Raw genomic sequence first — 88632 nt, 5'->3', positions numbered from 1 at the left:
GGATTGAGGCTGCGGAGTCTCCGTAACCATAATTTCTTCCGGGCCTCCTGATTAATTATTTCTAAATGAAGGGTGTAAGGACTGATATTGGAGACGAAGTAATCGGCTTCAATTTCCTCACCCGATTCCAGGACTGCATGATGGACCCGGTTGTTTTCCACATAGAGTGAGGTCACCCGGCTTTTTGTCCGCACCTCCCCACCCCGCATGGTTATTGCCGACGCCAGCGCCTCTGCAAGCGACGACACACCACCTTTGATATAATGAGATCCTTCCATATAATGGACGGCAAACATCATGACATAAAAGAGTACAGGAGCATAATCCGGTGAAGAGCCGCAATAGGGCCACATGGTATACAGAACCTGTTTCAGGTTATCGTTGGTAATAAATGACGACACATAATCGGCAAAAGAACGGTTATGATAGCGCGTCACAAAACCGATATCCTCTTCCGTAAACTTTTCTTCAAACTCCCATATTCTTCGTGCTATTACAGCGTAAAATTTTTCGAAATCGCCGAGAATATTTTTAACACCCGCGTTATCGTTGGGAAAATCGCGCAGCAGCGATTGCATTATCCTGTCTTTTTCCATCGGTACCGACCAGGAAAAACCGGGTACCGAAAAATCATACATCGAAGACAATGGAATCGGTTCGATTTTGTCGCCTACCCCGAGGAGGTTCAAAAGATGCATGATCATACCGTTATCGCTCAGGGGGATTGAATGAATACCGGATTCGAAACGGAATTTCTTTCGTTTGAAGTTATGGGCATAGCCTCCGATTTTTGAATGCTTTTCGAGTACGAGCACTTTCATTCCGGCCCGTGCCAGAAATGCAGCACAAGTCAAGCCTCCTATTCCCGAACCGACAATAACAGCATCATATTTCACGCGGTCATCCTCCACTTACTGCGCAACAAATTTTTTATGATCTTCTCTGCAAATCCGCTGGGCTGCCTGACGGCCTAAAACAATCACTCGCGGAAGCCCGCCGGCCGGTGAAAGCCATTGGCCGGAACAATAGAAATTTTTCAACCCCCGAATGGTTCTTTTAAGCGAACGACCGATCACCAAGGGAGTCGGCGCCCATCCCTGATAACTCCCGCGCCAGACATTGGTATACCGGATATAGGTTGCGGGGGTGGCGATATCGGAAACCTCAATCCGGGAACGAACATCCCCGAACCGCTTATCCAATGTATCGATAACGGCATTTGCCACTCGCTCCTTTTCCTGTTTATAGCGGGCGGAGTCATTATTTCGTAATTCGACCCAGTATTTCCAGTCGTGTGTTCTCAGATGAACAATCAAAGATGTTGTGCCCGGTGGTGAAAAACAGTCATCAAAATTACATATACGAACCAGGAGCGCTTTTTCCCGGTCGTTCCCCAGAGGAAGAGGATTCTCAAAGGGCACTACCATTTTGTGCGGTTCACCGTCAAAAGTCCGCGCTACACCCAGGGACACCTGGAGCATGGAGGGAAAAACCGTATATGTCTCGAACTGCTTCCGAAGTGCCGGGGTGATGTAACGGCCCTTCAGAAGTCGATTCACCGTTTCATACCGGTCTGCCGTAGAGATCACGATATCCGCATCATAGCGCGAACCGTCGGCGCAGACAACACCGCAGGCACGGTCATTTTCAACAATAACTTCCGTTACTTTTTTATGGAAAAGAATTTCTCCGCCGCCCTTTTTGTATTTGTCAACAATTGTATCGATAAAAAACCGTGAACCGCCCCGGGGATACCCCGCCGATTTGACATGAAGCCAGCTCAGGGGCGTCATCAGTGCAAGAAGCGAAAAGAATTGATGGTGCGGCAATATCTGTTGTATCATTGCGCGAAGATGTTTGTTTGTAAACTTGTCCGAGAATTCCCTGATTGTCATCTTTTTCCATTTGAGAAAAAATAAAATCATTTTCCAGTTTTTCAGCGGGAAAAGCGCAAGCTCCGGAAAAGACATCAGATCGGGCGCCTGATCAAAGGGGATTTTCAATCGACTCAACGTTAAAACCGCATCGATGAACTGAGTAATGACCTTCCTGTCTTCGGGAGCGATCCGCAGCATCTCATCTTTAAGCCTGAACAGATCGGTATAGACATGAAATGTCTCGACACCGTCTTCGATCTGCATAAACTCATCAAATTCATCGACGTGGGTTTTTGAAAAGTCGATTACCTCGGTGATGATATCATGAATGTTTATTCCCGGTGAAGAGCCGGGCACCCAGTTTGTGGCGCCGTCAAAACGATACTCGCCCCGTTTCCAGGGAACCGAAACACCGCCGCACTCATGCCCCATCTCCAGGATACGGGTGCGGTAGCCGTTACGCTGAAGGTAAATTCCCGCGGCACAGCCGCCGATTCCACCGCCGATGATAACGATGTTTTTTCTCATTGTAAATCAACTATCCATAAAGGGGATTTTTTCATGAAGAAAATACCATTGTTCAGGCTGTTTCCGCACAACCTCTTCCAGCCGATAAAAAAGCTCCTGGACAGGATTTTCAGAATCGGCTGCCACCGGATATAACCGAAACCGATATGTTTCATCGCTCTGTCGAATCATAAATGCCTTGAATACCGACACCGGTGCCCGGACAAATTTCAGAAGCCGGTCCAACCCGGCGCCGCCGGCAATCTTTCTTTTCAGTAATGTCACCGGAATGCTGTATTCGGTTTTTTCATCAACCATACTCAACAGGACATCCTTCCGGCGCAAAGCCGCCGCCATATCCAGTGCGGCAACGGTGTGTGGTTTACCGATTTCAATAAACCGGACCGGACCGAATTTTCCGGTTGCTTCCATTTCTTTTGCCCGCCGGGCAGCCATATCGGAAAGCTGCCGGGTTCTGAATCTGAGTACGGGCGCAACCGGGAGCATGGCCATGGCCAGAACAGGTGCGATCATCTCTATTGCACCAAAATGGCTGGTAGCAAGCAACGCTGCCTTTCCCTGCTCATGAACCCTCTTGATACACTCAATAGCCTCACGGGAATCAACATGATTCTGTAAATAGGTATAATATGATTCGGGATCGCCACAGAAAGGTATAAGCTTTTCGTAATAGTGGAGCAGTACCTGATCGACTACTTTTTGAACAGACGTCTTATCGTCGGGAAGATTGAATGCGGCCAGATTTCTGCGAATCCGATCGCGTTCTTCCGGGTGCTGCGCAAACCACTCATGCCCACGGCTCAACGTCGTCTGCTTTAAATCGTAAAGGGTTAAATCGCCGGTGTTTTTTAGTATTTCGGCACTTTGAATATATTCACTTAATCCCATGAAGCCAGACTCACATGGCGTTGTCTGCCGCAGAGAATGGCAGAAACTATTCTGAATTGGTCGGAATTGTCAAAAAATAAGCTTCCGCCAACCGACTTGAAAAGAAAGGAGTGGGAGAGAAGGGATGAACAGGCGCAATGAATCGTGTCAGGATTGCTTCTCTGATAAATATTTCTGGACAGTAGTAGCACATTTGTCGATTGAAGTAATATTCGGAAACTCGGATTCTGGAATAGAAACACCGAATTTTTTCTCCATGGTTGCAAGGACCTCAAGAAGTGCCATGGAATCAAGGCCCATATCTTCGATAAAATGAGCATTATCGGAAACTTTATCCTCTTCAACATCCATGTCTTCAGCAATTTCTATTATAAGATCGCGTAACTCTTTTTTAATTTCGGAAATGTCCATCCTGCATCTCTCCTCGCCTGCTTAGGATACTGATAAATTATTAACTATAATTTTTTAAAATAATTGAACTGCAATTGCCTTCGCACGAAAAAGCATTAATTAATAAAAATTCGGTATCGGTATCTTGTATATCCTCTTTTACAACATTAATGTCATTTCTGACCGGATATTCATCCCCGATACCTGAAATCTTCTTTGCTTGCATATCAATCAATCCGCATGCAGCGTTAAGGGCCGATGACGCACCATAGCATTCTCCTGTTTTCCTTTTATAGGCGGTCACAGGAACCTGAGGGCACAATTCTGCAATAGCCGAAGCTTCAACAGCATCGCCCCGGGGATCGGCATTGGCATTTGCGGCAATACAATCGATATCGGTTGGTGCAATACCTGCTTTTTCACATGCCCGCTTGATAACATATACGGCGCCACTGTTGCCTGAATTTTTTCGAACTTTTGTCTGTCTGGGATCGAAGGCTGACGCAGTGCCGACTATTTCGGCAAAAATAGTAGCTCCCCGTGCTTTAGCGCGACTCTCGGTTTCGATACAAAACAGTGCAGCACCTTCACCCATGATATAACCGTCGGCATCGGGAGAAAGGGGGCGCATTGTTCCACTCTTTGACAGAACACCGCTCCTGAGAAGCCCGAGAAGCTGATAATAGCTGAGTTCCTCAAAACCACCGGCGAGGATTGAATCGTGATAGCCCTGTTTTATATAATTAGAGGCATAGATAAGTGAATCGAGCGATGCGTTAAATCCGGTTGAAATTGTCGTACTCATGGTTTTAACTGCATACCGGATATTTGCATTGCTGGTTGGCGAATTGATGACAGTATTTGCAAATGCCTGGGGATTAACATTGTTTACCCCGTTCACAATCGAATCGCTGAGAAAGTCGCCGATACTTTGCACCGAGCCGAAACCCGTTCCGATACACAGGCCGGTACGCTCATCTTCAGAGGCGTTTTCAAATACATCTCTAAACGGGCCCTCAGCCGTGCTCAGGAAAAGTTTGGTGGCAAAATCTTTTGTTCGCATTCCCTTTTTCCCGAGAATCTCAACGGGATCAAGACCCGCAATTCTGTAACAGGGAATCCCGGTATCGAATTCGTGGAATTCAAATGATTTTAAACTTCCCACAGCAGGCACTGTATGAAGATTACCTTTAATCTCCTCTACCCCTATGCCCAGGGAGCATAGTGCATTCATTCCTGAGATTACAATTTTCTCAGTAGCCATATTCCAACCGGCTATCCTTTGAATTTTCTGAAGATAATTGATGATGTATTTCCGCCAAAGGCATAGGCATTCGATACCACCGTATCGACCTCTTTTTCTCTGGCTTCGTTCGGCACATAATCGAGATCACAATCCGGATCGGGCTCCGAATAATTTATTGTAGGTAATATAACGTTATGCTTGAGAGTCATAATACAAGCCGCGGCTTCGATCGCCGATGCTGCTCCCATGGTATGACCGCACATAGATTTCAACGAACTGATTGGTACATCGTAGGCCCTTTTACCCAATGTTTCTTTGATGATCAGCGTTTCGCTTTTATCGTTTTCACCGGTGCCGGTCCCATGGGCACAGATATAATCGATCTCATCGGAAGAAATTCCGGCATTTCTCAGAGCTTTATTCAGAGCCCTGATTCCACCGCTTCCTGTGGGATCGGGGATTGTCATTTTAAAAGCATCACACCCAAGCCCATACCCGAGAATTTCCGCATAGATTTCGGCGCCACGCTTGAGCGCATGCTCAAGTTCTTCAACAATGAGTATACCCGCACCTTCACCCACAGCCATACCGTCCCGATTTTTATCAAAGGGGCGACACACCTCTTTTGCGGTTGCAAGAAGACGATTAAAACCGGTAAAGGCTATTTTTGAAATAGGATCGCTCCCTCCGGCAATAACCACATCGGCCTCATCCAGACAAATAAGGTCGTATGCATAGCCGAGAGCATAATTTCCGGCCGCACAGGCAGTGGGAATCATAATAACCGGACCGGCGGTATTGAAATGTGCCGCAATATTTGAAGGAATTACTCCACAGGGATACTGGCGGGGAAGTCCTGAGGGGATTTGATTGGGATCACCGGTGTCGTATTTTGTCTGAATTCCCTTCTCGAGAACCTGTGGTTCACCCATTGTGGTGCCCATGGCAACGCCGATACGGTAGGGATTCTCCCGGTCGACAGCAAGCCCTGATTCGGCAAGGGCCATCTGTGATGCTGCGACGGCAAACTGACTCGACCGGCCCATAAACTTCAGCTGATCGGCGCCAATGTATTGCGCCGGATCAAAGTCGAGTACTTCACCGCCAACCTTAGTCCTGAAATCCGAAATATCAAAGGACTGAATAGGACGGATACCATTGGTACCCTTCACAGCCGCATTCCAAAACGAATTTGTATCGCTGCCAATAGGGGCAATAATGCCCAGGCCTGTAATAACAACTCTCTTTTTACTCATCAAGGGGAGCTAATAAGCAATTTATTTGAATGTTTTTGGATATGTAAAGTATTCTTCAGCAAATAGTTTCCTAAAATAGTAAATAGGATTGGCAAATTCAATATAAGAGCCAGCTTGTCGGCAATTTGGGCTTAACCATCGGTATTATTATTGTTTCGTGCAGCAAACATAAGTTCGCCTTTTGCCACCATTTTGTCTTCTACATGGGCCCTGGCTTTTACTATTGCATTAGCGCCAAGCTTCTTTTCTATCTCTACCGTTGTTTTAAGCTGATCTCCAGGCACAACCAGATCGAAAAACGACATTTTTGCGACTTTACCTAATACATATACCGTATCGCTTTTGAGTCCACCAGCTGATTTGGCGAGCAAAAAACAGGCAGCCTGGGCCATGTTTTCTATTATATAAACTCCCGGAAAGACCGGCTTTTCCGGAAAATGTCCCTGAAACTGAGCTTCATTAATCGAAACATTCTTCAGCACAGTCACCGACTGATCGGCTTTATAATCCAATATCCTGTCGATTAAGAGAAAAGGATACCGGTGCGGGACATATTTGACAATATCTTCGATTGAAAACATACACTATTTTCTTTGTCGGCAATTTTGGCTATATTCTAAAAATATACAAAGATTACCGTAATCTTCAATAATTGAATGGAATACCGGCTCTTGAATATCTGCCGGGGCACAACCGCATGTTCGTGCATTTCTTCAGGCAGTCATTCCTCCATCGATAGTAAACACCTGCCCGGTTATATATCGAGCCTTATCGGAGATTAAAAATGCAATAAGGTCGGCCACTTCTTCAACAGTCCCGAAGCGTTTCATAGGAATCATTTTTTTCAATTCTTCAAGATGTTTGTCGGGAATTTTCCGTGTCATATCCGTTTCGATATATCCCGGAGCGATGCAGTTTACCGGGATTTGAAGCTTGCCAACTTCTTTAGCCAGTGAGCGGGTAAATCCGATAATTCCTGCTTTTGAAGCGCAATAGTTCGTTTGCCCGGGCACACCAACCAGCCCACTGACTGAGGTTACATTGACGATACACCCCTTTTTGTTTTTCATGAAATAACCGATCATATGACGGGTGGCGTTAAAATAGCCATTCAAATTGGTATTGATAACATCATGCCATTCTTCGACGGGCATAATAAAGAGGCTCTTATCCCGGGTAATCCCCGCATTATTAATCAGTACATCAATATCACCGAGTTTTTCCCGGGCATCCCTGATAAATTGTCCGGCCTGTTCGAAATCGGTAATATCACATTGAAAGGCATGGGCATTACCCCCCTTCTCAGCAATTGTTGCAATCAATTCATCAGCAGCCTCTTTGCTTGCCCTGTAATTGAATGCAACCTCGTGCCCCTCCTTTGCAAGAACTTCCACAACAGCACGACCGATACCCCGGGCTCCACCGGTAAGAATGATTTTTTTCGACATTGATAATCTATCCTTTCACTCTTTTTCTTCTGCTTTATCCGTTTTTTCAGGTTTATCTTTCTTGCCGCTCTTTTCGTTCTCTTCGACCTCCGCTCGCAGTACATCCCCGGTCTCGAGATCCTTTGTACCCGAGCAGCGAACCATGCTCATCCATTCGGTAGGATGCTCAACCGAGTCACCATTGACAATGAAAAACGACAGGCGGGCACTTACTTTTTCATCACTATCCCATTTATACCTGTACCCCATTTCCACACTGAGGTCTCCATTGACAATTTTAGCCCTTAGCAGAGAATCATCAACAGCAAAAGATCCAACGCCACTTACACCTTCATCACCGACACTCTTGACTTTCAGGGAGTCATTGCCCTGAAAGGTGATCGAAAGATCCTGCTCTTCAACACACCAGGTGCCGTCGAAAGAGTCTCCCGCATATCCTCCCATTGCTCCCAGACAACACACGATTGCCGAAAAAACCATACTACTGTTTTGTCGTTTCATCCATCCCCGCCTTTCATGCATACAAACCGTTATTTGTCGATAATGTTTCCAAATTGTTTGAGGAAAACCGGCAAAAAAACAAGTGCAAAGATACAACTGGTTGCCATGGAAATAAAAGTAAACATACCGAAATGCTTGATCGGTGGAAAACTCGAAATCCCCAGAACCAGGAATCCGACACCCACAATCAGCGTATTAAAAATGATAACCATTCCTTTATTACGGACCGTCGCAAGAAGCGCATCAAGACGGCTATCGTACTCTTTTCGCACAAACCGGTATCCTGCCACAAAATGAATCGAATAGTCGATACCGATTCCAATGCAGGTATTGACTATTATGACGGTCACCGAATTGATCGTCACCCCGAATACCCCCATGAGCGAATAAACAAAGAGCGTCGATAAAACGATCGGTATAGTCGCGGAGAAACCGGTTGCAACCGATCTGAAAATAATGCACAAAATAATGAGAATCGAAACAAAGGTAATAATGAGCGATGTAATCTGAGTATTAATTAAAATATTAATCATTGCATCATTCAGTATTGCAGGGCCGGCAACCTTAACGTCCCATGACGGATAGTTCTTTTCGATATGATTACGGATATCATCAGCCATTTCTGAATATCGAAGGCCGGAAATGTTTCTACATGCGAGATCGATCTTTGTCCGTGTTCTGTCGGATGTAATCCAGCTGTCCAGATAATTGTTCAGACTCTTGCTGAAAAGGCTTTTCGATCTTAAAAGCAGCGCCAATGCCGCTTGGGAGATTTCTTCATTACTAATCAGGTGGCTGACCTTGTTAATTAAAGGTAAAAGAGATGAAACAGATCCTACTCCCCGCTGCTTTTCGAGGTAATCGACAATAGCCTGGACTGTCGCCCACTCTTCTTCTGTGTTTAACTTTTTCTCTTTATGCTCCAACGTGACCGAAAAGAATCTGGTACCGCCGAGATACCGGGCAACAAGCGAATCGGACTTCCGCACCTCACTATCCTGAGGAAACATGGCGATATAATTATGTTCGACCTTTACCCGGAAAAACCCGACAGCGGCGACGACTGCGATGATCGCCAATAAAAACAGCCAGTTTTTCGAGACAATAAAGGTATCGAAATATCGATGCCACAGATCGCTTTTTACAGCCTTTTTTTCGGCTTTTTCCAGCGGCGCCCGAGTTGGAATGCGGCCGAAGGAGATAAATATGGGGAGAAGTATTATTGTCAAAAGGAGGGCGAAAGCTACTCCTATTGAGGTATAAATCCCGAACATTCTGGTCCATAAGTTTGCCGAAAAACCAAAAGATGCAAAGGCGGCACTGGTGGTGACCGCAGAAAGAAAAATCGGTTTCATGAGTTCCGAATAGGTATCCTGAAGCATTTCGCTGATATCTCCACGCTTCTCGGAGCAAAACCGGACAAATGTTTTGACAACATGAATTGCTCCGGCTACGCCGATAGGAAACAGAATAACCGGTATGACTGAAGTCACCACCGTGAAAGGATTTCCCATAATCCCCATGATTCCGAACGTCCATATCAGCGAAATGCATATAACCGCAAGCGATGCAAAAACATAGAGGACCCTTTTAAGGACCCAGTACAGGAGGATAAATACGAGAATAAGTGAAATGGGCAAAAGAATCGAAAAATCCTTTTTCATTGCCCCGTCAATATAATGGATATGAACAGGGGCTCCGGTCAGATGAACTTCGACATGGGAGAGGGTATCCAGTTGATCTGCATACTTTATTACGGCATGGAGTAACTTATCCTGGTTAGCCTCGGGATCAAGGGGAAAAACCATGCAGAAAACCGATTCATCATCTGAAATCAGCGCCTGGGTAAACTCTCTGTTATCAAATATCCGCCGACGCAATTCTTTTTTGCTGATTTCCCGATCCGGGGGAACAATATGGCCGGTTTTGACGCCAAAAAACCCACCTTTCATGGGAACCTGTATCGATCCCAGATGAACGACCCTTATTACTCCCTCGATTTCACCGAATTCTCCGGCCCAGGCAGAGACGGAATCGATCTTTTCTTGCAGGCCCAAGCCATTGAATTCCGCTAAAAAGAGAACGGAACGAGGCGAAGGAAATGTTTTGTTGAGTTTTCGGTAATCGATTTTTTCGGGAAGATCATCAGGAATGGCTTTGGTAATGTCGTTATCAACCCGGACCTGAGAGGCAAAATATCCGAGCACAAGGGTAAGTGCCGCAATTATCGATAATACAGCCAGACGATATTTGAGTATGAAAGCGATGATCGATCGGGATTTTGATTTCATTACATGTTGTACTTATAAACTGATAAAAAAAATTCGGCAAAACTAAAAATAATTATCCGGACGGGGGTTGCATGAAAATTCGATTATTTTGCCGGGATAAAAATACCTGAAGGGAAACATCAACGGAGAAACAGGATAAGCCTGTCTCTCCGTTGATGATGAGATACAAAATTGATATTACGACAGAAATACAATCAGAGGCATTTTGAAAAACCACAGGCCTTGCAGATTGCACACCCGCCTTCATGCTCCATCATCCCGCCACATTCAGGGCATTGGGGACAGAGGCCGATGTTCGCAAAACCCTTTTTCTGTTTTGTCGCAGTATCGGGCAATGCTGCCGCGATACCGGCCGTAAGTGGGATTTGGGTGCTTGGCAGGTCGTTCAGCGCTTTCTCGAGTATTCTTCCGATTGCATCAACACAAGAGAGAATCATTTCTCCCTCGTTCCAGGTAGGAACAGGGCACCGGATTCCCCGTAACTGCTCGACAATAGCTTTGGGTTCTACCCCCGAGCGCAAGGCAAGGGAAATCATCCGCGCAACCGCTTCGGAATTGGAAGCAGCACATCCGCCCGATTTCCCCATCTGAGTAAAGACTTCGCACAATCCTGCCTGATCATAATTAACATTAACATACAGATTCCCACATCCGGTTTTTGTTTTATAGGTTCGTCCCCGGGTAATATTCGGACGGGGCCGTGGTGTAATGGCGCCGCCGAGAACAACACCCTCACTTGACAAGTGAGCACCACCCTTGCCCGAGGTAATAACCTGTCCGGCCCGGGAACCATCACGGTAGACAGTTACCCCTTTGCAGCCCAGCTCGTAGGCATAGCGAAAAACCTCTTCAACATCGGCAACAGTCGCATTATTTCTGAAATTAACGGTTTTCGATACCGCATTATCGGTATATTTCTGAAAGGCCGCCTGAAGAGTAATATGCCAGCGAGGTTCGATATCGTGGGCGGTAACAAAAAGATCTCTGATTCTCTTGGGAATACCGTAAACCTTGTTGAGACTTCCCGATTCCGCAACCATTTTCATGAATTCTTCGGAATAAAAGCCCTCTTCCCTGGCTATCCCCTCGAAAGTGGGGTGGACATCGAGAAGATGCTGGTCGAGGACATTTTTCTCGTATACGATAGCGAAAATCGGCTCGATACCGCTCGAACAGCTTGCAATCATACTCAGGGTTCCGGTAGGAGCAACTGTTGTCACCGTCGCATTGCGGACCTTCATGCCGTCGGCCTTATCGTAGATGGAACCTTTAAAGTTGGGAAACGTCCCCCGTTCCTGGGCCAGATAGGCGCTGTATTTTCGTCCTTCTTCCTGGATAAACCGCATAATTTCTTCGGCAAGGTTTGCCGCGGCATGTGAATTATAGGGTATGCCGAACTCAATCAGCATATCGGCAAATCCCATCACCCCAAGCCCCACCTTGCGATTACTCTTTGTCATGTTGTCGATTTCCGGAAGAGGGTACTTGTTCATGTCGATAACATTATCAAGAAATCGTACTGCAGCCTTGGTTATTTCTCCCAGCTTTGCATAATCGACCTTCTTCTCTCCATTCTCTTCGACAATCATGTGGGAGAGATTGATTGATCCGAGATTGCACGATTCGTAGGGAAGAAGCGGTTGTTCACCGCAGGGATTGGTACTTTCCATCCTGCCCACGTGGGGAGTCGGGTTATGCTCATTGATTTTGTCCAGAAAGACAACTCCCGGCTCGCCGTTTTTCCAGGCAAGTTCGACAATGCGCTTGAACACTTTCGACGCCTTCTGATGTCCCACGATCTCTCCGGTTCGGGGGTTGCGCAAAGGATATTCATCATCTTTCTTGAGCGCTTTCATAAACTCATCATTAATACCGACCGAGATATTAAAATTGGAGAGAATGCCGTCATTCTCTTTTGTTTCAATAAAATCGAGTATTTCGGGGTGAGTGCACTCTAAAATCCCCATGTTTGCACCCCGTCGGGTGCCACCCTGTTTGACCGTTTCCGTCGCCGTATCAAAAACCCGCATGAAGGAAAGAGGACCGCTGGATATCCCTTTGGTAGACTTGACCATATCGTTTTTCGGACGGATACTGGAAAATGAAAAACCGGTTCCACCACCGCTTTTGTGAATCAACGCCGTATTTTTTACGGAATTAAAAATATCCTGCATTGAATCCCCGACCGGCAGGACAAAACAGGCCGACAACTGCTGAAGCTCTCTTCCTGCATTCATGAGCGTGGGTGAATTGGGAAGAAAATCGAGATCAACCATCATATTGTAGTATTTTTCGGTCCACAGGAGCGTATTCGCCTTGGGATCATAGGTTTTTTCCGCCTTTGCAATATTCTCCGCCACTCTGAAAAACATATCCTCCGGCTCTTCAACCACATTACCGGAATCATCCTTTCTCAAATAACGCTTCTGAAGAACCGTCCGCGCATTTGAGGTAAGAGGCGCTTTTTTCTTCGTCAGTTTTTCCTTTAACCCACTCTGATTACCCGCTTTTTTCATACCTTTTTCCTCTTGAACTACTGACTGTACAGAACCCGTGATATTTTTTGCAGCAGACGACGTATATGGCGCCATATTTTTCTCCCTGGTGCTTGAAAGTTTACGTACCCTAAGGCCGGTATATTTTCTGGAACCGGCCAACCCCCTACATATTGTATTTTGAATGTTTGAAATATATGACCACCGAAAAATAAAGTCAAGCGATATAACAAAAAACAATACAATATATGGTATAATCTTTGCTTAAAAGCGGCAGGTTTTGGGGTTTGGCCGGCGATTCAAATCTCCAATAAATAATTTAGTAACAAATACTTAATGTATATTATGGGACAAAAGTGCATTAGTTGATATTTTCGATAAAAAGGGAGAAAATTATGGCTGAAATTCTTGAACTCGACCAGATAAAAGAAATGAAAAAGCGGATTGATAATCTCAGGGGGTATCTTTGATATTGACGCCAAAAAAGAAGAATTAGCAAAACTTGAGGCACAATCTGCGGAAAATGATTTCTGGAACGATACCAAAAATGCTCAGAACGTATCAAAACGGATCAAAGATCTGAAAAAGCATGTAGATTCCTGGGAGAGTGTTAACCGGGAATGTGAAGATGCTCTGGAGCTGTATGAGATATCTCTGGAAGACGATGACCAAAGTTCGCTGGAGGAGCTTACCGCTTCTGCAGGAGACATCGAGAAGGCGATTGACAGGCTTGAATTTTTGCGCAAACTCGGCGGAGAGGATGATGCTTCTCCTGCGATAGTGAGTATTCACAGCGGCGCCGGCGGGACCGAAAGCTGTGACTGGTGTGAAATGCTGTTCAGGATGTATTGCCGGTGGATTGAAAAAAAAGGATTCAAGTACACCATTCTGGACTCCCTGCCCGGCGATGAAGCCGGGTTAAAAAGTGTTATGATGGAAGTTCAGGGGGATTATGTTTATGGTCATCTCAAGGTGGAATGCGGCGTACACCGCCTGGTCCGTATCTCTCCCTTCGATTCCAACAGCCGTCGCCACACCTCTTTTGCTTCAGTTTACTCCTATCCGCTCATCGAAGAAACCGATGACTTCAATCTTGACGAAAACGAGATACGGGTCGATACTTACCGGGCCAGCGGCGCCGGCGGACAGCATATTAATAAAACCGATTCTGCAGTGAGAATGACCCATGTCCCCACCGGCATTATCGTTCAATGCCAAAATGAACGGTCACAGATAAAAAACCGCGCTACCGCACTGCGAATACTAAAAGCACGGGTCCGGCAGCACTTCAAAGAAGAAGAAGATAAAAACCGTCAGGAAAAAATGGCAAAGAAAAAGAAAATCGAATGGGGCAGCCAGATCAGATCCTATGTGCTCCATCCCTACAATATGGTCAAAGACCACCGTACCAATACCGAAACATCAAATGCCACGGCAGTCCTGGACGGCGATATCGATATGTTTATCGAAAGTTATCTGCTGGAATACGAATAAGAATTGGAGTGCTGGAGTGATTCCTGGATGAATGTTTACCCATCCCTCCACTACTCCACCATTCCAATTTTTACTTTTCTCTGCTCACCCTTGTCTGGAGCGTGAATGAAACAACCGATGAAGTGTCGGGGATGGTGACCGGAAGAACACTATATCGCGACTCCCACACCTGTCCTGAAGGAAATCTGGCCGAACTCTTGCACAAAAGAAGGTAATCCCCCGGTTTCGCCAGGAGCTGAATATTATTATCGGCATACAGATGAAAATCGGTCCGCTTTGCCGAGTTATAATCCAGAAGACATCCGGAGTAGGTGTAATTTCTGCTCGAAGAGATATTTACGAAAGACATATTTTCATTCAGGGTTTTTTCTATGAGAGGTATATGATTTTCGGGCATGGTAACCATTTCAGGGAAAAACGCTTTCTTCCACCAGATTTTAAATCCCTCAAGCACTGCAGATTTCTTTTTCTGCTCAACCATAAAATTTTGGCTGGGCACAAGCGATGTACACTGCGCAATTCCCTGTACCGCAGCATAATAGTTATCCGGGACATCTTCAGGACTCGATGATACCCAGGCAATGTAATCGGCAATCTTATTTCGCCATTCGTTTTCGCTTGCCACTTTGGCTTTATTCTTATCGGGCAATTCTCTTTTCGGTGAAGATTCAAATACTGCTTCGATATAAAGAGCGAGTGCTTCGCTGTATGCCGCCCGGCTCTGGGCGCTTTGTGCAATCTCAAGATGGGATGGACGGGTTTTCAGGTATACCAGAGCACCTATCCCAACAACAACAATAACTCCAATGGTAATTACAAGATTTTTCATAAAACCCCCCTATAGGGAAAACTCGAAAAAAAAATCATGAGAAAAGCGCAAAGGCACTGGAAATAAAATATATAGTTTATTTTAACCGTACCAATACTATTTTCAATTAACGTGTCGACCTTTTTCTTGCTCCTGTTGCTCCGGCAATATATAATGATGTAAAGAGCACGATGGGTTTGTGCCTCATAGTATTTTTTTAACCACAGAAAAAATCAGCCTGTCACAATAAATTCAATTCATGTATTTGAGACATTCTATCAAAATCGCCCTTATTATTGTTCCGGTCCTGCTATCCTTTTGCGCCAACAGGTCGACGATGGTGTATGTGCACAATAATCATGATATCCTCTCCGATTCCACTGCCACAGTTCTTTATATTCCACTGCAGCAAATCATAACCGAATACTTTGATAATACCAGAATTCACCCCGACACCCAGTTTGCCGACTCCTTTTTTCTGGAAGCGCTCAACGGCCTGGTACCTTTTGAGCTTGGAAAGCATTTTCAAATCCACCAGTCGGATTCACTCGGCGATTCCATCGGAAAATTGTTTGAAAAACGGGCATCCTTTTTAAAAAACGATACGACCCATTTCGACAGCATCTCCTTTTACATATATCAGCTTACGAAAAAGTACAAAGTCGACCTTGTCGCCTTTCCCTACTCATGCTGTATCCAGCACCGGGTGGCACAACCCAGAGGATGGCGTAATGATAAATACGGTGAAGGCCATTATTCCCGTCCGGTTTCCTACGCGGCCCAAACAAAATTTCACCTTCAAATCTGGGACAATAGAGGGAACCTTCTCTTCGAACGAATCGGTGCAAATACCACGAAACGACCGATTCTCTATTCAATTTTCAAAAGGGAGCAGGGTGATAAGGATATCAACGAATTCGCCCGGCGGTTCTATGCTCCCCCCCTGGTGCGCTCGCTTTACAAATCAGCATCGTCATCGATGATTTTCAGGTGGTAGAAAAGCCTAAAGATGAATCGGGGTATTAAAAAAACGTCAGGCCCCGGCTTTAACCGGTGCGCTCTTATTTTTCCTGATTAAAGTTTTTCCGGTAGACATTCCAGGTGCTTTCGATAATCGATTCGACATCGCTGTACCGGGCTTTCCATCCGAGCAGTTCGAATGCTTTTTGTGATGAAGCGATCAGTTTTTCGGGATCGCCCGGTCTGCGGGCGACAACATTTGCCGGCACCGGTGTTCCGGTGATTTTCCGGGCGACATCGACCATGGTCTTGACACTGACACCGGTTTCACTGCCGAGATTAACGATTAGATTATTGGCCTTTTCCGTGATATACTCCAGGGCCTTTACATGAGCATGAGCAAGATCGCTGACGTGAATATAATCACGAATACAGGTGCCGTCCCCGGTGGAATAATCATCACCAAAAATCTGAAGCTCTTTTCGCAGACCGACCGCCACCTCCATGATAATCGGAAGAAGATTCGCCGGGTTCTTTTCCAGCCCGGTTATTCTTCCCTTATGATCGTACCCTGTCGCATTAAAATAGCGAAGCGCGGCATAATGCATTCCTTTCAAGCGGGAATACCACTCGAGCATCCGTTCGATTTCCAATTTGGTGTAGCCGTAAAAGTTCTCCGGCATAACCGGATGATTTTCATCCACGGGAAGATATTGCTGGTCTCCATAGACGGCCGCGGAAGAAGAGAACACGATATTGTTTACCCCCCTTGCCATAGCGGCATTTAACAACGAAACAGTCCCACTGATATTATTTGTTGCATATTTTTCCGGCACAATCATGGATTCACCGGCAGCCTTGAACGCCGCCAGATGAATGAGGCCGTCAAAACCCTGTTTCATCGTGGAGCACAGAAGGTCATAATCGAGAATATCGCCTTCAACAAAGGCAGCATCATCAAACAGATTTTCCCGGCAACCGAGACTGAGATTATCATAGACGGTAACGGTATGGCCGGAATCCAAAAATGCCCGGGCGACATGACTTCCGATATAACCAGCACCACCAACAACCAGAACATTCATCGTTTTTGCCTTTCTTTTCAGGAATTTTTGCCCCGGGTCTTGCTATTTTTTCTTTGTCAGCGCTGCGCGCAGGGCTTCACCGAATTCCGATGAGGATTTTGAAGACGCCGCGGGCCTTTTCTTCTGCTCTTTCATAAATTTTTCCATTTCTTGGGCATTCTCTTCAGTATGTTCGATTCCATAGGACAGTGATATCCGCCGCCGTTCCAGATCGATGCTTTGGATACGCACCTCAATTTCATCGCCTACCTTGATCGATCCTTTTTTATTCGCCCCGATATTACTGTTCGGCAACAAGCCGGTAATCTCTTCGGTCAAATCGATGAAATATCCGTATTTTGTCCGGCTTGCAACAGTACCCTTTGCAATACTCCCCACAGGAAACTGGACGGTAATATTTTTCCAGGGATCTGAATCCACATCCTTGAGTGTCAGGGATATCTCTCTCTTATTTTCATCAATCCTCAAAACGGTTACTTTTACCTGCTGTCCCTCCGAAAGGACATCTTTAGGATGTCGCACCCGTTTACCCCACGCCATTTCCGAGACATGCACCAGTCCCTCAATACCGGGCGTCAGTTTTACAAAGGCGCCAAAATCGGTCAGGCGGGTGACTTCTCCATGGACCTGCGAACCGACAGAATATGTTTTTGCAACCTGTTCCCAGGGATTTTCCTGCACCTGTTTGATTGAAAGTGATATTTTCGTATCCTGAAGCCGTTTCTTTTTCTCAACACCCAGGATAACACATTCGATTTTCTGTCCGGGAACGAATGATTCCTCGAGTTTCTCTGCCCGGTCCCACGAAACTTCGGAAATATGAACAAGCCCTTCAGCAGGACCAAGATCTACGAAGAGCCCGAACTTTGTTATGCGCGTAATCGTTCCGGTATAGACGGTCCCGGTTCCTGCATCGGCAGCGAGTTTATCGAGCGCCTTTTCAAGGTCCTGTTCAAGAAGCGGTATTCTCGAGACAACAATATTCCGGCCACCTTCGGTAATCTGTGTGATAACAAAAGACATTGTTTTTCCTAAATAGGAATTAACGTCCTCAACATATTTGACATCGATCCGGGAAACAGGGCAGAACGCACGCTTTCCCATAATCTTAACATTCAAGCCGCCTTTATTGACGCCGGTGACCTTCCCCTGGACCGGCATTCTTGAATTCATCGCATTTCTCAGATCCGCGATGCTGCCGCTATAACCGGCAAGAGAACGACTGACAACAATCTCTCCCTCACTGTCGGAGATAATATATCCTTCAATCGTATCTCCTTCCTTGACCGGCACTTCGCCACTCTCGTCTTTCAATTCATCCACCTTCATGACCGCATCATTTTTAGCGCCGATGTCCAGAAATGCATATTCACTTCCGAGTTTGATCACCGGACCGGAGACTTTGTCACCCTTTGAAAAAGTTTTTGCCGTGGATTTCCTGTCTTGCTTCTCAATAAGATCCATCAGGTCCTGCTGGGGACTCTGCTTCTCTTTGCCTTCATCAAAAAAATCATCGTGTTTCTTTTCATTCATAATTTCGTCCTCGCTAATTTATAACTCAAGTAACTTTGCTATATTTTCTGGAAGTAAAAATGCTCCGGAATGCACCTTTTCGTTATAATAGCAACATGTACCGGCAAGTGCATTATATCGTTCACGATTGAATCCGGAAACAGCAACATTATCGCCGGCGCCAATAACAAAACTGCATATTCCTCCCGGGAATGACGGCGCCATACAAAGATAGGGTTGTGATACCGTAAAGTATGATGCGATATTGCGGGCGGCCTGTCTGAAAAAATCCCCGCGGCGTACGGGAGAATCGGTCTGAAACACCGCGACACCCTTTTTATTAAGCCGTTCTGCGGCAACCGCAAAGAATGAGGCAGTCTCGAGCGATTGCACCGGTCCGCCGGGATCATAAGAATCGACAATTATTATATCGTACTTCTCATCCGAATTGTTTAAATAATCGAACCCGTCACGAACAATGATTTCGGTCCTGGCGTCGGAAAATCCCTCGGCCAAACCTGGAAAATACTGTGCAACCGTCTCCTTTACCTGCTCGTCGATTTCAACAACCGTCGCTTTTTTAACACAATCATGTTTCAGGACTTCCCGCAAACAACCACCGTCACCGCCGCCGATAATACATACGTTCTCCGGTGACGAATGCATAAGCATGGCCGGATGGGTAATCATTTCGTGATAAATACCCTCATCCTTTTCGGTAAGAACAATAACCCCGCCGAGAACGAGTATCCGGCCGAATGCATAGGTATCGAATACCTCGATTTTCTGGAACGGACTTGCGGAACAGGATACCGCCTGACGGGTTTTAATTCTCAATCCGGCGGTACCGTCAACAAGATTTTCCAGCCAGATCGATGTTCCCTCCGACTGTTGATAGTTCATTTCAGTACTCATAAAGATTTCTCTCTACCTCTTCAGTCTATCACGACAACTTTCGCTTTTGGAAAGCCGTTAAAATTCGATGCGCTTGCATTTGTATATGCCCCCATCGACTCGAAAAGCAGAATGTCGCCGATTTCAAGTTCCGGAAGCGGAATGTTTTCGTAGATAACATCAATCGAATCACAGGTCGGTCCTGCAAGTGTCGAGCTAAACCGTTCTCCTTCCCGGGGAACAATCATGGGGTAATCGGCATGGTCGTATATCTTCCCGGAAAACGAACCATACACACCATCGTCAAGATAATACCACCACACCCCGTTACGCAATGACTTGCCGATAATGCTTGTTGCAAGCGTCATGGACGTACCGCTGATATACCGGCCGGGCTCGGCGATTATCCGGTATCCTGCAAAATATCGCTCCAGATACTCGTTAACCGGGAGACAGAACTTTGTCAGAGGAACCGCACTGGTTACATAATCGATGGGAAACCCTCCTCCAATATCGATAATCTTAAGGACAATACCGGCTAAGGCCGCCTTGCGGCATATGTCCCTGCAATATTCGAGGGCTTCATTGAATTTGAGCGAATTTTCGTTCTGGGAACCAACATGAAAACAGATCCCTTCAACCATCAGCCCCCTCTCATGAGCAGCTTTAATGAGATCAAAGGCCGCTTCCGGCTCAACACCGAATTTATGAGAGAGGTTTACCACACATCCGGGATTCTGGATACTCAATCGGATCAGCACTTTCAGCGTATCTTTATAAGGGACCAGCTTTTTGAGTTCATACTCATTATCGGCCACAAACAGCGAAATCCCGAAATCCAGGGCATTTTTAATTTCACGATCGGTTTTTACCGGATGCGTATGAAGACATCGCGCGCCGGTAATTCCGGCAGCTTGGACATCTTCAATTTCACCGCTGGTACAGACATCAAAGAACATATTCTCCTCTGCCAACACCGTGAGTATTTCGGGAATCGAATTTGATTTTACCGCATAATAAATATCGACTCCCGGAAGCACCGAATGAAGAGCATCACAATTCGCTTTCAGTCGGTTTTTCGACAAAAAGAGTACCGGTGTCTCATGATGTAACGCGAGGTCCCGAAGCTGCTTATAATCCATACGTACCGTTACCGTCGTTTTTGCAGGAAAAATCTGCCGGATACCTCCCCGAAACAGAATCAAATATGACTGTCGGGGAAATCCGGTTTGCTGTCAGTAATGATCGGCGCCCGTGTTTTAAGTATATCTTCGATATAAGGATAGGCCGCCAGCATAGCATGATGAGTCGCTCCGGTATAGACCTTATTATTGGTAATACCATACGTCTCAAGCCTTCTGTTTATTACCGCTGCCTTTGTCTTCGAAATATCGGTTTCATCGGAACAAACAGCGATTGACCACAATACAGCATACATCTGTATATAAATATATACGATATTAACATGAGTAAACACTTTACCTAATGTTTTATTTATGCAATTAAATGCTACCGGGCGGGTTATCGGCGACTCGGAATGCATAACGAAAACCCCCCGGGGATTCTTGAGCGATCGTTTCACCGCCTGGAAAAATTCTTTGGTATAGAGCATTTTTGACGGTCCGAAGGGATCAGTCATATCCATAATGACCCCATCAAATTCCTTATTCCTTTTTTCAACAAACGCACGGCCGTCGGTGAAATTCATCCGTACCCGGGGCTGGTCAAAGGAATTCTTGTTCATTGAAGAGAGATACTTTTTGGAAAAATTGACTACATCACTATCCAGTTCCGCAAAATGAATTTTCCGTACCGTTGGATATTTTAAAACCTCTTTAAGTATACCACCGTCACCGCCACCGATAACGAGAATATCCTGCGGCTTGGGATGGCAACACAGCGCCGGATGTACCATCGGTTCATGGTATTGATAATCATTTTTCTCTGCAACCTGCGTAATATTATCCAGCAACAGTACCTTACCGAATTCGGGGGTATCGACAAGTTCAATATCCTGAAATGCGGTCTTTCCACGGTAAAGGGTCTCATTTATTGTATAATAAAATCCGAAATTGTCGTTAAGCTGCTCATGAAATACCCTTTTCTCATCTTTTTTCCGAGTCATACCGCATACCTTTCAGTCTTGGTGAATATTCTGGCACTCAAATATTTCCTGAATTTCTTTTTTGAGAAGTTTTCTTACCTTGGCCTTGGTTGCAGATGAAAGATTTTCACTGTCCGGCCCGAAAAGGTAATCATTAAGCTTGAATCGTTTTGCCATCATCTTTGTATGGAAAATATTATCCGAAACAATATTAATATCATAGGCGATATACCGGGAAAGTATTTCATCGGAGACATATTCCTGGATTGAGGTGATATCATGATCGATATATAGTTTTCTGCCCCTTACATCACGGGTAAATCCGCGGACTTTATAATCCATCAGAACAATATCCGATTCAAAACTGTCAATAAGAAAATCGAGGGCGCGCAAAGGAGAAATCATTCCACACGTCGAAACATCGACATCAACCCTGAAGGTGGAAATTCCCGTGTAGGAATTGGTTTCGGGATAGGTGTGAATCGCTATATGACTTTTATCAAGATGGGCGGTTGCGGAACCGGCGCCGGAAGGAATTAATCCTTCTTCGTTGATCAAAACAGTAACGCTGGCGCCCAGGGGATCGTAGTCCTGGGTAGACATATTGATAATTTTTGCCTGGATTATGCGGGAGACTTCCTCGACAATCGACTGGAGCTTTTTGGAATTATACGCTTCATCGATATAATTCATGTAATCTTCCTGAGACGCCTTGGAACGGGCATAACATATATCATATATATTAAAGCTCAATGATTTTGTCAGGTTATTGAACCCTTCAAGTTTGATCTTTTTACCGCGACAACGGTTGATCATGGCCACCTCCCTTCATCGTGCAGTTCCTTTGATAGCGTTTAAGAGGCTACAATTCATTTACGTATAAGGGCTTATAACCTTTATACTTTTTTGAAATATAGTTGATAAGAATAACTTCCGTTTTTATATCAGGCTGTATATTGATAAACATACGATCCGCAAACAGCCGGCTCATATGAATACCCCTTCCGGAATCATCCATAATTCCTTCTCCTGCCGTATGACGGTCTATTCTTTCCAATACCGTCTCTTTTTTCAGTTTCCCAAGGTTATCACTGACTGAAACACCATATTTTTCGGAATCGAATCCGTATTCTATTGCAACAAATTCGTGCGGCTCGAGTTCAACTTCGGTGAACTCTCTATATTTTTGCGATCCATCGGGACATCGGGGGGCATGGTAAATCGCATTAGTAATTGCTTCATCCAGCAACAATTTCATATCCGATGCCCTCTCAAACCTGAGGGAAAGCAGATCGACAATCGATTCTCTTATCTGACGGGATTCGCGGGAAGATTTGATAGTACTGGAGTTGATCTCTGCGCCTGAAAGAAGATAGCGGGATAAACCGAATATATTTCCGGTCAGGATTCCATCAACCATCGTGAAGAGTTCCGTGAAATTAAATGGAACCGTTTTTGGCATGATACTCGATATGTTGAATTTTTTGGCAATATTAATGTAGCTGTCGATGCTGTATGCGGTTATTAAAATGGTGTGAATCTGTGGCCAGGCTTCTTTGATCTGCTGCAGAAGTTCGGGACCTTTTATGCCGGGCATGTTAATATCGGAAATAACCATATCAAAGGATTCATTTCTGCACCGTTCCAGGGCCTCTTCACCGCTATGAGCAACAGCGACATTATACTTCAACTTGAAAAAGTCTTGCATCATGGTACAGAAATTTTTGCTGTCATCGACAATCAGAATTTTATGCATGGTTATTCTTTAATTCACCCGGGGTTTTTCAGTTTTCCTGAAGCAATCTGCATTCTACGAATCTTGTTACTAATAATTGTGAGGCCAGAAAATACAAAAAATCCAGTTAGAATCCCAAATAAAGCTCCTGCTAAAACATCCAGAGGGTAATGAACGCCCACATATATCCTCGAAAAACCAATCAATGAGGCAAAAAGAAAAAACCAGATCCACCGTCGAGGATAAAACATTGTAAGAAGCATTGCCTGGGTAAACATATTCATGGCATGGGCCGAGGGGAACGATGGTGAGCGCTTGTTTCCCATCAAAAAACGCCCTCCTTCAAGAAGCACCTCGGGATGGCATGGCCTGGGACGATCGAACAATGGCTTAAGAATCCTGCAGCATACCGGATCGGATATCGCAACCGCAATGAGCATGGCCCCGATAACCAGAAGAGCCTTCTTTTTTTCAAAGCGAATGAAAAAAATTGCGGCAACAATCGCCGGAATTATCCAGAATTCTTCATTGGTAATAATCGGAAAAATGACATCAAAAACAGGATTGGCAATAGTACTGTTGAAAAAAAGAAAAAGAGTACGGTCGATATAGAGAAAGAAATCAAGCATAATTACGGATGTTTAAAATACATAATAGCCGGTGTAGCCGGACCACCCTCTTTTATAAAAGGGGTAAAAAACCTCACTCACCGCTTACTTCCTGAGCTTCGGAAAAACCGGCCCCACAGGATAAACAGGATCGAAGATTATCGAATTAGTTTTCGTGAAGGTCACAGGAGTATTCACCGACCATTTGCCCTCGCTGTCCCTGACTCTGAAATAGAGGGTATCGGTCCCTGTCCAGGTTGTGGAATCGATACTCGTATCAGTTCGGTAGGCAATGCGTATTTTGCCGGTAAAGTAACTAAAATACAAGCAGGATCCGCCAAAATCTCCTTTTTGAGGAATACACTGCAATGCAAAAACAGAGTCGACTTCAAAAACATCGCCCTTCGTGTAGCTCCATTCAAGCTCAGATGGAAGATCTTCGGGGTCAAAAGTTGAAGAATCGAGATAAATTGAATCAAACTCCGAATCGATATACACCGATTGATCATCGATCCTCACAACCGGAGCATCATTGATACCCTCAACGGTAAAGGTTATCGCTTTGTTGTCCGAGAGCAGGGCGGGTGAAGTGACCGTGAAAAAGATTGCTTCACTTTCATTCCATTCGGAATCGGCAACCGTAAACCGGATTTTTCGCAGGACGGAATCAATGTGATGTTCAACTCCCGATGTGGAATCCTGCTCGGTAATCGACCAGGTAAGATCATCAACACTATACCCGGAAAGCGGATCGATTGAAACGCAGGAATCGAGAAACAGAGTATCGAAAGTACCGTTTTCGGTAATTGTCTGATTTTGCAAGCGGGCCGTATTGATTTGTGGTGGATACGTCACCGCACCTTCATACTCAATCCGAACCGACAGGCTTTCGATGTTCCCGGCCCGGTCCCAGGCATATACCTTATAATCGAAGCTGCCTGAATCGAGGGAAGAAATTTTAATAAATGCCGAATCACCCTCCAGAATCATGCGTTCGTCCTCCAGTTTCACCGAATCAACAGGGGAATCATCCATAACCCTCACCAACAGGCTACAGGGAAGTTCCTCAATCAGCGTATCGTTTGCAGAAGGCTCGATACCGACAAAAGAAAGCTGCGGAGGAATCGTATCGATTACCGCCACCGTACACCGGGCAATCTCACTCCACTGACTGTCTTCATCCATAACTGCAGCCTGGACCGTAAAAGTATCCATCCGGCTCCCGTCAACAGACCGGACCACCGTATCTCTTTCCCTTCTATCAAGAGAAAAGAGACCCTCAAGAGAATCGGACGAATCGATCCATGTTGTATAACTCCACAAATTGCCGTCGGGATCGGATACCAAAAAAGCGACATCAACACTTCCGGTAAGGTTTACAGTATAAAAAGTCGACTCCGGTTCCACAATTGGAGACATACGATAACCGGTATGAGTTTGTATCTGCTGCTTTTCGGTCCCGTCGTAGTTATAAATTGTGACTTTCAGGAAAAATTCTCCCTCATATTCCACAGGAAACGTAAAGGTGACCGGAGAATCCGACACTTTACCCCGAGCGATTACGGCATGCGCTTCATTATACAGCAGCACCGCCTCAAAGCTGTCGACCAGTTCGGGCGAGGATACCGCAAGCGTACACGCATATTCCTCAAAAATGGCCAGAGAATCTTTTGTTAAGGAAAAAGAGATAATTGACGGTGAATTATCCGAAATGGCTGTGACTGTTTTTGAGAGGCTGTCCCACTGGACCCAGGTTGAATCACCTTCTTCCATCTGCTTTGATAGGTAAACCGTATACCGGTATTTTCCGGGCAAGGGCAATACCGTTGAAAATTGTATATGTTCGGTATTTACAGCCCCCTCGGCCAGGAGGGTATCATAAAAATTGTTGTGTATTCGCCGAACAATAAAACTGTCGATACAATCGGGAAAGTACACCGCAGCCGTGCATACACGGCTCTGTTCGGAAACCGGCATCGAATCCGAAAGGATAGTCAAAAATCCGCTTTCATCAAAACCGGCAACATCCTTGCCGTACCCATAAAATTCAAAAACAATCGAATCACGGGAGGCGTCGCCCTTTATGATTACTACCTGAAGCTCGTATTCTCCCGACTGATTTACCAAAAGAGGAAACACGAATTGATTGTCGGCAACGGCACCCGCCGCAAGTAACGATGTACCCGTGTCATTAAACATCCGTCGCACCAGAAAGCTATCGATAAGATCCGGAAGAATGACTGCAACCGTGCATTGATAAGAGTTTTCGGTAGCGAGAGAATCGGGAAGTGAAATCAGCGAATTATCAGTGTCGATCTGAGCATTTCTGTGCTGCTCGTATGGAGCTTTGGGTGATGCGCACGTTGTTACCAGGGCGAGAGAGCACACCAGACACCACAACAATACAGTTCCTGTTTGATCTTTTTTCATGGCTTCCATCCTTACTTGAGCTATAAATACTTGTGCCTAAAAGTAAATTTGCCTGTTTACAGGGAGCAGGCCTCAAACACATTCAACCCATCGATCATCCCTGCCCTTCTTCTTTGGAGCTCCCTACCCGTAAATGGTACGAAAGGTCCACTCCGAACTCGAAACCTTTATGTTTTTCCTCGCCGGTTTTCCTGACCGGAAAGGCACAAAAAAGGTTTCCCTCAAACATCCTGTCGAGAAAAGTCCCGCCCAGTCCGAAGCTGAAACGGGAAATTGTATTCTCCTTGACCCATCCGAACAGTGGATCAAAATAGAGATAGCGATGATATTGTGAGAGGGGAGAAACCCGGGTGTTGACCAGACCGAATTCTTCGGACCGATAGGTGTTGAAGCGATCGTTTTCTTTCTGAAATAAATAACCGAGACGGGCAAAGATCTCGATTGACCGGGGAATATTCAGAAAGGGAACGGCGTGAATGTTTCCAAGAATACCGGCGCTGATCCGCGGATACCCGCTCCTTTTATCCGTCGAATCGGGCCAGGCATCCCCGTAAGCCAGCTTTAAATTTTTAAAGGAATATTCAAAATGGAAACGGCCGTATTCTTTGAGTTCCACGCCGCCGCCGATACCAAAATTGAAGGATGAGTATTTCCAGGTGGTATCGGTCCTTTCCCGTCCCCGTTTCCAGGGCAAATCATTCTCATCGTCGGGCTCATATTGCTGCAATTCATTTCTCCAGTAACCGAATAAAAAAGAAGGGCGAAAGATAAACCGGCTTTTTTCCACCAAAACCAGGGTTTGCCACTTCCAGAAAAGACTATCGCCCCTGATGGGATCTTCATCGCCGTCTTCCCTGATACCAATGCCCCGGACTTTTGTGACATAAATAAAGTCCGAGCTCGCTTTACTGAAGACAAAGTTGCTGTGCACGGGGAAATTATCGGCGCCGAAATCGATATTTCCACCGATGCTTGGTATGGGCCCGCTCCAGTATCGGTCTTCATTACGAGCACGCTCGTTATCCAAGTCATTCAACGTATCGAGATACCCAGAGGCGCTCCCCTTGAATCCGATCCTCAACAGATCGTGCAACTGAAAACCGATATGCAACCCGAGGTTCCGGAAACCCATAATTACTCGTTTGCTGTCGCCCCCCGCGATCTCCTCCTCTCCGTAAAAACCGTCGAAATTAGCCCCGATACGAAAGACGCCATTGGTCGTTCCCCCTGCAAGAGCAACGCCGAATCGATGAAGCGGCAGTTTGTAGGAAGCCACAGAGTCGGGCAAAGATGGTGAATGGGGCAGCTCATACTGCCGGCCGTTATCTTTTACTTTCATACTATGGGGGATATACTGAAATTGTGCATAAAAAATGCCGGGTTTGCCCACCGTTACAAAAGGCAAGGCGAAGGAGTTTGATTTATACAGTAATGAGTCGGGATCATCATCAAGCACGAAATTGACCAGTCGATGTCCTGTCTCAAATTTCAGAAGTGTATTTCCCTTTTCCAAAAGCCCCAAGGGCGATCCCGCAAAATCATAACTGTTATACCCTTTAATGGCCGAAAAGGTAGGACATCCGGCGCCCAGACGAGCCGCGGAAGAATTTAGAGTCAATTTATCATCGGAAAAATCTGCAAAAATCACACATGCACACAAAAGCACCCAAAGGACACATCGCATGGAACTACTCCTTCATATAATTAGTGTATGAAAGCGATCAATCACTCCCAATACCATTATTAAATTATATTTTTGACTTCTCTATCTCATAATTATTTTTCACTCGCTCCTGTTTGGGATTATTTTAATGCCCCGATTTTCACATCAGCAATTAACCGGATGTTTAATCAGACATTTAGGTTCCTCTGCAAAACAGGCGTCATTGTCCCCGATCACCACCGGCAAATTTAACTCTTCCTGGTTTGTGGAACTCTCAGCCGACCGGTACGTTTTGCGCATTGCACCCCCGCGGGATTCTGTGTTTGTTTTTTATGAACGCCGGATGATGAAACAGGAACCCGCTATCCATAAGCTTCTGCGGGAAAAGACCTCCGTGCCCGTACCGGAAATTATCGCCTTTGATGAAACGCTTCAGATTATACCCAATGATTTCATTATCATGTCCCGCCTTCCGGGAACACCGCTTTCGCAATCATCCGGTGTAAAGAGCGAGCGAACGATGCACCAGGTGGGGGCCTGCCTTGCCCAGGTCCATGCACTGACCGCCGAAACCTATGGATATATCGGAGACCATCACCCCATGAAACCGCAACCAACCTGGCATGACGCATTTCAGGAAATGTGGAACCGGATGATCGATGATATTGTTGCAGTGGGGTATTACTCGGAACAAGAAGCCGATACACTCCGAACGCTTCTATCCACTCATGACGGCCTTTTTGATCGCCCGGTCCAGTCGAGCCTCTTACATATGGATATCTGGGCGCAAAATTTACTCGTCGAAAACACGGGGAATCTCACCGGCATTGTCGACTGGGACCGGGCCCTCTGGGGCGATCCCGAGATAGAATTTGCCGTATTGGACTACTGCGGCGTCTCGACGCCATCATTCTGGAAAGGCTATGGAAGAGAACGCGATCAGTCTCCCGAAGCCCAAATCCGAAATGCCTTTTATCTGCTCTATGAAATTCAGAAATATATCGTTATCAGGAGCGGAAGAAATAACGATCCCCAGTCTGCACGGGCGCATAAACGACAGGTGTTTGATATTGTGGAAAAGATGAGGTGAAAGGGAAAATTCGGGGCTCAGCGCTGTCCCCCCAAGTATGGGGGTGGGCGAAGCCCGGGGGTTGAGCTTTCAGGAGAAGCATTTTCATAGCTGGGTTCAAGGGGCGCCCAGCCCCTTCCAAAGGATTTTTTTCTCTATACACGAGCACCTCGGCTCCGGGTGTGGAATCTCTATCGGGAGAAGTTTATTTTAAAGCTCTGATAAAAATATTAATCTATATACTAAAAGGACTTTTATATGATTCCAAAGGAAGCGATCAAGAAAAATTTAAACAACTGCCTGGAAACAACCGAATTCCTCGATTTGCCCAACAGACGCAAGGGGAAAGTCCGGGACGCCTACGATCTTGGCGACAAGCTGGTGCTGATCACAACAGACCGCCAGAGCGCATTCGACCGTGTGCTGGCAAGTATTCCTTTCAAAGGACAGGTGCTTAATCAGGTAAGCGGTTTCTGGTTCGACACAACAAAAGACATCGTGGCCAACCACGTGCTCGATATCCCCGACCCCAATGTAACAATCGGAAAAAAATGTGAAGTATTGCCTATCGAATTCGTTATGCGGGGATATATTACCGGTTCTACCAGCACCTCGGCATGGACCCAGTATTCAAACGGAAATCGAAATATCTGCGGCAATGTTCTTCCCGACGGCATGGTGAAAAACCAGAAATTCGAAAGACCGATTCTTACTCCCACAACCAAAGCCGAAGACCACGATGAATCTATTTCGGCGGAGGAGATCGTTTCCCGCGATATTATTGATCAAAAAACCTGGGACCGCCTGTCGGAGATTGTCTTCGCCCTTTTCGAGCGAGGCTCACAGATTGCCGCAGAGCACGGCCTGATCCTGGTGGATACCAAGTATGAACTCGGTAAGGACACAAAGGGCGAAATAGTACTTATCGATGAGATCCATACCCCGGATTCTTCACGGTACTGGATTGCCGGTTCCTATGAGGAACGCTTTTCGCAGGGCAAAGAGCCCGAAAATATCGATAAAGAATTCCTTCGTCTCTGGTTTAAAGAACACTGCAATCCCTACGAAGACAACGTATTACCGCAAGCGCCGGAAGACCTTGTAATCGAATTGTCATCACGATATATTCAACTCTATGAAATGATCACCGGTCAATCTTTTGAAATTGACGAACAATTACCGATCGAAGACCGTCTGAAAAAGAATCTTCAGGGTATTTCGTAATTAAAGAATACAGACTATAAGGAGTAATTAATGGCAGACAGCAGAAACGATTTAATGACAACCATTGTCTCGCTCTGTAAGCGACGGGGATTCATATTCCAGTCGAGTGAAATATATGATGGTCTCAACAGTTGCTGGGATTATGGTCCTCTGGGCGTCGAATTAAAACGGAACGTTAAGGAATCCTGGTGGAAAGCCATGGTCACCACCCGGCGGGACATTGTAGGTCAGGATGCCTCCATACTTATGCATCCCAAAGTATGGCAGGCCTCCGGACACCTTCAAGGCTTTACCGACCCGCTTGTCGACTGCAAGAAGTGTCAATCCCGGTTCAGAGCCGACCATCTCGAAGACACTTCCCAATGCCCGAAATGCGGTGGCGAACTTACCGAATCGCGAAAATTCAATCTTATGTTCAAAACATTCATGGGCCCTGTTGAAGATCAGTCGGCCACGGTCTATCTTCGGCCAGAAACCGCACAGGGTATTTTTGTCAATTTTCTCAATGTCCAACAGGCCTCGAGAATGAAACTTCCCTTCGGTATCGCCCAGATAGGCAAAAGCTTCCGGAACGAAATTACCCCGGGCAATTTTACCTATCGAACGCGGGAATTCGAACAGATGGAGATGGAATTTTTCTGTTATCCTCAGAACGATGAGCAATGGTACGAATACTGGAAAAATGAACGATTCGACTGGTACCTTCGAAACGGCATTAAAAAAGAGAACCTTCGTCTGCGGGACCACGAAAAGGATGAGCTTGCCCACTATGCAAAAGCATGCGTTGATGTTGAATACAAGTTTCCCTTTGGATGGAATGAGCTTGAGGGTATCGCCAATCGTACCGATTTCGATCTTAAACGGCATTCGGAATTCAGCGGGAGAAGTCTGGCTTATTTTGATGAAGAATCCAAGCAGCATATTTTTCCCTATGTTATCGAACCCGCGGCCGGCGCCGACCGCGCCACACTCGCCTACCTTGTGGACGCCTATGATGTTGAAGGTGAAGGTAAAAACAAGCGGACCATCCTGCGGTTACATCCTTCCCTGGCGCCGATCAAAGTGGCGGTGTTACCGCTCGTTAAACGGGACGGCATGCCCGAAAAGGCCGAAAAGATTTACAACGAATTTCTGGATAACGGTGTCGCCACCTTCCTGGATATCAATCTTTCCATCGGCCGCCGCTATGCCCGTCAGGACGAAGCCGGCACCCCCTATTGCGTGACAGTCGATAGTCAGACCATAGAAGACGACACGGTGACGATTCGTAAACGGGATACCCGTGACCAGTTTCGTGTGGGCACCGATTCGGTTGTGGAAAAGATCCGCAAAGAAATGAAAGAAGCGGGGGCATAATGCTTAATGTCAATGTTGTCATGGGCGGCCCCTCGGCCGAGCATGAAGTATCTCTTGCAACCGGTTGGGAGGTCTATCGTTGTCTGGACAAGTCAAAATATGTTCCCCGGGCCGTGGTCATTTCCCATGCAACCGAATTTTTTATTGCCCCTGCAGGGACTGATATCTCCGATATCGCGATACTCTCCGCCCCTATGGAAAGCGAGATGTTTGAGGGACCCTATCTGCCCGATTCCTGCGCGCCGGTCTGGAAAAACTGCGACATGGCGTTTATAGCCCTTCACGGAGCATTTGGTGAAGACGGCATTTTTCAGGGATATCTCGACACCTTACATGTCCCCTATACCGGCTCCGGTGTCTTTGCCGGCGCAGTAGCCATGAATAAAATAGCAACGAAACACCTCTTTGAACAGCACGGGATTATGACACCTCCTTTTTCGATATACGGTAAATCAAATCCCGGCGCTACTGCCGAATCTATTGCCGATGAACGGGGTTTTCCCTGTTTTGTCAAATGTCCCCAGTCGGGGTCGAGTAGATTAATGGACAAAGCCGATGATATCGGGAGTCTCAGGGCGCTGCTGGATGAATACCGGAAGGAAGCGGATGATATTCTTGTCGAATCGGAAATCAGGGGCATTGAGATGTCGTGTCCCGTACTTGAAGACAGCAACGGAAATCCCCGGGCTCTTCAGCCGGTGGAAATCAGGCCTGTAAGCTCTGCTTTTTTCGATTTTGCGGCGAAGTATACCGATGAAGCCTGTGAAGAAATCGTTCCTGCCCCGCAACCCGCGGGCCTTGTCGAAGAAGTGCAAAAAACCGCGCTTCGGGCCCATACCCTGCTCGGTTGCAGCTGCCTATCCCGCACCGATATGATAGCAAACGATCAGGGACTTTTTGTTCTCGAATTAAATTCTCTTCCGGGGCTCACGCCTAATTCGCTTGCACCCAAATCATTTGCCTGCGAAGGCGGCTCTTATGCAGAACTGCTGGATATCATCATACAACGCTCTTTAACTCTGCGGAAACGGTCATGAACTGGATACTCGGAATCGATACGTCATCCACCGAACTGGGAATAGGCCTTGCAAACAACGGCCGGTGTATCGCGGGTTTTTCGCGGTATGTACGATATTCACATGCAGAACTTATTGCCGAAGGAATCGAATTTATCCTGAAAACAGCTAAAATCGGGCCTGCCGATATCGATACAATTGCCATTGCTACCGGTCCGGGTTCTTTTACCGGCCTCCGTATCGGTATTGCATTCGTTAAAGGGTTTTGTCTGGAACCCCCGGTTCGAATATTGCCGGTGTCATCCCTTGAAAGTGTCGCCATCGGATCGAATATCCATCACCAGCCCATTGTTATCGCCTTCGATGCCCGTCGAGATACGATATTCTGGGCCCGTTTCCATTCGAACGGCCACAGGATTCTACGAAAAACCGAGGACGCCTGTGCTCCTGCAAAGGAATTTCAATCCATTGTATCGAAGGAGGATATTGTTATCACCGATACATTAGGGTACACTAAGAGCAGTGTGTTCGATTTTTTAAAAGAAAGGCCGCAGGCCTATTCGATCGACCAGTATCCGGTGCAACGCGGTCTGGCCTGTGCCAGAAAGGGCATGCAGTCATGTGACAACGAGAGCTGGATATCGGTCGAAGAGCTGACACCCCGTTATCTTTCAAAGGCATATGCCGAAGCATAACAATTCTTTTTAAGGTTTCACCTATGCAGAACCTTCTTCTCTTTCTCCCCTGGATCATACTTCTTTTATTTTGCGGCGGTGTCTTTATTTTTTACAAAAGATACCCGATGCACCTTATTGTGAAGAGCAAAACTCATCTCCAGACCACGTTCGACTCAATCGACGATCCACTTTCAATAATCGATAAGGATTATACGCTCATCCGTGTCAATAAATCATACGCATCACTGGTGGGATACAATTTTAAACAGGCACTTGGACAGAAATGCTATCATGTTCTTCGCAAAAGAAATGAACCATGCCTTGACTGTAAAATGAAGCGGGTGCTGGGCTATAAGAACAAGCAAATTACCGAACGCTCACCCCATCCGGTTCATCCTAACGACGGCGTCATTTCAATAACTTTTTATCCATTTAACGATACAAAGGGCTCCGACAATGCCGTTGTCGAGCATATCCGTGATATTACCGAGCTTGAACGGCTGAAAGGCCATCTCGAGGAACAAAATGCTGTTCTTGCCCAGGCCACCGACAAACTCAGAAAGGCTAACGATCATACCAGAGAAGAACTCGACCTGGCCCGTCAAATACAACTCGGAATCATGCCCCGACATATTCCCGAAATACCCGGTCTGAAAATTGCCGCAACTTACCATCCGGTGGAAAGCGTGGGCGGCGACCTCTATGATTTTATCTCCTTTTCGGACTCAAAACTGGGCGTTTTTATCGGCGATGCATCCGGTCATGGCCTGGCGTCGTCGTTTATCGGTACCATTTCAAAAATCGTGCTTTATAATCATACCAAACAGGAGATGCCGGCAAGTGGCCTGTTTGATCGTATGAACAAAGATCTGCTGCATAATATCCACACCGGCCATTATGTAACTAGTTTCTGGGGAGTTATCGATCTTACCGACAACTCCATAACCTACGCCCGGGCAGGGCATCCTAAACCGGTTGTAATCAGCGAACAGCAGGATCTCAACATCCTTTCGGCTTCAGGAACCTTTTTAGGCATTATCGATAATCCAGAATATGAGCAAAACACTTACCATTTCCAGAAAGGCGACCGCCTGTACCTTTTCACTGATGGTATCTATGAAGTAATGGGAGAGCAGCAAGAACATAAAAAAGGTGTGCTTGGATATAAAAAATTCCAGGACATTCTTCTCTCATGCAATCAGTTGCCCTTTCCTAAAGTTATTCCAGGGATCGAGCAGCAATTATGCCAGTATATCTACGAGGATGATTATACCTTGATAGTCATCGAATTCACGCAGTAAGCCGGAGGAGATGCTGATTGCATCTCAAAGAAGTGGAGTAATGGAGGAGTGAAATGGATTACGATAATGGCTCTGAGCGCAAACCGCTTGATCAGGATGGTGGAAAGGAGTCCGGTACGGCCTTCCAGGCCACGTTTCATTCGGCGGAGCAATTATACGGGCAATGAAATAGGTATCGGATTTCTGCCTTCCTTCGACAAATGTTATTTTTCATAACCAATGAACATGCATTTCAGATATTGTATCTTTTTGTTTTTGCTTTCCCGTGTTTTTGCTGCGTCAGGCGCACCTGCAGATTCGCCGGATAACGCATTATCAGCGACCGCCGATTCAACAATCTCCGGCCAGGACTCCATAATCGGCGATCTATCTCCTGCGAAAACAGATTCCATCCAAAGTATTCAGACAGTCGAACAACCTGATACCACGGAGCCGGGCACCGACAGCACCTCGATAGCCCATGATTCGGTATCATCACCATCGGATACATCATTAAGAGAGGTTCAAGTCGATTCTTTGGAAAAAACGATTGAAACAATACCCGATACGATAGGGGAAAAATCGGCCTGGGAAGGAATCGATACCAGTTATAAGTTTTATTTCTCTCCCTACTGGGCCTTTGGCGCCGGATGGACCCTCGGAAGCTTCTCTGCCTTTGACATGTGGGAGAAGGGCCTGCCCCGGAATCTCGCCGACTTCGGGCTGGAGTCCGAAATTCCCCGGGCTCAGTTTGTTCCCTCCGCTCACGATACCGACACAACAAATATCTCCTATGAAATTCAGGAAAGCCCGAGCAACTATCATATTTATTTCCCCTTGATGTTCTCTGTTGCGACACTGACCGATACCACCAGTCGACTCAGATTTGAATCCTCATTCTTTTTTATCAGAAAATCACTTATCTCCTCATTGCAGGATGATTCACTCTCCAATCGTATCGATATCAAACACTCTCTTACCTATTTGTCGCTCTCTCTTGGAGCACAGTATAGTTTTGTAATACCCGAACAATATTTCAGGGTCAATGAAACAGAGCAGACAACATTCAATGCCGCATTTGCTGTTGCACCCTTAACCTATATACAAACCGGGACCTCTGCCAAAGCTGAAGGTTTACCTGACGGCTTATTTTCTCACTTAAAGAGCAGGGCTGTCACTCCCTTTTCATCCTTTGACGCCTTCGGTCTGGGGTTGTCCTGGAAAATCGGGATATCATCCTTACGGAGTTTTACCCCCTCTACCGGCATGAATATCGGTATCTATTATCTCGGCCACTGGTCCGGAATGTTTTACGGTGACGATTCGCGATTGAAAAGAGGAGATATCTATGCGGCAACTTCAAAGCCCGGGGATAATTTTTCCATGATAGCTCACCGGTTCGAAATCAGTGTCATGTTCCTGCGCGGCAAAAAGCCTCCGGCACAAGACAAATAATGTCAACTCATCACTGTGGGCAAAAATACAATGGGAATGAATAAGAAAACGGATATTCAGGCGGTATACTCTATCCTGGAAAGGGAATTTAAAAAACACCGGATGCCGGTGGTCGATCTGGTCCAGGCACAGACACGGGATCCGTTCAAAGTGCTGCTTTCGACCATTATCAGCGCCCGTACCAAGGATGAAACCACTACCGCAGCATCAAACAAACTCTTTTCGGTGGTCCATACGCCCGAAGATCTGGCAAAAATACCGGTTGGAAAGCTTGAGCAATTAATCTATCCGGTTGGATTTTATAAGAACAAGGCGCGCCACTTAAAAAAACTTCCCCGGGCGCTGAATGAACTCTACGGGGGCAAAGTCCCGGATACGGTTGAAGAACTCGTTCAGCTTCCCGGCGTAGGGCGAAAAACCGCCAATCTTGTGGTGGTTATCGGTTTCAATAAACCGGCGATATGCGTTGATGTTCATGTGCACCGGATCGTTAACCGTCTGGGATACCTGCAGACAAAAACCCCCTTTGAAACCGAAATGAAACTCAGAGAAATCCTTCCAAAAAAATTCTGGCTGGGCATTAACTCCTATCTTGTCTCTTTCGGACAACATCTGTGCCGGCCGATAAATCCCCGGTGCGATATTTGTCCGATATACACGTATTGCGAGAGGATAGGGGTGAAAACCAAATATACAAAGTAAGAAAAATAAGCAACTAACCACAACGAAACAACGATTCAAAATCTGAGATTGATTGTATGAAAAAGGCATCCTACTCTACCCCACTCGACGATAAAAAGGTTCGGTGCGAACTCTGTCCCCATCACTGCTTATTAACCGACGGCAAACGAGGTGTCTGCCTGACCCGGCAGAACAGGGACGGTATTCTTTATTCACTCAATTACTGCAGGCCTGTATCTCTGGCCGTTGATCCTGTCGAAAAGAAACCCTTGTATCACTTTTATCCCGGTTCTTCAATTTTCTCGACCGGACCAAATGGATGTACACTCAAATGCTCGTTCTGCCAGAATTTCGAGATTTCCCAGGATACCCTTCCTGTTCGGAAGTTTCCTGAAGATGCGATAATCGAAAAAGTCTGTTCCAGCAGCAGCATGGGTATCGCTTACACCTATTCAGAGCCCTTTATCTGGTTCGAGACAATCATGAATATCGGCGCTGAAATAAAGGCGCGGGGGTTGAAAAACGTCATGGTCACCAACGGTTTCATGGAGCAGAAACCGCTTGATGAGCTTTTGAATGTTGTCGACGCCATGAATATCGATATCAAATCAATGCGTCCGGAATTTTATACCCATCTCTGCAAAGGAAAACTTGAGCCCGTTCTGGCAAGTTGCGAAAAAGTCAAAAAGCATGCACATTTGGAAATTACCAATCTGGTCGTTACCGGCGAAAATGATACCGAAAAAGATTTTAGTGCACTGGCCCGGTATATTGCACAAAATCTGGGCAAGGATACGCCACTTCACCTGTCCCGGTATTTCCCACGATATAAAAGTAACAATCCGGCCACACCCGAAGAAACAGTTAAGACGGCATGGGAAATTGCAAAAGAGTATCTCAATTATGTTTTTATCGGCAATATGGAGTCTGGTGATTGCTCCAACACCAGGTGCCCATCATGCAACACTCTTCTGATCGATCGTAACGGATATTTTACTAAAATCCACGAAAAGCTTGGGGCAGCCACTGGGAACAAAAGGGCTTGTTGTCCGAAGTGCGGAGTTGATACGGGGATTATTCTTTAAAGAAGCCGTCTTCACTGTCGAGGCAATTGCATACTATCCGGCAGGGTAAAGTAAAATGTTGCCCCTTTGTCCGGTTTCGAATCGGCCCAGATTGTGCCGCCATGCCGTTGAATGATACGCATCACCGTGGTCAGACCGATTCCTGTACCGGGGAAAGCAGGATCGGTATGCAGTCGCTTGAAGGGCACAAATAATTTATCAGCGGCAGCCATATCAAACCCTTTGCCGTTATCCCGCACATAATAAACAATCATCTCTTCCATCCTGGTAACGCCGAACTCGATGCGGGCTTTATCGGTTTTGCTTGTGTATTTCCATGCATTGCCCAGAAGGTTTTCCAATGCAATTCGCATCAACCGCGAATCACATATCGCAACAACATCGCTTTGCACAACAAGTTCAATCTTTCTGTTGGGATTATTCGCCTGTAAATTAGCGTTGATAGTATGAACAAGATCACTCAAATTAACCTGCTCTTTGTGTAATTCACTCTGGCTGATTCGGGACAACTGCAGAAGATCTTCGATAAGCTCAGCCATGCGCTTTACAGACATACGTATCCGTGATAAAAACAGTTTGCCATCTTCATCGAGATATCTGCTGTATTCATCATTGAGAAGATCGCTGAATGTTTCAATCATATGCAGTGGCGACCGCAAATCATGGGATACCGAACGGGAAAATTCCGAAAGCTCCCTGTTCGCCTGTTCAAGCCGGCTGTTTGCGGTCTCCATCTCGACAGTCCGATCATGGACTTTTTGTTCCAGCCCGGCATGGGCTTCCCGTAGTTCATTTTCAGCAGTCCGTCGCTGCTCAATCTCTTTTTTTAATGCTTCATTAATTCGCTGGGTCTGATCTCTGGCTGTAGACAATGATGCGATAAGATCTTCCCGTTCAAAACGCAAGCGGTAAGAAGACAGGGTTGTCGCCCTGTTTGTAAACGCCGTAAAGCTTATCAGTATCCAGAAGAAAAGGAGCATGCCTCCCATTAAAACATTGACTGTACTGTTTACTGCAAAAAACAAAATGATCTGGGGAAGCAGAGCAGGAATCGTGAATGCCAGGTATGCCTTTCGAATAACACAAAACGTTCCTGCAGCTCCAGCAGCCATGCCGCCGAGAACATAGGCGATCAGAATACGATGGGCCTGCGATTCATGAAAAAAAAGAAAAAATGCCGCGCTTCCCCACACAATACCGGATACCAGCATACCGGAAATAAAGATCCGTGCCCAGAACCTGATATGCTTTCCATTGGAAATACTCCGATTCGCCGGGATTAAAAGAAATCCCCGGAGCAAAGTGAAACAAAGTAAAAGCATAAGCCAGGCTCCGAGAACCGGCAGCGGAACAATATATACATGCAGGGCGGCCACCATTGTGCCGTTAACAAAAGATGCAATCAGGCCCAGCGGCATGAGCGAATAGACCATTTTCACCTGCTCATTAAAAACACGCTCATTGTTGCCTTTACCTGCCATGCGCCGGCCCCGGTCGATAGTATATACACCAGTTTGAGTAAAAGCATTGCAATCGTCATGCCAATGCCCGCCCCTCTCCTTGTAAACCAGACACTATGACGATTATTCGGTTGCTTATGCAGAAACCACGAAAACGCAGGCATGCTGAGAGTATGAAAAGCGGTTCGAACAATAATCTGTTGGTATTCTTTAGTCTGATTACCGGAATCAACCTCGGGACGTCACCGAAATACGGTTTAAATCGTATGTAAACCCCGGATTAGCAAAGATATGTATTGTCCCTGTTAAGATTACCGCACATTTTTTCAACAGACCCCGAATACCCCCTGACACACCTCGACTATACCTAACGTTGAGTCAATCCCGAAAGTGAAATCGATTTTTGGGGAATTTGTTATTATTGAGACCTACCTAATTAATTGCCTGTTTTTCCGTCATTCCGGCGTAAGCCGGAATCCAGTCTTTCAATGACTCATTGACGCCGAAACAAGTCCGGCATGACGCGCTCTATCCATGCTGTTAATTATGTAGATTTCAATAGTCGGCATGCACAGGTGATTGTTACAGTTGTCATCATGACTTGGGACTATAGGGCATTGCATAGACCAAGCGCGAATAGACCATTAAATAAATTTGCAAAAAATATTTTGCAATGTAAATGTCTATACATTATTTTAGAGAAGTTTGTAAATATCAACGTATAAATTTTACTCTATATGTGATATATGGTTCTCATTTTTTAAATAATTTCAATCTTTCTTTCCATAATTAAATCAACAGGAGGCACGTTGTTGCAAAAAACTTTTATCAGACCGATAGCGTTGTTTCTGATCATTATGTATCCGGTGACAATACTTGCTTCGGATTGTACAAAGTCTAAATTAAAAGGCAAAGTGGAAGCTGCAAGGTCTCATAACAGTATTGTCTGGGGTGTAGCCGGTGTAGGCTCAGGTGTGCTTCTTGGTTTAATTGGAACCGGTGTTATAACAGGTGTTGCCGCTATCCCGAATCCGACTCCGAAATCATTGCCTGAAGATCCGGAAATTGATATTGACTGTTTCGCTAAAGGCTACGGCAGAAGAGCAAAAGGTAGAAATGTTTTAAGTGCATTAGGCGGAGGTGCTGTAGGAACACTTATAGCAGCAATAGTAATTTCATCACTGAACTAATAGGATATAACTATGAAATTGAATTTTCTATTATTTCTATTGATATTGATTTGTAGCCTTGCCGGTTGTACGCACAGGGTTAAAAGAATTGGCTATAATAGCGATACTCCAGTATCTACTGATTGTGATATTCTTATTAAGAAAAATTATAACTATTCGGAAAATGAAGTAAAAGTAGTTGGTAAGATCAAGCTTGGTGATACGGGCTTTTCGATAAAATGTGAAGAGAGTGATGCATTGAAGATTTTACGGCAAGAAGGATGTGCCGTTAATGCGGATGTCATAAATATTGTTGAAGAGAAAAGGGCCGACTTTTTAAGCTCCTGCTATCGAGTTACAGCAACTTTTCTCAAATTCAACCAAGCAACGCAGGCGTCACAAATTTCCAGCGATGAAAACTATTCGGAAGAAGAAATTGAAGATCGGGTTATATTGGATAAAGACCGAAAGAAAGGCATGATAATCGGTAGTATCGTTACAGGTCTTATTGCCGGACTCATAACAGGATTTCTGTTATAATTGAATTTCCCGACGTTATGGTTCATATCATGCCCGTGGAAAGACGCCCCCGGTTTATTGAACGAGTATTCGCTCCCCACACCAGCAGTTTCACCGCTCCCAGACCAAGCGCAACATTCATCACCCCGAACATGGGGACCAGCACAGTAGAAGACAACACCATACCGATGACGCCACCGAAAAGATCAACAGCATAGAGTATACCGGTTTCACTGTTTTTCCGGGTCACAAACTGGGCGCCGCACAAAAATCCTATGCCCCCGTGCAAAAGATAAAAGAGCAGTTGCGGAGCGGCCGTACACTTTGTCAACAGAGCCATCGATACAACCACATACACCGCAATAACTCCATCGGAATGGGGAAATTTCCGCACATAACTTCCCAGGGCAAATCCCAGGGTAAGTGCCAGGAGCAGCAGCGATATGCGTGAGTAGAGCGCTCCGTATCCTGCCTGGTAGAGCAAAAGAAGGGCCACCGAAAAGATACCGGCGGTAAACCCGCTCGATCCTACGGAAAGCATTTCGCCTTTTTTGGGAAAGAAAGCGACCCCAGCAATAATGACCAGGGCGAGGATTATCAAAAGCCCCCATACGGGAGCTTCGATCAGTTTCATCCACCGTTGAAGTCCTGCGATAAGAACAACAGGCTTGTCGATGGTGCTTATTGTTGCTTTCCCGGAAAATGTATTTGCACTTTCGATTCTTTCATCCGAAAGCGCGGGCATAATATAAGGACCCACAAATTGTGTTTGGACCATAAGCTCAGGACGAGCCTTTAAAGCGCTGTCCGAAGCCATAAAGGTATATCCCTCACCGGGAAAAATCAGGACCCGATTAAATACTTCATTCAGGGTCGAGTGAAGAACGTGCACGATTTCCTGCTCCGGCCTGTTAAGATAATTACTGCTGAGGGAAAGGCTGAACGAAAAGACTCCGGAATCACTGAGGAGCGATTTCATTCGGGTAAAATAGGATTGTGTATAAAATCTGCTGCTCCCCATGGTCTCCGGCATGCCCGCTGCCATAAGAATCACATCATATTTTCCTCCGGCCGCATGAGATTCCGGTGAAGTAACAATACTTCCTTTACGTGCAAGGAGCCGTTCGGTTTCAATTATGTCCACCTCACTTTGATTGTAGGCCTTCAGTTCATCATAATGCCCTTTATCGAAAATAACCAGCACCCGGCGAGCGTGCTCCCTCTGCGCCATGGGAATATGCACTGCCTGCTCGATAAAGGCGTCATCGGCAGAAGAGCGGTACAGTGTATTGTTGAGCAGCCATGCAGTATCGCCGTGCTGCTCGGTAAGGACAACCTCGCCCTCCCTGCCGCAGGATATCCTCGTAACGGGGACATCATATTTCCATTCCTGTGATATACTATCAAACAGGGCAATACAAACAAAGGCGCCGCCAATGATTGCAAACAGCCACGGTTTCTTTTTGCAGAGCCATAAAACCGGAACAAGAAGTGCGATAAGGATCAGGGCATTTTTCCAGAAAAGGACAACCCCCAGAAAAACGATCAACGAGCCGGCGATGTTGCCCATGTTTTCGTATCGATAAAGATGCGGTGCGGTATGCCGGGCCTGCGAAAGGCGGCCGAAAACATAACCATTAACAAAGGCAAATGGCCCCTGACTTACGGAGAGAATACCCAGTGAAGCAAGGGGTGAAATAATTTCTCCCGGCGAGAAAAGAAGCCTTCCGGCGCGCAGCAGGAGAATACCGCCAACAGCAGCCCAGACATAAACAGTCACGACACCCCAGGTATCCCATTTTGGCGATTTGGCGCCGATAAAACTGCCGATACCTGAACAGAGAAGCCAGGTCGAAAGCACCAGACCGAGGATCAGCTCATTGCCGTAAAATACGGCCAGTGCCTCCCGTATAAAAAGGCACTGAACTCCGATACTGCAGAAGCCGGTAACAAAAATAAAAGAGTGGGGATGAGCGCTATTCCTCAAAATGAATCGCACGATACCGCTTTACCTCCGCCGTTTTCCATCCATCCGACGGCATGCCGGCTTTGCGGGAAAGATATTCAAGGAAGGTCTTTTTATCCGGGATCTGCTCCCATACCTGAGGAAGGTAGGTTGACTGATGCCCCCCCTTGTTCAGTATTATGCCATCCTTGCCGGCGACGATTTTATTAAGGAGCTCACTTGGATCATTGTAGGACACAGGGTCCGGCCTTGTCAATACAGAAACTTCTACCTTGATTTCGTCGAGCTCCTCCGGGCGGACCGGTCGAAAGCGATGGTCCCTCAGTGCGGCATTTTTTGCATTGTCAATTATTGCCTCATACAACGGTTTAATGCCTTCAATATAACCGATACAGCCACGAAGTTCGCCATGCTTATGGAGGGTTACAAAGCAACCAACATCCTGCTTCGCTACGTCGGGAATATCGGACGGCTCGGGGGGCGGCGCACCCTTAACTGCGGCTTCAAATGCTCTCCGGGCCAGATTGAGCAGAAATGCTTTATCACCGCCATCCAGCTCTTTAACGATAGACTCATTTTCTCTTTTTTCTTTGTCTTCGGACGTTCCACCGTTTTCATCCTTTTTTACAAAGACGATTGAAGCATATCCGACGGTATACCCGCTTTCCGGAGCATTGACAATCTCCTGCGAATTGCGGGCATCAAGCACTATCGGTTTCAAACCAAGGTGCTTTGAGAGATAGAGCAGCACCCGTATCGGCGTTTCACCGCAGGCCTCAATAAAGCCGTTCGGATCCTGATCCATAATTGTTTCGATCGACCGCTTATCCAGCTTTTTGCATTGATCTGCACTATTGACATGGGCGAAGTCCGACGAAGCCACAACCAGTGTTGTTTCATCGACATAGGGCCTGATATATCCGGCGATCGCTTCCGGATCCACATTGCTCATCAGCATGGGCACAAGGGTAAAGGAATCAATAGCGGTCTGGAGGAAGGGGAGTTGAATTTCCAGGCAATGCTCCTGAGAATGGGCGCGCGTGTTCGATCCTACCATTGGGTGTTTCCGGAGTTCCGAAATAATATTTTTATCCAGTGGTATTTTCCCCAGAGGCGTTTCGTAGTAATCGACATCGGGAATAGAGACGCCTTGCACCATTACCCGGTGTGACGGTCCGAGGAGGATGACGGTTTTTATGTCTCTGTTCATGGTGCCATATCCCTTCCCCGCAACCGGTCCCGAAAAGGGGTGCCCGGCATGGGGGCTGATAAGCAGCCGCGGCGAAGACCGCACTCCGGCTTGACTGGTAATATAATTTTCGATACTGTGTCGTAATGCCTGAGGATCGCCTTCATACCACGATCCGGCAAAAACAGCTTTCCGAACAGATTCTTCTGCAGGTGAAGATTCACAATTAAGCATACTCATGAGCAGTACTCCTGTAAGTTTGAGATAAACAGAGTGGAGTTTATGCGCTCGGGCCATACCAACCTCTTTACAAAACATACCCTGGTAATACACTACTGTTACATGGTCCAGATGCCGCTTATTTCGGCGCCACAGGCGCTGCAAGCGCCGTTTTTGATCGAAACGTCTTTCACCAGATATCCCTGCCGTACCACGACCGCTTTTTTACATGATGGGCAATAGGTATTGGTATCAACGGCCACATTGCCGACATACACATGTTTCAATCCCTCTTTACCGGCGACAGCCTTTGCATTCATAAGCGTCTCGACCGGTGTGGGACTGAGATGGGCCAGCTTATGCATCGGGCTGAACCGGGAAAAATGGAGCGGTACGTCATCACCCAGATTTGCGGTTATCCAATCGCACATTTTTCCGATCATCGCGGGATCATCGGTCCATTGCGGAACGATTAAATTGGTTATTTCGACCCATATCCCGAGTTTTTTCGCGAGTTTCAGTGTGTCGAGAATCGGCTGCAACCGTCCGGCATTGAGTTTCCGGTAAATCGAATCATCAAAGCTTTTCAGATCGACATTCGCGGCGTCCATGTATTGCGCCAATTGACGAAGCGGTGCTTCATTGACATATCCACAAGTGATCATGAGGTTTTTAAGGCCGGCTTGACGGGCAAGTTTTGCACAATCGTACATCCATTCGTACCAGACGACCGGTTCCGAATAGGTGTAGGCAATTGCGGTGCATTTACGACGAACAGCTTCTTCGACCAGTTTCTGAGGAGGAAGATGTTCATTCCGTGTCTCCAGCGGACTCTGCTGTGAAATAGTCCAGTTCTGACAGTTCTTGCATCGGAAATTACATCCTGCAATAGCGACCGAATAGGCCCGCGCTCCCGGCAGAACATGGTAAAGCGGTTTTTTTTCTATAGGATCGACATGCACGGCACAGGGATTAGCATAGCCGAGAGTAACCAGTGTGCCGTTTTTATTCTTTCTTACCCGGCAGATACCGGTTTTCCCATTTTCGAGTGTACATTCATGGGGACACAGCTCACATTGTACCATATCACCGAAGGGCTGCCAATGCATCGCCATATGCGGGACAGAGGATTTCCCGGCCATACACGAAGGCGCCGTGAAGGCGCAGGCCAATCCAAGACCATTTCTTAAAGCTTCTCTGCGTGTTGCCATAATAAAAAAATAAATTAATGAAACCGGAGCATGTTTCGATTCATAAGTCCAACCGGCAAATGATTTTTTGAACGGGGAGAGACAGAAATTTACAAACCATTTAATGGGCGACAAAAAATCGTTCACCGGTACCGCCTTCACCGATCGGTACCCGGACCAGTTTCCCACACCGGGGACAACTCCCCTCATAGGCTGTTCCCTCTTTGTTTTTGTAAATCCTGTTGTAGGCATTACAGCACGTAAAATGAATGCCGATAAATGGTCGCCGTTCTCTTTGGGAATTCTTATTACCTGGTGATTCCTGCATAATACAGGCCCTTATCGATAAAGCCCATGTTGATCGATATATGTTTTAACCGGGGGAGGAACCAGATGGTTATAGGTACGTCCCTCGGAGATATTTTTTCTTATTTGCGATGAACTGATATCGAGTTCCGGCGATGGAAACGTCTCAATGGCTGCATCACTGAGTTCCCGGGGAATTTCCATCGTAGTACCCGGTCGGTGCGTGACACAGAGGACCGCCTGAGAAATGATTTCTTTATATTTATGCCAGAAGGGTATTTCGGTCAGATTATCGGAGCCGATTATGAAATATATCTCCGGTTCGGGCAGCTCATTTTTCAGAAAATGCAGCGTATCTATAGTGTACGAAAAGCCCGGGCGGATGATTTCAATATCGCAGATTTCCAGATAATTCGATTGCCCGGTGGCCAATTCAAGCATGGCCAGCCTGTGATGCGCCTCTGCTTTGACCGACGTTGCTTTATGAGGGGGATTTCCTGCAGGAATAAGGATTATTTTTGAAAGATTACAATGTTCTTTTGCAGCGTCGGCAATAGCCAGATGTCCATTATGTACAGGATCAAAACTGCCGCCCAACACGCCGTATGGAGTCATGCAATTACCCGGATTTGCCCAAACGTTCCTTCAATGCTTCAGCCTTGCCGCGAATTTCATTACCGATCTCGCTGTTTAAAAGATCTTCGAGAATGGCCTGCGCTTCTGTTTCCCGATTGACTTTCATAAGATCTTCGACCATATTCAATTTGGCTTCAGGAACATATTTTGATTCGGGAAATTCATTAATAAGTACTTTGTAATACACCACTGCGGCTTCATACTCATCAATCTTTTCGTAAAACCTGGCATTGGAAAATTCCTTTTTGGCAAGCTTCTCGATGGCCTGACTATAATACACCTTCGCGCTGTCGGCAAAGGGACTTTGGGGATAAGAAATAACAAACCGACGCAGTTCCCTGATCGCCTCTTTGGTAGTGGCTTGATCGCGTTCGAATGACTTTGAATCAAGCAGGCTGCACTGACCGATACGAAAACGTGCTTCCTCGGCAAAAGGAGAATTGGGGTAATCCCGGACAATCTGTTGAAATTCGACCTTGGCCTCATCGGGATTCTTGGTGAGCATCTGAGCTTTTGCCAGATAATATATCACCGAATCCATAACATTATGACCGTGGCAATTCAACCGTATGTCGTCACAGATGTTTTTGACATCACCGTACTTGCCCTTTTCGAATTTCTTCTTTACCTTCTCGAATCGCTCCGAGCAGTTATAGGCTTCTTTTATCTTTTTTGCTTCGGCTCCGCCCCAGGGAATCATGATGAATATACCGAGCAAAAGCAAAAAGAACGGATTGGTATTTTTCTGCATAAATTTGTACATATCTGAATAACGATTATGCATATGCAATTATTGTTTATCGAGTGCTTGATGTCGAAGTTGAAAGAACAGGCGCCACTGCTGAAACCATAAAATACAGCATGCCGGGCCCGATATGGTATTCGGGATCTTTTTTTGCAAAAAGAGGAGTAAATAAATAAAAGTTAATTCAGCTCGACGAGGCTTTTCTGTGCCCGTGGGACATATTCAGAACCCGGATAGCGATCGATCAGTTTTTTCCAGGCACTTTTTGCCATACCATTTTGGCCCATTTTAAGATAACATTTGCCGAGTTTATGCTGCGCATCATCGGCTTTGGAGCTGTTGGAATGGTCAAAAACCTTGCTGAATGAAGCGATGGCCTGGGCATAATCGCCGAGAGCATAGTAGCACTCGCCTATCCAGTACTGACAGTTGTCGGCATATTTGCCCCTTGGATATTGCTTAAGCACCTCTGAAAAAAGCACCCGCGCTTCTTTATATTTCCGTGCATTGAATGTATGCAGGGCATTCTGATAGGCAGCATATTCGGGCGATGAAACTGAAAAAGTGGCGGGTCCTTTGGGTTTTCGGGTACTTTTTACCCGTGGCATCACCTCCAACGCATCAATTTGAGCCTGAAGGTCTTTAACTGCTTCAATAATAAGAGAAAGACGATTCTCCAATTCTTCAATTTTCGCTATGGAAACACTGGAAATTTCTTCATTGAGCAGTACCAGTTTATTATCGATCTCGGTCAATTTGGTATTTACCACCTCAACATCAAGCTGCGCTTCCTGAGCAAGACGAAGCGCTTCATCAGAATTTTCTTTTACCTGAACTACATCAATTTCAGGCAGCAGCATCTCATTTTGCACATTTTTGGCCGAACCGGCACATCCTGTAAGTGCAACCAGGACCGGAACTTGAAGTATGCTGAAAAGGCGAAGCCTGCTATTCATAACGTTCCCCGAAACATTTCATTTAAAGTATTTTATTTATTATTATATAATGATTAATAGTATGAATTCTATCTAAGTATATCATTGGTACCCCAGGGGGGGCAAGCGTTGTTTACATATTGATTTATCGACATTTCCAGCCCTTTTCTTGAAGCCTTTTATGAAAGGTGTTATTTTAGTGAGGGAATCGCTTCTCTAACAACCAGCATCAGCGATCCCATCAACGCCTTGTGATAGCGCAAAAACTCTATGATTCTCTACCGTCACGTCGTTAAAGAACATATCTTCCCCTTCTTTTTTTCCCTGGCAATTCTTGTCTTTATCTTTATAATGCAGTATGCGATTCAGATTCTTGACAAGATTATTTCTCAGGGCCTTGATGCCGCCATTGTTCTTGAAATTTTTGCTATTAATCTTGGATGGATTATTGCGCTGGCAATTCCTATGGCGATCCTCAGTGCCACGCTCTGGGCCTTTGGGAGAATGTCGGCGGATAACGAAATTCTGGCAATCAAAGCATCAGGACTCAATCTCTATCATCTGATTGCCCCGGTCATTGTATCCGCATCGGTTGTCTGTATATGCCTGATTTTTTTCAACAATCTGATTCTTCCCGACGCCAACCATCGGACGGCAAATCTGATGTCGGATATTTCACGGAAACGACCTGCTGCATTTATCGAACCTAAAGTATTAATTAAAGATTTCGAGAATTACGCAATCTATGTGAAGAAGGCCAACGGCCGGACCGGAAGGCTGGAAGGCATCAAGATTTTTTCCGATGTTCCCGGTGAAGATCCTTCAACAACCATCGCCGACTCCGGAGAAGTTAAACAAACCGTCGACGGCGCCTATTTGCGTCTGACACTCTATCACGGCGAGACCCACAGTATAAGCAGTGACAACAGGGAACAGCATTTTGTAGGCCATTTTGATAAACAGGTGCTGTTTATCAATAATGTCGACAGTGACCTTCATAGAACAGACAGCAGATACCGGGGGGACCGTGAAAAAAGCTCCCAGATGATGCTCAACGATATTAAACAGAACCGCAAGAAAAAGAAAGGCCATCTGGCGCAGCATTCGGGCATGATCGATTCCACGCTTGCCGTTGTTGCTTTTTTTGACAGTCTGTCGGCCGCCCACCCGGCACCATCCGGCCGACAAACCACCAGCCCGGATTCCCTTCTGTCATTTCAGCATTGGGCAAAGCAGTTTACCCCTGCCCGGGGCAATGCAATGGTAGCGCAAAACCGTACTGTCCGCGAGAGTGAACGAATCATTCGCCGTATAGAAAGTGAAAAGAAAAGAATAGCCCAGTATCTGGTCGAAATTCATAAAAAATACGCAATACCGTTTGCCTGCATTATCTTTGTTCTTATCGGTGCTCCCCTCGGCATTATGGCACGGCGGGGTGGAATGACCGTTGCCGTAAGTTACAGCATTTTCTTTTTTATCCTCTATTGGGCCTTTTTGATAAAGGGAGAAAACCTTGCCGACCGCCTCGTGGTGTCACCTTTCAGCGCCATGTGGTCGGGAAATATCCTTCTGGGCGCCTGCGGTGCCTTTCTGATCATCCGCATGGTCCGCGAGACGACATTCATCTCCTGGACACCCCTTTTACGGTGGTGGCATAAGTTCACCGAGGCCGGAGAAAAGCAAAACGTCTTTTTTAAAACCGTACGCTTTGTTCTGGGTCTGCCCATGAAAATAATCTCTTTACCGCTTATCGCCATTCGCTATGTTATCGGCATCCTTCCCAATTATATAATCCGCCTTTTTGTCGGGAACATGGTGGGTGTTTTTGCTGCAATTATGGTGGTTTTCGTTGTGGTCGATTATGTTTCGAATTCCCGACGTTTTGAAGGCGTTCCGGTTCAGCAGACCGCTCTTTTCTACTGGTATTACATGCCCTGGATCATACAACTCGTTTTTCCGGTTGTCATGCTACTCTCTTCCATGTTCGCCATGGGTAAACTGGCCAAAAACAGTGAGCTGATTGCCATGAAAGCGGCAGGGAAAAGCATCCGCCGCGTAACCCTTCCTCTCCTGTTTTTAGGGCTCTGTCTTGTTGGCGCAAACTTCTATGTCAGTGAATTGGTTCTTCCGGAAGCAAATGTCAAACGACGGGAGCTTCTCGAAGAAATTAAAATGCAGGAAAAAGCCGCTGAGGGTAAAGTGTACCGCGGACGGAGAGATTTTCGGAGAAATTTCTACTATTTCGGCAATAAAAACACAATCTACTGTTTTCAGGAATTCAGAACATTTCCACAAAAAGCGAAAAATGTCTGGAGAGAAACATTTGAAGGTAATTCGATTACGCAACGAATTCATGCCGAAAAATCCGTTTATCACAACAATGCCTGGTCTTTTATTAACGGGACAATCAGAAAATTTCAGGGTGATTCATCAACCATGATGACCTTCGATACCCTTCAGGACAATATTCTGAATGCCACTCCCGAAGAAATGGTGGTACGAATCAAGACTCCGGAAGAAATGAGCTACTGGGAATTGAAAGATTATATTAAAAAGACCAGACGCCGGGGTGAGAAGGTACTGAAATACAATACCGATCTCTATTTCAAAATTGCCTACCCCTTCATGAATTTTATCGTCATTCTGCTGGGAATTTCGGTAACTGCGCGAATTGGTAAAGGCGGCGGAGCGCTCCTTTTCGGTATAGGGTTACTGATCGTTTTTTCCTACTGGATAATTGTGCGCTTTGCCCTGGCTTTTGGTAAAAGCGGGCAGCTTCCTCCTTTAGCCGGCGCCTGGCTGGGAAATGCCATCTTTTTACTCCTGGGCATTCTGCTGTATAGAAAGAGCGATGCATGAGCAATAAGAAAAAAATCCTTGTTGTTGATGACGACCACGATACACTCGATCTTATCGAAGTGGTTCTGTTCAGAAAATATGAAGTCATCACAGCCTTGAACGGTTTTGACGGGCTCAACTGCGCACAGGAACATATGCCCGACCTTATCATTACCGATATCATGATGCCGGTTATGGACGGCATACGATTTATAAATCGCCTGAAAAAAGGGACGGAGACCCGATCGATTCCAGTCATCGCATTAACGTCATTTATCGAAAAAAATCCTGTTAAAAGTCTTATGACTCTGGGCTTTAATGATGTTATACCAAAACCTTTTGACAAAGATGATATAATAAAAACAGTGCAGTCTATTCTTGGGGATTAACTATCATTCACATGTTTTTATCACTCGAAAAGAAAAACTGGTTAATTGCGGGAGCGCTGATCTTATGTGCAGGAATAATCCTTCATCTTGCAGCACTCTATGTGCAGGCACTCTGCCTTCCTCTCGCCATTTTCCTCTGTGCCCTCTGTTTGTTTATCGGTTTCAGGCGACCGACGGTGAGCAGAAAAAGAGCCATGACCCCTGCCCGCCCCTCCAGCTCAGGCATGCTTTCCCTTCCATCGCAGATTGAAAAGGAAGTAAATGCCGCAGACAATACGATCAAGCTTTCGGTGCTGGGAAGTCTTTACTCAAAAGAGCAATGGAAAGAGATCGAAGATGTTGTTGATATAATTCTCGATAAATTTATCGCCCTGGTGAGGGCCCGGGTCGATGCCCATACGGTTGCATTCTTTTTCCCCAGCGATGACGGCGGCTATAAAATCCGGCGGTTCGATTCCTGCAGCGAAAACATCAATAAAGAAGCGGTCATTTATCCCGGCGTCGGTGTTATTGGAAGCTTTCTTAAAGACGGCCTCAAGCAGCTCAACCTGCAGGATATCGTTACCGACAGCATGACACTGTATTACTATACCAAAGATGCGGGTATCCGCTCGTTGATGGCCAGTCCGATCATCGCAGCAGGTATCGAGCGCGGAACAATTATTGTCGACAGTACCGAACAAAAGCACTTTACCGATGAAGACCATACTTTTCTGAGCACTATCGGCCATCTGTGCGGACAAGCCGCCTATTATGCCTATGTCCATACCGAACATAAACTCAAGTATGTGCGGTTCGCAGCAATGAGCAATACCGAAAAGTATTTCTTCCAGAAGCATGAAATCGAAGCGGTTCTCGATAAAATGGCCGAAATTATCCCCTTTGCGATTCAATGCGACCGTCTGACCATCAGCCTTAAATCCGAATCCGGCGATTCGGCCACAATCAAACGGGCCTGGGGCCCCAATGGCGAACAATTTCTGGATCAATCGTTCTCATTAAATGAAAAATCACTTATCAGTCTTCTGTATTCGAAAAACATGTGTTTCTTTCGTAATTTTTCCAACCATTATGAAACACGATATTTTGACGGCGAACCCAAATCAAAGGAAATGCGATCCTTTCTGGCCTACCCGGTTGGTGTTGACGAATGCAAGGGCGGCATTCTTCTTGAGTCGACTCAGAAAGACGCCTTTACGGGTTTCAACCGTGCCCTTCTGTCCCGTCTGGCGACCTCGGCCGGACTGGCTATCGAAAAAATCCAGATTCTCGAACAGGCGCGGAACCTTGCTACCCATGACGGTCTTACCGGCCTGAATAATCACCGCCAGTTCCAGAAACTGCTCAGGGATGAAATCATTCGATCTACCCGGTACAATGATCCTCTTGCCCTTGTAATCGGCGATATCGATTTCTTCAAAAAAATCAACGATACCCACGGCCATCCTTTCGGTGATACGGTGCTCCGGGGAATCGCAAAGAAACTGCAGGAGAGCATCCGCGACAGTATCGATATTTCGGCGCGCTATGGTGGCGAGGAGTTTGCCCTCATTCTGGTTAAAACCGTTGAACAGCGTGCAATCGAGACTGTCGACCGTATTCGCCAGGAAATAAACAAACAGGTTTTCAGGACCCCATCCGGAGAAGACATGAGTGCATCAATGAGCTTTGGGATCGCAATCTACGGCAAGCATTCGAATAAAAGCGACGGCCTCATTCAAAAAGCCGACAAAGCGCTCTACCGGGCAAAGCAGAATGGAAGGAACCGGGTTGAGGTTTTTTGATTATTCGGAACCAACCATCTCCCGGACATATTTTTCCAGAACCTCGAGCAGACGATCATAGGGAACCGTTTCCTTTGGTTCTCCCCGGACAAAAACCTGTCCCTTATCTTTACCACCGGCAATACCGACATCCGCCTCTTTAGCTTCACCCGGCCCATTGACCACGCAACCCATTACCGCGATTTTTATGGGAGCGGTTATACCTGCAACCATGGCCTCAACTTTTTCGGCCAGCGAGGAAACATCGATTTGTGTGCGGCTGCAGGTGGGACAGGCGATCACAACCGGTCCGGAGACCAGTCCCAGCGATTTGAGGACCTCCCGGGCAACATAGATCTCATTCACCGGATCACCGCTGAGCGAAACCCTGATCGTGTCACCGATGCCTTCGGCCAGAAGTGCACCGACGCCGACCGAAGAGCGGATCGTACCGGTACGCACTGTTCCCGATTCGGTGATTCCGATATGCTGAGGATATTCGCAGTGTTCCGATAAAAGCCTGCATGCATCGATTGTAGTAAGAACATCGCTGGCCTTTATGGAAAGAACAATGGTATCAAAAGAGAAAGACTCCATCATAGCGATATACCGGAGTGCACTTTCCAGAAGTGCCCGTGGTGTGGGGCTTCCGTATTTTTCGAGGATGTCTTTTTCGACCGACCCGCTGTTGACACCGATTCGAATCGGAATACCGGCTTGCCGGGCGGCATCAACAACCAGTTTCACCTTTTCTTTACCGCCGATATTTCCGGGATTTATCCGTACCTTATCCGCCCCCGCCTCGATTGCAGCAACGGCATAGGATGCCTGGAAATGGATATCGGCAACAACCGGAATCGGTGACTGCTCCTTCACTTTCCGAAAGGCCTTTACCGCTTTCTGGTGAGGAAGCGCAACCCTGATTATTTGACATCCAGCATCGGCCAGTGCTTTGATCTGGGCCACTGTCGCATCGATATTCTCGGTGGGCGTGTTGGTCATCGACTGAATGACCACTGGATTATCACCGCCGATACCTACCGGACCAACGAAGACAGGTTTTGTTTTTTTTCGGGAATTCATTTAAAATTAGTATCAGTCACATCACCTGCAGCGCAAGAGTGACCTGCATGCCGTTAAGGCCGGTCACCGCAAGACTTCCACCGCCGGAGCTCATTTTATAGCCATCAACCCGTTCGCAAAAGCCATTTGCATTACCTTTGTACTGCACATTTATGCTCAGGACTTTGCTCTGGCTGTCCCAATTGCGTTCACGCACGGCGGTAATGCCGGTAATTGCCTGAAGCGTTGAGAGAACAGCTTTACGGTCTCTGAACGAGGCGACCTCTTTTATATCGATTGTCAGCGGGATTCCATTATTAAGCTGATTCTGCCACTCTTTCATAATTACATCCAGAAGTTTATTGCCCGCTTTTTCTGTGGCTTTTGCAATGGCCTGGGTCCCCGCGGTATTGGGACTGATATGGACTTTTGCCGCGTGGCCGCCGGCAGTCCCGATTATTCTTCCTGTTGCGCAATTGATCGCCTTCAAGGTCACATCAGCCTGGACCGACACCATGCCGCCAAGGCTTTTAGACATGCCTTCAGCTTTTCGACCGACCGCATTACCCATGATCACCACTTCGGCGCCGTAACGGGACCCCAGGGCCGCTGCAGCTTTGGCATCACCGGAAAGCGAAACCATTTTTTCTTTGGAACTTCTAATCGATGCAACGACTTCGGGATCAACCAGTTCAAACTCATAGGGATCACGCAGAAAACCTATCAATGCAGTCTCCGCCGCTTTGTTCGTGGGCTCATCATTACCAACGTTGTTCTCATCAATTACAACCATCACCCGTGGCTTGTTCATCGATTCGATGAGTATATGAAATGATGCCAGATCCTTGTGCATTGTCGACCGTGAAAGCGTCGCCTTTATTTGTATTTCAAAGAGGTTATCGGGAGATTTGGTCTCGGAAATTATTACATAATCCTTTACCGCTCCGATAGTTTTGGTAATAATCTGATCGCGTTTGAGCTGAAAATTTTCAACTTCGGTTTGCGAAAGAAGAATCATGCCGATCCCTTTTTCGACTGCATTGCGCTTTGCCGCCATAAGCGCTTCCTGACGGTTGACGCCTTGCCCGAACCCTTCAGCAATAACATTTTCTTCCTGTGCAAAACAGAAACCGGCAAGAAGTGCCAACAGAGCCACGCATTTTCGCATAATATCACCCTCCTGGAAGTGTACCATAATATTATTGTGGCAGGATTAAATTATACATCGTATATCGCATTTATTCAAGATGAGGTCGAAATATTTGCACTATTAAAATATCCGGTCTTTCATTTCTCCGATTGATCGGCATACGATTGTTGTTATTCCCCCGGAACCCTTCTCCCGGCCGGTCTTCTTTGACGGATCGGCGATAAAGCATTCTGTAAACCCTAACCGGGCGAGTTCTTTGAGACGAAGGTCTGTTCTGCCCACCGGACGGATTTCGCCACCCAGCCCGATCTCCCCCAGAAAAGCGGTTCCTTTCCGTATGGGACGATTGAGAAAGGATGATGCGATTGCTGCAGCAATCCCCAGATCGATTGCCGGTTCCGTAACACTGAGCCCGCCGGCAATATTGAAGAATACGTCATGATCACCCAGCGTTATTCCGCCGAAACGTTCCAATACTGCAAGAAGCAGCGAAAGCTTTTTAGGATTAACCCCCGATGCAACCCGTTGAGGCAATCCGAAATGTGATCTGTTCACCAGCGCCTGAAGTTCCACAACAAGCACTCTGCTGCCTTCAATGATCGGTACGATTGAAGCTCCCGGCCGTGAAGCGATATGGTCGAGGAGAAATATTTCCGACGGATTCTCGACTTCTTCGAGCCCCCGATCGGACATGGCGAGAATAGCGATCTCCCCCGATGGGCCAAAGCGATTTTTTGCCGCCCTGACAATCCGGTACTGATAATGATTATCTCCTTCAAAATAAAGGACCGTATCGACCATATGTTCGAGGAGTTTCGGTCCGGCAATGGCACCATCTTTGGTAACGTGACCGATAAAAAAGAGCACCGTTCCGGTATTCTTTGCGTACCGGAGAAGCAGGGCGCCGCATTCCCGTATCTGCGAGACGCTTCCGGGCGCACTGTCAAGCTGCTCCGAATACATTGTCTGTATTGAATCGATGACAATAATATCAGGTTCTGCACTCTGAACCCGGGCAAGGATGTTTTCGATCGATGTTTCCGCCAGAAGTGCAAGAGAGGAACCACCAGCCGTACATCGCTGCGCCCGGAGCGAGATCTGGTCAACAGATTCTTCACCCGAAATATAGAGTGCTTTTTTCTGCGCATCACCACTCAACGCAGCCATGAGCTGGACAAGAAGGGTAGATTTTCCGATCCCCGGATCGCCTCCCAGAAGGATTACCGCACCGGGAACCATCCCGCCACCGAGGACTTTGTTGATTTCGGGAAAGCGGGGACATTCGATGCGCTCATAGGAACGATTCGAGGTATCGGCTACGGTGGTAACCGAAGCGGCCTGTTCCCTCATTACCGATGAGCGTTTTCCTTTTACCCGCGGTTCTTTGAATTCCGAAATAGTATTCCAGGAACCGCAATTGGTACATCGTCCCTGCCATCGCGGGAAATCTTCACCACACTGATTGCAGACATAAACGGTTTTTGTTTTTTTATTCATTAATTTCTGTATCGCTATTTTCAGCCGCCTTTGGGTTTTCCGATTCTTTTGCGGGCGGCTGGGAAGCTTTGAAAAGCTTGCTGATATCGGCAGGGCGCTTGAATTTTGCTACATCAACCGATGCAGCGTATGATTTCTCTTCCTCCACAGCATAATGAAGTTTCCGCTGGCCGCGGATAAACTGCTGGATATAGGGATTCCGGGATGATCTGATTTCACCGGGCGCCCCGGAGAATATGATCTTACCCGAACGGATCATCGCTATCTTGTCGGCTGTTTTATAGGCCGAGGCCATATCGTGAGTGACAATAATCGAGGTCATATTCAGCTTGTCACGCAAACTGAGAATAAGATCGTTGATCTTATCGGTCATGATCGGATCGAGTGCCGAGGTGGGCTCATCATAGAGCATAATATCGGGTTTCATCACCAGCGCCCGGGCCAGACCGACACGGCTCCGCATACCTCCCGACAGCTCCGCAGGCGTCTTTTCCTGAAATGCCTTCTGCAAACCAACCATCTCCAGAGCCTCTTCCATGATCTCCTGTATCTCTTCTTCGGTATAGCTTGTTCGCTCCCGAAGGGGAAATGCGATATTTTCGCCAACACTCATGGAATCAAAAAGTGCGGCTCCCTGAAACAGCATACCGAAATGATGCCGGATTTTGTTGAAATCCGATGGTTTGGTGGTAGGAGAATTAATTACCTTATCGCGAAAAAGTATCCGTCCACCATCGGGAATCATCATGCCGATAACATGCTTGAGGATAACGCTCTTTCCGCCGCCCGATTCTCCGATAATAGCAAGAACGTCCCCCTGATTAACATCAAGGTTGATGTCATCGAGTACAAGCTGGCTGCCGAAATGCTTTTTTAAATGCTCGATTTTAAGCATAGTGTACTGTTACAATTTCCGTGTTCCGCAACATTTACCAGAATAACGCTGCAATTAAAAAATCAAAAATCAATATCAATACCGCCGAGGTCATTACCGCCCTTGTGGTCGCATTACCGACTCCTTTGGCACCGCCTTTGGCCTCATAACCAAAATAACATCCGGTAACGGCAATAATCCCACCGAACACCATGCTCTTGGCAATTCCCATGAAAAGGTCCCCGGACGTAAAAAAGAGCTTGAGACCGGTGGCATACGTATACATGGTTACGTCAAGCGACAGCGCCACGGTCACAATCGACCCGAGAACAGCCAGAAGCTCGCTCCAGATAACCAGTGCCGGAATCATTATAACGCAGGCGATGGTTTTCGGAACGATCAGATACCTGATCGGATCAAGATTGAGTATATTCATGGCATCGAGCTGTTCGGTTGTTTTCATGGAACCGATTTCGGCGGCAATAGCCGTCGCAACCCGCCCGGAAACCACAAGACTGGTAACCACCGGTCCAAGTTCGTTTGTGATCGATTTACATACCGCGGTTCCGAGATATTTAAGAGGAATAATGTTCCTGAATTGATACTCGGCCTGAAGAACCGTCTCGGCACCCAGGAATACTGCAATGATCGATACCAGCGGAAGCGAGCCGATGCCGATGGCATACATTTGCTCGATCGCCAGGGGAACATTTTTCACAAAAAGAGGCAGCCGCATTATCGTACTGTAAATAAGATAGGTAATACGGGCTATGTTTCTCAGGAATTCGGCCAGTTTATGCACGATTGAAAGGGTCAATCGTCCAACCCGGCCTGCAATACCGAATGTCAAAATCCTGAATCCTCCACCTGCATTTCAGCAAGGTTTTCAAAACTGGCAAAATCTTCCACAAAAGCAACCTCGGCGGTTCCTACCGGCCCGTTTCGCTGTTTCCTCAGGATAATCTCCGCAACTCCTTTGCGATGATCGTCCAGTTCTTTATTATACACTGATTCACGAAAAATGAACATGACAACATCAGCATCCTGCTCAATTGCACCGGATTCACGGAGATCGGAGAGTTGCGGCCGATGATCGCCGCCCCGCTGCTCAACAGCCCGTGAGAGCTGCGATAGCGCAATCACCGGCACACTAAGCTCCTTTGCCACCCCCTTGAGGGCGCGGGAAATCTGCGATATTTCCTGCTGCCGGTTTTCTGCAGATACAGCCGAACCCATGAGCTGAAGATAATCGATTATAATAAGCCCGACATTATGCTGAGCTTTCAACCGACGCGCTTTTGCCCGAAGCTCGAGGATAGTAATGCCAGGGGTATCATCGATAAAAATCCGGGCCTGTGAAAGAGGGCCTGCAGCCATACTCAGTTTGGGATAGTCCCTTTTCGGCAGATGTCCGCTCCGGAGGGCATGCATATTCACTTTCGCCTCCGAACAGAGCATACGCTGGACTATTTGAGACTTTGACATTTCTAACGAAAATATCGCCACTCCGACTGGTTTGGAAGCACGGACAGAGGCGTTGAGAGCAAGGGAAAGGCAGAATGCTGTTTTTCCCATACTGGGCCGGCCAGCAACGATGATAAGATCACCGGCCTGAAATCCGGCCATCATTTCATCGAGCTTGGTAAAACCGCTCCGTACCCCCTGAACACCGCCTTCCTGCGCATACTGCTCGATATCACGAAAGGTAATCTGCAAAAGATCATGCATCGATTCGAACTGACCTTTGACCCTGGCCTCGGAGATACCGAACACTTTCTGCTCTGCATTGTCGAGAATCTCCTGTGCCACACGCTCCGAATCAAAACTTTCGGTCGTAATTTCAGCAGCGATACTGATTAACTGGCGAAGGGTGGATTTCTCTAAAAGAATTTTCGCATGGTGCTCGATATTGGCCGATGTTGCGATGCTTTCGACCAGTTCACTGAGATAGGGCTCAGCGCCGACCGATTCGAGCCATCCGCGCTTCCGAAGCTCTTCCGAAAGCGTTAAAACATCCAACGGCACATCCTTATCGAACATGGAAACCATGCATTCATAAATACGCTTATGGGCTGTTACATAAAAGCAGTTTTCATCAAGAATTTCCATCGCCGTCGCAACATTGCTTGCATCGATAAGCATGGAGCCCAACACCGCACGCTCGACATCGGGCGCCTGTGGCGGGATCCTCTGGGTAAAAGGCGACCTCTTCTCTTTTTGTCCATTAACTTTCGGCATATACTCCTCGTTGCATTAAAATATCCCTGAGCTTTTGAAGGTCTTCCCATGCCGGACGTTTATAGGTTTCGTTTCTGAGAAGCGCGGCCGGATGGTAGGTGACGACTACCGGGATTTCATTATAGGTATTGGTCATGGTACGCAGCGCGCCGATACTTTCTGATTTCCCGAGCAGCGCATGAGCGGCAATTCTGCCCAGAAGCAGGAGCGCTTCGGGTTTGATTATTTCTATTTGCCGCTTAAGTAATGGAAGGCAGAGCGTGATCTCGGTCGATTCGGGATTCCGGTTTGCCGGTGGCCGGCATTTGAGAACATTCGTGATAAAAATATGGTTTTTCCGATTGAGATCTATCGCCTTCAACATTTTAGTCAGCAATTGCCCGGCTTTTCCGACAAAAGGAAGACCTTTTTGATCTTCTTCAGCGCCGGGTGCTTCACCGATAATCATAAGCGGTGCCAGAACATTCCCTGCCCCGAATATGAAATTTTTTCGTGTCGTGCCCAGTGAACAATGGTGACACTCTTTGAACTCGTAGTATAACTCTTTAAGTTTCTCCCGTTTCCTGGTATCATCCTTATCGCTTTTTACTGCAGGTGTTTTTACCGACTGCCCTTCATCGCCAGACAGGTGAACAGATTTCTCACGGACCGGCGCAGGCGTGCCTGATCCGGAGGCAAAGGCAGTTTCCTGGGAAGTAAGCGCATATCCTGTAGCTTCAGAATCAAAGGGCCGGGAAAAAATATGGTCGGGCATGGAAAGCTCGGACTGTTGCTCAAAATATCGTGCAAGAAGCGATCGCGGATCAGTCATCAGTAAGTCCCAGATATTCGGCAATGCCGACAATTATTGCACCTGCGGCTTTGGATTTCTCCATTTCAGGAAGATATTCCGGTGCACACCCTTTCTTTAAAATACATATTTGTGTGCAGTCTTTTTCCAATGATGTTTCCACCTGATTGCAAATCATTATATCACAGTTCTTTTTTTTCATTTTCGCTCCCCCGCCCTGTTCATCGATGTCCGATTCCAGAGCGAATCCAACAAGGAGCTGCTTTTTTTTCTTCTTTCCAAGTAGCTGCAGAATGTCGGGGTTCGGCACAAGATTCAGGGTGAGTGTTTCATTTTTATCCCGTTTAATTTTTTGTTTTTCGGTTTTTTCGATGCGATAATCACTTACTGCAGCGGCCATAATACAGATATCGACAGCATCAAATTCACTCTCCAGTGTATCTTTCATTTCGGCAGCAGTACGAACCGGTATTTTTCTGATTCCCGCGGGAAGCGGTTCTTGTGAAGGACCGGTCACGACGGTTACCTGAGCCCCCATTCCCCGTGCGGCACGGGCAAGTGCGGCTCCCATTTTTCCGGAAGAACGATTGGTCAGCACCCGCACCGGGTCGACAGGCTCCACCGTGGGCCCCGATGAAATGAGTACTTTTTTCCCGGTAAGAGAGCGAGGGACAGAACACGAGATTACATACTCCACAATATCTTCAACCGGGAGCATACGGCCGGGACCGTCATCCCCACAAGCCAACTCACCGTCATCCACCGGAAGAACCTCTACTCCCCGTTCTTTGAGCCGCGCCACATTCTGCAAGTTAACAGGATTCCGCCACATGGCTGAATTCATTGCGGGTGCGATAATGATATGCTCGGGCGCAAATGTCAGAGCAACCGTTGTTAACAGATTATCGGCTATGCCGCAAGCAAGTTTGGCGATAGTATTAGCCGTTGCCGGGCAAATAAGCAGATAATCGGCCCACCGGCCCAGATCGATATGATCCAATCTTCCGGGATACAGATATGTACTTTTGTTCTGTGAAGGTGAGAGATCGAAAAGAACGGGATTTTCGGTTACGGTCCGAAGGGCTTCTTCGCCGACAAACCCCCGGGCGTTGGGAGTAAGCACCGCCCGCACTTCACTATGTTCCTTGCGAAACAAGCGGACAAGCTGCGGAATCTTGTATGCAGCAATACCGCCGCATACGCCAAGCGCAATTCGGATATTTTCGGACATTTATCCTTCAATTTCACTCTCATTTGATTCAACAATACGACCGTCAAAAAGCTTCTTAAGAGCAATAGTCGTGGGTTTGTCTTTGGCCTTGGTAATCCCAAGCCGTACCTGATCGTTAATGAAACGAGCTTCCTTGGAGGCCATCAGCACCGCCTTGTACCGGTTGATTCCTCTCTCCTCGATCTTGTCGAGTTCAAGCTCCAGCATATCCAATTTCATTACAACCTCCTTATTCGGACACAGCACGACCGTGTCACTTTAATGTTTAGGGTATTATTCGATATTTTGCACCTGCTCCCGGATTTTTTCAATATTTTCTTTCAGTTTTATTGAAAGATGGGAGACTTGTGTATCGTTCGCTTTTGAACCGATAGTATTGGCTTCGCGATTCATTTCCTGAAGAATAAAATTCATTCGCTTTCCGACCGGTTCATTGCTTTTAAATGTTTTTCCAAATTCTTGAATGTGGGCCGACAGACGAGTACATTCTTCAGAGATATCGATTCGATCGGCCATCAGGGCAATTTCTACGGCCAAACGTTGAGGATCAACCTGCGTATCAACAAGCTGTTCGACCCGCTTGGAAAGCTCACGGGAATACTTTTTAATCCTCATGGGCGCCCGTTTTTTTATCTGAGTAAGAGTACGATCTAAAATCGAAAGCATTTTCTGCATGTCTTTAATAATATGAACCGCTTCCGACTCACGGGACTCCTGGAAGCTTTTCAGCGCCTTTTTTAAAATCGGTTCCAGGTATTTCCACACATTCTCTTCATCGAAATCCCTGGATTCGGCCTTGATAAAATCGCTGAAATGAAGCAGATCGCTCAGGGTAACTCTGCCCTCAAGCTCGTAGTTGTCTTTTATTTCGTTAAAAATGCGCAGATAACTTTCGACAGAATCTTTATCCCAGGTAAGAAGTGCTTTTTCATTATCCTGGATCCCTGAGACCAGAACGGTGATATATCCGCGGGAGACTTTTTCGGATACCGTTTTTTTAAGCCGGGCCTCGAGTTGAGAAAACGACCGGGGCAGACGAAGCTGCAGGTCAAGAAAACGGTTGTTAACTCCCCGAATTTCGATTCGAAAGGTACCAAGCGGAGATGTTGCTTCGGCTTGTCCAAAGCCGGTCATACTGCGAACTGGCATATTGTTCCGTTTTGTAGACAGTACTGGCCCTCTAGGGCAGAAACCTGCCGTAGATCATGCCGTTGGAAAATACTACAAATAATAATATAAATGCAATTCCATAAGTAATATTGTATTTTCATATTTCAGTTAGCGGGCGACTTCGGCGATATTTCATGTCCCGTGACGCCTCGTGAGAAAACCGTTTAAACTCGGTAAAACGAATTTGCCATAGAGTATCTTGAGTTATGCCCAAGACTAAAAATCGCTGGGGATTGGTTCTCTTTTTTTGCGCGCTGGCGATAGCAGGAACCGGTATAACCCTCAGCTTTATCTATCAGCCTGAAGGAAATCCGGCTCTTTATAAAAAAGTTCTTCCGGCAATCGGGCTGATCCTTTCCTGCACCTCTTTTTTGGTTGGTCATTTTTCCTACCCCCGTGTCCAGAATTTAAAAGTTTATCTGATCGGCTATCTTGTCGGCCTGATCGGCCTAGGGTACTTTCTGCTCTATAAACCTCCGTTCAAACCCTTTGTTCCCCCTGCGCCGGCGAATTTCACCCATGCGCTTTTTATTCTGGCTTTTGTAAATATTATTGCGGCCCTCGCCCTCCCATCATACCTCCGATATCGACTGACAAAACAACTCACCTTTATCATTGCCGGGTTCGAAACAGTGTTAATCCTGATTTTCAGGTTTGTGCCTTCAAGCTTGCACTGGACCAGAATACTTCGATTCGAAAGCATTACCGATTTTGCTTTCTGGACCGGTTTCATGTGGTTCGGTATTGTTTTATGGCTGTCAATATGGCTCCTGCGCAAAGAATTCTACCTCGGCGGTATATTTGCTGGCACAGCGCTGCTTTATCTTCTTGCTCGACACTATGCCCCTCTCCATGCAAATCCTCAATCTGTTCAGTGTATCATGATGGTCCAGGTGCCCTTTTATCTGCAGATCGGCTCCATTGTCCACTGGTTTTTCCGTATGGAGCACAGAATTTCATACGACCCGCTGCTTCACATTTATAATCGAAATTACTGCAGCAGGGTAATCACCGAACAGAGCAATCTCAATACACTGCCGCCCTTTGCCGTTGCCATGCTCGATATCGACCATTTTAAAAAAGTGAACGACACCTATGGCCATCAGGCAGGAGATCATGTTCTCTATAATACAGCGCAGACAGTCTGCAGAGAGGTTATTCCCGACGGCACGGTTTGCCGGTACGGGGGCGAAGAGCTTGCGGTATTCTTTCCCCAAAAAGTTACCAAAGATGTGGTTCCGGTGATGGAAAAAGTCCGCAAAGCGGTCGAAAAAATGAAAACGACTTTTAAAAAGAAAAATATCAAAGTAACTCTTTCAATCGGTATATCCCATAGGTATGATAAAACCCAGACGATCATCGATGTTATTCATACTGCCGACAAGGCATTGTATAAAGCCAAAAAGGGGGGAAGAAATCAGGTTAAGCATATGAAAATCTCAGTCCGCCAGGCAAAAAAGCCCAGGAATTCGACCAAACGCAAGGGTTCATAAGAAGAGTTCATAGAAATCACCGGTAATATCGGCGAAATCGGGATAATCCCGCTAAAAATCGGACTCTTTGTTAACCTGCCTTTGATCATTTCCCCACCTAAGATTATTTTTAAACATTCAATTAACAGGAGCTTCCATTGTCCTTTTCAGTTTTATCCGGCGATTCGCTTGTTACCTCTTTTATGCTGATTATCGCAGCAGCGGTTGGACTTTCCGTCATTGCAGTTGGAATATTAGTTGCCTTTTATCAGCGATTCTGGTATGAACGAATACTCCGTCCTTCTTTTGATTCTTCATATAACCCCAGTTGTGCGATTATCGTACCGTGCAAAGGTTCTGATGACGGACTTCGACCCAGTATCGATGCCTATCTTTCAGTCGATTACGACAACTTTGAAATTATCTTTGCGGTTGAAAGCGAGCATGATAGCGCAGTACCGGTAATCAAAGAGGCGATCTCGGGCAAACCAAATGCCAAACTCGTGGTCGCCGGTCTTTCCTCCCGTTGCGCACAGAAAAACTGGAATATGCTCAAGGGCGTAGAAAATGCAAATAAACCGGATGTGTATGTTTTTGCCGATGCAGATATCACTCCCCAGAAAGAGTGGCTGCACGAGCTGATTCTTCCACTCTCCCGCTCTGATGCCGCCGCGACAACCGGATTCCGCTGGATCCATCTTGCAAAAGGAAGTTTCGGCCAATACAATCACATGTTTTTCAACAATTTTCTCTACGTTCTTTTCTGTACGGCATCGATGATCGGCAACGCCGGATTGTGGGGCGGATCCATGGCGATGCGGCGGGAAGATTTCGAGAAGCTCGGGGTGGCTGAGCGGTGGAAAGAGACTGTAGTTGACGACATGAGTCTGGCGGAAATAATCATGAAAAACAAGAAGCGATCCGTTCTTGTTCCTCCCTGTATTACCGACACCAATGAAGCGCTTCCTTTGCAGAAGAGTACCGCCTGGATCGAACGGCAGATGATGTTTCTTAAAATGTATCATACCCACTTATGGTGTTTAGCGATGCCGGTGGTATTCAGCATTTTGCTCATTCAGCTCTGGCTTATTCCTGCAGTTATCATCAGCAGTATTTCCTCCCGCTCCTTTTTTGAACTTGGCGGCGCCGCACCTCTGGCATTTACGGCTCTGGACCTCCTGGCCGCACCACTCTATATTTTCATGGGACGGATAGACAGATTTTTCCGTTTTATTGTTCAGGAGCCGTTGCTACGCTGGATGCACCTCTATGCCCTTGCCCGGACCTCATTTACAAATACAATCATCTGGAGCGGAGTGGAATATCGGTTGAGAGTCTTTTCGGGAAAAGTCATCTCCGTGAAACGCTGACCGGAATTCTATTGAAAGGAAGCGGCTATGAACTGTGCAGTATTTGCATCAGGCGGCGGAAGTAATTTTCAGGCTCTCATCGATCATCAAAAATCAGGTGAACTTCATGTGGACTTCGCTGTTCTTATCAGCAACAACAGCAAAGCCTACGCCGGTGAACGGGCACGGAATAACGGTATCCCGGCGATTCATCTTCCCCCCTCCCGCTTCAGTACCCTCGAAGACTATACCCGGGAACTTATGAAGGCTATGGATGAATATTCTGTTGATATGATTGTGCTTGCAGGATATATGAAAATCATTCCTGCCGCGGTGGTACAGCGCTATCGTAACCGGATACTCAATATTCATCCGGCACTCCTCCCCTCCTTCGGCGGCAAAGGGATGTATGGTAAAAAGGTTCACCGTGCAGTGCTCGACTATGGATCCAAGATTAGCGGAATTACGGTCCACTTTGTTGACGAACAGTACGACAGCGGTCCAATTGTGCTTCAGGTTTCGACCCCTGTTCTGGATGATGATGATCCTGAGACGCTTGCGGAGCGGGTGTTAAAGCTCGAGCATGCCAATTACTGGCGTGCAGTTGAGGCGGTAGCCCGAAACAAAATAGCAGTCAGCGGACGGAGAGTGACCGGTGAAATTTAGCAGCCGCGCTCTTTATTCCTATGATATTGGTATTGTCCGGGAAAATGACAGTGTTCTGATCGGTATCGATGAAGCCGGTCGGGGCCCTCTTGCCGGACCGGTGACAGCCGCAGCGGTCCTTCTGGATCTTGATTCTCCCCTGGAAGAAATAAATGATTCCAAAAAATTAACAGCCCGGAAAAGGGAAAGGCTTTGTGAAGAAATCAAAGCCTCGGCAAAGGATTATGGAATAGGCCTGGCAGATCCCCACGAAATCGACAAAATCAATATCCTTCAAGCATCTCTTCTTGCCATGCAACGGGCAATCGATCAACTAAAAACACAGTGGACTCTGGCGCTTGTAGACGGCAACCGGCCGATCCCCTCTCTCCACGCAGCACGACAAAAAACAATAATCCGGGGAGACGGTACAAGCGCATCGATTGCCGCAGCATCTATTTTAGCTAAAGTCGAAAGAGACAGGATAATGGAAGACAATCATTTTCGGTATCCTCTCTACGAATTTTCTTCAAACAAGGGGTATCCGACCCCCAGGCATAAAAAACTGATCAGTAAAAACGGGATATGTCCTATCCATCGGAAAAGCTTTTGCCTGCCGACACTGTCGGAAATCGTATTACCCCTCGAATAGAGGAAAACAAAATGTAAAAATGAGTATAAATAAGGAAGGAGAATACACCACCAATGGCTGAGATACGACCATTCTGCGGCTATCGATTTAATCTTGACGATCCCGGCAACCTGCAACAATTTGTTGCTCCTCCTTATGACATGATCGACGGCGACATGCAGGAGATACTCTACCGAAAAGATCCCCATAATATCATCAGGATAATTCAGAACAAACCGGAGCCAGGAGACCAGGTCAACAACGACCGCCATCAGCGGGCCGCAGCACTCCTGAATAAATGGATTACCGAAAACATTCTCCTTAAGGACTCAGAACCTTCAATTTATGTTTACCGCCAACGTTTCAGCGCGGGTGAAGACAATGATGCGGTTACCTATGAACGAACCGGTATCGTTGCGCGGGTACGGCTTGTTGATTTCAAGGAAAAAATCGTTCTTCCCCACGAAAACACATTATCCGCCCCTAAAGTCGACCGCTATGAGCTGTTGAAAGCAACACACTGTAACACAGGACAGATATTCGGTATTATCCAGGATGAAGGCGATTTTTTTGGATCTGTTTCGAAGGCTGTAACGGACGCCCCCGCCGGCAGTTTTACCGATGACAATGTTCAGCATACGCTTTTCCGTATCAAAGACCAGCAAACGATCAACCGCCTGGTAGATCTGGCCTCGGATCGGATTATTCTCATTGCCGACGGTCATCACCGGTATGAAACCGCACTTCAGTTTGCTCAGGAGTCCGGTGAACCCGCTCATCAGTTTGTCATGATGACGCTTGTCTCCATGGCTGATCCCGGCCTGATTATCCGGCCGTTCCACCGGAGTATCAAAAAGAGGCCGTCAGTAACCGGCCCGGCAATGCTCTCAAAACTTGAAGAGTACTTTGAAATCAAAGAATTTGAAAATTCCTCTGTCGATGAAATTATAACCTTTACCGGAAGTCGTGACAATCACCGGATGGCATATTTAGACCATGAAACCCGAAAAGCTTATTTTCTGAGTCTCAGTCCGAAGGGGGAAAAATACCTGTGCGATAATACCAATGGTATGTCATACCAATGGAACCATCTCGACGTATCGATAATAAATTCGCTGGTGATTAATAAAATTCTCGGTCTCCCAATGGACGGCACGACGCTTCATGATGTTATCGATTATGAAAAAGATATTACCGCCGCCTACCACAAAACCCTTGACAGCCCGGATTACTACGGTACATTTTTTCTCAGACCGATCGAAATAGGAGTTGTCAGGGATATCGTCGCCGGTAATGAGCGGATGCCCCAAAAGTCTACAAATTTCTTTCCTAAATTCTATTCGGGTCTTGTTCTCAATAAACTGGAGGAGGCATGAAACTCTCCCGTCTTGCGCAACTTATCGGTGGAATAACCATTGCCGGCGCCTGTCTCTATGTCTTTTTCAGAGGGGTTGATTTAGTCCAGTTGGGAAATGAACTGAAGAAAATATCTCCATTTTCTTTGCTGCTTGCTGCCGCATTGACGGTTTTTTCTCTGTGGCTCCGCGGCATTCGGTGGGCCCTTATCCTCCCCGATTCAGACAAAGCAAGCAAGAAGAATCTCTTTGCTTTTGCGACCATAGGATTTATGGCAAACAATATCCTTCCTGCACGAATGGGTGAAGCCGCCCGGGCGCTCTTTCTCTGGAAAAAAAATAGCTATGCTCCCTTTACGGCTATCGGCTCCCTTATTCTGGAACGGGGATTTGATGTCCTTGTGTTTGCTTCCTTTTTCTTTATCCCGGTTTTCACGCTCGATGGGTTAGGCAAACTGACCTACCCGGCGTATTTCCTTCTGGCAGTCTATTGTTTCAGTATAGGGTGTATGGCGCTCTATGCATTGATACCCAAAAAGATCGAATTCCTGGCACAAAAGAGTATCGGGTTGTTGCCGGCGGCACCCCAGAAGAAATTTGCCAAAATCGGTGCAGAGCTTGCCTCAAACCTTTCCTGGCTCTTTTCGCTTAAAAAGACCCTTGCTATTATTATTCTTTCCTATGCAACGATTCTCTGCTTTGCCTTTGCCATGATGCTGATTATGGGAAATGTCAAAAATTTTTCCTTTTTACATACGCTTCTTGCCCAGGCTTTTGCCTCGATCGGTGCGGCAATACCGCTCGCTCCCGGCTATATCGGAACCTTGCATGCATCACTTCTCCAGGGTTTTCTTTACTGTGGTCTGGGTGAAGAACAGGCACGGGCAGCGGCAATCTTATATCATGCCACTACGTATATTTCAATAACAGCGGCAGGTTTGTTTTTCTTTTTCAGAACCGATATCAGTTTCAGGGAGATCTCCGAAGCCAAAACAAACCTGGAAAAATAGACCGGTTCAGCCGGGGACCTGCAGAAGATTTTCAGTAATACCGGAGGTATAATGACGACGAATACGAATGATGTTGCTTTGATTGAGAGCTGTTCCGAAGCGCACACAAAAATAAAAGCCGAACTGAGCAAAAAAATCGTGGGTCAGAATGATGTTATTGATGACCTTCTGGCATGCTTTCTTGCCGGAGGTCATTGCCTGCTCATTGGTGTGCCCGGCCTGGCCAAAACAATGCTGGTGCAAAGTCTGGCGGAATCGCTTGATTGCGTATTCAACAGAGTTCAATTCACACCGGATCTGATGCCCTCCGATATCACCGGTTCCGAAATTCTTTATGAAGACAGGACCACCGGGCACCGCGAGTTTCGATTTGTAAACGGACCGGTGTTCACCAACATTCTTCTGGCCGATGAAATAAACCGGACGCCTCCCAAAACTCAATCGGCGCTCCTTCAGGCGATGCAGGAACACGAAATCACCTCGGGGGGCAAAACCTTTCCCCTCCCCTCACCCTTCTGGGTTCTGGCAACGCAAAATCCCATCGAGCAGGAAGGTACCTATCCGCTTCCCGAAGCCCAGCAGGACCGGTTCATGTTTTCAATTGAGGTCAATTACCCGGAATATGCATCGGAAGTTGAAATTGTAAAGGCGACGACCCGCATCCAGGAGATTTCACTGACCCCTCAGATGAAGGCCGATGATATCAAAAGGTTTCAGGAGCTTGTCCGCCGCGTTCCTGCCGCCGATTCTGTTATTGAATTTGCTGTCTCGCTTGTCCGCCGCTCCCGTCCTGATGATGAAGCCTGTTCTGATAAAATCAGGAATCTTCTTACTTGGGGAGCGGGTCCCCGGGCATCCCAGTATCTGATTCTGGCCGCCAAGGCATATGCGGCTCTTGAGGGTCGCCCGACTCCCGACATATCGGATATCAAGCGTGCCGCACCGCCGGTTCTGCGCCATCGCCTGATACGGTCCTTTCACGCAGAAACCGAAAATATTTCGGCTAACGAAATTGTATCCATGCTTTTAGATTAAAAGATTGCTTGCGGTTGTTTCGCTTATTTCCCCACCATTTTCAAAAGCATCTGATTGCTTGTTGAATCGAAATAGCATTTTCCGCAAAGGCGCTCTGTATCGGCGCAGGAAAATTCGAGAGTGTCGGTGCCGGAGGAAGATTGTTTTGTCCGGATCAGAAGCGATTCTTTGCCGATAAAGGAATGATAGAACACACCATTGGTCTGAGGAGAATCTCCTATTTCAGCCCAGTCAAACATAATGAGCAGAATACCGTCGGTACGATTTTTTAATCGTGCCAGGGTTGCAAATTGTATGCCCTCCTGCAGGTAGTTGCCCATGGCAACCACTTTCCAGGTTGTATCGGTGACACCGTTTTTTTCGACCCGATAATCGATATTCCCGTAGGAGAGGAGTTCAAATTCTCCAAATTCTTTTTGAATATACTCATGATCATGTGCCCAGAGGCTGGTGATACCGCCGTTTGCGAAGGGAGGCACCGGAAGTTTTCCCGATGACCGGGCAATAACACCGGCACCAACCAGGCAACAGAGCAAGACTATACCGGCGGTAACACGAAGGGACGATCTAATCATACACGTCTCCTTTTTCAGGCAATTTTTTTCTGGCCTTTAATAAAACTGTAGGTCGGCTCTTTTTTCTCTCGAACAACATCACGGGTAACCAGACATTCCTTAATGTCTTTTCGTGAGGGGATATCGAACATGATCGGTCCGAGCACCCTTTCCAGCACATTACGAAGACCACGGGCGCCGGTTCCTTTCCGTTGCGCGATCCTGACGATTTCCCGTAAAGCTTCACGGGCAAATGTCAATCTGACTCTCTCCATGGAAAACAGCTTCTGATACTGTTTTGTCAGCGCATTTCTGGGCCGGGTCAGGATCTCGAGCAATGCATCTTCATCAAGCTCATCCATGCCGAACATTGCCGGTACCCGTCCAACCAGCTCGGGAATCATACCGAATTCGATAAGATCGTCGGGCTCTACTTTTCTCAGCGTATCGCCGATTTTCATCGATTTTTTACCCCGCACCTCGGCATTAAATCCCATCCGGCTCTCATTAAGCCGTCGTTCGATAATATTTTCCAGTCCTACAAACGCACCACCGCAGATAAAAAGGATATCCCGTGTATTTATCTGCACCAGGTTCTGTTCGGGATGTTTCCGTCCGCCCTTAGGCGGAACTGATGCAACAGTGCCTTCAAGAATTTTCAGCATCGCCTGCTGAACACCTTCCCCGGAAACATCACGGGTTATCGAAGGATTCGCGGATTTACGGGCAATCTTATCGAATTCATCAATGTAGATAATCCCTTTTTCGGCACCGGCAACATCGTAATTTGCCACCTGAAGAAGTCTTACCAGCATATTCTCGACATCTTCACCCACATATCCGGCCTCGGTAAAGATGGTCGCATCGACAATGGTAAAAGGAACTTTCAGCAGTTTGGCCAGCGTTTGAGCGATCAATGTTTTTCCCGTCCCGGTAGGGCCGATCATGAGGATATTGGCTTTATCGATTTCAACATCGCTTTTATCCTTCGCGGCTCTGGACAGAACACGCTTGAAATGGTTATATGCGGCAACGCATACCCCCCTTTTCACGCTATCCTGACCGATCACATACTGGTCGATAAACTCTTTTAATTCAAGGGGAGTCGGAAGCGTATCCCAGGAGAGGCCGTCGGCAATTGTTGCCTTGTCTTCTCGCAGGATTTCATTGCACATTTCAACGCAATCGTTGCAGATATGGACCGACGGGCCGGTTATCATTCTGTCGACGCCATCAGTGCCCTTACCGCAGAAAGAGCACTTGATTTTTGGATATTTGGCCTTTGTATTCATTGTACAGGCTCCATGTGTTTTTTATTCCCGGGATGAAAGAATCTCATCTATTATACCATACTCTTTTGCCTCGTTTGCGTCCATATAAAAATGACGGTCCGTATCTTTCTGGATTACATCGATTTTCTGTGCAGTATGGTTGACGAGGATATTGTTGATTGTTTCTTTTATCCGGACAATTTCTCGGGCATGAATTGCAAGGTCGGATGCCTGTCCGCCACCGCCGCCCAGGGGCTGATGGAGCATGACCCGGGAATGGGGCAGCGCATACCGTTTTCCCTTGGTGCCGGCGGCAAGTAGTACTGCTCCCATACTGGATGCCTGACCGATACAAATCGTGCAGACATCAGGTTTGATATACTGCATGGTATCATAAATCGCTAATCCGGAAGACACATACCCGCCGGGAGAATTGATATAAATTGTAATATCCTTATCGGCATCTTCATATTCCAGAAAAACAAGCTGTGCCATAAGCAAATCGGCAATCGGATCGGTGATTTCACTTCCCAAGAAAATGATCCGCTCTTTCAGCAAGCGGGAATAGATATCATACGACCGCTCACCTCGTCCGGTCTGTTCAATTACCATTGGTATGAGTGACATATATTTTTCCTTTCGTTATAGATTTCCTTATTTCTTTTCGCTTGAAAGTGTTGTTTATTGTGAATCCGGCTCAATGTCTTTTACAAGTAATGTGAGCGTTTTGAGTTCCCGGATATCGTTCCGGATCCGGTTGGTTGTTCCGTTCTGCCGAAAGACCTGTTTTATCTGATCGAAAGGTTGATTATACTGATCGGCGATCTTCTGTATTTCGGCATCCACCTCTTCCTGAGTAGCCTTGATATTTTCTTTCTTTGCAATATAATCGATGATACGGTACCGTTTAAGCGCCTTGACCGCCGATTCCCGGTAGCGGGATTCGATTTCTTCTCGGGAAGGAACAGGCCTTCCCTGAGCCGCGTATTGCTTAGCCTCCTCATAAACATGGTCGATATAATGCTCGACTCGCGAGGGAGGTACATCAAAGGGATTTTTATCGATGAGTGTATCGATCGCTTTGTTATAGGCTTCATTACGCGCCCGTTCATTTTCCCGTTGCTGAAGGTCGTTGCGGATCGCTTCCCGAAGTGCCTCCTCATCGGCAAAATCGCCCACTTTTTTCAGAAATTCTTCATTGATCTCCGGAAGCTTTCGTTCCTGGACTTTATTCACCTTTACCGACATTTTACCGGTTTTCCCTGCAAGTTCGGGATCGCCATAGTCGGATGGAAATTTGACGGTGATATCGGCGGTGTCTCCTGCGCGTAATCCGGTTAAGCCTTTATCAAATTCCTTGATCTGGCTGGCGCCAATCTCGATCGGATACTGGGGACTGGTCACTTCGGGTTTCTCTTCTCCATCAACTTCAACCCGTTCGTATTCAATCGTGACAAAATCTCCTTTTTTCGACTCCCGATCAACATCCTCGAATTCCGCAAGCCGTTCCTGAAGATTGGTAATGGCTTCATCAACATCCACTTTCTTTATCTTTTTCGGCGAAACTTTAACCTTGAGTTTTTCATATCCCTTGATTTGTATTTCCGGATCGACTTCCATTTCAATGGAAAAGGAAAGCGGAGTGCCTTCTTCGGTATTCATTTTGTTGATCTTACCCTGACTTATCGGAGTAAGTTCATGTTCCCGACAGGCCTGTTCAAATGATTTCTGTATGAGACTTTCTATCACCTCGGCACGGATTGCATCACCGTATTTCGACTTTAAAATATGGGGAGGAACTTTTCCTTTTCGAAACCCGGGAAGCTTTACCTGCTTTTTGTAGTTTCCCAGTTTTTCCGAAAAAGCGCTGTCGATTTCATCTTCAGGCACTTCTATATCCAGGATTCTTTTCCATGATTCGGGTTTTTCAATAGTGGTTTTCAATAAACTCCTCCTTCAAAGAAACATCATGCACACAATGCGAGAAGGGGGAATCGAACCCCCACAGGTTGCCCTACTAGATCCTAAGTCTAGCGCGTCTACCAATTCCGCCATCCTCGCAATAAGCGGGTAATTGTATATGGAACACCAAAAAATAACTGATTTGCCCTCAAGAAGACAATAAAAGGGGGGGACTGATCACCAATTGCGGATATTTATCAATTGGAAAAACTGGATTTATGGCATGGTCTATTGGACCATGTACTGTTGAATTACGGGCTTCGGAGTAAAAAAAGAGCCCTGCTTCAACTTACGCCGATTTTTTGAGCCCTTTTTCAAGATATAATGGTGTTTCCCTTGAATAGCTCGTGAATCCGCAGGCAGCGGCTCTACTTACTACCCAAAGTAGAATTCCCTGAAAAATGGTGTTCGGTCAAAAAATGCGATATACGCAAGTGAAACAGAGCTTATCTACTAATATAATCAAAAATTTCTAAAAATGAACAAAAATATTACAAAATCCTCCAAAAACTGGCACAGCTTCTTATAATCCAGATTTTCAGGCCAAAGGTCCCCTTTCCCAGGGTTGATTAAGTGCTGAAATCGGATATTCTCCTGCTGAAAATAAATATCTATTACTACGTTAATGATAGCATAAAATTTTGTTTATCCTTACTATTAAACATATATTTATCACTATTTAACTATATCATACCTGAGGAGTATTGTTAATGGCACAATTTATCGTTGAGGGTGGTAAGCAGCTTCACGGCTCAATAAGCGTGACAGGAAATAAAAATGAAGCACTTCCTCTCATTGCGGCGTCATTGTTATGCGCTGATCCGATCGCCCTTTACAACTCGCCTGATATTGTTGATGTTCGCACCATGCTTGAAATTGCAGAACACCTTGGAACCAGAGTAAAAAAAAATAAGCCGGGTATTATCAGTCTTCACACTCCTTCAATTGAAAAGACAGAACTGCCGCTCATGCTCTCATCGCAGATACGGGCCTCTATTCTGTTTGCTTCGGCGCTCCTTGCCCGCACAGGCCAGGCTATTATTCCTCAACCGGGGGGTGATTCTATCGGCCGACGACGTCTGGATACACATTTTCTGGTTTTTGAACACCTCGGAGCAAAGTTGAAAATACAACGGAAAGTCGACGAGCGGGGTCTTCAAACAACGGCATATGTCCTCGAAGCTCCAAAGGGTATCACCGGCGCTTCCATTTATCTTGATGAAGCATCTGTTACAGCGACAGAAAATGCTCTTATCCTGGCTTCGGCGGCAAAAGGTAAAACAACGATCGCCAACGCAGCATCAGAACCCCATGTACAGGGTCTCTGTCATTTCCTCAAGCAAATGGGGGTAAAAATAAAGGGCGTCGGTTCAAATATGCTGACCGTTTACGGAACCGATCAATTCACCCCTGCAGAACATGTGGTGGGAAGTGATTACATTGAAGCGGCATCATTTATCGGCCTTGCGGCGGCAACCAGATCGTCTATAACGGTCACCAATATCAATACTCAAATAATGCGAATGATCCTTTTTCAATTCGAACGAATCGGGGTAGTGGTAGAAAACGATTATAAAAAACGGATGATCCATGTTCCGGAAAAACAGCCGTTGACCATAAAAAAGGATCTGGGAAGCGTAATTCCAAAAATCGAAGACAGCCCCTGGCCCGGATTTCCGGCCGACCTGGTTTCAATCCTTCTTGTTGTGGCAACCCAATCCAGAGGTACCTGCCTTATTCACGAAAAAATGTTCGAAGCCCGGTTGTTTTTTGTTGACAAACTGCTGAGCATGGGCGCACAAATCGTGCTCTGTGATCCTCACCGTGCAGTTATCGTAGGCCCTTCACCCCTCTATGGAGCTTCAATCAGTTCTCCTGATATCCGTGCAGGAATGGCACTGCTCATTGCAGCACTTGCCGCAGAAGGTCAGAGTCATATACAAAACATCGATCAAATTGACAGGGGATATCAGAATATCGACATCCGGTTGCAGAGTTTAGGGGCCCAAATCACGAGAAAAGAATAACTGCACCATTATACATCCCTGAGCTTGAAATGGTTTCAGACACTTTTGGGTAAACAGTTTAATATTTTTTTCTTGATCCTGATAAATTACTGAAGGTAATTTTATCTTACAAAAGATTTGTGCCTGATTTCCTTTAAAGGCCATTTAATGTATTATACTCTCGAACAACTTCTTCCGATCCTCAAGAAAGTTACCATCTTTGCCGGTCTGGGTGAAGAGAATATCAGCCGGATTGCGGAAAAATGTGAAATCGTGAAATTTCCCGCCGGTGATGTTATTATCAGAGAAGGTGAGCAGGGAAAAGACATTCTGATTATAATCAGCGGTACGGCCAAAGTTATTCTGGATATCGATAGAGAAGCACTTGAAATCATTCAGCTTGGAGCGGGCAAATGTCTTGGTGAGGTATCTGTGATCGGAATATTGAACCATAGTGCTTCGGTGGTTGCCATCGAAGATATCGAGGTGCTGGTTTTGTCGAGAAAAATCATGATGGAAATATTCGACAGAGACAAAAATCTTTTTTCAATTCTCATTCTCAATATTGCCCGCGAGCTTGCACGACGGCTCCATCATACCGACGAAATTCTCCTTCATTACGGGAAAAGAGCCGCGGGAATCCACTAAAAGACGGTGTAATACAAAGCAGACAGACATAATGTCGCCACAATCATTACCCCTGCAGGCCCGATCAGCCAGGGATAGGATTGTATCAGCCGGGATTTGAAATACTCGTTGGTGACCATAAAACAGATATGCACCGGTGAAAGCAACATGCCCACATAACCGAAACCGAAGGCGAGTGCGGTCGTTGCTGCAATTACATTAAATTCGGGTGATTCCCCTAAAAGTGCAAAAACAAGGGGAAAACTTGCTCCTACAAATCCCATGGCAATACCGGTAATAATACCCGAGATAAGCGGGACTAACATGATCACAAGCACCAGCGGAATGCCGGTTTCCAGAAACTCATCACGCATAAGCGAAACAAGGGTCATCCCCTCTTTTCCCAGGGGCGTTTTCAAGGCAACAGAATAGAGCTGTACCCCCAGTACTACGGCAATAATTGTCCAGAGACTTTTCTGTTTAAAGATCTGAAGCGTTGGAATGATTGCACCGGTCTTTTTAAAAAATACCAGGACCAGTGAAAACCCTAATCCGGCAAGAATTGCAGGAATATTACTCAATGATTCCGGTGATCCGAGAATTTTCATTGCCCAGGTCCCCGCAACAGCAAAAAGCACCAGTGCGCCGATAGGAACCAGCGTATGCATCACGGCCTTAGTGTCATACACGATATTTTCATTATCAACCTTTTTTGATATAATGGAGCGAAGGATAAAAAAGTATCCTGCAGCAACCGCAACGATAGTAAAGGGGATTTGAAGGGCGAAATAGATGCCGGGAGGAAGCTGCGAAAACTTAATTGCTAAAATCACACCGGGATAAAGCGGCCACCAGTATTCCCATATATGTCTGAACCAGTAATTGATCGCCACTTTATGGGCCGAGTGTAACGAATCGTTTTCATCGACCGACTTAACAAAAGGAGCAGAAAACAATGCACCTCCGGGCATGGGAAGCAACCCGATGAGGGCGGGAAATCCGGCATAAAGAACGGTCGTCTTCTTGAATATCCCTTTTAATGCATCAATTGTCCGCTGCATTTTCCCTGTCTTTCGAAGGGCCTCGGTGAAAAAAATCAGCGCAACGATCGCTATAAGAAGCAATACATTTTCTGGAAGAAGCAGCAATCTTAAACGACGAAAGACACGGCCGAATCCGGTGCCGGCCCAAATCATAAGGCCCAGAGAATTAACAAACATGGAAATCCCCAGCGGAATTTTCATTCGATACAACAGTAATATACCAAAGAATGAAACTGCTATTTTTATGAACGCGGGGATGGAGAGTAACCAGTCTGCCATTGAAATCTTATATTCCGTTATTCAAAAAAATGATCGCCATTTATTCAAGTCAGCCTCGTAAAAATACTATTCGGTTTTTCAATCTATATCACCCTCAAAGTATCTTTAATTCACAGGACACACGACGGTGTCCTTGACGACACGTTTCAATAAAAAATTTACCTGAGCGATTTCATGAGCAACGAATCAGAAAAAACGAATTCGACCTTACAGAAAGTTGTCAGAAGCGGCGTTGTTTTCATTCTTATCATTGTAATCTTTTTCTTTATTGAGATACTTCCCTTGCATTTCGGCCCCCGACAGATTCCGTGGGAAGGTCTGATACCAGTGATAAAAAGCAAGCTTCCGAGGATAACACTTATCGCAGCAGCGGCGGCAGTCTTTATAAGCCTGCGGAGAACACAATAAATCACCAACTGCAAATCGCCACTAAAATTGTAACGTCTTGTATATCAAAACATATATTTGAATGTAATAATGTTATATCACCTATCCAAAAGGAAAAAAAAATCATTCCATTCTCTTTATCCCCGGCAGGAAAATATCAGTAATTATGCTCATTGAATATCTTTACCGTAATACCGAAATCTATCTGCTGTACAGCCGTCTTTTCAGCACAAGCATTGCAACGATCCTTTCATTCGGCGCCGCGATGATTACCTTCCCCTTCTATATCAATTACCTTCGAAAACTCAACTTCAGTTCGGAATTGGAACCGGAAAAAAACGGCAAAGGTGAACCGGTCATGCCGGCGGGAATTCTTTTTTTAATAATTATAATTGCGGTATCCCTCCTCACCGCCCGGTTTAATTCCTATGTGATATCTACTCTTATCATTTATTCTTTTTTCAGTATAATCGGTGCGGTGGATGATATAGCCAAAATAGTCAACAAACGGCGGCTGGCAAAAGGGCTGATAACAAAGCAGGACTATCAGTATAAATCGGACGGTATTTCTGCCAGCCTCAGATTGACGCTTTATATTCTCATTTCAGGCGGCGTTGCTATTCTTGCCTATAAGTATATTCCCAATATTAATGGTCATATTACCATTCCTTTTCTCAGCGTCGAAAAGATTTTTCCCTATCTTCCGGCTTGGCTCTTTGTACCGTTTATGACACTGGTTGTTGCGGTATTGGCCAACGGCGTGAATTTTACCGATGGTGTCGATACACTGGCGACAGTACCGCTTATCACCTGTTATATTTTCGTTGTGATTATTTCATATATAGCAAGCAACAGTGTCTGGGCGGAATACCTTTTAATTCCCCATATAACCGGCGTTGAAGAAATATTGCCCATAGGCGGCGCCGTATTCGGCGTCCTCCTGGCATTTCTCTGGTTCAATTCTCCACCGTCAACAATCATCATGGGTGATTCAGGTTCCATCGGTCTTGGTGGCATGGTGGCGATTATGTTTGTTTTTATCAAGGCCGAATTTTACCTGCCCATTGTCGGTTTTATTTTCATGATGGAGTTCGTTTCTGATATCATTCAGATTTTCTGGTTTAAAACAACGGGCAAACGTTTTTTTCTTATGGCACCGATTCATCATCATTTCCAGCTGAAAATGATAAAAGATCCCTTTTACTGCAATAACAAATTTTTCGTAAACTCCAAAATCAGATGGCGGTTTCATATTCTCTCGGTTATACTTCTTATCGTGGGATTGATACTGTTTCTGAAAGTACGATAGTGGACGAAAGCTGCATTAAAATCTCAACGCCACAAAAACCATTGTATCGGATCTTTATAGTAGCGTTAATTTCACTACTCTTTTCTCCAAAAAACAGTCGACATTAACCGGTTTAAAGGCTACAATTAATATCCTATGGTAACAGATCTCTCATCGAACTATACATCACCGGCAGGCCGAGAATTTACTCTTGTTGCAGGTCGGTTTGCCGGCATTAACCCCGGCAGTCGGGTTCTGGATATGGGATGTGGCTATGGTGAAGGGACCTGCAATCTTGCACAGGAATTCAGATGCAAAATCACTGCTATCGACAATTCAAAAGAAAATATCGCCTTTGCAAAACAACTGGCGGTTGAAAGGACCGTAAGCCACCTTATCTCGTTTGAAAAACAGGATATCTTCGCAGCGGATTACAAAGATGAACCCTTTGAGCTTGTTCTTGCCGAAGGAGGGGTCTTATCCTTTATCGGCAGGAAAGAAGGCCTCAGTCTTGCACGATCATGGTCTGTTTCCCGCGGATGGCTCGCCTTTTCCGATTTGATATTTCTTTCGGAAGATGTTCCCAATGAAGTGAGTAATGTATTTGAAGCGAATAAATACCATTATGAATCGGAAGCCTCTTACAGGAAACTGATTAATAATGCCGGGTTCGACATACAATTTATTTGCCTTGTCCCTCAGAGCGGGTGGGATAACTATTATGCCCATATGGCGAAGCGTCTTGAAGATCAAAAGGGTTTTTTTGCCGATAAGCGGGTCAAACTTGCCTTTCATAAAGAGATTGATATTTTTTATCGCAAGGAAGCATTCCGATATATGGGGTATCTTTTTTGTATTGCCCGAAAAACCGAATAGGAAAAAGTATACTTTCTGTGATCGCTGTCACAGCGTATATCGACAACAAATCATATATTAAATGAATTTATATGGCTCATTCGAAACCCGACTCAAAAATCAGGAAATCTCATAGGTGCATTATATTGAAAGCAAAACCATTTAACTTATCAGCTACTCTTTATTAAGGAGGTTTTATGCAGAATCTCTTAAAACTATCTGCACTTTCCCTTGTGGCGGCCGCAGTCTGCGCTCAAGCACAGATACAACCAGTAGTATCCGGCGATAATGGAGAAGGCAAGGTCGATTGGGGGGATCGGTATATCATCGCATCGGGTATAGGTGCTCCGAACCCGGATCTTCCTGAAGCAGCTCAGCGTCCGGCAGCTATTCGTGCCGCAACGATGGTAGCGGTCAGGAACGCACTGGAAACAGCCAAAGGGATTCTGTTGAATTCTAGTACGACTGTTGAAAATTTCATGACTACAAGTGATATCATCACAACGAAAGTTTCGGGCTTTGTTAAGGGTTTCGAGCAGGAGGGCCGTACAAAATATATGAGTGACGGCTCTGTTGAAGTCACTATGAAAATTCCTTTGGACGGCATCAACGGACTGGGAAATCAACTCTACAGTGGTGATATTGGTGATAAGCCCGCTGTTACCAAATTCGAAGGTAAAAAGGCCAAAGAGAAGACCGTATTCACCGGCTTGATCATTGATTGTCGGGGGCTGAATGTCAAACCCGCACTCAGCGCCAAAATACTGGACCAATCGGGTAAAGAAGTGTATGGAAGTGCCTATATTTCACGGGAATGGGCGGTAAAATACGGTATGGTCGGCTATGCCAAAAATATCGAGCAGGCAGCCAAACTCGATCGCCTTGGTGAGGCTCCCGGTAAAATCAAAGCAGTAAAAGCATCGGGCCAGAACAGTACCGATGTTGTTATTTCCGATGAAGATGCTGCGGATGTTCGCAGTGCTGCGAAGAATCTGAAGTTTCTCTCTCAGTGTAGAGTAGTATTTGTTATCGATTGAATGTATCAATGAGAATCCCGCCCCAAAGGGGCACTCAGGAAGGAAATGATCATGAGAAAAAAAATGCTGATTCACATTGGAGGACTGCTTGTTATAGCAGGAATGATTTCTATAATGCCGGGTTGTACCAAGGCACGAAAAGCCGGCGGCCACATGGATACTCCGGAAGTCCATTATAAGCAGGGGATGAAATACTGGGATCAGGAAGAAATTGCCAAGGCCGAAGAAGAATTCAAGCTGGCAAAATCGCTCGATCCGAAATTTGGCCTCGCCTATTCGGGTTTAGCTTTAACAACGGCAAAAAAAGCCCAGGATGCTCCTGATAAAGATGCAATGAAAGACGGATTTAAAGAGGCCCACAAACTTGCCGATAAAGGAAAAAGTCTGGCATCCAAAGAACCCGGAGCGTTTATCGCAAAAGCGATGGTAATTACAATGGAAAAGCAAGGCAGAGAAGAACCCCGGAAGTGGATCAGGGATGTGGAAGCCGAATACAACCGGGCTATTAAACTGGATCCTCAGAATGCAGAAGCCTATTATCGGCGCGGGTACAGCTATAAAAAAGCCTACATGTTTTCTGAAGCCAAGGAAGATTTTGCCAAAGTGCTTGAACTCGACAAGGGTTTTACCAACAAAGCCGATCGGGAATTCAAGTTGATCAACGACATTGAACGGGCTGCTCCCGGTACTGAAGTAGGAAAGAAGATCGCACTGGTAGAAAAAATATCCCGTGCAGATATCGCAGCCCTCTTTGTCTCAGAGTTGAAAATCGACAAACTTGTCGAGAAAAAACGCCCTAAAGAATACAATAACGAATTCAATGCTCCTGATGATCCCCGGGAAATGCAGGTCGATCAAAATGTCAAAATGGCTGAGATTACCGATATGGATGGGCACTGGGCAAAGAATTTTGTCATAGATATTGTTGATCTGAACATCCGCGGCCTTGAACCATATCCCGACCATACGTTCCATCCTCAGGAACTGGTAAGCCGGGGTGAATACGCCATGATGGTTGAGGATGCGATCATTGCGATTACCGGCGATGAAAGTATTGCGACAAAATATGTAGGTGAGACCGAAAGCCGGTTCCCCGACGTGAATCCTTCACACCCGAGCTATAACGCGGTCTGCACTGCTGCAGACCGGGGTATAATGGATGCCGAGATCAACGGTGAATTCGGCATACAACAATCGGTTACCGGCCCTGAAGCTCTTCTGGTTATTCGCAAATTGAAAAATTTCCTTAAACTGGAATAATATCTTACCGGCTCTTAACGATTATTTAAGGCAGGATCGTTGATCCTGCCTTTTTTAATGAATGCACCGTAATCCAAGGGACCACTTGACCATCCATCCATTTCAGGATATACTTTCATTTGAGGGTTTATGCTTGAACTGGTTGCAAAAGATCCGCAGGGAAACAATATTTTTATCTCCGGTCTCTTTGAGAATCAATGTTATAAGGTTGAAATCGAAGGCCCGGATAAAAAGCATTTTTCTCCATGTGAACTCTGTTTCACTACCAGACTTGCTGCGGAACTTGCCGCCCGTGAAGCTTCACGACATGAAATTGAATCTTCCGAATTCTGTAAAACCCTTGTCGATCTTGCTGAAGCTCAGAATTCATAAAGGACACTGCCTGTGACCAAACATCTGTCTGTGCAACTCAAGGGCAATGAGAAATGCAAAAGTATTCATGTCGGCGGCGATATAATAAGCTCCAGAATTAAAGAACTGTCGAGAATGGTCGAAAGCATCGAAAAAGCTAAATGCAGCCGGTTGATTCTTGATTTGACACAGGTTACCTTTGTCGACAGCTACGGCCTTGGAGCCTTTGTCTATTACCATACCATGCTCTCGAAAGCCGGAACCGAACTGCTCGTTGCGGCAAATGGAGCTCTCAAAGAGACGTTAACGAGTTGTAATCTGGACAAAGTTCTCAATATTGTAGATCCCTTTGATTTGCTTGCCGACTTTCCTCTTGATAAAACAACAGAGAAATAAAGCGGGATTATGATCCACTAACAGGTATGCCGGATCAAAAAAAACAAGCCCCTCGCAAGTTTTACCTTCCGAAGGGCTTATTTGGTACACCATCAAGGATTCGAACCTTGGACCCGCTGATTAAGAGTCAGCTGCTCTACCAACTGAGCTAATGGTGCATTCGTTTTCTCTTTTGGTTGTCTAAAATACTAAATTTATTTCAATAAAACAAAAATTCGTTCCAAACCGGCTAGAGCAATAAATCCAGTGCACGTAAAAACAAGGAAACCATATTGTCGGTTGGCCGTGTAGGTAGTGCACTGTTAACCAGGTCGAGCGCAACAGGTTCACCTTTGAGGGTATCGCTTTCCCCGGTCATTGAAGGCACAATAAGATTGAAAAACAGATCAGCAGATAATTTATAGGGAATATCCCGTCCTTCGATAATTTTCTGGAACGTGCTTTTCGAGAAAGCCGGATTATCCAGCATGAGCGGGAAGGCAATGGCCATTTTAGTCGAATCATTGCCCTTAACGCTGAACGTATCGACCCTGGTGGTTACGGCACTGTCCTGTTTTGTCGTATCATTAATCCGCAGATGAAAATCAGCGCCGTCAAATACCGCCCGGTTCTCGTTGGGATTATTTGCCGTAAGCGTACAAATAACGTTCAATCCTGTTGTTGAGAGGTACTGATCGTATATGTTCTGATCAGCTTCGGAAGAACCGGCTTTTTTAGGCATTACATCCAAAATTGTTTGCAACCCGGCAGGAATAACCGGTGAAACCGCAACATTATCGAACCTGAAATCGACCCCAAACACCATGAGCTTGTCTCTGATCTGCTCGGTAATTTCGCAGGAAAAAAACAAGACACAGACAGCGACACTTAAATATTTCACGTTTTTCATTCGGCCTCCCGGTTCCTGGTGGAATTATTGGAGATCTCGCCCTGCTTCATCAGGTATGATATTCGGCGTTGATCTTAATATAATCATAGGTTAAATCACAGGTATGCGCAACAGCACAGGTATTTCCCTGCCCCAGATCGATATCAATAGTCACGACTTTTTTATTCAGGGCAGCCCGCATCTTTTTTTCGGGAAATGAGACCGGGGAAGTCCCTTTGCATACAGGCATTTTGCCTAAGCACACTCTCAGCTTTTCTTTTGAGAACCGCGCGCCCGAATATCCGATCGCACAGAGAATTCTGCCCCAGTTGGGATCATTCCCGAAAATCGCTGTTTTTACCAGGTTGGAATTTGCAACCGCCTTTGCTGCAAGTTTTGAATCTTTATATGTTTTACCTCCAACGACATTAACCTCTATACGCTTCGTCGCCCCTTCACCATCTTCGGCAATTTTCGCACAGAGATTATTGCATACCTGAAACAATGCCCTTTCAAAAAGTTTGAGATCGGATTTTGATGATATTTTCACCCCGGAAGTTCCGTTTGCAAGGATCAGTGCCATATCATTGGTGGAACAATCACCATCAACCGTCAGATTATTAAATGTCCAGTCCACCACGCGTTTCATGACTCCATTCAATTCACGGGTTCCCAGAGCACTATCGGTTGTAATAAACGAGAGCATTGTTGCCATATTCGGATGGATCATGCCCGAACCTTTTGCACTTCCGCCGATATGAAATGTCCCTTGGGACGTGACCACTCTTACGGCATATTCTTTGAACCTGGTATCGGTCGTCATTATGGCCTGGGAAAAGAGACGGCCATTTCCGGTGGAAGCACCCTGTACCAGCCCCGGGATCGAATGGAGGATGGATTCCATGGGAAGTGAATTCCCTATAACACCGGTCGAGGCGACAAGAACCGATTTCATTTTAGTTTTCAAGCAACGAGCAACCGCTTGAGCAAGAGCTTTGGTATCCTTTTCACCTTGAACACCGGTACAGGCATTGGCATTGCCACTGTTGCAAAATATTGCCGTTATATCATTTGAAGGAAGTATTTTTTCGCACCAGTTCACGCAGGAAGCTCGTATATTGTTTTGCGTAAAAGCTCCGGCAGCGGTGCAGGGGACCTCACTTCCTATAAATGCTGCATCACAGTCACCCGACTGTTTGATCCCGGCATACAAGCCATTTGCCGTAAATCCCTTCGAAGCGGTTACGCCTCCCTGTACTGATTTGATCTGGGGTGTTGAACTCATTAACGCCTCTCACTCAAATTTTTATAAACAAATATCTTGAATATCAGAACTCTGATACTGAATAATGGCTGCCATCAACCAACTGAAAGGCCGACCGGCTTTAGGAAAAATATAATCGGGACACTCCGTATGATGAGATAAATTCCAAAACCCCCGGAATAACCAGCGTTATTTTGCCTACACCCCTGCCGGTCTCAAAATACCTTATCAGGTGATATATCTAATATATTGACAAACCCGGCACAAACATTTATACTTAAAAATTGGATGTATTTTCCAGCAATTTGAAACAGATGTTCTAATCTTGTGAAACGCTACACAATTTCCATCGTTCAATTAGTCATGATACCCTTCGTGCTCCGGGCCCAGGAACTCTATGAGCCCCCACACCGATCAACATCATTTGTCCCTCCTCAACGCAGCGTAAGCCGGGAAAATTATTACCTGGTAAAAAAGTGGGACACGCTTTGGGATCTGTCCGGCCGCTTTCTGGAAAATCCTTTCAGATGGAAAGAGATCCACCGGCTTAATCCCTCTATCGGAAATCCGCACTGGATATATCCCGGCAATAAGCTCATTATTCCGGGAGTGCATAGCACATCATCCTATTCTTCGGTCGAAAAGCCGGATTTTTATGCACTCACCAGAGGCTTTCTTGACAACACGGCAGCAGAAGACAGCGATACATCAGCAAAAGCAACTCTCCAAGACACCTCACAGCAACAGAAAAATGATTCTCTCCTCGATTATTCCGACCTTCGTGCAACACTGTTGTCGGATAACTTTTTCTCTCCCCAGTTCATGGAGAGGATCGGTTTTCTCTGGTTTCAGAAAGATGCAAAAGGTATGCTGTACCCGGGGAATGGAGTCATAACGGAATGCGACGATCAAAATGTATACCGTCAATTTGATGATATGACTGCAGAACTCTATGACGGAGCATCCTACTCACGAGGCGACCTGGTCAACATATACCATTCCGATCGTTTTGTGAAATTCAAAGGAAAAACGGCCAATCTGGTCAGAGTAGTGGCAAAGGCAAAAGTTGTTCTGGTGAAAGATTCTCGAATCCGCCTGCAGCTTTATAAACTCTGGGACATCGTGGAATGTGACGATCATATCGGTCCTGCGCCCCCACCGGAACCACTGGAATTCGACGATTTGGTCGACGCTCCCTCGGCAGTAGAGGCAGAAGTCTTTGAGAGAATCGAAGAAACCGAAAGTCCCTATTTATTCAGATGCTTTTTGATCGATCAAGGCAGTGAGAAAGGGATTACTACAGGCGATCTCTTTGCGATATACCCTGTTAAAGAAGATAATGTCAGCGATCGTCCATCGGCAATTGCCTGTGTTGTTAATACCCGGGAAACATCGAGTTCGCTGGTTGTGGTAAAACTGTTTTCGACCCGGATCGAACCGGGAGATAAGGCGATACGCGTTAAAAGAATCAAATTCAAGGAATAACTATGGCTCGACTTCTGATAAAATTCGGCAGGCGACTGGTTGTCAGTAAACGGCATAAGCAGGTACGTTCCAGTATTATTTTCCTGTTCACCAATTTTCTGGGCACCATGAGTATACTCTTTGCAATCGAAGTACTGCTCATTATGTGCGGTCTCGAGAATATCTGCCTGCCTATCAATTACGGTGCAATTGATATCCTTTCGAAGGTCATTTTTTAATCGTCTCCATCGAGTAAGAGGAGGGCTCACACCCTCCGTCTTCTCACACCACCGTACGTACGGTTCCGTATACGGCGGTTCGTGATTGATTACGGATCGTTATAAATCGATCGAGCAGTGACGTCAGACCCATTTTGTCAAAGTCGGCCTTCTTGAAAGCTTCGTTCATGTGTGAGGCCCCAGCATTCCACCAAGGCCCACGTCCGTTTGTGGCGGATCTCCATGCACGAACTTCATCCAGACCACGCTTCATCAAGTTCTTCGCTCTGGTATAAGGACGCTTCCATTGGCGCCATTTGATACGCCGCAGTTTACGGCGTATCCATTGGTCGAGTTCCTCGAACACATTCTTTACCTCTGCTAGCTTGAAGTAAGATTGCCATCCGATTAGAACAACCGATATTTCCTTACACACCGTTACAATATTACGGCCCCGACCTTTGCGGAGTATGTCCCGCAACTTGCCCTTGAGTCGTTCTACCGAACGTGGTGCCACCTTCAGACGAACTTTCTTCTCATTTGTCATCGAGTAGCCAAGAAATTTACGTTTCCATGGACGGTCTACTGCACTCTTGTTGGCGTTCACCTTCAG

At 46.2% G+C, this 88632-nt stretch carries 81 protein-coding genes, 2 tRNA genes and 1 pseudogene; 34 read left to right on the top strand and 50 right to left on the bottom strand.

The genetic code is table 11. The features are described from left to right. The 11 genes from GF401_05915 to GF401_05865 all read right to left on the bottom strand — a co-directional run. On the bottom strand, positions 1-911 hold a 911-nt coding region (locus tag GF401_05915), incomplete at its 3' end, for an FAD-dependent oxidoreductase (GenBank protein ID MBD3344579.1). Beyond that, positions 912-2405: an NAD(P)-binding protein gene (locus GF401_05910; GenBank protein ID MBD3344578.1), complete on the bottom strand. Its 1494-nt coding sequence runs from the start codon at positions 2403-2405 to the stop codon at positions 912-914. A gap of 6 nt (positions 2406-2411) precedes the next feature. Then, positions 2412-3293: a hypothetical protein gene (locus GF401_05905; GenBank protein ID MBD3344577.1), complete on the bottom strand. Its 882-nt coding sequence runs from the start codon at positions 3291-3293 to the stop codon at positions 2412-2414. A gap of 147 nt (positions 3294-3440) precedes the next feature. Next, complete coding sequence (locus GF401_05900) at positions 3441-3704, bottom strand: acyl carrier protein (GenBank protein ID MBD3344576.1); 264 nt, start codon at positions 3702-3704, stop codon at positions 3441-3443. 40 nt (positions 3705-3744) lie between these two features. After that, positions 3745-4947, bottom strand: a complete 1203-nt coding sequence (locus GF401_05895) for a hypothetical protein (GenBank protein MBD3344575.1) — start codon at positions 4945-4947, stop codon at positions 3745-3747. Between the two features lie 11 nt (positions 4948-4958). Beyond that, entirely contained in the window at positions 4959-6185 is a 1227-nt protein-coding gene (locus GF401_05890) for a beta-ketoacyl-ACP synthase II (protein ID MBD3344574.1), read from the bottom strand. A 131-nt stretch (positions 6186-6316) separates the two neighbouring features. Beyond that, entirely contained in the window at positions 6317-6766 is a 450-nt protein-coding gene (gene fabZ, locus GF401_05885) for a 3-hydroxyacyl-ACP dehydratase FabZ (GenBank protein MBD3344573.1), read from the bottom strand. A 132-nt stretch (positions 6767-6898) separates the two neighbouring features. Further along, on the bottom strand, positions 6899-7633 hold the full coding sequence (gene fabG / locus GF401_05880) for a 3-oxoacyl-[acyl-carrier-protein] reductase (GenBank protein ID MBD3344572.1): 735 nt from the start codon (positions 7631-7633) through the stop codon (positions 6899-6901). A 15-nt stretch (positions 7634-7648) separates the two neighbouring features. Continuing rightward, positions 7649-8134, bottom strand: a complete 486-nt coding sequence (locus GF401_05875; protein ID MBD3344571.1) for a hypothetical protein — start codon at positions 8132-8134, stop codon at positions 7649-7651. A 29-nt stretch (positions 8135-8163) separates the two neighbouring features. Continuing rightward, positions 8164-10425 carry an MMPL family transporter gene (locus GF401_05870; protein MBD3344570.1) on the bottom strand — a complete coding sequence of 754 codons (2262 nt, stop codon included), beginning with the start codon at positions 10423-10425 and terminating at the stop codon, positions 8164-8166. A gap of 194 nt (positions 10426-10619) precedes the next feature. Then, entirely contained in the window at positions 10620-12941 is a 2322-nt protein-coding gene (locus tag GF401_05865; GenBank protein ID MBD3344569.1) for a vitamin B12-dependent ribonucleotide reductase, read from the bottom strand. A gap of 374 nt (positions 12942-13315) precedes the next feature. On the opposite strand from GF401_05865, the pseudogene GF401_05860 reads away from it, so the two are divergent. Then, positions 13316-14414, top strand: a pseudogene (locus GF401_05860) (peptide chain release factor 2). 70 nt (positions 14415-14484) lie between these two features. Here the strand turns inward: GF401_05860 and GF401_05855 are convergent. Further along, entirely contained in the window at positions 14485-15243 is a 759-nt protein-coding gene (locus GF401_05855; protein MBD3344568.1) for a hypothetical protein, read from the bottom strand. Between the two features lie 238 nt (positions 15244-15481). Here GF401_05855 and GF401_05850 point away from each other — a divergent pair, with 238 nt between their 5' ends. After that, complete coding sequence (locus GF401_05850) at positions 15482-16219, top strand: hypothetical protein (protein ID MBD3344567.1); 738 nt, start codon at positions 15482-15484, stop codon at positions 16217-16219. 64 nt (positions 16220-16283) lie between these two features. Here GF401_05850 and galE read toward each other — a convergent pair whose 3' ends face one another. The 10 genes from galE to GF401_05800 form a co-directional block, all read right to left on the bottom strand. After that, the gene (gene galE / locus GF401_05845; GenBank protein ID MBD3344566.1) at positions 16284-17267 is read right to left on the bottom strand and encodes a UDP-glucose 4-epimerase GalE; all 984 of its coding nucleotides are present in this window, start codon (positions 17265-17267) and stop codon (positions 16284-16286) included. Between the two features lie 42 nt (positions 17268-17309). Further along, complete coding sequence (locus GF401_05840; GenBank protein ID MBD3344565.1) at positions 17310-18800, bottom strand: S1 RNA-binding domain-containing protein; 1491 nt, start codon at positions 18798-18800, stop codon at positions 17310-17312. An 18-nt stretch (positions 18801-18818) separates the two neighbouring features. After that, a complete protein-coding gene (gene speE, locus GF401_05835; protein MBD3344564.1) occupies positions 18819-19694 on the bottom strand; it encodes a polyamine aminopropyltransferase in 876 nt (291 codons plus the stop codon). 20 nt (positions 19695-19714) lie between these two features. Then, positions 19715-20815 (bottom strand): type III PLP-dependent enzyme, encoded by a 1101-nt coding sequence (locus GF401_05830; protein MBD3344563.1) that lies wholly within the window; start codon positions 20813-20815, stop codon positions 19715-19717. A gap of 59 nt (positions 20816-20874) precedes the next feature. Continuing rightward, on the bottom strand, positions 20875-21798 hold the full coding sequence (gene speE, locus GF401_05825) for a polyamine aminopropyltransferase (protein ID MBD3344562.1): 924 nt from the start codon (positions 21796-21798) through the stop codon (positions 20875-20877). Positions 21799-21810: 12 nt separating this feature from the next. Continuing rightward, positions 21811-22593 carry an adenosylmethionine decarboxylase gene (speD, locus tag GF401_05820; protein MBD3344561.1) on the bottom strand — a complete coding sequence of 261 codons (783 nt, stop codon included), beginning with the start codon at positions 22591-22593 and terminating at the stop codon, positions 21811-21813. A gap of 46 nt (positions 22594-22639) precedes the next feature. Then, on the bottom strand, positions 22640-23533 hold the full coding sequence (locus GF401_05815) for a response regulator (protein MBD3344560.1): 894 nt from the start codon (positions 23531-23533) through the stop codon (positions 22640-22642). 14 nt (positions 23534-23547) lie between these two features. Beyond that, entirely contained in the window at positions 23548-24141 is a 594-nt protein-coding gene (locus GF401_05810; protein MBD3344559.1) for a phosphatase PAP2 family protein, read from the bottom strand. An 84-nt stretch (positions 24142-24225) separates the two neighbouring features. Then, positions 24226-26550, bottom strand: coding sequence for a hypothetical protein (locus tag GF401_05805; GenBank protein ID MBD3344558.1), 2325 nt, complete (start codon positions 26548-26550; stop codon positions 24226-24228). Between the two features lie 94 nt (positions 26551-26644). Then, complete coding sequence (locus GF401_05800) at positions 26645-28234, bottom strand: hypothetical protein (protein MBD3344557.1); 1590 nt, start codon at positions 28232-28234, stop codon at positions 26645-26647. Positions 28235-28361: 127 nt separating this feature from the next. Between GF401_05800 and GF401_05795 the strand changes: the two genes are divergently transcribed. The 9 genes from GF401_05795 to amrS (GF401_05755) all read left to right on the top strand — a co-directional run bounded on the left by GF401_05795 (position 28362) and on the right by amrS (GF401_05755) (position 38056). Further along, positions 28362-29303: a phosphotransferase gene (locus tag GF401_05795; protein MBD3344556.1), complete on the top strand. Its 942-nt coding sequence runs from the start codon at positions 28362-28364 to the stop codon at positions 29301-29303. Between the two features lie 237 nt (positions 29304-29540). Beyond that, positions 29541-30506 carry a phosphoribosylaminoimidazolesuccinocarboxamide synthase gene (locus GF401_05790; protein MBD3344555.1) on the top strand — a complete coding sequence of 322 codons (966 nt, stop codon included), beginning with the start codon at positions 29541-29543 and terminating at the stop codon, positions 30504-30506. Positions 30507-30536: 30 nt separating this feature from the next. Then, on the top strand, positions 30537-31862 hold the full coding sequence (locus tag GF401_05785) for a glycine--tRNA ligase (GenBank protein MBD3344554.1): 1326 nt from the start codon (positions 30537-30539) through the stop codon (positions 31860-31862). Then, positions 31862-32899: a hypothetical protein gene (locus GF401_05780; GenBank protein MBD3344553.1), complete on the top strand. Its 1038-nt coding sequence runs from the start codon at positions 31862-31864 to the stop codon at positions 32897-32899. The genes GF401_05785 and GF401_05780 overlap by 1 nt, the downstream gene beginning before the upstream one ends. Next, a complete protein-coding gene (gene tsaB / locus GF401_05775) occupies positions 32896-33573 on the top strand; it encodes a tRNA (adenosine(37)-N6)-threonylcarbamoyltransferase complex dimerization subunit type 1 TsaB (protein MBD3344552.1) in 678 nt (225 codons plus the stop codon). Before GF401_05780 ends, tsaB begins: the two co-directional genes overlap by 4 nt. 23 nt (positions 33574-33596) lie before the next feature. Next, positions 33597-34856 carry a SpoIIE family protein phosphatase gene (locus GF401_05770; protein ID MBD3344551.1) on the top strand — a complete coding sequence of 420 codons (1260 nt, stop codon included), beginning with the start codon at positions 33597-33599 and terminating at the stop codon, positions 34854-34856. 225 nt (positions 34857-35081) lie between these two features. Beyond that, entirely contained in the window at positions 35082-36290 is a 1209-nt protein-coding gene (locus GF401_05765; GenBank protein MBD3344550.1) for a hypothetical protein, read from the top strand. Between the two features lie 36 nt (positions 36291-36326). Further along, positions 36327-36992 (top strand): endonuclease III, encoded by a 666-nt coding sequence (locus tag GF401_05760; protein ID MBD3344549.1) that lies wholly within the window; start codon positions 36327-36329, stop codon positions 36990-36992. A 56-nt stretch (positions 36993-37048) separates the two neighbouring features. After that, positions 37049-38056 (top strand): AmmeMemoRadiSam system radical SAM enzyme, encoded by a 1008-nt coding sequence (amrS, locus tag GF401_05755; protein MBD3344548.1) that lies wholly within the window; start codon positions 37049-37051, stop codon positions 38054-38056. Positions 38057-38067: 11 nt separating this feature from the next. Here the strand turns inward: amrS (GF401_05755) and GF401_05750 are convergent, their stop codons facing one another. Continuing rightward, positions 38068-39537: a hypothetical protein gene (locus GF401_05750; protein ID MBD3344547.1), complete on the bottom strand. Its 1470-nt coding sequence runs from the start codon at positions 39535-39537 to the stop codon at positions 38068-38070. Positions 39538-40325: 788 nt separating this feature from the next. On the opposite strand from GF401_05750, the gene GF401_05745 reads away from it, so the two are divergent. Both GF401_05745 and GF401_05740 read left to right on the top strand, forming a co-directional pair. After that, on the top strand, positions 40326-40706 hold the full coding sequence (locus GF401_05745) for a hypothetical protein (protein MBD3344546.1): 381 nt from the start codon (positions 40326-40328) through the stop codon (positions 40704-40706). A 12-nt stretch (positions 40707-40718) separates the two neighbouring features. Continuing rightward, positions 40719-41225 carry a hypothetical protein gene (locus GF401_05740; protein MBD3344545.1) on the top strand — a complete coding sequence of 169 codons (507 nt, stop codon included), beginning with the start codon at positions 40719-40721 and terminating at the stop codon, positions 41223-41225. Between the two features lie 22 nt (positions 41226-41247). Here GF401_05740 and GF401_05735 read toward each other — a convergent pair whose 3' ends face one another. The 7 genes from GF401_05735 to ybgF all read right to left on the bottom strand — a co-directional run bounded on the left by GF401_05735 (position 41248) and on the right by ybgF (position 48411). Then, entirely contained in the window at positions 41248-43203 is a 1956-nt protein-coding gene (locus GF401_05735) for a hypothetical protein (GenBank protein ID MBD3344544.1), read from the bottom strand. Then, complete coding sequence (gene amrB, locus GF401_05730; protein MBD3344543.1) at positions 43181-44677, bottom strand: AmmeMemoRadiSam system protein B; 1497 nt, start codon at positions 44675-44677, stop codon at positions 43181-43183. The genes GF401_05735 and amrB overlap by 23 nt, the downstream gene beginning before the upstream one ends. Before the next feature lie 20 nt (positions 44678-44697). Next, positions 44698-45978 carry an AmmeMemoRadiSam system radical SAM enzyme gene (gene amrS / locus GF401_05725; GenBank protein MBD3344542.1) on the bottom strand — a complete coding sequence of 427 codons (1281 nt, stop codon included), beginning with the start codon at positions 45976-45978 and terminating at the stop codon, positions 44698-44700. Continuing rightward, a complete protein-coding gene (locus GF401_05720; protein ID MBD3344541.1) occupies positions 45890-46096 on the bottom strand; it encodes a hypothetical protein in 207 nt (68 codons plus the stop codon). Before GF401_05720 ends, amrS (GF401_05725) begins: the two co-directional genes overlap by 89 nt. Before the next feature lie 11 nt (positions 46097-46107). Next, positions 46108-46689 (bottom strand): nicotinate (nicotinamide) nucleotide adenylyltransferase, encoded by a 582-nt coding sequence (gene nadD, locus GF401_05715; protein MBD3344540.1) that lies wholly within the window; start codon positions 46687-46689, stop codon positions 46108-46110. A gap of 4 nt (positions 46690-46693) precedes the next feature. Further along, positions 46694-47494 (bottom strand): outer membrane protein assembly factor BamD, encoded by an 801-nt coding sequence (gene bamD / locus GF401_05710; protein ID MBD3344539.1) that lies wholly within the window; start codon positions 47492-47494, stop codon positions 46694-46696. A 140-nt stretch (positions 47495-47634) separates the two neighbouring features. Beyond that, on the bottom strand, positions 47635-48411 hold the full coding sequence (gene ybgF / locus GF401_05705; protein ID MBD3344538.1) for a tol-pal system protein YbgF: 777 nt from the start codon (positions 48409-48411) through the stop codon (positions 47635-47637). Between the two features lie 249 nt (positions 48412-48660). On the opposite strand from ybgF, the gene GF401_05700 reads away from it, so the two are divergent. The 3 genes from GF401_05700 to GF401_05690 are packed head-to-tail and all read left to right on the top strand — an operon-like array spanning position 48661 to position 53401. Beyond that, positions 48661-51249: an LptF/LptG family permease gene (locus tag GF401_05700; protein ID MBD3344537.1), complete on the top strand. Its 2589-nt coding sequence runs from the start codon at positions 48661-48663 to the stop codon at positions 51247-51249. Beyond that, positions 51246-51617 carry a response regulator gene (locus tag GF401_05695; protein MBD3344536.1) on the top strand — a complete coding sequence of 124 codons (372 nt, stop codon included), beginning with the start codon at positions 51246-51248 and terminating at the stop codon, positions 51615-51617. Before GF401_05700 ends, GF401_05695 begins: the two co-directional genes overlap by 4 nt. Before the next feature lie 11 nt (positions 51618-51628). After that, positions 51629-53401, top strand: coding sequence for a diguanylate cyclase (locus GF401_05690; protein MBD3344535.1), 1773 nt, complete (start codon positions 51629-51631; stop codon positions 53399-53401). Here GF401_05690 and ispG read toward each other — a convergent pair whose 3' ends face one another. From ispG to GF401_05640, 10 genes are all read right to left on the bottom strand, one after another. Beyond that, complete coding sequence (gene ispG / locus GF401_05685) at positions 53402-54463, bottom strand: flavodoxin-dependent (E)-4-hydroxy-3-methylbut-2-enyl-diphosphate synthase (protein MBD3344534.1); 1062 nt, start codon at positions 54461-54463, stop codon at positions 53402-53404. 16 nt (positions 54464-54479) lie between these two features. Beyond that, positions 54480-55610, bottom strand: coding sequence for a hypothetical protein (locus GF401_05680; protein MBD3344533.1), 1131 nt, complete (start codon positions 55608-55610; stop codon positions 54480-54482). A 102-nt stretch (positions 55611-55712) separates the two neighbouring features. Continuing rightward, entirely contained in the window at positions 55713-57089 is a 1377-nt protein-coding gene (radA, locus tag GF401_05675) for a DNA repair protein RadA (GenBank protein ID MBD3344532.1), read from the bottom strand. Then, entirely contained in the window at positions 57082-57984 is a 903-nt protein-coding gene (locus GF401_05670; protein MBD3344531.1) for an ATP-binding cassette domain-containing protein, read from the bottom strand. Before GF401_05670 ends, radA begins: the two co-directional genes overlap by 8 nt. 34 nt (positions 57985-58018) lie before the next feature. Further along, positions 58019-58813: an ABC transporter permease gene (locus GF401_05665; protein MBD3344530.1), complete on the bottom strand. Its 795-nt coding sequence runs from the start codon at positions 58811-58813 to the stop codon at positions 58019-58021. Continuing rightward, a complete protein-coding gene (gene dnaB / locus GF401_05660) occupies positions 58810-60201 on the bottom strand; it encodes a replicative DNA helicase (GenBank protein ID MBD3344529.1) in 1392 nt (463 codons plus the stop codon). The genes GF401_05665 and dnaB overlap by 4 nt, the downstream gene beginning before the upstream one ends. Beyond that, positions 60188-60955, bottom strand: coding sequence for a uracil-DNA glycosylase (locus GF401_05655; GenBank protein ID MBD3344528.1), 768 nt, complete (start codon positions 60953-60955; stop codon positions 60188-60190). The genes dnaB and GF401_05655 overlap by 14 nt, the downstream gene beginning before the upstream one ends. A 49-nt stretch (positions 60956-61004) precedes the next feature. Beyond that, positions 61005-62222, bottom strand: a complete 1218-nt coding sequence (gene coaBC, locus GF401_05650) for a bifunctional phosphopantothenoylcysteine decarboxylase/phosphopantothenate--cysteine ligase CoaBC (GenBank protein ID MBD3344527.1) — start codon at positions 62220-62222, stop codon at positions 61005-61007. Beyond that, positions 62223-62441, bottom strand: coding sequence for a hypothetical protein (locus GF401_05645; protein ID MBD3344526.1), 219 nt, complete (start codon positions 62439-62441; stop codon positions 62223-62225). It lies immediately after the preceding gene. Between the two features lie 54 nt (positions 62442-62495). Continuing rightward, positions 62496-63371 carry a YicC family protein gene (locus GF401_05640; protein ID MBD3344525.1) on the bottom strand — a complete coding sequence of 292 codons (876 nt, stop codon included), beginning with the start codon at positions 63369-63371 and terminating at the stop codon, positions 62496-62498. 227 nt (positions 63372-63598) lie between these two features. On the opposite strand from GF401_05640, the gene GF401_05635 reads away from it, so the two are divergent. The 7 genes from GF401_05635 to GF401_05605 all read left to right on the top strand — a co-directional run bounded on the left by GF401_05635 (position 63599) and on the right by GF401_05605 (position 70889). After that, a complete protein-coding gene (locus GF401_05635) occupies positions 63599-64885 on the top strand; it encodes a diguanylate cyclase (GenBank protein MBD3344524.1) in 1287 nt (428 codons plus the stop codon). A gap of 137 nt (positions 64886-65022) precedes the next feature. Then, a complete protein-coding gene (locus tag GF401_05630) occupies positions 65023-66234 on the top strand; it encodes a glycosyltransferase (GenBank protein MBD3344523.1) in 1212 nt (403 codons plus the stop codon). Positions 66235-66261: 27 nt separating this feature from the next. Further along, positions 66262-66879, top strand: coding sequence for a phosphoribosylglycinamide formyltransferase (locus tag GF401_05625; GenBank protein MBD3344522.1), 618 nt, complete (start codon positions 66262-66264; stop codon positions 66877-66879). Positions 66880-66904: 25 nt separating this feature from the next. After that, positions 66905-67510, top strand: coding sequence for a ribonuclease HII (locus GF401_05620; protein MBD3344521.1), 606 nt, complete (start codon positions 66905-66907; stop codon positions 67508-67510). Between the two features lie 53 nt (positions 67511-67563). Continuing rightward, positions 67564-68865, top strand: a complete 1302-nt coding sequence (locus GF401_05615; GenBank protein MBD3344520.1) for a DUF1015 family protein — start codon at positions 67564-67566, stop codon at positions 68863-68865. Further along, positions 68862-69854, top strand: a complete 993-nt coding sequence (locus GF401_05610) for a flippase-like domain-containing protein (protein MBD3344519.1) — start codon at positions 68862-68864, stop codon at positions 69852-69854. The genes GF401_05615 and GF401_05610 overlap by 4 nt, the downstream gene beginning before the upstream one ends. Before the next feature lie 51 nt (positions 69855-69905). After that, positions 69906-70889 carry an AAA domain-containing protein gene (locus GF401_05605; GenBank protein ID MBD3344518.1) on the top strand — a complete coding sequence of 328 codons (984 nt, stop codon included), beginning with the start codon at positions 69906-69908 and terminating at the stop codon, positions 70887-70889. A 23-nt stretch (positions 70890-70912) separates the two neighbouring features. Here the strand turns inward: GF401_05605 and GF401_05600 are convergent, their stop codons facing one another. The 5 genes from GF401_05600 to GF401_05580 all read right to left on the bottom strand — a co-directional run bounded on the left by GF401_05600 (position 70913) and on the right by GF401_05580 (position 74775). After that, on the bottom strand, positions 70913-71464 hold the full coding sequence (locus GF401_05600; protein ID MBD3344517.1) for a hypothetical protein: 552 nt from the start codon (positions 71462-71464) through the stop codon (positions 70913-70915). 14 nt (positions 71465-71478) lie between these two features. Continuing rightward, positions 71479-72735, bottom strand: a complete 1257-nt coding sequence (clpX, locus tag GF401_05595; protein ID MBD3344516.1) for an ATP-dependent Clp protease ATP-binding subunit ClpX — start codon at positions 72733-72735, stop codon at positions 71479-71481. Positions 72736-72756: 21 nt separating this feature from the next. Further along, positions 72757-73341, bottom strand: coding sequence for an ATP-dependent Clp endopeptidase proteolytic subunit ClpP (clpP, locus tag GF401_05590; GenBank protein MBD3344515.1), 585 nt, complete (start codon positions 73339-73341; stop codon positions 72757-72759). 54 nt (positions 73342-73395) lie between these two features. Continuing rightward, positions 73396-74658 (bottom strand): trigger factor, encoded by a 1263-nt coding sequence (gene tig / locus GF401_05585; GenBank protein ID MBD3344514.1) that lies wholly within the window; start codon positions 74656-74658, stop codon positions 73396-73398. A 35-nt stretch (positions 74659-74693) separates the two neighbouring features. Further along, a tRNA-Leu gene (locus GF401_05580) sits at positions 74694-74775 on the bottom strand. Positions 74776-75386: 611 nt separating this feature from the next. On the opposite strand from GF401_05580, the gene murA reads away from it, so the two are divergent. Then, on the top strand, positions 75387-76703 hold the full coding sequence (gene murA, locus GF401_05575) for a UDP-N-acetylglucosamine 1-carboxyvinyltransferase (protein MBD3344513.1): 1317 nt from the start codon (positions 75387-75389) through the stop codon (positions 76701-76703). A gap of 147 nt (positions 76704-76850) precedes the next feature. Then, entirely contained in the window at positions 76851-77330 is a 480-nt protein-coding gene (locus tag GF401_05570) for a cyclic nucleotide-binding domain-containing protein (protein ID MBD3344512.1), read from the top strand. Here GF401_05570 and GF401_05565 read toward each other — a convergent pair. After that, complete coding sequence (locus GF401_05565) at positions 77327-78631, bottom strand: DUF401 family protein (GenBank protein MBD3344511.1); 1305 nt, start codon at positions 78629-78631, stop codon at positions 77327-77329. The two genes, GF401_05570 and GF401_05565, sit on opposite strands and share 4 nt — an antisense overlap. Before the next feature lie 174 nt (positions 78632-78805). On the opposite strand from GF401_05565, the gene GF401_05560 reads away from it, so the two are divergent. From GF401_05560 to GF401_05530, 7 genes are all read left to right on the top strand, one after another. Further along, on the top strand, positions 78806-79039 hold the full coding sequence (locus GF401_05560) for a hypothetical protein (protein MBD3344510.1): 234 nt from the start codon (positions 78806-78808) through the stop codon (positions 79037-79039). A gap of 145 nt (positions 79040-79184) precedes the next feature. Then, positions 79185-80327 (top strand): phospho-N-acetylmuramoyl-pentapeptide-transferase, encoded by a 1143-nt coding sequence (locus GF401_05555; GenBank protein MBD3344509.1) that lies wholly within the window; start codon positions 79185-79187, stop codon positions 80325-80327. A 135-nt stretch (positions 80328-80462) separates the two neighbouring features. Further along, on the top strand, positions 80463-81182 hold the full coding sequence (locus GF401_05550) for a methyltransferase domain-containing protein (protein MBD3344508.1): 720 nt from the start codon (positions 80463-80465) through the stop codon (positions 81180-81182). Between the two features lie 176 nt (positions 81183-81358). Continuing rightward, a complete protein-coding gene (locus GF401_05545) occupies positions 81359-82198 on the top strand; it encodes a hypothetical protein (protein MBD3344507.1) in 840 nt (279 codons plus the stop codon). A gap of 45 nt (positions 82199-82243) precedes the next feature. Continuing rightward, positions 82244-83458 carry a tetratricopeptide repeat protein gene (locus tag GF401_05540; protein ID MBD3344506.1) on the top strand — a complete coding sequence of 405 codons (1215 nt, stop codon included), beginning with the start codon at positions 82244-82246 and terminating at the stop codon, positions 83456-83458. Positions 83459-83587: 129 nt separating this feature from the next. After that, a complete protein-coding gene (locus GF401_05535; protein ID MBD3344505.1) occupies positions 83588-83830 on the top strand; it encodes a hypothetical protein in 243 nt (80 codons plus the stop codon). 6 nt (positions 83831-83836) lie between these two features. Next, positions 83837-84205: an STAS domain-containing protein gene (locus GF401_05530; GenBank protein ID MBD3344504.1), complete on the top strand. Its 369-nt coding sequence runs from the start codon at positions 83837-83839 to the stop codon at positions 84203-84205. A gap of 82 nt (positions 84206-84287) precedes the next feature. Here GF401_05530 and GF401_05525 read toward each other — a convergent pair. From GF401_05525 to argJ, 3 genes are all read right to left on the bottom strand, one after another. After that, positions 84288-84363: transfer RNA gene (locus GF401_05525), tRNA-Lys, on the bottom strand. Positions 84364-84434: 71 nt separating this feature from the next. Further along, complete coding sequence (locus GF401_05520) at positions 84435-85094, bottom strand: hypothetical protein (GenBank protein MBD3344503.1); 660 nt, start codon at positions 85092-85094, stop codon at positions 84435-84437. Positions 85095-85143: 49 nt separating this feature from the next. After that, positions 85144-86358: a bifunctional glutamate N-acetyltransferase/amino-acid acetyltransferase ArgJ gene (argJ, locus tag GF401_05515; protein MBD3344502.1), complete on the bottom strand. Its 1215-nt coding sequence runs from the start codon at positions 86356-86358 to the stop codon at positions 85144-85146. Positions 86359-86664: 306 nt separating this feature from the next. On the opposite strand from argJ, the gene GF401_05510 reads away from it, so the two are divergent. Continuing rightward, positions 86665-87822 (top strand): LysM peptidoglycan-binding domain-containing protein, encoded by a 1158-nt coding sequence (locus GF401_05510; protein ID MBD3344501.1) that lies wholly within the window; start codon positions 86665-86667, stop codon positions 87820-87822. 2 nt (positions 87823-87824) lie between these two features. Then, positions 87825-88040, top strand: a complete 216-nt coding sequence (locus GF401_05505; protein MBD3344500.1) for a hypothetical protein — start codon at positions 87825-87827, stop codon at positions 88038-88040. 43 nt (positions 88041-88083) lie between these two features. Here the strand turns inward: GF401_05505 and GF401_05500 are convergent. Next, positions 88084-88632, bottom strand: a 549-nt coding sequence (locus tag GF401_05500; GenBank protein MBD3344499.1) for a group II intron reverse transcriptase/maturase, incomplete at its 5' end; no start/stop codon positions are given.

This window comes from Chitinivibrionales bacterium (assembly GCA_014728215.1).
In the GTDB taxonomy this organism is placed as follows: Bacteria; Fibrobacterota; Chitinivibrionia; order Chitinivibrionales; family WJKA01; genus WJKA01.
This window is presented reverse-complemented; position numbering and strand designations above follow the sequence as displayed.

Coding starts and splice junctions, on each gene's coding strand:
- GF401_05865 (MBD3344569.1), bottom strand. CDS start 12,941: ATGAAAAAAGCGGGTAATCAGAGTGGGTTAAAGGAAAAACTGACGAAG.
- GF401_05795 (MBD3344556.1), top strand. CDS start 28,362: ATGCCCCGATTTTCACATCAGCAATTAACCGGATGTTTAATCAGACAT.
- GF401_05800 (MBD3344557.1), bottom strand. CDS start 28,234: ATGCGATGTGTCCTTTGGGTGCTTTTGTGTGCATGTGTGATTTTTGCA.
- GF401_05760 (MBD3344549.1), top strand. CDS start 36,327: ATGAATAAGAAAACGGATATTCAGGCGGTATACTCTATCCTGGAAAGG.
- GF401_05680 (MBD3344533.1), bottom strand. CDS start 55,610: ATGCGAAAATGCGTGGCTCTGTTGGCACTTCTTGCCGGTTTCTGTTTT.
- GF401_05870 (MBD3344570.1), bottom strand. CDS start 10,425: ATGAAATCAAAATCCCGATCGATCATCGCTTTCATACTCAAATATCGT.
- GF401_05600 (MBD3344517.1), bottom strand. CDS start 71,464: ATGATTAGATCGTCCCTTCGTGTTACCGCCGGTATAGTCTTGCTCTGT.
- speE (MBD3344562.1), bottom strand. CDS start 21,798: ATGACTCGGAAAAAAGATGAGAAAAGGGTATTTCATGAGCAGCTTAAC.
- murA (MBD3344513.1), top strand. CDS start 75,387: ATGGCACAATTTATCGTTGAGGGTGGTAAGCAGCTTCACGGCTCAATA.
- GF401_05635 (MBD3344524.1), top strand. CDS start 63,599: ATGCCCAAGACTAAAAATCGCTGGGGATTGGTTCTCTTTTTTTGCGCG.
- GF401_05850 (MBD3344567.1), top strand. CDS start 15,482: ATGTATTTGAGACATTCTATCAAAATCGCCCTTATTATTGTTCCGGTC.
- GF401_05765 (MBD3344550.1), top strand. CDS start 35,082: ATGCATTTCAGATATTGTATCTTTTTGTTTTTGCTTTCCCGTGTTTTT.
- GF401_05670 (MBD3344531.1), bottom strand. CDS start 57,984: ATGCTTAAAATCGAGCATTTAAAAAAGCATTTCGGCAGCCAGCTTGTA.
- speE (MBD3344564.1), bottom strand. CDS start 19,694: ATGAGTACTGAAATGAACTATCAACAGTCGGAGGGAACATCGATCTGG.
- GF401_05910 (MBD3344578.1), bottom strand. CDS start 2,405: ATGAGAAAAAACATCGTTATCATCGGCGGTGGAATCGGCGGCTGTGCC.
- GF401_05545 (MBD3344507.1), top strand. CDS start 81,359: ATGCAGAATCTCTTAAAACTATCTGCACTTTCCCTTGTGGCGGCCGCA.
- GF401_05790 (MBD3344555.1), top strand. CDS start 29,541: ATGATTCCAAAGGAAGCGATCAAGAAAAATTTAAACAACTGCCTGGAA.
- GF401_05625 (MBD3344522.1), top strand. CDS start 66,262: ATGAACTGTGCAGTATTTGCATCAGGCGGCGGAAGTAATTTTCAGGCT.
- GF401_05830 (MBD3344563.1), bottom strand. CDS start 20,815: ATGGATTATAAGCAGCTTCGGGACCTCGCGTTACATCATGAGACACCG.
- fabZ (MBD3344573.1), bottom strand. CDS start 6,766: ATGTTTTCAATCGAAGATATTGTCAAATATGTCCCGCACCGGTATCCT.
- speD (MBD3344561.1), bottom strand. CDS start 22,593: ATGATCAACCGTTGTCGCGGTAAAAAGATCAAACTTGAAGGGTTCAAT.
- coaBC (MBD3344527.1), bottom strand. CDS start 62,222: ATGTCCGAAAATATCCGAATTGCGCTTGGCGTATGCGGCGGTATTGCT.
- GF401_05570 (MBD3344512.1), top strand. CDS start 76,851: ATGTATTATACTCTCGAACAACTTCTTCCGATCCTCAAGAAAGTTACC.
- GF401_05645 (MBD3344526.1), bottom strand. CDS start 62,441: ATGAAATTGGATATGCTGGAGCTTGAACTCGACAAGATCGAGGAGAGA.
- GF401_05750 (MBD3344547.1), bottom strand. CDS start 39,537: ATGGCAGGTAAAGGCAACAATGAGCGTGTTTTTAATGAGCAGGTGAAA.
- GF401_05875 (MBD3344571.1), bottom strand. CDS start 8,134: ATGAAACGACAAAACAGTAGTATGGTTTTTTCGGCAATCGTGTGTTGT.
- GF401_05700 (MBD3344537.1), top strand. CDS start 48,661: ATGATTCTCTACCGTCACGTCGTTAAAGAACATATCTTCCCCTTCTTT.
- GF401_05770 (MBD3344551.1), top strand. CDS start 33,597: ATGCAGAACCTTCTTCTCTTTCTCCCCTGGATCATACTTCTTTTATTT.
- dnaB (MBD3344529.1), bottom strand. CDS start 60,201: ATGCCGAAAGTTAATGGACAAAAAGAGAAGAGGTCGCCTTTTACCCAG.
- GF401_05615 (MBD3344520.1), top strand. CDS start 67,564: ATGGCTGAGATACGACCATTCTGCGGCTATCGATTTAATCTTGACGAT.
- GF401_05840 (MBD3344565.1), bottom strand. CDS start 18,800: ATGAATGAAAAGAAACACGATGATTTTTTTGATGAAGGCAAAGAGAAG.
- clpP (MBD3344515.1), bottom strand. CDS start 73,341: ATGTCACTCATACCAATGGTAATTGAACAGACCGGACGAGGTGAGCGG.
- radA (MBD3344532.1), bottom strand. CDS start 57,089: ATGAATAAAAAAACAAAAACCGTTTATGTCTGCAATCAGTGTGGTGAA.
- GF401_05695 (MBD3344536.1), top strand. CDS start 51,246: ATGAGCAATAAGAAAAAAATCCTTGTTGTTGATGACGACCACGATACA.
- GF401_05655 (MBD3344528.1), bottom strand. CDS start 60,955: ATGCCCGACCATATTTTTTCCCGGCCCTTTGATTCTGAAGCTACAGGA.
- GF401_05905 (MBD3344577.1), bottom strand. CDS start 3,293: ATGGGATTAAGTGAATATATTCAAAGTGCCGAAATACTAAAAAACACC.
- GF401_05855 (MBD3344568.1), bottom strand. CDS start 15,243: ATGAAAAATCTTGTAATTACCATTGGAGTTATTGTTGTTGTTGGGATA.
- GF401_05520 (MBD3344503.1), bottom strand. CDS start 85,094: ATGAAAAACGTGAAATATTTAAGTGTCGCTGTCTGTGTCTTGTTTTTT.
- ybgF (MBD3344538.1), bottom strand. CDS start 48,411: ATGAATAGCAGGCTTCGCCTTTTCAGCATACTTCAAGTTCCGGTCCTG.
- clpX (MBD3344516.1), bottom strand. CDS start 72,735: ATGAATACAAAGGCCAAATATCCAAAAATCAAGTGCTCTTTCTGCGGT.
- GF401_05895 (MBD3344575.1), bottom strand. CDS start 4,947: ATGGCTACTGAGAAAATTGTAATCTCAGGAATGAATGCACTATGCTCC.
- nadD (MBD3344540.1), bottom strand. CDS start 46,689: ATGACTCCATACGGCGTGTTGGGCGGCAGTTTTGATCCTGTACATAAT.
- GF401_05560 (MBD3344510.1), top strand. CDS start 78,806: ATGAGCAACGAATCAGAAAAAACGAATTCGACCTTACAGAAAGTTGTC.
- GF401_05605 (MBD3344518.1), top strand. CDS start 69,906: ATGACGACGAATACGAATGATGTTGCTTTGATTGAGAGCTGTTCCGAA.
- GF401_05900 (MBD3344576.1), bottom strand. CDS start 3,704: ATGGACATTTCCGAAATTAAAAAAGAGTTACGCGATCTTATAATAGAA.
- GF401_05540 (MBD3344506.1), top strand. CDS start 82,244: ATGATCATGAGAAAAAAAATGCTGATTCACATTGGAGGACTGCTTGTT.
- amrS (MBD3344542.1), bottom strand. CDS start 45,978: ATGAGGGGAGTTGTCCCCGGTGTGGGAAACTGGTCCGGGTACCGATCG.
- GF401_05720 (MBD3344541.1), bottom strand. CDS start 46,096: ATGCAGGAATCACCAGGTAATAAGAATTCCCAAAGAGAACGGCGACCA.
- GF401_05565 (MBD3344511.1), bottom strand. CDS start 78,631: ATGGCAGACTGGTTACTCTCCATCCCCGCGTTCATAAAAATAGCAGTT.
- GF401_05890 (MBD3344574.1), bottom strand. CDS start 6,185: ATGAGTAAAAAGAGAGTTGTTATTACAGGCCTGGGCATTATTGCCCCT.
- GF401_05690 (MBD3344535.1), top strand. CDS start 51,629: ATGTTTTTATCACTCGAAAAGAAAAACTGGTTAATTGCGGGAGCGCTG.
- GF401_05805 (MBD3344558.1), bottom strand. CDS start 26,550: ATGAAAAAAGATCAAACAGGAACTGTATTGTTGTGGTGTCTGGTGTGC.
- ispG (MBD3344534.1), bottom strand. CDS start 54,463: ATGAATTCCCGAAAAAAAACAAAACCTGTCTTCGTTGGTCCGGTAGGT.
- GF401_05610 (MBD3344519.1), top strand. CDS start 68,862: ATGAAACTCTCCCGTCTTGCGCAACTTATCGGTGGAATAACCATTGCC.
- GF401_05505 (MBD3344500.1), top strand. CDS start 87,825: ATGGCTCGACTTCTGATAAAATTCGGCAGGCGACTGGTTGTCAGTAAA.
- GF401_05740 (MBD3344545.1), top strand. CDS start 40,719: ATGAAATTGAATTTTCTATTATTTCTATTGATATTGATTTGTAGCCTT.
- GF401_05780 (MBD3344553.1), top strand. CDS start 31,862: ATGCTTAATGTCAATGTTGTCATGGGCGGCCCCTCGGCCGAGCATGAA.
- GF401_05815 (MBD3344560.1), bottom strand. CDS start 23,533: ATGCATAAAATTCTGATTGTCGATGACAGCAAAAATTTCTGTACCATG.
- amrS (MBD3344548.1), top strand. CDS start 37,049: ATGAAAAAGGCATCCTACTCTACCCCACTCGACGATAAAAAGGTTCGG.
- fabG (MBD3344572.1), bottom strand. CDS start 7,633: ATGTCGAAAAAAATCATTCTTACCGGTGGAGCCCGGGGTATCGGTCGT.
- GF401_05555 (MBD3344509.1), top strand. CDS start 79,185: ATGCTCATTGAATATCTTTACCGTAATACCGAAATCTATCTGCTGTAC.
- GF401_05785 (MBD3344554.1), top strand. CDS start 30,537: ATGGCAGACAGCAGAAACGATTTAATGACAACCATTGTCTCGCTCTGT.
- GF401_05535 (MBD3344505.1), top strand. CDS start 83,588: ATGCTTGAACTGGTTGCAAAAGATCCGCAGGGAAACAATATTTTTATC.
- amrB (MBD3344543.1), bottom strand. CDS start 44,677: ATGTTTTGTAAAGAGGTTGGTATGGCCCGAGCGCATAAACTCCACTCT.
- bamD (MBD3344539.1), bottom strand. CDS start 47,494: ATGCATAATCGTTATTCAGATATGTACAAATTTATGCAGAAAAATACC.
- GF401_05640 (MBD3344525.1), bottom strand. CDS start 63,371: ATGCCAGTTCGCAGTATGACCGGCTTTGGACAAGCCGAAGCAACATCT.
- tsaB (MBD3344552.1), top strand. CDS start 32,896: ATGAACTGGATACTCGGAATCGATACGTCATCCACCGAACTGGGAATA.
- GF401_05810 (MBD3344559.1), bottom strand. CDS start 24,141: ATGCTTGATTTCTTTCTCTATATCGACCGTACTCTTTTTCTTTTTTTC.
- GF401_05550 (MBD3344508.1), top strand. CDS start 80,463: ATGGTAACAGATCTCTCATCGAACTATACATCACCGGCAGGCCGAGAA.
- argJ (MBD3344502.1), bottom strand. CDS start 86,358: ATGAGTTCAACACCCCAGATCAAATCAGTACAGGGAGGCGTAACCGCT.
- galE (MBD3344566.1), bottom strand. CDS start 17,267: ATGAATGTTCTGGTTGTTGGTGGTGCTGGTTATATCGGAAGTCATGTC.